Origin of the sequence: Pseudomonas sp. RIT357 (assembly GCF_000632245.1) — a bacterium.
Taxonomy (GTDB): domain Bacteria; phylum Pseudomonadota; class Gammaproteobacteria; order Pseudomonadales; family Pseudomonadaceae; genus Aquipseudomonas; species Aquipseudomonas sivasensis.
The window spans coordinates 280,945-396,287 of the sequence record NZ_JFYX01000045.1 but is presented as its reverse complement, the minus strand read 5'-3'; the positions used below and the strand labels follow the sequence as shown (position 1 = coordinate 396,287).

Sequence of the window (115,343 nt, the reverse complement as noted above, 5' to 3'; positions counted from 1 at the left end):
GGCTGATCGCCGACGACACCTGGCTACTCGAAGGCAGCACTGACAATTTTGCCAAGGCCAATGGCGGCAATATCGTCAACACCGCCTTCATCGTCACCGAGGCCGGCGTGGTGGTGATCGACACCGGGCCGTCGCGGCGCTACGGCGAAGCGATGCGCGAGGCCATCGCCCGCGTCACCCCCAAGCCGGTGATCCAGGTGCTGATTACCCATCATCACCCCGACCATGCGCTGGGCAACCAGGCCTTCAAGGACGTGCCCATCGGCGCCCTGGCCGAGACCACGCGGCTGCTGCATGAGCAGGGCGACGGCATGGCGGAAAACCTCTACCGCATGGTCGGCGACTGGATGCGCGGCACTGAAGTGGTGTTGCCCACTCAGGTGCTGGAACCCGGTGTGCTGAGCGTCGGCCGTCACGACTTGCGCCTGCTCGCGCTCACCGGCCACACCGGCGCCGACCTGGCGATCTTCGACCAGAGCACCGGCGTGCTGTTCGCCGGCGACCTGGTGTTTTACCAACGCGCGCTCACCACCCCCAACAGCCCGGGGCTGGCGGTGTGGCTGGCCGACCTCGGCACCCTGCAAGCCTTGCCCTGGACCCTGATCGTGCCCGGCCATGGCCCGGTGGCCAGCGACGCGCAACCCTTCACGCAAATGCGCGACTACCTGACCTGGCTCGATCAACTGCTGCGTGACGGCGCTGCCAAGGGCAACGACATGGCCGAGATGATCCGCAGCCCCATCCCCGAACGCTTCGCCGCGATCAGCTTGAGCCGCTATGAACTGATCCGCAGCGTCAGCCACCTGTACCCGCGTTACGAGCGCGAGCAGATGCAACCGCTACTAAGGAACTAGCAAACTCGATACTGCGGTCAATTGTGACAATGGCCCCTGCGCCCAAGAATCTGCACCAGACCGGGAAAATTTCCCGGGTATAACAAAAAACCGCAGAGGTAGCCGTCATGACCCAACCCGCACGTCGCCAACCCTTCGCCTTGAGTGTGTTGCTCGGTGCCATCCTGTTATCCGGCCAGGCCATGGCCTCGGTCACCGATGAGGACATCCTCCAGGACCCGAAAAACCCCGGGCAGATCGTCACCAACGGCCTGGGCGTGCAGGGCCAGCGCTACAGCCCCCTCGACACCCTGAACGTCGACAACGTCAAGGAACTGCGCCCGGTCTGGGCGTTTTCCTTTGGCGGCGAAAAGCAGCGTGGGCAACAGGCGCAGCCGATGATCAAGGACGGGGTGATGTACCTCACCGGTTCCTACTCGCGGGTGTTCGCGGTGGATGCGCGCACCGGCAAGAAGCTCTGGCAGTACGATGCGCGTCTGCCCGATGACATCCGCCCGTGCTGTGACGTGATCAACCGTGGCGTGGCGCTGTACGGCGACCTGGTGTTCTTCGGCACCCTCGACGCCAAGCTGGTGGCGCTGAACAAAGACACCGGCAAAGTGGTGTGGAGCAAGCAGGTCGCCGATCACAAGGAAGGCTACTCGATCAGCGCCGCGCCCCTGGTGGTCAACGGCAAGCTGATCACCGGCGTGGCCGGTGGCGAATTCGGCGTGGTCGGCAAGATCCAGGCCTATGACCCGAAAAACGGCGAGCTGCTGTGGAGCCGCCCGACGGTCGAAGGCCATATGGGTTATGTCTACAAAGACGGCAAGGCTGTGGAAAACGGCATCTCCGGCGGCGAGGCGGGCAAGACCTGGCCGGGGGATTTGTGGAAAACCGGCGGCGCGGCACCGTGGCTGGGCGGCTATTACGACCCGGAAACCAACCTGCTGCTGTTCGGCACCGGCAACCCGGCGCCGTGGAACTCGCACCTGCGCCCTGGCGACAACCTTTACTCGTCCTCGCGCCTGGCGCTGAACCCGGACGACGGCACCATCAAGTGGCACTTCCAGAGCACGCCCCACGACGGTTGGGACTATGACGGCGTCAACGAGCTGGTCTCCTTCAACTACACCGAAGGTGGCAAGGAAATCAAAGCGGCGGCCACCGCCGACCGCAACGGCTTCTTCTACGTGCTCGATCGCACCAACGGCAAGTTCATCCGTGGCTTCCCGTTTGTCGACAAGATCACCTGGGCCACGGGTCTGGATAAGGACGGTCGTCCGATCTACAACGAAGCCAGCCGCCCAGGTGCGCCGGGCAGCGAAACCAAGGGCACTTCGGTGTTTGTCGCACCGGCGTTCCTCGGTGCGAAGAACTGGATGCCGATGGCCTACAACCGTGACACCGGGCTGTTCTACGTGCCGTCCAACGAGTGGGGCATGGACATCTGGAACGAAGGTATCGCCTACAAGAAAGGCGCGGCGTTCCTCGGCGCGGGCTTCACTATCAAGCCGTTGAACGAAGACTACATCGGCGTACTGCGCGCCATCGATCCTAAGACGGGTAAGGAAGTCTGGCGCCACAAGAACTTCGCGCCGCTGTGGGGCGGGGTGCTGACCACCAAGGGCAACCTGGTGTTCACCGGTACGCCGGAAGGTTTCCTGCAAGCATTCAACGCCAAGACTGGCGAGAAGGTCTGGGAATTCCAGACCGGCTCCGGCGTGCTCGGTTCGCCTGTGACCTGGGAAATGGACGGCGAACAGTACGTCTCGGTGCTCTCCGGCTGGGGCGGCGCGGTGCCGTTGTGGGGCGGTGAGGTGGCCAAGCGCATCAAGGACTTCAACCAGGGCGGCATGCTCTGGACCTTCAAGCTGCCCAAAGAGCTGGTCGCCAAACACTGAATCTACGACCAAATGACAAGTGCCCCCCTGCCAACGGCGCATTCGCCCGGCAACGGGGGCTCTTTACTATCGGGTCATCGCCTGTTGACCGACAGGCCCGGACCCAGACAGAGGCTTTAACATGATCTACGCACAACCTGGCACCCCTGGCGCTATCGTCAGCTTCAAGCAGCGCTACGGAAATTACATCGGCGGAGAGTTCGTCGCCCCGCTGAGCGGTGAGTATTTCACCAACACCTCGCCAGTGACCGGTGAAGCGATCGCCGAATTCCCGCGCTCCAACGCTGCCGATATCGACAAAGCCCTCGACGCCGCCCATGCCGCCGCCGACGCCTGGGGCAAGACGTCGCCCCAGGATCGCTCCCTGGTGCTGCTGAAAATCGCCGACCGTATCGAGCAGAATCTCGAAGTACTGGCCGTGACCGAAAGCTGGGACAACGGCAAGGCCGTGCGCGAAACCCTCAACGCTGACGTGCCCCTGGCCGCCGACCACTTCCGCTACTTCGCCGGCTGCATCCGCGCCCAGGAAGGCGGCGCCGCCGAGATCAACGAACACACCGCGGCCTATCACTTCCATGAGCCATTGGGCGTGGTCGGGCAGATCATTCCGTGGAACTTCCCGCTGCTGATGGCCGCCTGGAAACTCGCCCCGGCCCTCGCTGCCGGTAACTGCATCGTGCTCAAGCCGGCCGAGCAGACACCGCTGTCGATCATGGTGTTTGCCGAGCTGATCAATGACCTGCTGCCACCGGGCGTGCTGAATATCGTGCAGGGCTTTGGCCGCGAAGCCGGGGAGGCACTGGCCACCAGCAAGCGCATCGCCAAGATTGCCTTTACCGGCTCGACCCCAATCGGTGCGCACATCATGCATGCGGCCGCCGAGAACCTCATTCCGTCCACCGTGGAACTGGGCGGCAAGTCGCCGAACATCTTCTTCGAAGACATCATGCAGGCCGAGCCGCAATTCATCGAAAAAGCCGCCGAAGGCCTGGTGTTGGCGTTCTTCAACCAGGGCGAAGTGTGCACCTGCCCGTCGCGGGCGCTGGTGCAGGAGTCGATCTACGACGACTTCATGAAAGTGGTGATGAAGAAGATCGTCAAGATCAAGCGCGGCAACCCGTTGGATACCGAGACCATGGTCGGCGCCCAGGCGTCCGAGCAGCAATACGACAAGATCCTCTCCTACCTCAAGATCGCCCAGGAAGAGGGCGCCGAGCTGCTCACCGGCGGCGCGGCCGAGCGCCTGGAAGGCGACCTGTCCAGCGGTTATTACATCCAGCCGACCCTGCTCAAGGGCCACAACAAGATGCGCGTGTTCCAGGAAGAAATCTTCGGCCCGGTGGTGGGTATCACCACCTTCAAAGACGAAGCCGAGGCCCTGGCCATTGCCAACGACAGCGAATTCGGCCTCGGCGCCGGGCTGTGGACCCGCGACATCAACCGCGCCTACCGCATGGGCCGGGCGATCAAGGCTGGCCGCGTGTGGACCAACTGTTATCACCTGTACCCGGCGCATGCGGCGTTTGGCGGCTACAAGAAGTCGGGCGTGGGGCGTGAGAACCACAAGATGATGCTCGATCACTACCAGCAGACCAAGAATTTGCTGGTGAGCTACGACATCAATCCATTGGGTTTCTTCTAACCCTCTGATGCAACGCGGTTCCCTGTGGGAGGGGGCTTGCTCCCGATGGCGGTGGGTCAGTCAACAGTGATGTGGCTGACACATTGCTATCGGGAGCAAGCCCCCTCCCACATTTTGCTCCCTGTACATTCGCGACTAATGCAGTGCACTCACTCCTTCGAAAGTAGCATTCGCACCCCCATCCCCCCATGCATTAATGCCTCTACCGGAATCTTCCGGCACAACAAGAGGACTCTCCCCATGTGGACCAAACCCGCCTTCACCGACCTGCGTATCGGCTTCGAAGTGACCATGTACTTCGCCAGCCGTTGATCCATCTCCGGCCAGCCTCGCGCTGGCCGGTGCCGTATTGGGAATGACCCTTTGGTCTGATTGCATTCGCCTGCGAATGGGTTAGTGTGAAGCGCATCTCCCAAAAATAATAAGAACAGGCTTTCCAATGAGCCCCAATCTGAGCCTCCTGCGTAAATTCGTCTCGCCTGAAATCATCTTCGGTGCCGGCTGCCGGCACAACGTCGGTAACTATGCCAAGACCTTTGGTGCGCGCAAGGTGCTGGTCGTCAGCGACCCCGGTGTGATCGCTGCCGGTTGGGTGGCGGATGTGGAAGCCAGCCTGCAAGCCATCGGTATCGACTACTGCCTGTACAGCGCTGTGTCGCCCAACCCGCGCGTCGAAGAAGTAATGCTCGGCGCCGAGGTGTATCGGGAAAACCATTGCGACGTGATCGTGGCCATCGGCGGCGGCAGTCCGATGGATTGCGGCAAGGCCATCGGCATTGTGGTCGCCCATGGGCGTAGCATTCTTGAGTTCGAGGGCGTGGACACCATTCGTGTGCCCAGCCCGCCGTTGATCCTGATCCCCACCACCGCCGGTACGTCGGCGGATGTCTCGCAGTTCGTGATCATTTCCAACCAGCAGGAGCGCATGAAGTTTTCCATCGTCAGCAAGGCGGTGGTGCCGGATGTGTCGCTGATCGACCCGGAAACCACGGCGAGCATGGACCCGTTCCTGTCCGCCTGTACCGGCATCGACGCGCTGGTGCATGCCATCGAGGCGTTCGTGTCCACCGGCCACGGCCCACTGACCGACCCCCATGCGCTGGAAGCCATGCGCCTGATCAACGGCAACCTGGTGCAGATGATCGCCAACCCCACGGACATTGCCCTGCGCGAGAAAATCATGCTCGGCAGCATGCAGGCGGGCCTGGCGTTTTCCAACGCGATCCTCGGCGCCGTGCATGCCATGTCCCACAGCCTCGGCGGCTTTCTCGATTTGCCCCACGGTTTGTGCAACGCGGTGCTGGTGGAGCATGTGGTGGCGTTCAACTACAACTCGGCGCCGGAGCGCTTCAAGGTGATTGCCGAGACCTTTGGCATTGACTGCCGTGGCCTCAACCATCGACAGATCTGCGGACGATTGGTCGACCACCTGATCGCGCTCAAACATGCAATTGGCTTCCACGAAACCCTGGGTCTGCATGGGGTGCGCGTGGCGGATATTCCGTTCCTGTCCGAGCATGCGATGGACGACCCCTGCATCCTCACCAACCCTCGTGAGTCCAGCCAGCGTGACGTCGAGGTTGTTTATGGCGAAGCGCTCTGACGACCAGCAACAAGCACTGGCCGGGCTGCTGGGCCTGGGTAATCACTCGGCACGCAAGAGTCACTACCCGGAACTCACCGCGCGCCTCGACGAGCTGGAGGCGGAGCGCAACCGCTATATCCGTCTCAACGATGAGCTGGAACAGCGCGTGGCCGCGCGCACCGACGAACTGCTGGAAGCCAATCGCAACCTGCAACAGCAGATCGCCCAGCGTGAGCAGGTCGAGCAGGAGTTGCGCGATGCGCGCGACGCCGCGGAGGCTGCCAACCGCAGCAAGGACAAATACCTCGCCGCCGCGAGCCATGACCTGCTGCAACCGCTGAACGCGGCGCGGCTGCTGATCTCCACCCTGCGTGAACGCAACTTGCCCAGCGTCGAGCAGGTACTGGTGGAACGTACTCACCAGGCGCTGGAAGGCGCGGAAGATTTACTCACCGATTTGCTGGATATTTCGCGGCTCGACCAGGCGGCGGTCAAACCCGACGTGGCGCTGTATCGCCTGGATGAACTGTTTGCGCCGCTGGTCTCGGAGTTCCAATCGGTGGCGCTGGCGGCCGGGCTGAACCTGCGTGCGCGTACCGGCCATTATGCGATTCGCACCGACTTGCGCCTGGTGACGCGGATCCTGCGTAACTTCCTCAGCAATGCCTGCCGCTACACCGACGAGGGCTGCATTCTGCTCGGCGCGCGCCGCCGTGGTGACCGCCTGCGCCTGGAGGTGTGGGACACCGGGCGCGGCATCGCGGCCGACCGGCTCGACGCGATCTTCCTCGAATTCAACCAGCTCGACGTCGGCCGCGCCTCGGATCGCAAAGGCGTGGGGCTGGGCCTGGCGATTGTCGAGCGTATCGCCGAGATCCTCGGCTACCCGGTGGCGGTCCGTTCGTGGCCGGGGCGTGGCTCGATGTTCAGCATCGAGGTGCCCATCAGCGAAGAGATGCCCCTGGCGATCAGCCAACTGCCGGTGCTGCCGACCACGGGCAACCCGCTGCCGGGGCGGCGTTTGCTGGTGATCGATAACGAGGTGAGCATCCTCGAAAGCATGCGCGCGCTGCTGGTGCAGTGGGGCTGTGAGGTGGTCACCGCCACCGACCAGGCCGGCGCGTTACTGGCGTTGCAGGGCAGGGCGCCGGAGTTGATCCTCGCCGACTACCACCTCGACCACGGCGTGGTGGGCGCTGCGGTGGTCAAGCATCTGCGCGAGCATTTCGCGCAAAAGATCCCGGCCGTGATCATCACCGCCGACCGCACCGACCAATGCCGTCGTGTGCTGCGCCGCCTGGACGCGCCGTTGTTGAACAAACCGCTCAAGCCCGGCAAGTTGCGGGCGGTATTGAGCCAGTTATTGACCTAGGGTCTTGATACCCGTCAACACCCGTTGCGGCGCTTTGCCCCATGCTGCCTGCCTGATTTAGAGCACGACGGAGCCCGCCATGAACGCCCCCGCAACAACCGCAGCATCCTTCAAGTTGCCCCTGGGCCTGGTGATCGGCGTACTGGCGATGGTCGGCGTGCTGCTGTTGCCGCTGCCCGCCGATCTGCCGGTGGCCGGGCAGCGCATGCTGGCGATCCTCGCGTTTGCCGTGGTGGTGTGGATCACCGAGGCGGTGTCTTATGAGGCCAGCGCGATCATGATCACCTCGCTCATGGCATTTTTGCTGGGCACGGCGCCGTCGCTGCAAGACCCCGCCCACCTGATCGGCTCCAGCCCGGCCATCAGCATGGCGCTCACCGGCTTTTCCAACCCGGCACTGGCCTTGGTGGCGGGCGCGTTGTTCATTGCGGCGGCCATGACCCACACCGGCCTCGACCGGCGCATCGCCCTCGTGACCCTGACCCGCGTCGGCACCAGCACCCGCGGCATTCTGCTGGGGGCGATTGCGGTGACCATCCTGCTCAGCCTCGTGGTGCCCAGTGCCACCGCGCGCAGTGCCTGTGTGGTGCCGATCATGATGGGCGTGGTCGCCGCGTTTGGCGTGGACAAGCGCTCCAATATTGCCGCCGGCCTGATGATCGTGGTGGCCCAGGGCACCAGCATCTGGAACGTCGGCATCCAGACCGCCGCCGCGCAAAACCTGCTGACCGTGGGCTTTATGGACAAGATGCTCGGCCAGCGCGTGTCGTGGATCGACTGGCTGATCGCCGGCGCGCCGTGGGCGGTGATCATGTCGGCGGTGTTGCTGTTCCTGGTGATCAAGCTGCTGCCGCCGGAAACCGACAGCATCCCCGGTGGTAAAGAGGCCGTGGCCCAGTCCCTGGTGGACATCGGCCCGATGACCGGCCCGCAGAAGCGCTTGCTCACCGTGTCGGTGCTGTTGCTGTTGGCGTGGGCGACGGAAGGGCGCCTGCACCCTTTCGACACCACCTCGACCACCTACGCCGGGCTGGTGTTCCTGCTGTTGCCGGGGATTGGGGTGATGACCTGGAAGGATGTGCAGTCGCGTATTCCGTGGGGCACGGTGATTGTGTTCGGCGTGGGCATCAGCCTCGGCACCGCGTTGCTGACGACCCAAGCCGGGCAGTGGCTGGGCTCCCAGGTGGTGGCGCACACCGGGTTGGATCAGGTCGGGCCGTTGGGGGTGTTTGCGATTTTGGGAGCGTTTTTGATTGTGATCCACCTGGGCTTTGCCAGCGCCACGGCGCTGACCTCGGCGCTGTTGCCGATCCTGATTGCGGTGTTGCAGACCTTGCCCGGGGAGTTCAACCGGTTGGGGATGACCATGCTGCTGGGGTTTGTGATGAGCTACGGGTTCATCCTGCCGATTAATGCGCCGCAGAATATGGTGTGCCTGGGGACTGGGACGTTTACGGCGCGGCAGTTCGCCAAGGTGGGGATTCTGGTGACGGTGATCGGGTATGGGCTGATGTTGGTGTTTGCGGCGACTTACTGGAGTTGGTTGGGTTGGATCTGATCGGGAAGGCGGTTCTGGATGGGCATGCAATCCAAAGAGAGCAAGCCCCCTCCGACTTTTGACCGTACCCGCTCCAGGCATCAATTCCATGCCCAAGATGGCAAGATGAACCCCGCTCAGGTTTACTACTCTGAGTAATGGTTTTACCGACCTCACCCGTCGGGTCATCTAGGTCATCGAATGGATAAATACACCCCCCACACCTGGGAACCCCACGAGCGCCCGAGCCTGCCCGGTTCGCCGTCGACGCCGTGGCACCCTACGCACAAGCGTTGGCTGTATGCGCTGGTCGGTGTGCTGGTCGCGATCACTGGCGGCCTGGGAAATGCCCTGGTCATCGCCAACCTGCAATACCTGCAAGGCGCCCTCGGCGCGACCACAGCGGAAATGGCCTGGCTGCCCGCCGCCTATGTGATGACCAATGTGTGCATGAACCTGCTGCTGGTGAAGTTCCGCCAGCAGTTCGGCCTGCGCGTGTTCACCGAGGTGTTCCTGGTGCTGTACGCGCTGGTGACCTTCGGCCACTTGTTCGTTAACGATCTCAGTTCGGCCATCGCGGTACGGGCGGCCCACGGGATGGTGGGCGCGGCCCTGAGTTCGTTGGGCTTGTACTACATGATCCAGGCGTTCCCCGCTAAGTGGCGACTCAAAGCCCTGGTGCTGGGGTTGGGCACGGCGCAGTTGGCGTTGCCGCTGGCGCGGTTGTTCTCCGAAGATTTGCTGCAAATCGCCGAGTGGCGCGGTTTGTACCTGTTTGAATTGGGGATGGCGCTGATCTGCCTGGGGTGTGTGTTCTTGCTCAAGTTGCCGCCGGGTGACCGCTTCAAGACCTTTGAGAAACTCGACTTCCTGACCTTCGGCATCCTCGCCACCGGCGTGGCGTTGCTCTGTGCGGTGCTGTCCCTGGGGCGCATTGACTGGTGGCTGGAAGCCCCGTGGATCGGTATCGCGTCAGCCTGTTCCCTGGTGTTGATCATGGCCGGCCTGGCCATTGAGCATAACCGCGCCAACCCGATGTTGATGACTCGTTGGCTGGGCAGCGGCACCATGATTCGCCTGGCACTGGCGGTGATCCTGATTCGCATGGTGCTGTCGGAGCAGTCCACCGGTGCGGTCGGGTTCATGCAGATGCTGAACATGAGCTACCAGCAGATGCATACGCTGTACGTGGTGATGCTGGCCGGTGCGATCAGCGGGCTGGCGGTCAGTGCGCTGACGATTAACCCGGCTCACCTGCTGATGCCGCTGGTGATTTCCCTGGCGCTGATGGCCACGGGCTCGGTGATGGACAGTTTCTCCAGCAACCTGACCCGGCCCGAAAACCTGTATATCAGCCAGTTCCTGTTGGGCTTTGGCGGCACTTTTTTCCTGGGACCGACCATGGTGTTGGGCACCAAGAACGTGCTGACGAACCCGCGCAATCTGGTGAGTTTTTCGGTGATGTTCGGCATTTGCCAGAACCTCGGCGGCCTGATTGGAGCTGCGTTGCTGGGAACGTTCCAGGTCGTGCGGGAGAAGTTTCATTCCAGCATGATCGTCGAACACTTGACCTTGCTCGACCCGCGTGTGGCCGCGCGGGTGAGCAGCGGTGGCTCGGCCTATGGCGGTGTCATTGCCGACCCCGAGCTGCGCAACCTGATGGGTATCCGCAGCTTGGCCACGGCGGCCACCCGTGAAGCGAATGTCATGGCTTACAACGATGTGTTCATGCTGATTGCGATCATCGCGATCCTGACCATGCTCTGGATATTTATTCGCAGTCTGTGGCTGATGAGTACCACCCAAGCAGCAGCCCCTCCCGTTCAACCCAGCGGCGCACCTTCATGACCGAACCTTCGACAACCACCACCACCGCCATTGCATCCACCCCGGAAGGCACCATGCCGCCCGGCGCCACGGTCACCGAGCCGCGCTCATTGCGCGTGCGCATCCTTTCGTCCATGGGCTTCGCCGCGATTGCCATCGTCGGGGTACTGATCGTGCTGTATGCCTGGCAACTGCCGCCTTTCAGCAGCGCGGTGGAAACCACTGAAAACGCCCTGGTACGTGGCCAAGTGACGATTATTGGCCCGCAGCTCAGCGGCTATGTGTTCGAGGTGCCAGTGCAGGACTTCCAGTACGTCAAGGCCGGTGACTTGTTGGTGCGCCTTGATGATCGCATCTACAAGCAGCGCCTGGACCAAGCCTTGGCGCAACTGGCGGTGCAGAAGGCCTCGCTGGCCAATGTTGTGCAGCAGCGCAACAGCGCCGAAGCGACCATCAAGTTACGCCAGGCTGCGCTGGTAGACAGCCAGGCACAGGCGCGTAAAAGCACTGCGGATTTGCGTCGTAACGAGGAGCTGATCAGCGACGGTTCGGTGTCCAAGCGCGAGCTGGACGTGACCCGTGCTGCCAATGCGCAGACGGTCGCCGCCGTCGCCCAAGCCCAGGCCAGCCTGGAAATCGCGCGGCAGGATTTGCAGACGGTGATCGTCAATCGCGGCTCCCTGGAAGCGGCGGTGGCGAGTGCCGATGCGGCGGTGGAATTGGCGCGGATCGATCTGTCCAACACCCGCATCACCGCGCCCCGCGACGGTCAGTTGGGGCAGATTGGCGTGCGCCTCGGTGCCTACGTCAACTCTGGCGCGCAGCTGATGGCACTGGTGCCGAAGCAGCTGTGGGTGATTGCCAATATGAAAGAAACCCAAATGGACAATGTGCAGGTCGGCCAGCCGGTGACCTTTACCGTGGATGCGCTGAACCACCGCAAGTTTCATGGCACGGTGCAGCATATTTCGCCGGCCACCGGCTCGGAGTTCAGCCTGTTGCAGGCGGACAACGCGACGGGCAACTTTGTGAAGATTGCCCAGCGCGTGCCGGTAAGGATTACGGTGGACCCGGATCAGGCTGAGAGCGAACGGTTGCGGCCGGGGTTGTCGGTTGTCGTGAGTATCGATACGGCTGGGCGTCTGAAAAACTCTCCACCCTGACATCACTGACAAAACCTAAATCAAAACTGTGGGAGGGGCTTGCCCCTGATAGCTATAGGTATTTACGCCACTTTATAGCAGTCAACGGTAATCACGATGCGAAGCGAGCCGCCGTAAGGGCGGAACCCATAGCGGCCGTTGGCTGAATAATGGATATGTACTCGGTCTGTTCCAGCATCCTGTTCGGCTGTCAGGCCGCCATCGGGGGCAAGCCCCTTCCCACATTTTGAATGTATTTCAGGGTGAAGTTGAGTTGGACCGACTGATTGTGTTCCAGCAGTTTCAGGCCCGGCCGTCCCGCCAGGTGATGAGCATTCACCGGATGACTCACCGGCTCGATGCAAAAGAACCCCAGCCCCGGCGGGCAGTACAGCAGGAAGTAATCGGCCCCGCTGGCCTGGCATTCCAGCGTATAGCCCAGGTCCGGCTGTTCGATCCGGCAATACCCGTCCCACTGGCAAAAGCCGTTGTCCACCAAGCCTTGGGGCAGGGCATTCATTTCCTGGAAATCCCACTCGTTCGGCACCGGTGCCAAGCCGGTCGGCAGCTTGGACGCGTCACTCATCCACACCTGCGCGGCCTTGGCCTGCAACCGGGTACCCGGCCGACGCGGAAAGTACGGATGCAAGCCCACGCCATGCCACGCCGCTGTTTCGGCCAGATGGGTCACGCGCAGTTCGATATGCAAGGCCCCATCGCTCAAGTGAATCCGCTGCTCGGCGCGATAGGCAAAAGGCGTCTCGCAGACCACCTCCAGCACCACTTCATCTGCCGACTGGCTGACCACCTGCCACGCTTGTTGCCAGGCCGAACCGTGAATCGGCAGCGGATCGGTCAGGCTGTTAGGCGTGAGCACCAGCCAACCGTCGGGGTTATCGAAACCGCCGTGGGCAATGCGGTTGGACCAGGGCACCAACGGATAGCACCCCAGCTTGCCCGGCAAACCGGTATGGATTGCCTGCTCATCGTTATGGCGCAGCAACGGCTGCCCGGTGGCGCGCACCGTCCAGTTGACGATGCTGCCGCCCACGGCCGGATTCAAGGTGAGGTGGGTCAGGTTGTCTTCAAGTTCAATCAGCATTACAGCACCACGCTCGGCAGCCACAGCGACAATGCTGGAATGTACGTCACTGCTATCAGTACCAGGAACAGCACGGCATAAAACGGCACCAGCGCCTTTACGGTTTTCTCGATGGTGGTTTTGCCCACCGCTGCTCCGACAAACAGCACCGCGCCCACCGGCGGGGTGATCAGACCGATGCCGAGGTTCACCAGCATGATCATGCCGAAGTGCACCGGGTCGACGCCGATACCCAACACCACCGGCAACAGGATCGGCGTGAGGATCAGGATCAGCGGCGCCATGTCCATCACCGTGCCGAGCAACAGCAGCATGGCGTTGATGCACATCAGGATCACGTAGCGGTTGTCCGACAGCGTCAGGAACAGCGTGGTGATCTTCGCCGGGATCTGCATCAGGGTCATGATGTAGCCGAAGCTGGCGGCGAAGGCGATCAGGATCATCACGATGGAAATCGTGCGCACCGTGCGGTGCATCAGCTTGGGCAGCTCGCGCCACTTGTAGTCGCGGTAGATGAACATGGTCACGAAGAACGCCCACAGCACCGCAATCGCGGCGGACTCGGTGGCAGTGAAGATGCCCGAGAGGATGCCGCCGAGGATGATCACCATGGCCATCAGGCCCCAGAGCGCATCGGCGGCAATCTTCAGCGCCTGCTTCAGGGGGATGACTTCGCCTTTGGGGTAGTTGCGTTTCTTCGCGAAGATCAGGCACAGCACCATCAGGCACGCGCTCATCAGCAGGCCCGGCACCACGCCGGCCATGAACAGCGAAGCGATGGACACTGTGCCGCCAGCCGCCAGGGAGTAGAGCACCGAGTTGTGGCTGGGTGGCGTGAGTAAGGCCTGCACCGAGCCGCTGACGGTCACCGCCGTGGCAAATTCCCGTGGATAGCCACGGCGCTCCATTTCTGGAATCAGCACCGAGCCCACCGAAGCGGTGTCCGCCACCGACGAGCCGGAGATCGCGCCGAAAAACGTCGAGGCCATGATGTTCACCAGGGACAGCCCGCCGCGCACAAAGCCCACCAGCACCCCGGCAAACGCCACCAGCCGCCGCGACATGCCGCCCTCGGCCATGATCGCCCCAGCCAGCACAAAGAACGGAATCGCCATCAGCGAAAACTTGTTCACCCCGCCGGCCACCTGAATCATCAGGGCCTGGAACGGGATATCGATCCACCACGCGCCGATCAGCGCCGACAGCCCCAGGGCATAGGCCACTGGCATGCCGATCAGGATCAGGGCGATAAAGCTGCCCAGCAGAATCAATGCGTCCATATCAGGCAGCCCCTTCGTTTTCTTCTACCAGGTCGAAGCGCACCACGCGCCGGTTGCTCTGGTCGCCCAGCAGCAGTTTTTCCAGCACGAAAATCAGCGTCAGCACGCCCCCGATGGGGATCGGCATATAGGTGATACCCACGCGCAGGGTGGGGATGGCGCTCATGAACTGGTTCCAGGTGGACAGGCACAACTTGGTGCCCCAGATCGCCATGAACAGGCAGATTGTCGCCATCAGCAGTTGCGAGAAAATGCCGACGATTCGGCGTTGGGCAGGTGGCAGGCGGTCCGTGACCATGGCCACCGACATGTGCGCCCCGGCACGATAACTGGCGGCTGCGCCGATAAAGGTGAACACGAGCATCAGCAGGATAGCGGTGGGCTCCGGCCAGCTGGAACCGGTGCCGAGGATGTAGCGGGCAAAGATGCCCCAGGGAATGATCAGTGCGACCCCGAGGACCGAGAGACCGGCGACCCAGATGCAGGTCATGTAGATACGGTCGTTGATGCGCAGCAGTAGATTCTTCATGGCGTTCACCGTCACCGGGCGCGTCGATGCCGACCGCGCCAGGCCTTGTCAGGGAATGGGGCGTTACTGAACGGCGTCGATACGCTTGATGATGTCGGCGTAAGGCGCGCCGTACTTGGCTCGCACCGCGGCGGTGGCGTCGTAGAAGGGTTTTTTGTCGACGGTGATGAACTCGACCCCGGCCTTCTTGAGTTTTTCCTCACTGCTGGCGGACTTGGCGTCCCACAGCACGCGCTCATCGGCCTGGGCGACTTTGGCGGCTTTTTTCACCATGTCCTGCTGGGCGGGAGTGAGTTTGTTCCAGGTGATTTTCGACATCACGATGGGCTCAGGCAGGATCAGGTGTTCGGTGAGGGTGTAGTACTTGGCGTTCTGGAAGTGGTTGTGTTCCAGCAGGGTGGGCGGGTTGTTCTCTGCGCCGTCGATGACACCGGTCTGCAAGGCACTGAAGATCTCGCCGGTGTCCATGGCGATGCCGTTGGCGCCCATGGCGTTGAAGGCGTCGATGAACAGCGGGTTGCCCTGCACGCGGATCTTCATGCCCTTGAGGTCTTCGATCTTGCGCACCGGTTTCTTGGTGTAAAGGTTGCGCGTGCCGCCGTCCATCCAGGCCAGGGCCACGAGGCCGAACTCGGAGTCGGTGATCTTGGCGAGGATTTCATCGCCGATCTCGCCGTCGATGACCTTGCGCATATGCGCCTGGTCGCGGAACACGAACGGCAGGTTGAAGACGTTCACGTCCGGCACCACCGGCCCGACGATGCCGAGGCTGACGCGGGTCATCTGCACGGCGCCCACTTGGGCCTGTTCGACCACTTCTTTCTCGGAGCCCAGCACGCCGCCCGGGAAGTACTTGAACGTGAGTTCGCCGTTGCTTTCCTTGGTCAGCGCCTTGCCCATGTTTTCTTCGGCAACCACGGTGGGGTAGCCAGCGGGGTGGATGTCGGCGAATTTGATTTCCAGCGCGTGAGCGGCGCTGCTGAGGGTGAACACTGCGGCGGCGAGCAAGGTGCGTTTGAAGTCCATTGGGGGTCACTCCTGTCTTGTTATTTTATTGTTGTATTCAAGGCACAGCGATGCAGCTAGAGGGTGAAGGTGGGCTCCGGCAATCCGGTGACGCCGGGGTTGAGCGCAAACACGCCGCCGGCGATGGACTGGTCGCTCTGGTCATCACGGATCGAGGTGACGAAGAGGGTGTCCAGCCGACTGCCGCCGAAGGCGCACATGGTGGGTTTTTTCACCGGCACGCTCAGGGAGCGATCCAGGCGACCGTCGGGGGTGAAACGGTGGACCAAACCGGCGTCGTTGGCGCAGATCCAGTAGCAGCCTTCGGCGTCAACCGCGGCGCCGTCGGGTCGACCCAGGAAATGGTTCATGTCGACAAACACGCGGCGATTGGACGGCGTGCCGGTCTCGATGTCGTAGTCGAAGGCCCAGATCTGCTGCACCAGCGGGTGGGAATCGGAGGCGTACATCGTGCGGCCATCGGGGCTGAAGGCCAGGCCATTCAGGGTGATGAACCCGTCAAGTTGGGCGTGGGGCGCTGAACCGGACGCATAACGGTAGAGGATGCCTTGCGCCGCATTGGCGCTCATGTTGAGCACCATGCTGCCGGCCCAGAAACGGCCCTGGCGATCACAGCGGCCATCGTTCAGGCGCATGTCCGGGCGCGGGTGTTTGACACTGGCCAGAGGGGTGGTGTCGAGGCTGCCGTCGTTGTGTGCGGTGAGTTGGAAAAAGCCGGTTTCCATGCCTGCGACCCAATTGCCCGCATTGGTGCGGGCGATGCAGGCAAGCATCTGCGGGGCTTTCCAGGCGGCGACATGGCCGTTGCCGGCGCTCCAGCGCTGCAGGCCGCTGTTGGGAATGTCCACCCAGTACAGCGCGTTTTCCTCAGGCACCCATACCGGGCATTCGCCCACGGCATTGCGGGCGTCGACGATCAATTCAGCAGTCATGGCAACTCATTCCCTTGGGTTGATGTGAACTCAGTCACCGAACGGTCCGGCTGCGCAGAATGCGCCACCCTGATAGACCTTGGCCGGGTCATCGGCTGCCACTGGCGGCTGGGCTTCGACCTGGGCGCGGAACACTTCGGACGTGTCCTTGGGCACAAAACCCAGGTGTGCGGCGTGGCGGTTGTCCCACCAGGTGTCGAGGTTATCCGACATGCCGTAGACCACGGTGTGGCCGACGTTCGGCGTGTACAACGCGCGTTCGAGCAGTTGAGTGAGGTCGTCGAAACTCAGCCAGGTATGCATCATCCGGCGGTTCTGCGGTTCCGGGAACGAGGAGCCGATACGGATGCTCACGGTCTCGATGCCGTAGCGGTCGAAGTAGAAGCTGGCCATGTCTTCGCCATAGGACTTGGACAGGCCGTAGTAGCTGTCGGGGCGGCGTGGGGAATGGGCGTCGATGGTTTCGGTCTGCTTGTAGAAGCCGATCACATGGTTGGAGCTGGCGAAGATCACGCGCTTTACGCCATGGCGACGGGCGGCTTCGTAGATATGGAATGTGCCGCTGATATTGGCACCGAGGATTTCTTCAAACGGACGCTCCACCGAGACACCGCCAAAGTGCAGGATGGCGTCGACGCCTTCCACCAAGTGGTGCACGGCTTGTTTGTCGGCGAGGTCGCACGGTTGGACTTCCTCCGAGGCATCGGCAGCCGGGGCCATGGCGGCGATGTCGGACAGGCGCAGTACCTGGGCGTAAGGGCGCAGGCGCTCGCGCAGGACTTTACCGAGGCCACCGGCGGCACCGGTGAGCAGCAGGCGGTTGAAGGGAGCGGGGGTGGTCGTGGTCATGGGGATTCCAAATTTTTGTTGTAGGTTGTCGTATGACTATGCCGAAGTATTGTTAGGGAGCCCCCAGGTTGTCAACGTTCTTGCGGACAGAGTGCGGAGCAAAATGCGGGAGAGGGCTTGCCCTCAATGAGGGCGTGCCAGTGAATGCATCTGCTACTGACCCACCGCCATCGGGAGCAAGCCCCCTCCCACAGGGGATTTTCTTGGGCTGGGAGACTGAGCTCTACAGCAGGGAGATTGGATAGCTGATAAAGATCCGGTTTTCGTCGAACTCGTTGGTGCTGAAATCCCGACGCATGGTCGAGTTCCGCCACTTAACGTTCAGGTTCTTCAACGCACCGCTCTGCACGGTGTAGGCCAGCTCCGACTCACGCCCCCACTCTTTGCCATCAGTGATCGCCCCGGTGTGCACGTTGCTGCCGCTGATGTAGCGGTTCATCAGGGTCAGCCCCGGTACGCCGAGCACCACGAAGTTGAAGTCATGTCGCACCTGCCAGGATTTTTCCTTGGCGTTGTCATAGCTGGCGTTGTAACTGTCGTTGGCCAGGGTGCCGCCGCTGGTGCCGTTGACGCGCATCCACACGCTGTCGCCGGTGAGTTTTTGCAGGCCCACATAGAAGGTGTTGCCGCCGTATTTCGCCGAGAGCAGGGCGAAGGTGGTCTTGTTGTCCAGGTCGCCGGCCAGGGCGCTGCCGTCTTCCTTGCCGCTGAAGAAACCGAGGTTGGCGCCCAACGTCCAGTCGCCTACCGGCTGGCTGTGGGTGAGGTTGACGTAGCGCTGCTGGTAAATGTCGCTCAGTTCGGCGTACCACAGGCCGACCTGGGTGCGCTTGTCATTGAAGCTGTATTCGCCGCCGCCGAAGTTGAACCGGTCGGAGGTGAATGCCGCTTTGCCGTTCATGAACATGTCTTCCATGCTCGCGTCGTTGCGCGGGCTGTTGCCACGGAACTGGCCGCCGTAAAGGGTCAGGCCGGCGATCTCGTTGGACGTCACCTGGCCGCCGCGAAAGGTCTGGGGCAGGGAGCGACCATCGTCGGAACGCAGGATCGGCAGCACCGGCATCCATTCGCCGACCTTCAGTTCGGTCTTCGACAGTCGGGTTTTCAGCGCCACACCCAGGCGTCCGAAGTTGTCGGCGGGGCGGCCGTCATCGTGGATTGGCAGCAATTGGGTACCGCCAGTGCCTTTGCCGCCATCCAGTTTCTGGGAATACAGGCCCAACACATCAAGGCCGAAACCCACCGTGCCCTGGGTGAAGCCCGACTTGGCATCGAGAATGAAACTCTGCGTCCACTCTTCGGCCTTGCCCTGGGCGTTTGCCGGGTTGGTGAAGTTGCGGTTGAAGTAGGCGTTGCGCAGGTTGAGCGTGGCTTTGGCGTCGTCGACAAAACCTTCGGCGTGGGTGATGAGGGGCAGGGTGAAGGCCAGGCCGCCGAGACCGATAAGGCCGATACACGACGAGGAATTACGGGCGAATTGACTCACAGTGACGCTCCCTTTGATTTGTTGTTTTTATTATTTGTTATACGTCGTCGTACAACATCATGGCGGATATTTGCGGGGTTTTCGTGGAGTGTCAAGCAGAAGTTATACGATGACTAAGTGAAGGCGGTAACAGTCAATGTGGGAGGGGCGGTGCGACGATTCGACGTGCCCCCGATAGCAGTGGGTCAGTCACAGATGATGTCGCTGATACACCGCCATCGGAAGCCAGGCGAATCTTCGCTCCGCCCCTTCTATATTCAGTCAGCCAGGACCATCGGCGGCAAAGTGCCGAGGAGCGAAACAGCGGCTACTGCGCAAACACCCAGCAGCCACTCCACCATCACGCTGACCTTCAAACTGCCCAGCTGCTGTTCGCAACGATCAAGGCGCAGCCGGTTCAGCAGTGCCAGGGCCAACATGCCCAACACCAGCATCACCTTGATCAACAGAATCAGGGCAAAACCACTGAACAACGGCGTGGGCCACAGTTGCCCGGTCAGTACGCGCACATTGATCAAGCCAGTCACCAGCAGGCCCGCGACCAGGCCATAGCCCACGCCACTGAAACGACGCAGGACAGGTGCCAGCTCATCACGGTTCGATTGCCTGAGGATCATCACCAGCAGCAATAACCCACCCAACCATGCACCGACGCACATCAGGTGCACCACTTGGTTGAGGATCAACAGCTGCCCGCTCAGCCCGTCGAGCATGGCGCCATGGCCGACCGGCGCGAGGGTCATCAGCAAGAGTGTGATCAGCGGCAGGCGCGGGGCCTTCCACGCGGTCATCAGGGCGATGGCCAGCAACCCATTCAACATCAGATGCCAGGTCCATACCTGGCCAAAAAAGGTCTTGCCCAGCACTAACTGCACGGTTGACGGTTCCAGCGCCGCCGCCCATGAGCCCGCCATGCTGACGGTGATCAACATTAACCAGATCACACCCGACGCGAGGGCAGTCCATGCCAGGCCACGGGTCAGGCGCAACAATTGTCGGTCCAGCACGGGCTGCGGTTTGGCGCCCAGGAGCCAGGGCCTGAACACACAGGCCCCGAACATCAGCAACACGACGATGAAATGCACAAAGCGGCACAGCACCAGCAGCGTCGCCATGGATTATTGGCCGACCTTGAAGCTGTATTCGCCGTTGCTCTTGTGGGTGTCGACCGAGACGGCATTCCACACCACCTTGTAGTTACCGGCCGCCAATGGCGCGGCCGGGGTGACTACGAGGGTTTTCTTGTCGGCGCCTTCGGTATCCAGGCCCTTGATGGCGATTTCGGTGCCGTCCTTGCTCAGGGACACCTTGGTGAAGGTGGCTTCGATGCCTTCGCTGAAGGTCAGGCGCAGATCCTGGGGGGCCGTGACAGTGCTGTCTGCCGCAGGCGTGGCGCTTTTGAGATGAGCATGGGCAAATGCTGCGGAGGCACCCAGCAGGGAGGCGAGCAGGGCGACAGTGGTCAGGGTTTTCTTGATCAACATTGTGCAATACCCATCAATGGTTAGGAGCGGGCAGTGTACGAAGTTTCGACTGCGCCTGTCGCCCCGATCTAGAGCGGGTGGTAGTCTTTGGCGTATGTCTTTGTCAGGGAGCCCTTATGGGCAATCACAAGATCGGAATTCGTCGGATCAACGTCGAAAAAATCCTGCTGGCGGCGGAGAAAATCTTCGCCGAGAAAGGCTACGGCAGCACCGCCATGGCCGACATTGCTGAAGAAGCGCAATTGCCGCGCTCCAACCTGCATTACTACTTCACCACCAAAAGCGAACTGTACAGCGCCGTGCTGTTCGACCTGCTGGAGGTGTGGAAACAGGACGCCCTGAGCTTCGAAACCTTCGATGACCCGCGGGTGGTCCTCAGCAGTTACATCCGCGCCAAGATGCAGCGCTCACGCACGCGGCCCTATGGTTCGAAGGTCTGGGCCAACGAAATCATCCACGGCGCGCCAACACTCGGTGAGGCGCTGGACGAGAGCCTGTACGACTGGGCCAAGATGAAGGAAGCGAAAATTCGCCAGTGGGTGGAAGACAAACGCATCCTGCCGGTGGAGCCGTCGAGCCTGCTGTATATGATCTGGGCATCGACCCAGCACTATGCCGACTTTGACCACCAAGTGAAGATTTTGAATGATCACCAGCCGCTGTCGGATATGCAGTTCGAGAAGGCGATCCAGACGGTGACAGGTGTGATTTTGCGCGGGATTGGGTTGGAGCCTTGAGTGGTGTGGTGGGGCTGAGGGCCTCATCGGGAGCAAGTCGAATCGTCGCACCGCCCCTCCCACCTTTACTGCATTTTGTCTGAAAGAATGCAGACAACTGTGGGAGGGGGCTTTACTGCATTTTGTTTGAAAGAATGCAGACCATTGTGGGAGGGGGCTTGCCCCCGATAGCGGCCTACAGGCCTACACCGCCTCCCGGTAGGGATTCCTCGGATCCTGCGTCCAATTCAAAAACGGCTTGCCCGTGTCGATAGGCACCATCTCGATACAATCCGCCACTGGGCAGGTGATCTGGCACAGGTTGCAGCCCACGCACTCATCATCGATCACCTCGTACTTATGCGTGCCGTCCGCCTGCTTCAAGCTGGCGATGGCCTGGTGCGAGGTATCCTCACAGGCAATATGGCAACGGCCACAGCCAATGCACGCCTCTTGGTCGATCTTGGCGATCACCTGGTAGTTGATGTCCAGGTACTTCCAGTCCGTTGTATTGCCCACCGCCCGCCCGGAAAACTCTTGCAAGCTCGCGTAACCCTGGCTGTCCATCCACCGCGACAGCCCGTCCTTCATCTCCTCCACGATGCGAAAACCATGCAGCATCGCCGCCGTGCACACTTGCACCGCGCCGCAACCGAGGGCGACAAATTCTGCTGCGTCGCGCCAGTTGCCGATGCCGCCAATGCCGCAGATCGGCAGGCCTTTTGTCTGCGGGTCGCGGGCGATTTCCGCGACCATGTTCAAGGCGATCGGCTTGACCGCCGACCCGCAATAACCGCCGTGGGTGCTTTGCGTACCGACGATGGGCAGGGCGACCATACGATCCAGGTCCACGCTGGTGATGGAATTGATGGTGTTGATCAGCGACACCGCATCCGCACCGCCGCGATAGGCCGCCCGCGCCGCTACACGGATGTCGGTGATGTTCGGCGTGAGCTTGACGATCACCGGCAGCGAGCAATAGGTCTTGCACCAGCGCGTCACCTGTTCCACATACTCCGGCACCTGGCCCACCGCCGCGCCCATACCGCGCTCGGGCATGCCGTGGGGGCAGCCGAAGTTCAGCTCGATACCGTCGCAACCGGTGGCTTCCACCAGGGGCAGAATGTTTTTCCAGGACTCTTCAACACACGGCACCATCAGCGACACGATCAGCGCGCGGTCGGGCCAATCCTTTTTCACTTGGGTGATTTCCCGCAGGTTGATTTCCAGCGAGCGGTCGGTGATCAGCTCGATGTTGTTGATGCCCAACACTTCACGGTTGGCGCCGAAGTGCGCCGAGTAACGTGACGACACGTTGACCGCTGCGGGGTCCTCACCCAGGGTCTTCCACACCACGCCGCCCCAACCTGCTTCAAACGCACGCACCACGTTGTACGCCTTATCGGTGGGCGGCGCGGAGGCCAGCCAGAACGGGTTGGGGGCTTTGATACCGGCGAAGACAATCGAGAGATCGGCCATTACGCAGCCTCCACATTAAGCATGAGTTGGGCGTGCATGGCTTCGGCGGCCAGCTTGCCGTGTTGCACTGCCTGTACGGTGAGGTCCTGGCCGAGGCTGACGCAGTCGCCACCGGCGTAGACCCCAGGGATGCTGGTGCGTAGCTGTTCGTCGACGAAGATGCGCTCGCCCACGCGGTGCAGCTGTTGCGCCAGGGGATCGTGCAACGCGTCGTTGTCGAAGCCTTGACCAATGGCCTTGAAGATTGCATCGGCAGCCAGTTCGAAGGTTTCCCCGGTGGGGAGCAGGCGGCCGTTTTCCACGCGGGTGCGGGCGAAGCGCATGCCGCGTACGTGGCCCTTGTCATCCAGCAGCACTTCTTCGGGCTGTGCCCAGGTTAACAGGCGCACCTGATTAGCCTTGGCGATGTCTTGTTCATGGTGAGTGGCGCCCATATCGGCAAGGCCACGGCGGTAGACGAGGTTCACATCGCGTGCGCCGAGGCGGGCCATTTGCACGGCCATGTCGATGGCGGTGTTGCCGGCGCCGAGCACGATGCAGCGGTCGGCCAGGGGCAGTTGAGTCAGGTCATCGGCCTGGCGCAGCTCGCGGATGTAGTCGGTGGCGGCGAGCAGGCCGGGGGCGTCTTCGTGGGGCAGCCCCAGTTGCTTGCTGGCGGCGAGACCCAAGCCGAGGAATACCGAATCGAATTGCTGATGCAGTTCGCTCAAGGTCAGGTTGTCACCCAGGCGCTGGCCGTGGCGGATTTCGATGCCGCCGATTTGCAGGAGAAAATCCAACTCCTTCTGGGCAAAGTCGTCCACCAGTTTGTATTTGGCGATCCCGTATTCATTCAGGCCGCCGGCTTTTTCCTTGGCTTCGAAAATCACCACGTCGTGGCCATGCAGGGCTGCGCGATGGGCACAGGCCAGACCGGCTGGCCCGGCGCCCACCACGGCGATGCGCTTGCCGGTGGAAGCGGCGCGCTGGAAGGGGTGTTCGCTGAAGTGCGCATTGTCGATGGCGTAGCGTTGCAACAGGCCGATCAGTACGGGCGCGCATTCTTCGCTGTTGTTACGCACGCAGGCTTGTTGGCAGAGAATTTCGGTGGGGCAGACCCGGGCGCAGCTGCCGCCGAGGATATTGGCCGAGAGGATTTTCTGCGCGGCGCCCTGGACGTTGTCGGTGTGGATATTGCGAATGAACGACGGGATGTCGATTTCGCTGGGGCACGCGTTCACGCACGGGGCGTCGTAGCAATACAGGCAGCGCGAGGCTTCCAGTTGGGCCTGGCGGGCGTTGAGGGGCGGCGCCAGGTCGGTGAAATGGCTGGCGAGGGTGGCCCCGTCTTCATGGGGATGGGGGAGGTGGGTCAGGGTCTGGATCACGGTGTTGGCCTCACGGTTATTGAGGTGCTGCCTCTGATGGGCATTGGTTTTTTGTGTTGTCTGTTTGGGCCTCATCGGGGGCAAGCCCCCTCCCACATTCGACCGAGTTGTATCTGAATGAATGCGGTCAAGCGTGGGAGGGGGCTTGCCCCCGATGGCGGTCTCAGCGCTTCACAGCAACCGGCCTGGAATGCTCCGCCCGCTTGCTCAACTGCTCAAACACCGACGGATACGCCGGCCGTTCCACATACCGCCCGGCCCCGCGTTCGGCGCGCAGGTCGCCATCGGCCCAGACCAGTTTGCCCTGGCTGATGGTGTGGCTCGGCACGCCGCGCACGGTCTTGCCTTCGAAGATGTTGAAGTCGACCTTTTGATGGTGCGTCTTGGCGGAAATGGTCCGCGTGCCTTCGGGGTCCCACAGCACCAGGTCGGCATCCGCACCCACGCGGATCGCGCCTTTGCGTGGGTACAGGTTGAAGATCTTCGCGGTGTTGGTGGAGGTCAACGCGACAAACTCCTGCATCGACAGGCGCCCGGTATTGACGCCTTCGTGCCACAGCAGCGCCATGCGGTCTTCGATACCGGCGGTGCCGTTGGGGATCTTGCTGAAATCGTCACGCCCGGCAGCTTTTTGCTCGGCGCAGAAGCAGCAGTGGTCGGTGGCGGTGGTGTGCAGGTTGCCCGATTGCAAGCCATGCCACAGCGCTTCCTGGTGCCCGCGCGGGCGGAACGGTGGACTCATCACATAGCCGGCGGCGGTTTGCCAGTCGGGGTGTTGGTAGACGCTGTCGTCCAGCAGCAAGTGGCCGGCGAGCACTTCGCCGTACACCGCCTGGCCCTTGCCACGGGCATAGGTGATTTCATCCAGCGCTTCTTTGGTGGACACGTGCACCAGGTACAGCGGCGTGCCGATCGTCTCGGCGATACGGATCGCACGGCTGGCCGCTTCACCTTCTACCTGGGACGGGCGCGACAGCGGGTGCGCCTCCGGCCCGGTGATGCCCTGGGCCATCAACTTGCGTTGCAGGTGATACACCAATTCGCCATTTTCGGCATGCACGGTGGGCACGGCGCCGAGTTCCAGGCAGCGCTCGAAGCTGGCGACCAGGGTGTCGTCGGCCGCCATGATTGCGTTCTTGTAGGCCATGAAGTGCTTGAAGCTGTTGATGCCGTGATGGCTCACCAGCTCGGCCATTTCCTCGCGCACCTGTTCGCTCCACCAGGTGATTGCCACGTGAAAGCCGTAGTCGGATGCCGATTTTTCGGCCCAGCCGCGCCATTGGTGAAACGCTTCCATCAAGGACTGCTGCGGGTTGGGGATCACAAAATCGATGATGGAGGTGGTGCCTCCGGCCAAGCCCGCTGCTGTGCCACTGAAAAAGTCTTCACTGGCCACGGTGCCCATGAAAGGCAGTTGCATGTGGGTATGGGGGTCGATGCCGCCGGGCATCAAGTATTGGCCGCTGCCATCGAGTATTTCAGTGCCGGCGGGAATATCCAGATCCGTGCCAATGGCGCGAATTAGACCGCCTGCGCATAACACATCGGCGCGGTAACTTTCATCATGGGTAATAACGGTAGCGCCACGGATCAACAGCGACATGTCGAGTTCCTCACAGGCTTGACCGGCTTATGCCAGTTCTAAGTGTTGTAATGCTGCTGCCGATGGTCGGTTAATTCCTGTCATCGGTGACAGGAATAGAAACTAGCCCGAGTTTTTCGATTGAGCAAGAAGATTTTTAATAAGCTTATATCTATATTAAGTATCTGATTTATAAGGATTAAAAATTAAAATCACCAAAATGTAGCGGCCTCTCACCATTTTGACGCACTTGACAGGATCTCAATATGAGCAACATTTCTTATTGCAAATCAGACGGTTGAGATATGCCTCTTGACGGGGCTGGGAAATAAAAATAATTGTGTTGCACCAGATTGAGTCCTGACAGTTCGGGCAACTTCTACGTTATTCGGCCTGAGTCACGTGGCAAGTACCGCAGGTTCAATCGGAAAGCTGATTAACATCAGTCAGTTATATGAGCGGTAAGGGTGTGGTAGCGGTTTTCGGCACGGTTATTGAGTGCAGAAACGGCTGGCCGGGCCCGTGATGTCATGTTGTTTACGAGGTACTCCGGCCACCTGCACTCACCACGCAGGTGAGCAAAAATAATTCGAAAAAACCGTGGAGCGGCCATGCAACAGAACAGATCGCAAGTCATAGAACGCAACGGCCTGTACGAACTCGACGCCGGCCCCGACGTCCTCGACAGCCCTCGCTATAACCACGACATGGCACCGACCAAGGTGCATGAACGAACCTGGAACAAATGGCACATCACCGCGCTGTGGGTCGGCATGTCGATCTGCGTGCCCACCTACACGCTGGGTGGGGTACTGACCGCTTACTTCGGGTTGTCGGTGGGCGAGGCGCTGATGGCGATTTTGCTCGCCAATATCGTGGTGCTGATTCCGCTGACCCTCAACGCCTTCCCCGGCACCAAGTACGGCATTCCGTTCCCGGTGTTGCTGCGTTCGTCCTTCGGGATCCTCGGTTCCAACGTGCCGTGCCTCATCCGCGCGCTGGTGGCGTGCGGCTGGTTTGGTATCCAGACGATGTTTGGCGGACTGGCGATTCACCTGTTCCTGGGGTCGATTTTCGAGGGGTGGAAGTCCCTAGGCGGCACCGGTGAAGTGATCGGCTTCATGATTTTCTGGTGCCTGAATTTGTGGGTCGTATTGCGTGGCGCCGAGTCGATCAAGCGCCTGGAAACCCTGTCGGCGCCGTTGCTGGTAGCTGTGGGCATTGGCCTGCTGGTGTGGGCGATGCCGAATGTATCTATCAGCGAGTTGATGGCTATTCCTCCCAAGCGCCCTGAGGGGGCGAGCCTCACCGGTTATTTCATGGCCGGCCTTACCGCGATGGTGGGCTTCTGGGCCACCTTGTCGCTGAATATTCCCGATTTCAGCCGCTACGCCAAAAGCCAGAAGGACCAGATCCTCGGGCAGATTTTCGGCCTGCCGCTGACCATGTTTCTGTTCGCCGCCCTCGGCGTGATCATGACCGCCGCGTCAGTGAAGCTGGTAGGCGTCAGCGTGTCCGATCCGGTGACCCTGATCGGTCATATCCAGAGCCCGGTGTGGGTGGCCGTGGCCATGGCGCTGATCATCGTCGCGACCTTGTCCACCAACACTGCTGCGAACATCGTCTCGCCCACCAACGACTTCCAGAACATCGCGCCCAAGCTGATCAACCGCACCACGGCGGTGATCCTCACCGGCCTGGTCGGGCTGGTATTGATGGGCCATGAACTGCTGAAAAAACTCGGCCTGATCGTCTCGGATGTGAGCCTGGAAACCGTGTATTCCAACTGGTTGCTGGGTTACTCAAGTTTGCTGGGCCCGATCGCCGGGATCATGGTGGTGGACTACTTCATCACCCGCAAACAGCAACTGGACCTGGCCGGTTTGTACCGCGACGACGTATACCCGGCGTGGAACTGGAGCGGCTTTATCGCCTTTGGCGTGCCGGTGGTGTTGACGTTGCTGTCGTTGGGCAGTGATGCGTTCAGCTGGTTCTACAGCTACGGCTGGTTTACCGGTTCGGCGTTGGGCGGGTTGTTGTATTACGGCCTGAATGCCAGGCGCGGAATCAGCCCGGTCGTTGTCAATTCATAAGAAATACAAGCCTGAGGAGATCCCCATGAACGCTGCCCTTGACGTTCTGCAATCGACCCACCAGCACATCAACCGCGACCGCTTGTGGCAGTCGCTGATGGACCTGGCCAAACTCGGTGCCACCCCCAAGGGCGGCGTGTGCCGCCTGGCCCTCACCGACCTCGACCGCAAGGCCCGCGACCTGTTTGTGCAGTGGTGCGAAGACGCCGGTTGCACCGTGACCGTCGACGGCATTGGCAATATTTTCGCGCGCCGTCCCGGTCGTAATCCCAACCTGCCGCCCGTGATGACCGGCAGCCATATCGACACTCAGCCCACGGGCGGCAAGTTTGATGGCTGCTTTGGTGTATTAGCCGGGGTGGAAGTGCTGCGCACCCTGAACGATCTGAATATCGAAACGGAAGCGCCGCTGGAAGTGGTGGTGTGGACCAACGAGGAAGGCTCGCGCTTCCCGCCTTGCATGATGGGCTCCGGAGTGTTCGCTGAGAAATTCACCCTGGCGGATACCTTGGCCAAGGTCGATGCGGACGGGGTCAGTGTGGGTGATGCGCTGAACGCGATTGGCTACGCGGGAACCCGTCCTGAAAGTGGGCACAAGGTCGGTGCGTATTTCGAAGCGCATATCGAACAAGGGCCGATTCTTGAGGATGAGAAGAAGACCATCGGCGTGGTACTCGGCGCCCTCGGACAAAAGTGGTTCGACCTGAAGCTGCGCGGCGTTGAAGCGCATGCGGGGCCGACACCGATGCACCTGCGCAAGGACGCCCTGGTAGGCGCGGCGGCAGTGGTGGCGGCGGTGAATGCGGCGGCGTTGGGGCATCAGCCCCATGCTTGCGGGACCGTGGGTTGCCTGCAGGCGTATCCCGGCTCACGCAACGTCATTCCTGGCGAAGTGCGCATGACCCTGGACTTCCGTCACTTGGAACCGGCGCGCTTGGATTCGATGATTGCCGAGGTGCGCAAGGTCATTGATGACACCTGCGCCAAGCATGGCTTGAGTTTTGAAATGGAACCCACGGCCGACTTCCCGCCGCTGTACTTCGACAAAGGCTGCGTTGACGCCGTGCGCGATGCGGCGAATGGGCTGGGCTTGTCGAACATGGACATCGTCAGCGGGGCAGGTCACGACGCGATCTTCGTCGCCGAGTTGGGGCCGGCGGGGATGATCTTTGTGCCGTGTGAGGGGGGGATCAGCCATAACGAGATCGAGAACGCCGCCCCGGATGATCTGGCGGCGGGGTGTGCGGTATTGCTGCGCGCCATGGTGGCTGCTTCAGCAGCCATCGCCAGCGGCAAACTCGCCGCCTGAAATGCCGGTAAAAAATGTGGGAGGGGGCTTGCTCCCGATAGCGGTGTATCAGTTGCAGATAATCTGACTGACCTACCGCAATCGGGAGCAAGCCCCCTCCCACATTTGAACGGTGTTGTTTCAACTAGTGTTGCCAGACGTTAGACCCAGATGGCATCCCACAGTGGGTAGTCGCCAATCCGCTCGACCAGGCCCGCTCGCAATGGATTAGCCACCATATACCGGGCCATTTTCACCAAGTCATCTTCCTTGCGCAGTGCGCGGTCATGAAAGCTTTCTTGCCAAAGCCGTCCCTTGCGACCGCTCAGGGCATTGACGGTCCTGGTGCTTTTTGACTTCACCTGGCACATCAAGTCCGTCAGCGAGCCTTTTTTCAGTTCAAGCAGCCAATGGAAATGGTCCGGCATGATGACCCACGCCAGCGAGTTGGCCAGCCCTTGGTACTGGGCCAACCGAAATTGCCAGACCACCAGGCGAGCGAGCTGGAAATTGTCGAATATCGGTATGCGTTCGTGGGTGTTGGTGGTGATGAGGTAAATGCGGTTGGGTTCGCTGAATCGACCGATGCGCAGGCGGTGTGAAGCGGGTAAATCTGCCATTCCCTGGCCCTCTCTAGATGTGCTTAGAGAGGCTAGATTGGAGAGCAAGAGGTTGATGGGCGGGCTTTTGGCAGGATGTGTCTGGACGGCCGCGATCGGGGGCAAGCCCCCTCCCACATTGGCTCAGCGGTGTTCATACATTGTGTGTCTGACGCGGGACCAGTGTGGGAGGGGGCTTGCTCCCGATGAGGCCGGAACTGACGCTGCCGAAACCTCATTGGACGTGGAAGTACCTTGTTTTGAGGCTGCGGTGTAAGGCATGTCTTACTCCTTTGTACGAAGTCTCTTTTGTTCTTCTCCTCGCTCATCATCTTGGCTATCTGGTGTTAGGTTCTGCCGCGCAAAAACCTAATGCAGAGGAAGCATGCAATGGCGAACCCTATAACCCCGCCTGGTGTATCTGTTGACGAAAATATGGCCACCGCTTTTCATAAAAAGAATGTACTGAAAGCCGGTTCAGCGTTTATGTACTCTTGGTTTTATACTCAGGTCCGCAATCGCGGCCCGTGGGACTACAAGCAAATTTCCAAAGAATATGAAGCGTTTGGAAATTTTCACTATGGTGCGGTGGGGATTGCGGCGGGTTTCAGCGAGGAAGTGCTTTTACGCGCAGCGGGACTTGCTCAAACCAGAGCGGGTACGGATAAACCCGAGTTTGGTCGTTGGTGGGGGGATGCGCCTTTCGGTGACGATCCAGTCGACCAATATTGGATCAAGAAAGGAATCAGCTATGCCAGGTTCAGGAACTACTAGAAAGTCGCTTTACTCAAGGGTTACAACGATTTTGCTGGCGCTTTGCTTGGTGTATATCGCTGGTGATTGGCTGCTTTCGCCGGGCCGTCCGCAATTGACGGAGGTTGTACTCCGTGTACCGATCAGTGATGACGCTTCGATCTATGGCGTCAAGGATGATCGCGGAGGGGCCACTGTTCCGTTCAGTTACCGATATTACGTTTACCGCACCTTGGGAACCGATAGTGAAATATTGGCTGTATTGAAAGATGCCCATCCGTTTCTAGTTACGCGTGACGGGGCGGTAAAAGTTGATGTCGAGAGCCGTTCGATTACGGTTTCGGTGTCGGGGGATGTATCCGACTATCACAGCAGTACCCTGTATCGGCATGCCAATGGTAGTGATTACACAGCGGTGAGTGTTTTTCTTAATAGTCGGCCAGAGGGCTGAAATGTGCGGTGGCTCAGTCAGTGGTGGTTGACTGAGCCACCGCTATCGGGGGCAAGCTCTCTCCTGGATTTAGCTTGAACTGTGCCTGGAGGTGATGTCAGGCGCCAGGTTGCCAGCCGCCGCCGAGTGCCGTCAGGAGTCCTACACTGGCCTGCAGCTGCCGCGTCTGCACCGCCTGCAATGTCCGTTGCGCTTGCAACGCCGCCGTCTGCGCCGTCACCACATCCAGGTAACTCACCGCACCCGCTTGATAGCTGTTCATCGCCAGCGATTGCGTATGTTGCGCCGCGTCCGCCGCCGCTTGCTCATCCTGCGCTTCCTGCTGCAAATCCCGCAGTTGCGCGAGGTTATCTTCCACCTCGCGCACGGCCTTCAGTACCTGGCTGCGGTACTGCGCGGACGCTTCTTCAAATTCGGCTTTGGCCTGGCGTTCATTGGCACTTAGGCGGCCACCGTCAAAGATCGGCAGGTTCACCAACGGCCCCAGCGCCCAATACCGATTACCCGCCGAGAGCAAATTCCCCACGCCCTGCGTCTGCCCGCCGATCAGCCCGGTCAAACTGAAATCCGGATACCACGCCGCCTTGGCTACGCCGATATTCGCGTTGGCCGCAAACACCCGGCGTTCTGCCGCCGCAATGTCCGGGCGACGTTGCAGCAGGTGGCTTGGCAGCTGCGAGGGAACCCCCGGCAGGGCGATCAGTTGCTGGCCGGGCGGCAGCGTAAAGTCGCTGGCTGCCACACCCACCAATTCACCGATGGCGTGCTCGGTGAGGTTGCGTTGCCCGCGTACCTCATCCAATTGTGCCCTGGCCTGCGCCAGTTGATTTTGCGCACGGGTCAGGTCCAGCTCCGAGGCTATCTGGCCCTCGTAACGGCTTCGGGTCAGTTGCAGTGCCTGGCTGAAATCCTCCAGCGAGCCAGTAAGAATCCGGCTCTGTGCATCCAGCCCATTGAGCTGCACGTACAAGGTCGCCAACTGACGCTGCAAACTCAGGCGGGCCACCGCCAGATCATCCCCGGACGCTTGCGCCTGGGCATCACCGGCCGCGACCTGATTGCGAATTTTGCCCCACAGGTCCAGGTCGTAACTCAACGAAAAACCGCCGGTGTTGCTGTTGTACACCGACGGCTGCGTCTCCCCCCGTAGCGGCCGCGAGTCAGATTGGCGCTGGCGCAACGGTTGTGCGCTGGCGGTAATCTGCGGGAACAGCCCGGCATGTAACTGACTGGCATAGGCTTGGGACGCATCGAAGTGCGCCAGCGCTGCAGCCAAGTCCGGGTTGGCCTTGAGCAATTGCTGTTGCAGGTCATTCAGGCGCGAATCGTTGTAGAGCTTCCACCATTCGGGAGCCAGTTGGTCGGACGGCTGCGCGCTGTGCCAGTGGCCGTCGCTGGTCTGTTCGCGGTAGTTGGCTGGCAGGTCAATCGACGGCACCTTGTAGCTCGGCGCCATCGAGCAACCTTGCAATACCAGCAGCGTCAACGCAGCGAGTGGTTTAAGCCCTGTGCGCATGCGCACCTTAAGCCTTACGCGCATGCGCACCTCCGGCGTCGGCCAGTTGCACAGCGTCGCCTTCGCGCAGAGCGTCGGGCGGGTTATCGACCACGCGGTCGGCAGGTTTCAGGCCCTGGTCGATTACCAGGCGTTCGCCCAGGTCGAGGCCGATATGGATGGCTTGCAGGTGCACATGGTTCTGCCCATCCAGTATCGCGACCTGGGTGCCTTGGGCGCGAAAGATCAACGCGCTGGCCGGGATGCTCACACCATGGGTGTCGGCCGGAATCGGCAGCGTGGCTTCGGCGTAATCACCTGGCAGTAGCGCGTCGTCGGGATTGTCGACCACGAACTGCGCGAGCAGGGTGCCGGAGCGGCGGTCGATGGCAGTGGAGTCGCCGATCAGCCGTGCCTTGAAGTGCTCGCCAGGGTGTTCGGGCACGGTGAGCCGGGCTTCCAGGCCGGGGTGAATCACTGCCGCGTAGTTCTGTGGCACGGGTACATAAAGGCGCAGCTGGTGCGTATCCGCGATGCTGAACAACTCCGGGTCGCTGTCGGTGTCGGCCTTGATCAATTGGCCGATATCGGTGTTGCGCGCCGTGATGGTGCCGGCGAACGGCGCGCGAATTGTCTTGTAGCCTTCCAGTGCGGACAGCCGCGCATAGTCGGCAGCAGCAGCCTGGGCATTGGCTTTGGCGGCCGCGGCGTTGGAGGTTTTTTCATCGGCTTCCTGGCGCGATACGGAGTGGCTCGCCAGCAGGTTTTGCCATCGGGTTGCGGTGGTTGCAGCGAGGCGCGCATTGGCCTGTTCCTGCACCAAGCGTGCATGGGCTTGCGCCAGTTGCTGGTCGAGGTCGGGGCTGTCGATTTCGGCGAGGACTTGCCCGGCCTTGACCTGGCGGCCGATGTCGACTGTCCAGTCCTTCAAATAACCGCTGACCCGGGCGTGGATCGGCGCCTTGCTCCACGCCTCAAGGTGCGCCGGCAGGCGCAAGGTATCGCCTGCCACATTCTGCTTGGGTTGAAACACCATCACTTGCGGGATGGCGGCGGTCTCTGTCCAGGCGGTGACCGATTGCTCGTGCAGCGTGCGGGCATGCAAGCCGTTGGCGACCAACAGGGCAGCCACGGTCAGGCCGCCGACACCCATGAGCATCAGGCGCTTGCGCGAGGGTTTGTGATCAGACGACATGTGGGGTTTCTCCTGCAACTGCGCGACTAGGGTGACGCCCGTGGACCAGGCTGAAGACCACGGGAACAAACAACAGGGTGGCGATGGTGGCGAAGATCAAACCACCGATCACCGCACGGCCCAGCGGCGCGTTTTGCTCCTCGGACAGCGCCAGGGGCAACATGCCGATGATCATCGCCAGGGCGGTCATGCACACCGGGCGGAAGCGCGTGTAACCGGCCTCCAGCGCGGCCTTGAGCGCATCACCATGTTCGGCCAGGCGCTCGCGGCAGAAGCTCACCACCAGGATTGAGTTGGCAGTGGCTACGCCCATGCACAGGATCGCGCCGGTCAAGGCGGGCACCGACAACGAGGTGCCGCTGAGGAAGAGCATCCACACGATCCCCGCAAGTGCGGCAGGCAGGGCCGTGATGATCACAAACGGGTCGGCCCACGATTGGAAGTTGACCACGATCAGCAGGTAGATCAGCACCACCGCGCCAAGCAGGCCGAAGCTCAAGCCGCTGAAGGCTTCATGCAGCGCGTCGATCTGCCCGTGCAGGCTGATCGTCGCGCCTTTTGGGCGCATGGACGCGGTGTCATCCAGCACCTTTTGCACGTCGCGGGCTACGCCGCCGAGGTCGCGGCCTTGCACATTGGCGTACAGGTCCAGGGTCGGTTCGATGTTGTAGTGGGTCACCACCGCCGGGCTTTGCACACGGGAGATAGTTGCCACACCGCCGAGGATCTGCGACTGCCCGTTGGCACCGGTGACGGGCAGCGCTTCCAGTGACGGAAGGCTGTCGAGGCGGTATTGCGGGGTGGCGGCGACGATGGAATAGGACACGCCGTTGGCCGGGTTGAGCCAGAAGGTCGGCGCGGTTTGCGAGCTGCCGGCGAGAGAGGCGACCATGCTGTTGGTCACGTCGCGCTCGGTAATGCCCAGGCCGTTGGCGCGCAGGCGGTCGACATTCACCTGCAGCGACGGGTAGCCGGTTGACTGCTGTATGCGCAGGTCGGCGATGCCGGGCACGTGTTGCAGGCGACGTTCCAGCTCGACGGCATAGGCGCGGTTTTCTTCATCGCTGCGCCCGGAGATTTTCACGTCCAGCGGCGCCGGCGCGCCGAAGTTGAGGATCTGGCTGCTGATGTCCGCCGGCAGGAACGCGAAGTGGCTGCCGGGAAAACTTTGCGGCAGCGCTTCACGCAGTTTTTTCACGTAGTCGGCGGTGGGCGCGTGGTGTTTTTTCAGGCTGACTTGAATGTCGCCATCCTGCGGGCCGATGGTGCCGCTGCTGCTGTAGGCCATGTCGATGCCGCTGAGCGGGATGCCAATGTTATCGACAATGGTGTCCAGTTCTTCGGCAGGGATGACCTCACGGATCCGCGCTTCAATGCGGTCGAAGGCGGCGGCGCTTTCTTCGATGCGCGTGCCCAGCGGCAGGCGCACATGCAGGGCCAACGCACCGGCATCCGTGGCTGGGAAAAAGTCCTGGCCAAGGCTGGGCAATAGCAGGAATGAGGCGAGCACACAGGCCAGAAAACCCACGATAAAGCGCTTGCGATGACCCAGGGCCAATGTCAGCAAGCCATGGTAGGTGTCGCGGATATTCGAGAAGTGGCGCTCGAACCCTTGCTGGAAATTCAGCACGGCTTGCAGCGCGGCAGTGCGCGGTTTCGTGTGCTGCTCACCCTCATGGTGGTTGATGAATTCATCTTCCGGATGATGCCCCGCGCCTTGTTCCGGCGTATGCGGCTTGAGCAGGAACATCGCCAGCGTCGGCACCAGGGTGCGCGAAAGAATGAACGAGCTGGCCATGGCAAAGATCACCGCCAGCGCCATGGGCCGGAACAGATAACCGGCAATGCCTTGCAGCAGGAACATCGGCACGAACACGATGCAGATGCACAGCAGCGAGACGAACGCCGGGCCGACAATTTGCGCGGCGCCGTCGAGGATCGCGGTCTTCACCGCCTTGCCTTGTTCCAGGTGCCAGTTGATGTTTTCGATGGTCACCGTGGCGTCGTCCACCAGGATCCCCACCGCCAACGCCAGCCCGCCGAGGGTCATGACGTTGAGGGTTTGCCCGCTGACGGCCAGCAGCGCTATCGCTGAGAGCACTGCCAGAGGAATCGACGCCGCAATAATGATCGTGGAGCGCCAGCTGCCGAGGAACAGCAGGATCATTGCGCTGGTCAGCAGCGCGGCGATGATGCCTTCCTGGGCCACGCTGCCCACCGATTGCTTGACGAACACCGAGGCGTCGCCCAGCAACGAGGTCTTCAGTGACGGTGGTAGGGTCTCGTTGATGCGCGGCAGCATTCCACGGATACCGTCGATGATCGACAGGGTGGAAATGCTGCCGTTTTTCAACGCCGGCATCAGCACTGCGCGATGACCGTCGACGCGCACGATGTTGGTCTGCGGCGGCGAGCCGTCACGCACGTGGGCAACCTGGCCGATGGTGATCAACGCGCCGTCGACGGTCTTGATCGGCAGGTCGTTAAGCTCATCGATGGCCTTGGGGCTGTTGTTGAGCAGGATGGTGTATTCGTTGGGGCCGAGCTTGGCGGTGCCCACCGGAATGATCTGATTCTGCAGCGCCAGGGCATTGCCCACATCCTGGGCCGACAGGCCTTTGGCAGCCAGCGCTTGCGGGTCGAGGTCGAGGGTGATCTGACGCTGCTTGCCACCCATCGGTGTGGGCATGGCCAGGCCGGGCAGGGCGCTCAACGGCAGGCGGATGTTGTTCTGCACCAGGTCGCGGATCTTGGCTTCCGAGAGGCTTGGGCTGGAAAACGCCATTTGCAGGATCGGCACCGTGGACGCGCTGTAGTTGAGGATCAGCGGCGGCGTGATGCCCGGCGGCATTTGCTTGAGCACGGTTTGTGACACGGCGGTCACTTGGGCATTGGCGGTGCGGATATCGACGCCGGGTTGGAAGAAGATTTTCACGATGCCCATCCCAGGCAGGGATTGGGATTCGATATGTTCGATGTCGTTGACGGTGGTGCTCAGGGAGCGTTCGTAGGTGTAGATCACGCGGCCCGCCATGGCGTCCGGCGACAGGCCGTTGTACTGCCAGACCACGGCGACCACAGGGATGCCGATATCGGGGAACACGTCGGTGGGAGTACGCAGGGCCGCCATCGGCCCGATGATGCAGATAAATATGGCCAACACGATAAACGTGTAGGGCTTTTGCAGTGCGGTCTTTACCAGCCCGAGCATGCGTGAACCTCCGAGGGAGCAGGATTGCAAACCCCGGCAGTCTTGCCCGACCCACCTAACACGCGCCTTTCAGCCAGGTGAAGGAACATTTAGGTAAGGGCTGAAGATCGTTTCATATGGATTCATTTGTTCCAAGCAGCGCTGCTGGTCACGCTTGTCACCCATCGGACATATCGTCTTTTTGGAGCACTGCCATGTCACTTAAACCTCTGTTGTTGATCCCTGCATTGGGTGTCGTATTGCTGCTGTCGGCGTGCGCCGGCCCGATCCCTAAAGCGGATCCGAGTGAGGCCTGGATTGGTCTGACAGAGGATGCCCCGAATGACTTGCTGGCTGAGCGCGTGGACGGCAGGCGTGTGGATGACGGGCGCTATTTCGAGGTGACACCGGGGGCTCACAGCCTGGATGTTACGTTGTACGAAGAGGAGCCCGGCGACGACAATCAGCGGGATTGCCAAGGCCGGGTCGAATACGAAGCCTTTAAGGCGGGTGAGCACTACACGCTGGTGGAATCCAGCCTGGGCACCACCGTGCGTGCATCCTTAAAGGATGGCCACGGCAAGGAAGTTGCGGCGACGCGGGACTTCAATTGCATGCCTGGCTAGGCGTGGTGTGCCGCTGCCTTTAGGGGCTTGGCAGGTTTTACGTGGGGGTGATGGTGCCGACGGGTAATGCGCAACACCCCCCACAACATGGCGCCGGCAACCGCCAGCCAACCGCAGATCAACATCACAATCGTCGTTGCAAGGCTCATTCAGGCCTCCTTTCGCCCAGTACGGGGCACACACAGTCTTCTCAATGGACAGTCTAGCTACCTGACGGTTGCCTGCTATTGACCAATGGTCGTGTTCATCCAACTTGTTTGCTCTATCTCAGGCGGTAAACCCTGGCTTTGGGCTATACCCGCGTGGCCGAGCGCCCTATGATCAGGGCCCTTACCGGCAGTTGATCAAGAGAGTAAAAAATTGCGGTTACGGTCGAACGTTAAATCATCCCTGTTGCTGGCCTGCGCCATGGGCCTCGCGGCCTGTTCCGGGCATCCTTCGAAACTGCCGGGCTTGCCGGAGCGCGTCGAACTCAATGGTGTGCCGACCTTTCGCAGCGAGGCTTATCAGAGTGGTCCTACGGCATTAGCCAGCATGCTGTCGCAACAAGGCATTGTCATGACACCGGGTTTGCTGGATAAGCCGCTGCGTTTGCCGGGCGGCGAAGCGGACCTGGAGCGCAACATGCAAGTGTTGGCGCGTGAGTACGGGCTGATGGTGTATCCACTGGATGCCAAACTGACGGCCGTGCTGGCGCAAGTGGCGGCGGGTTATCCGGTGATGGCGCGGGTGGGCGGCGGGCTGTGGTCGGATGCGCACTATGTCGTCGTGGTGGGCTTCAATCAGCAGAAAAGCACGGTTCTGCTGCGCTCGGGCATGGACCGGCGTTTATTGATGAGCTTCAGCGACTTTGAATCGAAGTGGGCAAGCGCCGGGCACTGGGCGATCCTCACCCAGCGTCCGAGCCAGTTGCCAGCGAATGTGGATGCCCAGCGTTGGCGCGAGGCGGCAAATGCGACGGCCCAAGCCGGGCAGGAGCAGGCGGCGGCCCAGGCGCTTAAAGTATTGTCAGAACACCGATAAAAATGTGGTGCGGCGCCCTTTAACGGTGGGCTTGCGCCGCATTCGAGCGGTTCTTCAGATTTTTGTCGGCCTTGTAGCGCAATGCCACGTCCGGCACCGAACCGCCCTTGCCAGTCTCGACCCAGCTGCGAATACGGCTGGCATCGGCAAAGTGCGTGAACTTGCCGAACGCATCCAGGATCACCAGCGACACCGGGCGATTACCCATGCTGGTCACCAGCACCAGGCAATGGCCGGCCTGGTTAGTGAAGCCGGTCTTGGTCAACTTGATATCCCAGTTGGCGCGGTTGATCAGGTGATCAGTGTTGGAGAAACCCAGGGTGTAGTTGGGCTTGCGGAACGCAACGGTCTTTTCCTTCGTGGTGCTCAACTGGCTGAGCAGCGGGTAGTGCCGTGCGGCAGCCAACAGCTTGCTCAGGTCTCGGGCGGTGGACACGTTGTGGATCGACAGGCCGGTGGGTTCAACATAGTGGGTGTTGGTCATGCCCAGCGCCTTGGCCTTGGCGTTCATCGCCGCGATAAATGCCGGGTAGCCCCCCGGATAGTGGTGGGCCAGGCTGGCGGCGGCGCGGTTTTCCGATGACATCAGGGCGATCAGCAGCATTTCCTTGCGAGGCATTTCGCTGCCGATTTTTACGCGGGAGAACACGCCTTTCATTTCCGGCGTGTCTTTGATGTTGATGTCGATGTACTCATCCATGTTCTGCTTGGCTTCAAGCACGATCAGGCCGGTCATCAACTTGCTCACCGACGCAATCGGCACTACTACGTCGGGGTTGCTGGCGTAGATGACCTTGTTGGTCTGCAGGTCCACCAGCATGGCGCTGCCGGATGCGATCTGCAGTTTGGATGGGTCGCGCGGCGCCTGGGTGGATTCGGCGGCGTGCGCAAAGGTGCCTGTGAACGCAAAAAATAGGCTGGCAATAGAAAGACGAATTTTCACGCGGATGAACTCGCTAAAAAAGTAGGAAATACCGTTGAGCAACGGTTTCTTTGATAAATGCCGTTACATTTTAGGAGTATGGACGATGGAGTGTCGAATGTTCTTCTAAAACCAGACGAAAGTGCTTAAAAACTAAGAAAAAACAGGTTTTTTCGGGCAATAAAAAGCCCTGCGATAAGGCAGGGCTTTTTCAGTACGACTGGTTATTAACCGTGCAGGGTCTCTGCGGCGTACAGGGTGTTCTCCAGCAGGCAAGCGCGGGTCATCGGGCCGACGCCGCCTGGCACCGGGGTGATCCAGCCAGCGCGGGGCAGGGCAGTGTCGTACACCACATCGCCTACCAGCTTGCCGTCTTCCTGACGGTTGATGCCCACGTCGATAACGATGGCGCCTTCCTTGATCCATTCACCCTTGACCAGGCCCGGCTTGCCGGCGGCTACGACAACGAGGTCGGCACGACCAACGTGGCCTGCCAGGTCCTTGGTGAAGCGGTGGGTAACGGTCACGGTGCAGCCGGCCAGCAGCAGCTCCATGGCCATCGGGCGACCGACAATGTTGGACGCGCCGACCACAACTGCATCAAGGCCGTACAGATCGACACCGGTACTTTCCAGCAGGGTCATGATGCCTTTTGGCGTGCACGGGCGCAGCAGGGGGATGCGCTGGGCCAGGCGGCCGACATTGTAAGGATGGAAGCCGTCGACGTCTTTGTCCGGGCGGATACGCTCCAGCAGCTTGGACGCGTCCAAGTGCTCGGGCAGTGGCAGTTGCAGGAGGATGCCGTCGATCGCGGGGTTGTCGTTGAGGCCGTCGATCAGATCGGTGAGTGCCTCTTGGGTGGTGGCGGCAGGCAGGTCATAGGCCTTGGATATAAAGCCGACCTCTTCACAGTCTTTACGCTTGTGCGAGACATAAACCTGAGAGGCAGGATCGCTGCCGACCAGGATCACCGCGAGACCAGGCGTGCGCAGGCCTTGCTGGCTGCGCTCGGTGACTCGTTTGGCGATCTGCTGGCGCAGGCTGGCGGCGATTGATTTGCCGTCGATAAGTTGTGCAGTCATTACGCGTGATTAACCATCGAGAGGGAGAGGAAAAGTGCGCGCATTCTCGCACGCCACGGCGTGAGGGCAAAGGCGCTTGGTCTGCAAATTGGCCTAACCCCTTAAATAAAATGAATTTTTTTCAAAAAAGATTTGACGGGTTTCCGGGCCCTCTATACTATTCGTCGCACTTGTCGGGCACAGCCTAGCACTGGTTAAGAAGGTCGAGCAGAATTGTTGTACTGCAAGGCTGGAAGCACTTAGTTTGTAATCCTCCAAGAGTACAGATTAATAAGGCGCCCGTAGCTCAGCTGGATAGAGCATCCGCCTTCTAAGCGGATGGTCGCAGGTTCGAGTCCTGCCGGGTGCGCCATTAGGCAGCTTTGGCACAAGTAGCGCTATATGGTGGGCGTAGCTCAGTTGGTAGAGCACGGGATTGTGACTCCCGTTGTCGAGGGTTCGATCCCCTTCGTCCACCCCATATTTTGAAAAGGCGCCAGATTAATCGTCTGGCGCCTTTGCTTTAAGAGCTTCAAACGCGGATGTGGTGGAATTGGTAGACACACTGGATTTAGGTTCCAGCGCCGCGAGGCGTAAGAGTTCGAGTCTCTTCATCCGCACCAATTAAAGCTTCGCCAAGCCGTCAGGCTGGGTGGGGTCAACAAAGAAGATGTTCGAGTTCTTTGTTAATGCAATATGGTGGGCGTAGCTCAGTTGGTAGAGCACGGGATTGTGACTCCCGTTGTCGAGGGTTCGATCCCCTTCGTCCACCCCATATTTTGAAAAAGCGCCAGATCACTGATCTGGCGCTTTTTTTTGCATCTGGAAAAAGCCGGGTCTTGTTTCTGTGGGCGGTTGCGGTCGAGTAGTGCGAGGCGCCTAGAGATTATGGTTGTCAAAAAAGCAAGCATTCTCAATGCCTTGGCGTTAGAATCGTTGCCGGTTTTGAACGTGTAGGACTGATGCTCGTCTATAGAGAGGTCAGTACCGCTATTAAATAGCGATAACGGCGCAGTACCTGAAAAGGGCTGTGCCGTTTTCGTTTAAGCGTTTCGAGTTTCAAGGGCGGGGCGCTTCATCGTATTTGTGTTTCTCGATGCTGCTTCCCTGTCGCCGGTCTTGCTCGCAAGGCTGGCTGCCGGGGGCTGCGTTCCTGGTCCTTCTATATATAGAAGGGTTGGCGCAGAGCCCTGGCGTGATGAGCTGTATTTGCTAACGGGCTGAGGTGCACGCGTGCACTTGAACCTACAAATGGCCTGCTGTTTTTTTACCCGTTTCCAGTAGGGTGACTTCTTGAGTTTGACCCTCTAGAATGCATGCCCTTGATTCTGGGGTCGGAAACGGCCGGCTAACGTCTGTGCAACGAGGAATATTCATGCAAGTTTCTGTTGAAAATACTACTGCTCTTGAGCGCCGCCTGAGCATCACCGTGCCGGCAGAGCGTATCGAGACTGCGGTCAACAAGCGTCTGCAGCAGACTGCCCAAAAGGCCAAGATCGCTGGTTTCCGTCCAGGCAAAGTGCCGATGAGCGAAATCAAGCGCCGTTTTGGTGCTGATGCGCGTCAAGAAGCTGTAGGTGACGTGATCCAGGCTTCCTTCTACGAAGCCGTTGTTGAGCAAAAGCTGAACCCAGCTGGCTCGCCTTCGATCGAGCCTAAGTCCCTGGAAGCTGGCAAGGACCTGGAATATGTTGCCGTATTTGAAGTGTTCCCAGAGTTCGAAGTCGCTGGTTTCGACGGTATCGAAATCGAGCGCCTGAGCGCTGATGTCGCTGATTCCGACCTGGACAACATGCTGGAAATCCTGCGCAAGCAGAACACTCGTTTCGAAGTGGCCGATCGTGCCGCCCAGAACGAAGACCAGCTGAACATCGATTTCGTTGGCAAGGTTGACGGCGAAGTGTTCGCTGGTGGCTCTGCCAAGGGTACCCAATTGGTACTGGGCTCCAACCGCATGATTCCTGGTTTCGAAGACGGCCTGGTTGGCGCCAAAGCTGGCGAAGAGCGTGTTCTGAACCTGACTTTCCCTGCTGACTACCAAAATCTGGACTTGGCTGGCAAAGCTGCCGAGTTCACCGTGACCGTCAACAGCGTTTCCGAGCCTAAGCTGCCAGAGCTGAACGAAGAGTTCTTCAATCAGTTTGGTATCAAGGAAACCGGCATCGAAGGCTTCCGCACCGAAGTTCGCAAGAACATGGAGCGCGAGCTGCGCCAGGCCATCAAGTCCAAGGTTAAGAATCAGGTCATGGACGGTCTGCTGGCTGCCAACCCGATCGAAGTGCCTAAGGCTTTGCTGTCCAATGAAGTGGATCGCCTGCGCGTTCAAGCGGTTCAGCAGTTTGGTGGCAATATCAAGCCTGACCAACTGCCTGCCGAGCTGTTCGAAGAGCAAGCCAAGCGTCGCGTTGTGCTGGGTTTGGTCGTGGCTGAAGTGGTCAAGCAGTTCGACCTCAAGCCTGACGAAGATCGCGTTCGCGAAATGATCCAGGAAATGGCTTCGGCCTACCAGGAGCCTGAGCAGGTTGTGGCTTGGTACTACAAGAACGACCAGCAACTGAACGAAGTGCGTTCGGTTGTGCTGGAAGAACAAGTTGTGGATACTGTTCTGCAGAAGGCTAAGGTGACCGATAAAGCGGTCTCTTACGAAGAAGCAGTCAAGCCGGCGGAAGCAGCACAAGCCGACTGATTGTCCAACTCGTTGGAAATTCAACCATAAGCCAGCCTCGCGCTGGCTTATGCGTTTTCAAGACATGACTATTTGGGAGTAACTGCAGAGCATGTTCCGTAATTCCTATATTCAGCAGAACTCTGATATCCAGGCCGCAGGCGGCTTGGTCCCGATGGTTGTCGAGCAGTCTGCTCGTGGCGAGCGCGCCTACGACATCTACTCGCGCCTGCTCAAGGAGCGAGTGATCTTTCTGGTGGGCCCGGTAGAGGACTACATGGCCAACCTGATCTGTGCGCAACTGCTGTTCCTTGAAGCGGAAAACCCGGACAAGGACATCCATCTCTACATCAACTCGCCGGGCGGTTCGGTGACGGCAGGTATGTCGATCTACGACACCATGCAGTTCATCAAGCCTAACGTCTCGACGACCTGCATTGGCCAGGCCTGCAGCATGGGCGCGTTCCTGCTGACGGCGGGTGCCGAGGGCAAGCGTTACTGCCTGCCGAACTCGCGCGTGATGATTCACCAGCCACTGGGCGGTTTCCAGGGCCAAGCGTCGGACATCGAAATCCACGCTAAGGAAATCCTCTTCATCCGCGAACGTCTTAACACGCTGATGGCCAAGCACAGCGGGCACACGCTGGAAGAAATCGAGCGCGACACCAACCGCGACAACTTCATGAGCGCCGAAGCCGCACGTGAATACGGGTTGATCGATGCAGTGATCGAAAAGCGCCCCGCTTAATATAAGCCGCTCAAAATAGGGCTGGTCGGCGTGTCCGATCATCGGCGGGCTTGAAAAAGCCCGCATAAGCCTTCATCTTGTGTTGCAAGCCTATCGGATTTGGATCGAACGAATGACTGACACCCGCAACGGCGAGGACAACGGCAAGCTGCTCTATTGCTCCTTCTGTGGCAAAAGCCAGCATGAAGTACGCAAGTTGATTGCCGGCCCCTCGGTGTTTATCTGCGACGAGTGCGTCGACCTGTGCAATGACATCATCCGCGAGGAGGTGCAGGAAGCACAGGCCGAGAGCAGCGCGCATAAACTGCCTTCGCCTAAAGAAATCAGCGGCATCCTTGATCAATATGTGATTGGTCAAGAGCGTGCAAAGAAGGTTCTGGCCGTAGCGGTGTACAACCACTACAAGCGTCTGAACCAGCGTGACAAGAAAGGCGACGAAGTCGAACTCGGCAAGAGCAACATCTTGCTGATCGGTCCTACAGGCTCGGGTAAAACCCTGCTTGCAGAAACCCTCGCTCGTCTGCTGAATGTTCCGTTCACCATCGCCGACGCTACCACCCTCACTGAGGCTGGCTACGTGGGTGAGGACGTCGAGAACATCATTCAGAAACTGCTGCAGAAGTGCGATTACGACGTAGAGAAGGCCCAGATGGGTATTGTCTATATCGACGAAATCGACAAGATCTCGCGCAAGTCTGACAACCCGTCGATCACCCGGGACGTTTCTGGTGAGGGCGTGCAGCAGGCTCTGTTGAAGCTGATTGAAGGCACGGTTGCTTCCGTACCGCCACAAGGCGGCCGCAAGCACCCGCAGCAGGAATTCCTTCAGGTTGATACGCGTAACATCCTGTTCATCTGTGGCGGTGCGTTCTCTGGGCTGGAAAAAGTTATTCAGCAACGTTCCACCCGGGGCGGTATCGGTTTCAGTGCAGAAGTGCGCAGCAAGGAAGAAGGCAAGAAGGTGGGCGAGTCCCTGCGTGAGGTTGAGCCTGACGATCTGGTCAAGTTCGGTCTGATCCCGGAATTCGTTGGCCGTTTGCCGGTCCTGGCCACATTGGACGAGTTGGATGAGGCTGCTCTGATTCAGATCCTCACCGAGCCGAAAAATGCCCTGACCAAGCAGTACGCCAAGCTGTTTGAGATGGAAGGTGTGGACCTTGAGTTCCGTACTGATGCCCTCAAGTCGGTAGCCAAGCGGGCGCTGGAGCGCAAGACCGGTGCACGTGGTCTGCGTTCTATCCTTGAAGGCGTGTTGCTCGACACCATGTACGAAATTCCCTCGCAGTCTGAGGTGAGTAAAGTGGTGATCGACGAAAGCGTTATAGAAGGTAAGTCCAAGCCGCTGTATATCTACGAGAACAGTGAGCCGACTGCCAAAGCTGCGCCAGACGCGTAAGCGTTTCGCAGTTTCGGTACAAACAAGGGGCCCCTAGGGCCCCTTTGTTTTTTGTGCGACTTTCATCTTGAAGCGTTTACTGCGTTTAACTGCTGGCAATAAGCTTGTTTTTTTTGCATGCAGCCCCCATCTTGGTTTCAAGCTTATTTTTCAACTGTCATAGAGGCGAAATCATGAAGACAACCATTGAATTGCCTCTCCTGCCGTTGCGTGATGTCGTCGTTTATCCGCACATGGTTATCCCGCTGTTCGTGGGGCGCGAGAAGTCTATCGAAGCCCTTGAGGCAGCGATGACGGGCGACAAGCAGATCCTGCTGTTGGCCCAGAGAAATCCTGCCGATGATGATCCAGGCGAAGACGCCCTGTATCGCGTCGGTACAATTGCTACTGTCCTGCAACTGCTCAAACTGCCTGATGGCACCGTCAAGGTGCTGGTAGAAGGCGAGCAACGAGGTGCTGTAGAGCGTTTCATGGAGGTGGATGGTCACCTGCGCGCCGAAGTGGCGCTGATCGACGAAGTCGAAGCCCCTGAGCGCGAATCCGAAGTTTTTGTACGCAGCCTGCTCTCGCAGTTCGAGCAGTATGTGCAGTTGGGCAAAAAAGTCCCGGCTGAGGTCCTGTCTTCCCTCAATAGCATTGATGAGCCAAGCCGTCTGGTCGACACCATGGCCGCACACATGGCGCTGAAGATCGAGCAGAAGCAAGACATCCTCGAAATCATCGACCTGTCGGCCCGTGTTGAACATGTCCTAGCGTTGCTGGATGCCGAAATCGACCTGTTGCAGGTTGAGAAGCGCATTCGTGGTCGCGTGAAGAAACAAATGGAGCGCAGCCAGCGCGAGTACTACCTGAATGAGCAGATGAAGGCCATTCAGAAAGAACTTGGCGACAGCGAGGAGGGCCACAACGAAATCGAAGAGCTGAAAAAGCGCATTGATGCCGCAGGCCTGCCGAAAGACGCTCTTACCAAAGCTAATGCCGAGCTGAACAAGCTCAAGCAGATGTCGCCGATGTCCGCTGAAGCGACCGTAGTGCGCTCGTATATCGACTGGCTGGTGCAAGTGCCGTGGAAGGCCCAGACCAAAGTGCGTTTGGACCTGACACGTGCCGAGGAAATTCTCGACGCCGATCACTATGGCCTCGAAGAAGTCAAAGAGCGGATTCTCGAATACCTCGCCGTGCAAAAGCGCGTGAAGAAAATTCGTGGTCCGGTGTTGTGCCTGGTCGGCCCTCCAGGTGTTGGTAAAACCTCTCTCGCCGAATCGATTGCCAGTGCGACTAACCGCAAATTCGTGCGCATGGCGCTCGGCGGTGTGCGTGATGAGGCGGAAATTCGTGGTCATCGCCGAACTTACATCGGTTCGATGCCAGGAAGATTGATTCAAAAGATGACAAAGGTGGGTGTGCGCAACCCGCTGTTCCTGCTTGATGAAATCGACAAAATGGGCAGCGACATGCGTGGCGACCCGGCATCGGCGTTGCTGGAAGTGCTCGACCCTGAGCAAAACCATAATTTCAACGACCATTACCTAGAAGTCGACTACGACTTGTCTGACGTAATGTTCCTCTGCACTTCCAACTCCATGAACATCCCGCCGGCCTTGCTGGATCGGATGGAGGTGATTCGTCTACCGGGTTACACCGAGGACGAGAAGATCAACATTGCGGTCAAGTACCTCGCGCCCAAGCAAATTTCGGCGAATGGCCTGAAGAAGGGCGAGATCGAATTTGACATCGAAGCGATCCGCGACATCGTGCGTTACTACACCCGCGAGGCCGGTGTGCGGGGCCTTGAGCGCCAGATCGCGAAGATTTGCCGCAAGGCAGTCAAAGAGCATGCGCTGGAAAAACGCTTCTCCGTGAAGGTGGTGGCCGACTCCTTGGAGCACTTCCTGGGTGTGAAGAAATTCCGCTACGGCCTGGCCGAGCAGCAGGATCAAGTCGGTCAGGTGACTGGCTTGGCGTGGACCCAGGTGGGCGGGGAATTGCTGACCATCGAGGCTGCTGTGATTCCAGGCAAAGGCCAGCTGATCAAGACCGGTTCCCTGGGTGACGTGATGGTTGAATCCATCACTGCCGCGCAGACCGTGGTGCGCAGTCGCGCCAGAAGCCTGGGGATCCCCCTGGACTTCCACGAGAAGCATGACACTCACATCCATATGCCGGAAGGTGCTACGCCTAAAGATGGCCCTAGCGCTGGCGTAGGCATGTGCACGGCCTTGGTGTCTGCATTGACCGGCATCCCGGTGCGTGCCGACGTTGCCATGACTGGGGAAATCACCCTGCGTGGTCAGGTATTGGCCATCGGTGGTCTGAAAGAGAAATTGCTTGCAGCACACCGGGGTGGTATCAAAACAGTGATCATCCCTGAAGAGAATGTTCGCGACTTGAAGGAAATTCCTGACAACATCAAGCAGGATCTTCAGATTAAACCGGTTAAATGGATTGACGAGGTCCTGCAAATTGCGCTGCAATACGCGCCAGAGCCCTTGCCGGATGTGGCTCCGGAGATAGTTGCCAAGGATGAAAAACGAGAGTCTGATTCCAAGGAAAGAATTAGCACGCATTAATGTGAATAAGCCTGGAGGCTTCCTTGACAGCTTTTTAGAGCCCTTGTTATAAAGCGGCTCTTAAGTGTCTGTAGGCCATTCAGCACTGGTTTTTGCTGTTTACCAAAAAACTTAGAATCATACTCAATAGATATATAAGGGGACTTAGAGTGAACAAGTCGGAACTGATTGATGCTATTGCTGCATCCGCTGATATCCCGAAAGCTGCTGCTGGCCGTGCGCTGGATGCAGTAATCGAATCCGTCACTGGCGCTCTGAAGGCCGGCGACTCCGTGGTACTGGTAGGCTTCGGTACGTTCTCTGTGACTGACCGCCCAGCTCGCACTGGCCGCAACCCACAGACTGGCAAAGCACTGCAAATCGCTGCTGCCAAAAAACCTGGTTTCAAAGCCGGTAAAGCCCTGAAAGAAGCCGTTAACTAAGCTTCGTTCAAGCCTTTGCTACCCGGGTCGGACGCAGGTCTGGCCTGGCAGCGGAGCGGTAGCTGACCCACGTATCCATTGGGTCGCCACGCCGGGGGTGCAAGTTCAACCCCCCGTCCGCTCCGCCAGTTACGAGAAGGCGCATCCTCGGATGCGCCTTTCTTCTATCCGGATTCTACCCACGCTCCACGGTTGCCAATTTTTGAAGTTCAACCGTTTCTGGGGGACGCATGCTGCAAAATATCAGGGACAATTCACAAGGCTGGATTGCCAAGACCATTATCGGGATCATCGTCGCATTGATGGCGTTCACCGGTATCGAAGCCATTTTCCAGGCTTCGGGTACTAACAAGCAGGACGTGGCCAAGGTCAACGGTGAAGAAATCACCCAGACCGAGCTGAGCCAGGCCGTCGACATGCAACGTCGACAGCTGATGCAACAGTTGGGCAAGGATTTCGACGCTTCGCTCCTCGACGAAAAACTGCTGCGCGAGGCGGCTCTCAAAGGCCTGATCGACCGCAAGCTGCTGCTGCAAGGTGCTGCCGATTCCAAGTTCGGGTTCTCTGAAGCTGCATTGGACCAGGTGATCCTGCAAACGCCGGAATTCCAGGTTGACGGCAAGTTCAACGCCGAACGCTTTGACCAGGTGATCCGTCAGTTGGGCTACAGCCGTCTGCAGTTCCGTCAGATGATGACCCAGGAAATGCTGATCGGTCAGGTTCGCGCAGGCATTGCCGGTAGCGGCTTTGTCACCGATGCCGAAGTGCTCGCATTTGCCCGTCTGGAAAAACAGACTCGCGATTTCGCCACCGTCAACATCAAGGCCAACCCTGCGGCGGTGAAGCTCACCGACGAAGAGGTCAAGGCTTACTACGACCAGCACGCCAAAGAGTTCATGACCCCGGACCAGGTGGTCATCGACTATCTGGAATTGAAGAAGTCTTCTTTCTTCGACCAGGTCAACGTCAAGGACGATGAACTGCAGGCGGCCTATCAGAAAGAAACCGCCAACCTCGCTGAACAGCGTCGCGCGGCGCACATCCTGATTGAAGTCAACGACAAGGTTTCCGACGCGCAAGCCAAGGCTAAGATCGAAGAAATCCAGGCACGCCTGGCCAAAGGTGAGAAGTTCGAAGCCCTGGCCAAGGAGTTTTCCCAGGATCCTGGCTCTGCCAACAACGGCGGTGACCTCGGCTTCGCTGGCCCTGGCGTCTACGATCCGGACTTCGAAACGGCCCTGTATGCGTTGAAACAGGACCAGGTCTCGACGCCGGTGCGCAGCGCCTTCGGTTGGCACTTGATCAAGTTGTTGGGCGTTGAAGCACCGCAAGTGCCGACGTTCGCCAGCCTGAAAGACAAACTGACCCGTGAGCTCAAGGCCCAGCAGGTAGAGCAGCGTTTTGTCGAAGCGACCAAGCAATTGGAAGATGCGGCATTCGAAGCTTCTGATTTGGCTCAGCCTGCCTCTGACCTGAAGCTGACCGTGCACACCTCCGCACCGTTTGGCCGTGAAGGTGGTGACGGTGTCGCGGCCAACCGTGCCGTGGTCACCGCTGCGTTCAGCCCGGAAGTGCTGGATGAAGGTGCCAACAGCACCGCCATTGAGCTGGACCCGGAAACCATCATCGTGCTGCGTGCCAAAGAGCACCGCAAACCTGCGCAACTGCCGCTGGAAAGCGTTGCTGCGGCAATCCGCACGCAGATGGCCAAGGAGCGCGCCAGCGCGGCTGCCAAGACTCACGCTGACGAGCTGATCGCCAGCCTGCGTGATGGCAAGACACCGCTGAACCAGCCGGTCGATGGTCAGGCGTGGAAAGTCACTGAAGCGGCTACCCGTAGCCAGGAAGCGATCGACCCAGCCGTATTGCAAGCCCTGTTCCGCATGCCTAAGCCTGCGGTCAAGGACAAGCCGACCTTCACCACCGTGACCCTGGCTGACGGTAGCCTGGCGATCGTGCGCTTGAACGGCGTGAATGAAGCTGCAGCCCCATCGGAAGAAGAAAAGGCCCAATACCGCCGCTTCCTCGCTTCCCGTGTCGGCCAGCAGGACTTCGCAGCGTACCGCAAGCAGTTGGAAACCAAGGCTGATATCAAGAAGTACTGATGTTGGTTTGAACAAGAAGCCCCCGGCCTGAAAAGACCGGGGGCTTTTTTATGTGCGCTAGACTGGGTGCTCGGTATCGTCGACCCAGGAGTTCCAAGCATGTTGATTCAAGGAATGGACGGCTTGCTGATTCGCCGCGCCCGTGTGGCGGATGTTTCTGCCGTGCTGCAGGTGTTCGACGAGGTGGTCGCCTGGTTCGTTGGCATAGGCAATACCCATCAGTGGGGCACCGAGCCCTGGTCGGCGTTGCCCCGGCGGGTCGCGCAAGTGGCTGAAGCCTGCGCGTTGCCCGGGGCGTGGGTGGTAGAGGATCCCGCAGGGCGTATCCGTGGAGCGCTGGTTTTGGGCGATCCCATGCCTTATGTACCGTTGGCGACTGAGCCCGAGGTGTATGTGCGCCTGTTGATTGCCGCGCGTGACCCGCGTGTTCGCGGCCTTGGGCGGCGCATGATGGCCTTTGCCGATGATCAGGCCCGGGCAGTAGGCGTCACGCGTTTGCGTGTGGACTGCTACGGCGGCGGGACAGGGGATCTGGTGCGTTTTTATGAGTCCTGTGGCTACGAGCGCATTTCAACATTCGACTTGGCGGGCTGGCCGGGCCAACTGTTGGGGCGCCGTCTGTGATGCGCCAGCCCAGGCCAGTAGCATCAGTAGCATAACGGCCCATGGAAAGCCCGCGACGCCCCAGCCCTGAAGCAACACGCCACCCGCCAGCCCGCCACCGGCTATCCCCAGGTTCCACACGGTCACCAGCATTGATTGTGCGGTATCCGCCGACTCGCCCGCCGATTGGGCCAGTGCGGTTTGCAACAGCGCCGGCAGGCCGCCGAACGCCAGGCCCCATAACGCCACGGCGGTATAGATGACTGCCGGCACATTGATCCAGAACGCCAGCGCCAGGGCGATCAGGCCAAACAGCGCACAACTGATTAATAGTAAGGCGCGCAGCCACCGGTCAATCAACACACCTGCCAACCAGATGCTAAGCACCGCCGAGAGGCCAAACACCAGCAGCACTCGGTCAACATCCGCATCGATCCCGGCGGGCACCAGCAACGGGGCGATGTAGGTGTAGAGAATGTTGTGGGCCAGCACGTAGGTAAACGTTACCCACAGCACCGGACGAATTCCTGGCAGGTTCAGCACCTGGCGCAGCCCCAAGCGTTTATCCGCCCGTTCGCCAGCAAAATCCGGCAGTTGCCAGCGTGCCCAAGCCAGTAACACCAAGGTCAGCCCGGTCATGATTGCAAAACTCAGGCGCCAGCCAACGGCGGTGCCGAGGAAGGTGCCCGCAGGCACACCCAGTGACAGCGCCAGCGGTGCACCCAGCATGGCCACGGCAATGGCGCGACCTTGCAAGTGTGGCGACACCATTCGGCTCGCATAACCCGCTAGCAACGCCCAAAGCAGCCCTGCGAAGACCCCGGCAAAAAAGCGCGCTACGAGGGTCAGCCCGTAGTGGCTGGACAGCGCGGTTACGCTGTTAACCAAGGCAAAGCCGCCGATGGCCATCAGCAGTAACGGTCGTCTGCGCAAGCCGCGGGTCAGCAGCGTCAGGGGGATGGCCGCCAGCAACGAGCCAAGGGCATAGACCGTGACCAGTTGACCGACCAGGGCGGGCGACACGCCTAGGCCTTCGCCTATCTGGGGTAGTAATCCGGCGGGCATGGCTTCGGTGAGGATGGCGATAAAGCCAGCGCTGGCCAGGGCCAGTAGACCGCCCAGCGGTAATGAATCCCGCTGGGCTGATGCGGTGAGTGAAGGGCTGCTGCTCATGACGTTTTATCCAGGTAAAAGGGCAAGCGGCCAGAGTAGGGGGCTGTGGTTGACGGAAAAACAGGCTAAGGTTCCGAACTTATCGGACGCAAGTGTCCGCAATCGCTGAAGGCGGGATCATGGACAGCTTGGGCAGCCTTTCGGTGTTCGTGCAGGTGGCGCAGACGCTCAGCTTCACCGCCGCCGGCCGTGTGCTGGGGGTGTCGTCGTCGGCTGTAGGCAAAAGCATTGCGCGGATGGAAGAGCGCCTGGGCGTGCGGCTGTTTCACCGCAGCACGCGCAGTATCACCTTGACCAGTGAAGGCTCGCTGTTCCTTGAACGGTCGCGGCGGATTCTCGCTGAGGTGGAAGCAGCCGAGCAGGAACTGACAGACGCCGGTGCAACCCCACGGGGCAAGCTGCGCATCAGTGTGCCGCAGGTGCGGGGCTTGTTGATGCCAGTACTCAGTGACTTTATGCGCGTCTATCCGGATATCGAGTTGGATGTGGATTTCTCTGACCGTATGGTGGACGTGATCGAGGAAGGTTTCGATGCGGTGATTCGCACGGGCAAGCCGGAAGATTCGCGGTTGATGGCGCGCCACCTGGGTCACTACCAGTTGGTGCTCGTCGCCACACCGGGATACTTCGCCCAACACGGCACCCCGCAGCAACCACAGGACCTGAATGGCCACGCCTGCCTGCGCCACAAGTTCTGCGCCACGGGCAAGCTCGAGCCCTGGCCGTTGCGTCTTGCCCCGGGTGCTGCGGAACCGCTGTTACGTACGCCGTTGGTCAGTACCACCATTGAGTCTCTGAACCACGTGGTGCTCGAGGGTTTGGGCATTGCCTGCCTGCCGGACTACATGGTCAACCAGGCCGTGGGCGAGGGGCGCTTGCAACGGGTGTTGGATGATTACTTGGAACACCGGGGCAGTTTCTGGATGTTGTGGCCAGGTCGCCATACTTCGACCAAGGTACGCGTGTTTATTGACCATATGTGCGCCGGGCTTTTCCCTGCAGGCCCCGGTGCGTAACCCTGTGACGTTTTACCGACAGGAATGCGCGCGCCAAGGCCTCGTTCTGTTGCACAATACCGCCCAGACCGTTTTCCTCAGGATCTTCAATGTCGACATCATTCCACTTGCGTAGCCTCGGGCTGGCGCTGGTGCTGGCGGGCGCCGCGGGCTGCTCGTCACCCAAGACCGCTATTTATGAACATGAGAACTTCGACGACTCCGGTACGTTTTCCCGGGATTACCCCGTTAGCGATGTAGCAGCGTGCGAGGCCGCGCGGCGTGCCTTGCTGAGCCAGGGCTACATCATCACCAGCAGCGACCCGAAACTGGTCGTGGGTAACAAGAGTTTCCAGCAGACCGGCGAAACTCACCTGCAGATCAGCTTCAACGTGGTGTGTGCCGATGACGGCAAAGGTAAAAAGCACTCGACGATGTTTGCCAACGCCCTTCAGGATCGCTATGCGCTGAAGAAGGTCAACAACTCCGCGAGCCTGGGTGTAGGCGTGCTGGGGTCGGTGTCGATGCCGATTGGCTCCACCGATGACTCGATGGTGAAGGTGGCGAGTGAGACGGTGTCCGCGCCGAAGTTCTACGATCGCTACTTTGCGTTGGTGGACGTCTTCCTGCCCCAGGAAGTGAAGAAGGCTGAGCATATCCCCGAGCAGCCAAAGGCGGACCTCGGTGTGCCGGAGCCGAAGGCCGCACCCGCTGCGGAGAAAGTCGAGTCGCCGAAGGAAGAGCCTGCCGTACCAGCTGCTTCGGAGCCGGTTGTGCCTGCGCCTGAAGCCGCACCGATTGCCCCGCAGGCCGAGCCCGCACCCGCCACGACCACGCCGGACCTGCCTGCGCCGACAGAAGCGATTCCGCCCCTGCCAACGCCTGCGCAGTAGTTCAGACCGCTACGGGATTCACCTTGTCGACGTTGATCCCGTAGCGTTTGATCGCTTCACTGACCTTGTCGCGACCGATCATGCCGTCATCCGCCAGCGCCTTCAGGGCGGCCAGGGCGATGAAGTGGCGATCCACCTCAAAGAACTCACGCAAGGCTTCCCGGGTGTCTGATTGCCCGAAGCCATCAGTGCCCAGCGCGACAAAGCGACGGCCCGGCACGAACGGACGAAGCTGATCGGCGAACAGTTTCACGTAGTCCGTCGCCACCACCACTGGCCCCGTGTGCTCGGCCAGGCATTGCTCTGCGTAACTCACGCGAGGCTCGCTTTCCGGGTGCAGCAGGTTCCAGCGTTCGGCCGCATGCCCGTCACGGCGCAACTCGGTGAGGCTGGTCACGCTCCACACGTCGCCGTGCACACCGAAGTCGGTGGCCAGCAGTTCAGCGGCGGCGATCACTTCTCGCAGGATCGAACCACTGCCCATCAGTTGCACTTGCGCCTCAGGGTTGGCGCTGAGCCTGTAGATACCTTTGAGAATGCCGCCTTCCACGCCTTCGGGCATCGCTGGGTGCGGGTAGTTTTCGTTGAGCAGGGTGATGTAGTAGTAAATGTCCTCTTGCTCAACGTACATGCGCCGCATGCCCTCGCGAATAATCACCGCCAGTTCGTAGGCAAAGGTCGGGTCATAAGAGATGCAGCACGGAATCACCGACGAGAGGATATGGCTATGACCATCGTCATGCTGCAAGCCTTCGCCCATCAGCGTGGTACGCCCGGCCGTGGCGCCCAGCAAGAAACCACGCGCGCGCGCATCGCCCGCCGCCCAAGCCAAGTCGCCGACGCGCTGGAAACCGAACATCGAATAGAAGATATAGAACGGCACGGTCATCAGGCCGTGGTTGCTGTAGGACGTACTCGCCGCGATCCATGAGGAAATGGCGCCTGACTCATTCAGGCCTTCCTGCATTATCTGTCCGTCCTTGCTCTCCTTGTAGTAGCTCAGTTGCCCGGAGTCCTGTGGGGTGTAGAGTTGGCCGACGGCGGAGTGGATGCCGATCTGACGGAACAGGCTCTCCATGCCGAAGGTGCGTGATTCGTCCGGCACGATGGGCACGATCAGCTTGCCCAGGTGCGGGTCTTTCAGCAGTGTGCCGAGGATGCGCACGAAGGCCATGGTGGTGGAAATCGCGCGCTCGCCAGTGTCCTTGAGCTGAGTGGCGAAGGCGCTCAGTTCGGGGATCTGCAGCGATTCGACCGCAGTGTGGCGCGCGGGCACATAGCCGCCCATGGCCTGGCGACGTGCGGCGAAGTAACGGGCTTCTTCGCTATCGGCTATGGGCTTGAGGTAAGGAATTTCAGCAAGTTGCTCATCGGGCACCTCCAGGCCGAAGCGGTCGCGGAAGGCCTTGACGGCGTCGGCACCCATCTTTTTCAGTTGGTGGTTAATGTTCTGGCCTTCGCCGGCTTCGCCCATACCAAAGCCCTTGACGGTTTTTGCCAGGATCACCGTCGGTTGGCCACTGTGACGCACGGCGGCGGCATAGGCGTTGTAGACCTTGTCCGGGTCATGGCCTCCCCGTGAGAGTTTCCAGATGTCGTCGTCGGACAGGTCCGCAACCAGTGCCAGCAACTCCGGGTATTTGCCGAAGAAGTGTTCGCGCACATAGGCGCCGTTCTGGGATTTGTAGTTCTGATAGTCACCGTCCACGCATTCCATCATGCGTTGGCGCAGCAGGCCGCTTGTGTCTTTTTCCAGCAGTGCATCCCAACCACCGCCCCAGATCACTTTGATCACATTCCAGCCGGCGGCGCGGTACAGGCTTTCGAATTCCTGGATCACCTTGGCGTTGCCGCGTACCGGGCCGTCCAGGCGTTGCAGGTTGCAGTTGACCACGAAGATCAGGTTGTCGAGTTTCTCGCGTCCGGCCAGGGAAATGGCGGCCAGGGATTCCGGCTGGTCCATTTCGCCATCACCCAGGAATGCCCAGACCTTGCGGCCCTGGTGTTGCTTGAGGTCACGAAACTCCAGGTAGCGCATAAAACGCGCCTGATAGGCCGCCGTGATCGGCCCCAGTCCCATGGACACCGTAGGAAATTGCCAGAAGTCCGGCATTAGTCGTGGGTGGGGGTAGGACGAAATGCCCTCACCACCGGCTTCACGGCGGAAGTTATCCAGTTGTGCTTCGCTGATGCGGCCTTCGAGGTAGGCGCGGCCGTAAATGCCAGGCGAGGAATGCCCCTGGATGTACACCAGGTCGCCGTCGAAGCGGTCGGTGCGGCCACGGAAGAAGTGGTCGAAGCCGACGTCGTAAAGCACAGCGGCTGACGCATAAGTGGCGATATGCCCACCCACACCTGAGTGTTTGCCTGCACGCAATACCATGGCCATGGCGTTCCAGCGGATAAACGCATTGGTGCGGCGTTCGATGGCCAGGTTGCCGGGGTAGGGCAACTGGCGATCCACCGGGATCGTGTTGACGTAAGGCGTGGTCACCCGCCCATAGAAGTCGCCATGCCGCGCCACGTCGAAATCCAGCAACTGATCGATCAGGTAATGGGCGCGCGGGCGGCCTTCGGTGGACAGCACCGATTCGATGGACTCCAGCCACTCGCGGGTTTCCTGTGGATCGACGTCGCGTCTGACTGCGTTATTCGGGGTCATGTGAGGCTCCAGGGTCGGCGGATTTCAAGTGGCGGGCTCCTTGTGGGAACGTCGTCAATGTTGTTGCAATTGCAACTACATGGCCGAATCTAGCGCGGGATGAGCTACTATTGCAACCTTCTTGAAATCCACCGGATGGTGTTGCATGTCGTCGAAAGAGCCCGATGTATGGTTCCGTTTTGTCAGGGCCCACAGGACGGTCATCCGTGAAATCGAGCGCCGCCTGGCGGCCGCCGACTTGCCCCCTTACGCCTGGTACGACGCACTGTGGGGTCTAGAAAGCGGCCCCGAAGGCACCCGCCGCATGCACGAGTTGGCCGATGTATTGGCCATTGAGCGCTATAACCTCACGCGCCTGGTAGACCGCCTGGAAAAGGAGGGCCTGGTGCTGCGTTCGCGCTCCGACGGCGATGGCCGCGCGGCATTTGCGTCGATCACCGATACCGGCCGGGCGTTGCGTAAAAAAATGTGGAAGATCTACGAAAGTACGGTGGACGAGTTGTTCCTGTCGCAGATCGAACCGGAGCAGCGCCGGGCGTTTGCCGAGGCGTTGGAGCGTACCGCCGGGATGGCGGTGGAGGCGGGTGTTCAAACCCGTGGCCGACGCAAAGCTGAAAGCTGATGCAGATCTCATGTGCAAGGGTGCAAGCCCCCTCCCACAATGGAATGCATTGCCGTCCATTTGTTTGAGTGCGTAGCTGATTGCAATCGCGCTTCAAAGCCCTGGCGCTAAATCCGTATAACGCTGCTACGTTTAATCTTGAAGTGCAGGAACATCATGGCGCAGACATTTTTTCGTCATGACGGCACTTTAGGCTGGTGATGCAGGTCATTTATCTGCAGCCACTTTTAACGTCAAGAAGGAGTCCATGATGGACGATTACCAGGAAGAACTGCTGGAGTACCAGGCCTTTGAATTCGATCCGCTGGATCCGGCCGACGACGCCACCGAGCTGTAAGACCGACTTCAGGCGGAATGCCGCTGACTGCGGCGAAATTCCCCTGGGGTCTGGTTGTTCCATCGCTTGAATGCCCGTTGAAAGGCTTGGGCTGAGGCAAAGCCGAGCAAGTAGGCGATCTCGCCGAACGCCAGTTCCGTATCGCGAATGTAGGTCATGGCCAGGTCGCGGCGGGTATCGTTGAGAATCGCGCGGAATTGAGTGCCTTCTTCGGCCAGTTTACGGCGCAATGTCCAGGTCGGCAGCTTCAAGCGTGCCGCCACTTCTTCCAGGTCGGGTTCCCGGCCGCCATTGAGCATCGGCCCGAGCAACCGGGTAATGCGCTCGCGCAAGCTGCGGGTGCGGGTCAACTGCTCCAACTCCCTTTCACACAATTGCAGCAAGAGCTGCCAGGTACTTGGGCAATGCTGCGGGTTACGCATTGCCAGGGTGGATTGGCTCAGGCGCAACTGGTTGGCCTCGGCGCCGAAGTGGACCTGGTTGGCGCCCAATAGGCTGTACTGCTCGCTGTACTCGGGGGCATCGAACTCGATGTCGATTCGTTGCGCCAGCAACGGTTGTTGAGCCAGGTTGGCGAGCTGATGCAACCAGCTGGAAATGATCGAGTCCACCACAAAACGGTTGTAGGCGTTGTAGGGGCTGATGGAATAGAAACGCAGCCAGGCGCCTTCGGCATCCTCATGAAAACTCGATTGCCCGCGATAGTTGGCACCATACAGCGGCTCAAAGCGCGTCAGGGTGCGAGCGGCTTCGCGTACGTTAGGCGCCTGTGCGGCGGTGACACCAGCCAGTCCCGCTTGGCTCAAGCGGCTGAGTTGCCCCATGCGCAAGCCCAGGCCGGGGTCGCCGGTCAGTTGAATGGCCGCATGGCCCAGGCGCATATAGCGCGGGATCGACAAGCGCGCACCAGCTTCGGCGAGGCGCGCCGGGTCCAGGCCGTATTGCAGCAAGAGCGGTTGCGGGTCCAGGCCGTGGCTGTGGATCGCGTCGGCCAGGGTGTGCACGAAGCCCACCGACAAATCCCCGAGGCGCACCGGCTTCACCGCGTTACAGCCAGATATTCAGCAGGCGCGCGCCACGGGCGTCGCTGTCGGCGTTGATCTGCCCGTTGTGACTCAGGAAACTCTGCCCGGCAGTGCCCAAATCCCAGAACTGCCCGCGCAGAAATACGCTCATGCCGGCGCTGGCCTGGCTGATCGGTTGTTGGCTGATCAAGGTCAGGCGGCGCCACGCTTCGCCCTCACTCAGCTCTTCGGGCTTGAGGCTGATTTCCTGTGGAGTGGAGACGCTTTTAAAACCGCGCCATGGTCGATCCCAGGTCTCGCGGCCAAGCACAAAGGCCGGCACTGCAATCAGCTGCGCGCCTTGTTCGTTGAGCTTGCGGTAGTTGTCCGGGTACCAGCTGTCACTGCCCACTAGCACGCCAAGGCGGCCGGCCGGGGTGTCGACCACGCTGACGATATTTTCGTCTCCAGGCTCGATAAAACCGCGCTCATCGTAGATCGGGTAGAGCTGGCGTTGCAGATTGCCGACGGGCAAGCCGTCTGCCGCAAATACCACGCTGGCGTTAAACAGCGCGCCATGGCCGACCTGGAGTTGCCCTTGGCTCACACTTGGGTTGGGCAGGGCAATGGAGCCAGCGACCACCGTGACCCCGAATTCCTTGGCCAGGCCGCCGAACAGCACTTGATAGTCACGCGCCATGGCCGGGGCTTTCATGCGCAGGTAGGCGTCGTTGGTGCGGTCATCGCCCGTGGCGCTGATCCAGGCACGCAGGAATTGCAAGGGATTGCTCAGCGACAGCCAGTGCATCGCGTCCTTCACATGCAGCGCTTGGTACACCTCGTTTTTTTCGCCGGTGAGCATCAGCCAAGTGCCGATGTGTTCAGGCAGTACCACAATGGTCTTTTCGTTGATCAGGCCCTGGTCCCGTGCGTTTTGCAGGTACGCCGCAAGCTTCAGGTGCAGGCGTTCCAGGCTCTGGTAGTCGGCGGGGAATAACTCCGGCTGGATGCCCAGCAGGTTACCTCGATCGGCGGGTTGGCCTTCGTTGACGGCGAGGGTGCTGCGCAGGTCCGACAGGTAATGCGCCACGGGGCGCTCCTGGGTCCAGACCAGATACGCGGCGACGGCGGCAACCAGGGCCAGGGTGACGGTAAAAGCTAGAAGTTTACGCATGGGGGAACAGACAACAGACCAAGTGCAGGGTTCGCTGACTAGGGTAGGGCCCATGCGGCGGCTTGCCAAGGGGCGCTGTGCGTTTGGATCAATAAGTTGTGAGTTTCGGTCATTGAGCGGTAGGGGATCGCCTCTTAGTCTGTGGGACATAAACCGATGGCAGGCCATTCGAGCCTTCCACGTCCCGTGATGATCCGTTGTGGAGCTGTACCATGACCGCTGCTGCGTACCCGCACCTGCTGGCCCCGTTGGACCTGGGTTTTACGACCTTGCGCAACCGTACTCTGATGGGTTCGATGCACACCGGCCTCGAAGAAAAACCCGGTGGCTTCGAACGCATGGCGGCTTATTTTGCCGAGCGCGCCCGTGGCGGCGTCGGCCTGATGGTCACCGGTGGCATTGGCCCCAACGATGAAGGCGGGGTGTACGCCGGTGCCGCCAAGCTGACTACCGACGAGGAAGCTCAAAAGCACAAGATCGTGACCAAGGCCGTGCATGAAGCGGGCGGCAAGATCTGCATGCAGATCCTCCACGCCGGCCGTTATGCCTACAGCCCCAAGCAGGTCGCGCCAAGCGCTATCCAGGCGCCGATCAACCCGTTCAAGCCCAAGGAATTGGACGAAGAGGGCATCGAAAAGCAGATCCAGGATTTCGTCACCTGTTCGCTGCTGGCCCAGGTCGCCGAGTACGACGGCGTGGAAATCATGGGCTCCGAAGGTTATTTCATTAACCAGTTCCTTGCCGCCCACACCAACCACCGCACCGACCGTTGGGGCGGCAGCTACGAAAATCGCATGCGCCTTGCCGTGGAAATCGTGCGCCGGGTGCGCGAAGCGGTGGGGCCGAACTTCATCATCATCTTCCGCCTGTCGATGCTCGACCTCGTGGAAGGCGGCAGCACTTGGGAAGAAATCGTGCAGTTGGCCAAGGCCATCGAGCAGGCCGGTGCGACCATCATCAACACCGGCATCGGCTGGCACGAAGCGCGTATTCCGACCATCGCCACCAAGGTGCCACGCGGCGCGTTCAGCAAAGTCACTGCCAAGTTGCGCGGTGCGGTGCAGATCCCGCTGATCACCACCAACCGCATCAATACACCGGAAATTGCCGAGCAGATTCTCGCCGAAGGCGATGCGGACATGGTTTCGATGGCGCGACCGTTCCTCGCCGACCCGGAGTTCGTCAACAAGGCCGCCGCCGGGCGTGCCGATGAAATCAACACCTGCATCGGCTGCAACCAGGCCTGCCTGGACCACACCTTTGGCGGCAAGCTGACCACCTGTTTGGTCAATCCCCGTGCATGCTACGAGACCGAACTGAATTACCTGCCGGTCAAGCAAATCAAAAAAATCGCTGTGGTCGGCGCCGGCCCTGCGGGTCTGGCCGCTGCCACCGTAGCCGCTGAACGCGGTCACCACGTGACGCTGTTCGACTCGGCCAGCGAGATCGGCGGCCAGTTCAACATCGCCAAGCGTGTGCCCGGCAAGGAAGAGTTCTTTGAAACCCTGCGCTACTTCAAGCGCAAGTTGCAAACCACCCACGTCGAGCTGTGCCTCAACACCCGAGTGGATGTCGCGCAGCTGGCGGCTGGCGGCTACGACGAGATCATCCTGGCCACCGGCATCGCGCCGCGCACGCCGGCGATTGCGGGCGTGGAGAATGCCAAGGTGCTGAGCTACCTGGACGTAATCCTTGAACGCAAGCCGGTGGGCAAGCGCGTCGCGGTGATTGGCGCTGGCGGTATTGGTTTCGACGTGTCGGAATTCCTCGTGCACCAGGGCGTGTCTACCAGCCTGGACCGTGAAGCATTCTGGAAAGAATGGGGCATCGACACCCAGTTGCAAGCCCGTGGCGGTGTGGCCGGCATCAAGCCTCAACCCCATCCACCGGCCCGTGAAGTGTTTCTGTTGCAGCGCAAGGCTTCAAAGGTCGGCGACGGTCTGGGCAAAACCACCGGCTGGATTCACCGTACCGGCTTGAAGAACAAGCAGGTGCAGATGCTCAACAGCGTTGAGTACCTGAAAATCGACGATGACGGCCTGCATATCCGCATCGGCGCCGAGGGCGAGCCGCAGCTGTTGGCAGTGGACAATATCGTCATCTGTGCCGGCCAGGATCCGTTGCGTGAATTGCACGACGGCCTTGTCGCAGCGGGCCAGAACGTGCACCTGATCGGCGGCGCCGATGTGGCGGCGGAGTTGGATGCCAAGCGCGCCATCAACCAAGGCTCACGCCTCGCCGCGCAGCTGTAAGACGACGCAAGGGGCGGTGTTAGACTACCGCCCCTTTTTTTATTCAGATGCCGCCCGATGGGTCCTTTCGATTGGCTTCCCCATGCTCCGCTTGAACCGTTAGCACTGGATTGGCTCAACGGCGTCGAGTTGGCCGTGCTGCGCCTGGACCGCATCGACCCGCTGATCAGTGGCAACAAGTGGTTCAAGCTCACCGAGCACTTGGCCCAGGCGCGACAGGCAGGCGCCAGCGGCGTTATCAGCCTCGGCGGCGCCTATTCCAACCATCTGCACGCACTGGCGGCGGCGGGCAAGCGTTTTGGCTTTCCCACTGTCGGCCTGTTGCGCGGTCATGCGCAAGACACGGCTACCGTCCAGGATTTGAAAGCATTCGGCATGCAGCTGCATTGGCTCGGTTATGGCGGCTATCGTGCGCGCCATGAGCCGGGTTTCTGGGAACCTTGGCGCGCGCTTTATCCGCATCTGTATTCCGTGCCTGAAGGCGGCAGCGGATTGGCCGGCGCAGTGGGGTGTGGGGTGTTGGTCGAACAGGCCCGTGAACAACTGAGAAACCTGGGTTGGGCCGATTACGACGGCTGGTGGCTGGCAGCAGGCACCGGCACCACGCTGGCAGGTTTAGTCCTGGCAGAGGCGGGCGCCCATCCGGTGTTCGGCGCAATGGCCGTGCCGGACGATCATGGTGTGGCGCAAAACGTGAGTGCCTTGGTGCAAGGTGGCTATACATTGCTGGATGCCAGCCGGGGTGGCTTCGCCAAGGTCGACCCGCTGTTGCTCGACTTTATTGAAACCACGGAGCAGGCCTGCGGCGTGCCGCTGGAACCGCTGTACACCGGCAAAGCCCTGCTGGCGTTGAAGCAGCAGATCGAGGCCGGGCACATCGCGCCCGGTACTCGCCTGATCTTTGTGCACACCGGCGGCCTGCAAGGCCGCCGAGGGCTTACAGCCTAGCGCGCTTACCCGGCATCATCCGCAACGCTGTGTTATCGCGCATCACATAATGATGAAAGATCCCCGCCAGGGCATGCAGGCCGATCAGCCAATACCCGATCTGGCCGAACAACACGTGCCAGCTTTCAATCTCTTTGGCCAGTGGCTTGTTCTCGCCAATTAACGGCGGCAACTCCATGCCATAGAACATCACCGAATGCCCCTCGGCACTGACGATCAGCCAACCAGCAATCGGCATACCGATCATCAAGGCGTACAGCGCGGCGTGCATCAGGGTGGCGAGCAGGCTTTGCCATTGCGGCGGGGCGGGGACGATCTTCGGCGCCACCCCCAGGCTGCGCGCGAACAGACGCAGCCATACCAATACAAACACGGTGAGGCCGAACATGAAGTGCATCTCGACGATCAAGGTGCGGGCGCCGCTGCCTTTGGGGAACTGGCCGCGTAACTCTATGCAGGCGTAGACCACCGCCAGCAGCACCACCATCAACCAGTGCAGCGCAATCGACATGGTGCTGTAGCGCGTATCGGAATTTTTCCACGGCATCGCTCGGTTCCTTATTCATCAGGGTAAACCTCCGCTCTTTGGCGACGGAATCTTTTTACTTTATGCCTGTTTTGAACGATTTGCCCGGCGCGAATGCCTTTGTATTGACGCTTGTCAGTGGCTTTGCGGCATTTCACCGCGCGCCAGGCGCTGGTTTACATCGGCGATCACCGCCGGCAGGTCAGTGATGGTATCGATCAGGTAATGCGGGCGTGAGCCTTCGAACATCGCCTCGATGCGCGTGCGTTCGCTGGCCAGGGTGGCGGCATCGAGGGCTTGAAACTGTTCATAGGTAAGCCCCAGGGCATTGCCGGAGCAGGTCAGGGCCACGGTCCACATTCCGGCGCGACGACCTTCGAGTATGCCGGGCACGGTGTCGTCGACCTTGAGGCACGCCGCCACATCATCAATTCCGAGGGCAATTACGTTGGCCAGTGCCTGGGCCGGCCATGGGCGGCCGTTGGGCACTTCGTCGGTGGCGACCACATGGTCGGCGACGTAACCATTGGTGGCGGCCAGGGCGACAACCTTGTCCATTACCTGTTTGGGGTAGCCGGAGCAGGAGCCAATCTTGATGCCTTGCTCACGCAGTTGAGCGATGGTGTCGAGTGCGCCGGGGATCAGCGCCGAGTGTTCGGCGATCTTCTCGATCTGCAACGGCATGAAGCGCTGGTAGATGGCGGTCACGTCGTCGTCGGTGGGCGTGCGGCCGAACGCCTTGCGATAACGCTCGGCGACTTGCGGTTGGTCGCAAAGGGTGCGGATATGGTCCCACTTGCCCATGCCCATCGGGCCACGGGCTTCTTCGATGGAGACTTGCACGTCGAACTCGGCGAAGGCCTCGACAAAAATCTGAGTCGGCGCGAAGGAGCCGAAGTCGACGACGGTGCCGGCCCAGTCGAGGATGACGGCCTGGAGGGTGTTGGGGTTTTGATAGTTCATGGTTCAGATCCTGTGGGTTATGGGGAGAATCAGATGTCCAACACTTCCATTTCTTGCAGCACCTCGGCGATCGCCTTGACCGCCGCCTGCATGCCGGTTGCGTCGACATGGCCGATGCAGCCGACGCGGAACGTTTCCACTTGGGTCAATTTGCCGGGGTACAAGATGAAACCCTTGGCCTTGACCCGCTCGTAGAAGTCCTTGAACTGGTAGCGCGGGTCTTTGGGGGCGTGGAAGGTGACGATGATCGGTGCCTGGATTGCGGCCGGCAGAAAACTGCGCAAACCAAGGCTGGCCATGCCGTCCAGAAGCGCCTGGCAGTTCTCGGCATAGCGTCGATGGCGTGCAGGCAGGCCACCTTCCTCCTGGTATTGCAGCAGCGCTTCGTGAAGGGCGGCGACCACGTGGGTCGGTGGGGTGAAGCGCCACTGGCCGGTCTTCGCCATGTAGGTGTGCTGGTCGAACAGGTCCATCGCCAGGGAATGGCAGTTGCCTTGGGCGGCGGCCAGTGCCTGCTTCTCGGCAAAGACGAAGCCCATGCCGGGCACGCCTTCGAGGCACTTGCCCGAGGCGGCGATCAGTGCGTCGAACGGCACGTTGCGGGCATCAATTGGCAGGGCGCCGAAGGAACTCATGGCGTCGATGATCAGGCGCTTGCCGTGGTTCTTAACGACCTGGGCGATCTCCGGCAACGGATTGAGAATGCCGGTGCTGGTTTCGCAGTGGATCAACGCGACGTGGGTGATGCCCGTGTCGGCCTGGAGTAAACGGTCCACATCGGCGGCGGTGGTGGGTTCGTCTTCAGCGGTTTCAAAGGTGCTGAAGTCGCGGCCCAGCACTTCACAGATCTTCGCCAGGCGCTTGCCGTACGCGCCGTTGATCAGGACCAGCACCTTGCCATTACGTGGGACCAGGGTGCCGATGGCCGCTTCGACGGCAAAGGTGCCGCTGCCTTGCAAGGGCACACAGTGGTGGCTGTCAGCACCATTGAGGATTGCCAGCAATTGCTCGCAGACGCTGGCAGTGAGTTGGTTGAAACGGTCATCCCATGAACCCCAGTCCACCATCATGGCCTGACGGGTGCGGTTGGATGTGGTCAGGGGGCCAGGGGTCAGCAGGATCGGCGCGGCAGTGGTCATCTCAAGTCCTCGCAAGGCATCGGGGGGTGAAGCTACGGCGCCTAAATTGCAGTTTGGCTTGTCATCAATCAAATTGTTTGTTGTTATGCGAGCTATCAGTGAGGCCGATGACTATGAACCTGTTCCAACTGCGCGCATTCGATGCCGTGGCCCGCGAGGGCAGTTTTACCCGTGCTGCCGCGCGGCTGTTCATCAGCCAACCGGCGGTGACCGGGCATATCAAGGCCCTGGAGGAGTACTACCAGATCCCGTTGCTACGGCGCACCGCCCGACGGGTTGAGTTGACTGAAGAGGGCGCACGGCTGGCGGCGATCACCCGGGCGATCTTCGGCCTGGTGGACGAAGCCCAGACGATGCTGGAGGCCAACCGCCAACTGCTGACCGGGCGTCTGGAAGTCGCGGCGGACGGCCCGCACTTGGTGATGCCGATGATTGCCAGCCTGCGCGCGCGCTACCCCGGGATTACCGTCAACCTGCGCCTGGGCAATGCCCAGGAAACCCTCGCCGCACTGTTATCCGAACATGCGGATGTGGCGGTGCTCACCGAAGTGGAGCCGCGCAATGGCCTGCACCTGCAACCGTTGAACGAGTCGAGGATTTGCGCATTGGTGCCGGCCAGCCATCCGTGGGCGCAGCAACCCGAGGGTATTCGCCTCGAGCAACTCAACGACGTGATCATGGTGCTGCGCGAGCCCAGTTCCATCACCCGGCGCACCTTCGATGACGCCTGTGTGGCGGCGAATGTGCAGCCCAAGGTGCTGCTGGAACTGGACAGCCGCGAGGCGGTGACCGAAGCCGTCGCTGCTGAGTTGGGGGTGGGCGTGGTCTCGTCCATGGAAGTCAGCCCCGACCCGCGCGTGCAGGCCGTGGCGATCGAGGGCGATGGGCTGGTCAACCGGCATACGCTCGGTTGCATGGAGCGGCGCCGTTCGTTGCGCCTGATTCAGGCGTTTTTCGAGTTGGCGCCGAGCTGAAGGCTGTCGCGCACGATCTCCAGGAACGTCGCCACCACCCGGCGGGAACTCTGTTCCTTGAGGCATACCAAGGTTTCTTTCATGCGCTGGCTGCAATCGCGGATCGGCATGGCGCACACCCGTGAGTCGGCGCCGAACTCCGCCGCCGAGACCACGCCCACGCCGATGCCCACCACCACCGCTTCACGCGCGGCCTCACGGCCTTCCACCTGGATCGCCGGGCGAATGCGCAAGCCTGCCTGGCTCATTTCCTGTTCAAGGGTCTGACGGGTGACCGAGCCGATTTCACGCAATACCAGCGGCGTGTCGTCCAGGTCAGCCAAGCAGATGGACTCGCGTCCGGCCCACGGGTGGTTGCGCGCGACAAAGGCGAGCAATTGGTCGTCAGGCAACGGCAGCGACAGCAGGCGCTCATCGTCGACGTCGCGGCCCAGCAAGGCCAGGTCGGCCTGGTAGTTGTACAGGCGAAACAGCGATTCGTCGGTGTTGCCGGTTTCGATCTTCACGCTGATTCCCGGGTACAGCTGGCAAAAACGCGCGATCTGCGGCAGCACATGCACGGGGGCATCCACGGCGAGGGTGAGGGTGCCGGTGAGCAACGCGCGGGAGTCCTGCAACAGTTCCTCGGCTTCGGCCTCGATCACAAACAGGCGCTGGGTGATGCTCAGCAGGCGTTCGCCCAGGTCTGTCAGGCGCACTGAGCGCTTGTTGCGATGAAATAACAGCACGCCGAAGCGCTCTTCGAGTTTGCGCACCTGGTCGGAAATCGCCGGTTGCGTCAGGAACAACCGTTCCGCGGCCTGGGTGAAACTGCCGTGTACGGCCACGGCATGAAAGGCTTTGAGTTGGGCATGGGACACCGACATCGCAAATCCTCTTACAAGCTGAGCTTATATTTGAAATACGATAAATCGATTTTACCTATTAGTCAGCCATTGCTTTGATATGTCTCAACCACTGTAGGTTGAGTCCTACAACCTCCGGTGGTCATGGGCTCTGGGACACCGGACTCATCTGACCAATACCGCGCCATCCACGGCTCGGCATTGCAGTGCTTAACCATAAAAACAACAGGCATTTGCTTCTCGATTCTGCCGGCACACTCACCTGAGGTCAGAAACACCATGAATATCCCTATGGGTAGCATCAAGCGTTGGCGTGTGCAGATTTTCGCCATCACATGGCTGGCGTACGCCGCGTTCTATTTCACTCGCAAGGCGTTTTCCGTGGCCAAGCTGGGGATCGTCGACGACCCGAGTTTCCCCCTCGACAAAATGATGATGGCCAACCTGGATGGCATTTACCTGGCGGCCTATGCCGTCGGACAGTTCACCTGGGGCATGCTGGCTGACCGCTTCGGGCCGCGTGTCGTTGTGCTCGGCGGGTTACTGATTTCTGCCGCTGCGGCGCTGGTGATGGGCACGTTTGCCACCTTGCCGATCTTTATAAGTTGCATGCTGATCCAGGGCTTGGCGCAGTCCACCGGCTGGTCTGGACTGTGCAAGAACCTCGGCAGTTTCTTCCCGGCGCAGCAGCGCGGGCGTGTGCTGGGGTTATGGAGTTCGTGCTACGCCTTCGGTGGCCTGGTGGCGTCGCCCTTTGCCGGGTGGTGGGCCTACACCCTGATCGGCAGCTGGCATGCGGCGTTTATCTCCAGTGCGGCGGTGGTAGCGTTTGTGGCGGTGCTGTTCTTTCTCTTCCAGCGCAACACGCCGCAGGACGTGGACTTGCCGGCCGTGGAACCGGAGCCGCTGCTGAGCGCCGAGGAGGCCGCCGCCGAGAAGCGCATCAGCGTGCTGGAACCGCTGCGGGCCATCTTGCGTAACCGCACCGTCTTGACCCTGGGGCTGGCGTATTTCCTGTTGAAACCGGCGCGCTACGCGATCCTGTTGTGGGGCCCGGTGATCGTGTATGAGCAAATGCCCTCGGTCGGCAAGGTCGGCGCGGCCATCGTGCCGACGGCGTTCGAACTGGCCGGTTTGCTGGGGCCAGTGCTGATCGGGCTGGCGTCCGACAAACTCTTCGGCGCCCGACGCATGCCGGCCTGCGTGCTCAGCCTGCTGGCCCTGACCGTGGCCTTGGCGCTATTCATGGGCGCGCTGCACACCGGCAGCGTGCTGCTGGTGATGGCGTTGTTGTTTGTGATGGGCCTGACCCTCTACGGGCCGGACTCAATGATCAGCAGCACCGCCGCCATCGACTTCGGCACCGCCAAGGCGGGGGCGACAGCCGCAGGCTTTGTGAACGGTTGCGGTTCAGTGGGGGCGATCCTCGGCGGGTTGCTGCCGGGCTACTTCGATACGGTGACGGTGTTTATCGTGTTTGCCGGTGCCGCGCTCTTTTCCTCGCTGGTGCTGATGCCCTACTGGAACGCCAGGCCGGCCGTGCTGGCCCAGGTCGGGGATTTCGTGCCGGACCGCGGTCTTGCGATCAAACCCTTGCGAACCTGAGGGGGATGGCCGGTTTTTGGTGGATCAGAGCGTTTTTGCCCTATAAACTCTGCCCCCAAAGCGCCGGCCAGTAGACGTTTCGGCGCGATGTATAGAAGAGAGTGAGTCATGGGCGCACAGTGGAAAGTCAAACATAAAGAAGCGGCATCCAATGCCAAGGGCAAGATCTTTGGCAAGCTGGTGAAAGAAATCACCATCGCCGCCCGCAATGGCGCCGACACCGCGACCAACGCTCACCTGCGTCTGGTGGTGGAGCAGGCCAAGAAGGCCTCGATGCCCAAGGAAACCCTGGAACGCGCGATCAAGAAGGGCGCCGGTCTGCTCGGTGAAACTGTGCAATACCACCGCGTGACCTACGAAGGTTTCGCCCCGCACCAGGTGCCGCTGATCGTTGAGTGCGTAACCGACAACATCAACCGCACCGTGGCGGAAATCCGCGTGGCGTTCCGCAAGGGTCAGTTGGGTGCTTCAGGCTCCGTGGCCTGGGACTTCAACCATGTCGGCCTGATCGAAGCGTCGCCGGATACCCCGGACGCGGATCCGGAAATGGCTGCGATTGAAGCCGGTGCACAGGACTTTGAAGACGGCGAAGAAGAGGGCGCGACCCTGTTCATCACCGAAACCACCGACTTGGACGCAGTGCAGAAAGCGTTGCCCGAGCAGGGTTTCACCGTGCTATCGGCCAAGCTGGGCTACATCTCGAAAAATCCGGTCAGCGGTTTGACGGATGAGCAGATGGCTGAAGTCGAAGCCTTCCTCGAAGGTTTGGACAACCATGATGACGTGCAGGATATGTTCGTGGGCCTGGCGGGCTGATTGAATTTATAGCTGTACAACTGTGGGAGGGGGCTTGCTCCCGATAGCGGTGGGTCTGACCCACTGCAATCGGGAGCAAGACCCCTCCCACATGGTTTAAGAGTGTTGGATAGATGCCAGCAAGGCGTTGATTTCTTCGAAGCTCGGTCGCGCCAACACATCCGGCTGACAGCACATTTTTTGGAGTTCCAAGAGTTCACCGCTCAACCCCGTTTCAACCCGCTCCAACAATTCCCCCAACAACACCCCGAACGCCCGCACTTCAAGTCGCTGTAACGCCCGTGTCTCCAAGGTATCCGTCGTGGCATGGAACGACGCTGCGCCAAAATCCCCTAGCAGGCAATCGCCCACTTCATTCCACAGAATATTGTGGCCGTACAGGTCGCCATGGGTGATGCCGTGCCTGTGCAAATGAGCGGCCACCGAGGCGATACCCTGGGCCATACGCAAGGCCACATTGGCACTGAAACGGGCAGTCGGTTCGTAGATGTCGCGGGTGCACGAAGCCAGGCTCGGCAGGGCGGCGAGGTTGCGGTAACTGGGGTCAATCAGGTCCATCACCAGTGCGGCCTGGTGATCGGGATGGCCGATTACACGGCCCTCGACCTTGATCAGATTGGGATGCAGCCCGGCGGCGATGCAGGCCTGCATTTCGTGCAGCGGCGAGCCATCGCTGGTGATGGTGCCTTTATAGAGTTTGACTGCCACCGGCTTGGCCTGCGGTTTCCATAGGGCCTTGCGGATCACCCCCGAGGCGCCTTCGCCCAGCACTTCGGCCAATTCCAGCTCTGTCCACGGGATGTCCGGCGTTGCGTCGTCTGCCGCCACATCCACTGCCATTTCCACCGGGTTTCCGGCATAGGCCAACCAGGTCAGGCTTGGCAGGGCTAACAGCCATTGCGGCAGATGGGTAAAGCGGTTGGACGCGATGCGAAGCAATTCGAGGTTGTGACAGTTGGCCAGGCTTTCCGGCAGGGCCGCGAGCTGGTTCCCGGCGAGCATCAGTTTTTGCAGCAGCGGCCGCTCGCCCAACGCGTCGGGCAACTGGCTGATGCGATTGTCGGTGAGGATCAGCCAGCGCAACAGCGGCGGTAAAGCGGCGGCGGGAACGTGGCTGATCTGGTTGGCCTTGAAGCCGATCATGCTCAACTTGGCGCACTGCCCCAGGCATTCCGGCAGCTCAGTAAAAGCGTTGTCCGAGCAGAAGAGCACGCGAAGGTGCGGCAGGCGGTGCAGGTCGTCGGGCAGGCGGCTCAGGGCGTTACCGCTGAGGTTGAGGATCTCCAGGGAGTCGGCCAGCCCGAAGATTTCTTCTGGGAATTCGGTGAGCCCGCAGGACAGGTCCAGGCGCGTAACGCCGGCCAATTGGCCAGCCTTGAGTTGGGCGAGGGTATTCATGAACGGCGCGGTCACTCGGCAAGGGGGCGTAAATGGCGCTCATGATACCGGGTCGGGCACCGGTTGCGGGCTGGCGTGTTGCAGTTGATTCAGGCGGCTGGCGGTGCGCGCCAAGTCGATGGCCTGACCGCTCATCGCCTGTGCCAGCGGTTGTTCGCCGATCAGGATCAGGTGCTTGTCTTTGTCGTAGAGCACGTCCACCAGGTTGATAAAACGCTGCTGCACAGCGATCGGGCACTCGGCCAAGTGGGGCAGGCCGTCGATGATCCAGTGATCGAATTCCTCGCACAGCAGCAGGTAGTCCATCACGGCTGTCAGCTGTTCGCAGAGGTCGCTGAAGGTGAACGCGATGGTACGAGCGTGATGCTGGCGGCAGATCAATTGTCGGTTGCCCACCGTCAGGTGCTGCGCCGGGCCATCGGTGACCGGCAGGCCGAGCGCCGCACGCTGGGTCGGTGTGCCCGGCCACACGTATTGCCCGGTGGTAAAGCGCTGCACGGAATGAGCCTGGGGCAGGCTGCGGAAATCCTTGGGCGAGCTGACTTCCAGCACCTCCATACGCGTGGCGATCAAGTCGATCACCGGTTTGAACCGCTCGTGGTACAGCGGGTTGGGTAACAGGCCTTCGGGCGCATAGTTGGAGGTGACCAGTACCAGTACGCCGCGCTGGAACAACGCCTTGAACAGCCGGGTAATCAGCATGGCATCGCCGATATCGTGCACGTGGAACTCGTCGAAACACAGCACACGGCAGCCGTCGAGCAGTTCGTCCAGGGTGACGGCCAGGGCATCCTCGGCCTTCTGGTGGGCGAACATGCCCCGGTGCAACTGGGCGAAAAAATCATGGAAGTGCACGCGCTGCTTTTCGGCGAGGGGCAGCGCCTGGAAGAAACCGTCCAGCAGCCAGCTTTTGCCGCGACCTACCGGGCCGTGCAGGTACAGGCTGCGGGTGGGTTGGCCAGCGAGCAGGCGCTGGGTCGCGCGCGCCATGGCGGCGATTGCCTGGGCCTGGCCGGCGCTGAGGGTATAGCCCTGTTGCCGGGCCTTGTTCTCAAAGAACGTCTGGATGGGCGAGTCGTCGTGGCCGTCGGTGTGTTTACCGAGCAAGCGACGGATTAAAGGAAGCACGGCCAATGGGATTCACTCTGTGTGTCGAGGTCGCTTACTTTAGGTCGCTCGGGGCGATTTGACCAATACAGAAGGGCGCGGCCAGCTATCTCTAAACGGCATGGAGCACAGGTAATCCTGTCCACACTGGCAGATTTTTTCTCAGTGACTACCCTTCTACATGGCAGTCACCCCTGTATAAGGATTTGGGGCAGTGAAGGGACGAGCAGTATTGACAGTCATGGGCGCGATGCTCTGCAGCACGGTTTACGCGGCGCAACTGCAAGTTGTGGTGCGCATCGATGTGCAACGGGGCTGTCAGTTGGTGGGCACCACCCGCAGCGCTGGCATCGAGCAACTTGGCGTATTGGATTTTGGCAGCGGCCCGCGTCTGGATGACCCGGCCGGGCCGTTGAGTGCGGCGCTGATCAGCCAGCGCCAGCCGCGCCTGGAATGTAACCCCGACACCCCGTACCAGATGCGCGTCGATGGCGGCCTGAACGGTGGCACCGGCGAAGTGCGTTACCTGAGCACGGGCATCCCCTCCGGCAAACCCATTCCTTATCGCATTTATGCCGACGCCGCGCGGCGTGTTCCGTTGCCAGTGAATGTCCCGCTCAGCGGCCGTGTGCCGGACTCTGGCTCCGTCGATCTGCCGCTGTATGGTCGTATCGAACCGCTCAAGGACATCCCGGCCGTCGGCCGTTACACCGACCTGCTCAAGGTAACGGTCACATGGTGAACCGTGGCTGGACCCTGCTGGCCATGGGTGGCCTGTTGCTGCTGACTGAAGACGCCCGGGCGGCGGTGGCCAGCGGGTTTATCCAGGCGCACATGGTGATCACCGCCAGTTGCGAAGTGAGCAAGGGCAACGACACAGCGCCGGTCAGCCCGACGGGCGGCACCGCCATGCTGGACTTCGGCAGCCAGGGACCTACGTGGAGCAACCCCTTGGGGGCGAACATCTCAGACGGCAGTAACGCGCCGCTGACAGTCTCGTGCAACCCGACGGTCGCCAGCTTCACCGTGACCATCGACGGCGGCACCAATGCCGTCGGCACCACCCGGCGCCTGAGCAACGGCCGCCAGACTATCCCTTATCAACTGATGGCCGACCCGCGGGGGCGTATCCCTTACACCATCGGCCAGCAACGCAGTTTTGTAGCCGCTAATGGCACGCAAATGACCATCCCGGTGTGGGGCGCCGTGGTGGCCAATACCACGGCCCTCCCTGCAGGAACCTATACCGACACATTGACGGTGACACTGGATTGGTAAATCAAAAGGATGACGATCATGCATGCACTTGTATCTCGACTCGGCGTTTGTGCACTGGGTCTGGCGATGGCCTCCAGCCTGAATGCGGCCACCACGGTGACCGGCCAGATCACCTCCAGCCTGACACTGATTGCCAGTTGCCAGGTCAACGGTTCCGGAGCGGCTACTGGTCTCAATTTCGGTAGCTTGAACTTCGGCACCACCAACAGCCTTTTTACCAATGCTGACGCCCAACTGCTGGGCGGTACCGGCACTGGTGGCGCGCTCTCGATCCTGTGCTCCAGTGGCACCACGCCAGCAGTGAAAGTGCGTGCCGGTGCCCATGATGGTGCTTCTCCGGGTGGTACCCGTGCACTGGCCGACGGCGCGGGTAACTTCGTGCCTTACGACTTCTACACCGACAGCGGCCATTCGGCGCTGCTGGCGATTGACGGCGTGATCACCCTCGCGACCAGCACCGGTGTGGCGCAAACCGTGAACCTTTATGGTCGGGCAGTGGGCAAGGCCGGGCTGCCGGCGGGCACGTACTCGGACACCGTGGCCGTTGAACTGACGTTCTAATGCGCTGGCTTCGCGCGGTACTGGCCTGTGGGCTGGTGGTGCCGCTGCCGTTGGCGGCAGTGACCAGCCAGAGTTTTCAGGTGAGCGCGACGATTACGCCGGGCTGCCTGATCGTCGGCGGCGGCGCCAACTACGGCGCGCTGAACTACGGCAGTTACTCGGCCCTGGCCACCAGCACCGTGACCGCGGCGCTGACCGGCGGCGTGACCCTGCAATGCACGCCGGGGGTGGCGTTAAGCATGAGTGTCGACGGTGGCCTGCATAACAGCAGCGGGCGCAACCTGCAACTCAACAGCGGCAGTACGCGAGTGGCTTATCAGCTGTTTCGGGACGCGGCGTTCAGCCAGAGCCTGGGGATCAGCCAGAGCGTCAGCGTGGCGTACAGCGACGCAAACAACATCAGTCTGCCGATCTATGGGCGGGTGGTTTTACCGGGCAATCAGCCTGGGGGGACGTACAGCGACACGCTGCAGGTGCAGCTGACGTGGTAGGGCTTATCGGTAAAAAGGAGTGGTTTTATGCGTTCACCTTCCCGGCGGCTGTGGGCCGCAGGTATTGCCTTGGGGGCGTTGTGCACGACGGGGCTGGTCCAGGCCGCCAGTTCGGTGCTGATCTGGCCTATCGACCCGGTGCTGGAAGCTGATCAACAGGCCAGCGCGCTGTGGCTGGAGAACCGCGGAACGGAAACCGCGAGCCTGCAGATTCGCGTATTTGCCTGGAGCCAGAGTGGCTTTGACGAGCAGTACCAGAACCAGCGCGATGTGATCGGCAGCCCACCGGTGGCCAGGATCGAACCAGGTCAAAAGCAACTGGTACGCCTGACCCGCACGCGTGAAGTGCCGCCGGGCCAGGAGTTGGCCTACCGCATCATCATTGATGAAATTCCCTCGCCATTGCAGGTGCCCACGCCGCCGGAAGGCAAGAATACGGCGGCGGCGATTCGTTTCCAGATGCGCTACTCGGTGCCGTTATTCGCCTACGGCGCGGGGCTGTGGAGCAAGGAGGACGCCACGCGTCAGCGTGACCCGGCGGGCGCGGGCAAACCGGACCTGAGTTGGCACAAGGTCACAGTCGCGGGGCGCAATTACATCGAGGTGCGTAACCAGGGCGCTGTGCATGCACGATTGACGGACGCGTCGTTCAAGCAGAGCGGACAGACGCGGCCGCTGGTGGAGGGCTTGTTGGGTTATGTGCTGCCCGGCGCGACGATGCGCTGGCCGGTGCCGGAGGCTGTGTCGGCTGATCAGCCGTTGCAGGTTCGCGTCAATGGTGCGGCGCAGTTGGAGAGCCTGGCGCCGAAGCGTTGAAGGCAGTGTAACGGGGCGGGGAAGCTCCGGGTTTTAAGCAGATGGAGATGTCCATTGAAGGACACAACGCCATGGTGAGTCGTGGTCGGGCTCGTCATCTATGGCTGTCGGTGGTGGTCAGCGGGCTGTGGGGCGTGGCAGTGGCTGGCGACCTGCCGCCGCCGCCGAGCAGCATGGAGGCTGTCGCCGATGCACAGTTATTTCTGGAGTTGGTGGTCAACCAGATGGACACCGGCCGCGTCGTTGCAGTCGATCAACGTGCCGGGCAACTCTATGTGCCGGCCGGCGCGCTGCAGGATGTGGGCATGAAATTGCCCGGTGAACTCAGCGGCAGCGTGGCCCTGGACGCAATCCCCGGCCTGCACAGCGATTACGACAGCAACGGCCAGCGCCTGCTGATCGACGTGCCGCCGTCGTGGTTGCAGGAGCAGTTCATCGGCAACCGCGACACCTACCCGCGTACCCAGGCCATGAGCAGCTTTGGCGCTTTGCTCAACTACGACCTGTATTTCAACGACACCGATGAAGGCGGCAGCTACCTCGCGGCCTGGAATGAAGTGCGGCTGTTCGACAACTGGGGCACCTTGTCCAACACGGGGCAGTATCGCCAGACCCTGGCCGGCGGTATCAACGACAGCACCCTCAATAATGGTTACCGGCGCTACGACACCACCTGGCGTTTCTCGGATGATGAGCGCTTGCTCACCTACGAGGCCGGCGACGTGATCAGCGGTTCGCTGCCCTGGAGCAGCTCGGTACGCTTGGGCGGGGTGCAGTTGTCGCGCGATTTTGCGGTGCGCCCCGATCTGGTTACTTATCCCTTGCCGCAATTTGCGGGCGAGGCGGCAGTGCCGTCGTCGGTGGATCTGTTCATCAACGGCTACAAATCCGAAAGCGCGCTGCTGCAACCGGGCCCCTACACCCTGACCAATATCCCGTTTATCAACGGCGCGGGTGAAGCGGTGGTCGTCACCACCGACGCCCTGGGTCGCCAAGTGTCGACCACGGTGCCGTTCTACGTCACCAGTACGCTGTTGCAACAAGGCCTGACGGATTTTTCGGTGGCGGCCGGCACGTTGCGCCGCGACTACACCGTGCGCGACTTCTCCTATGGATCAGGGGTGACCAGTGCCACGTTGCGTTATGGCTACTCCGACAACCTCACTCTGGAAAGCCACGCCGAAGCCACCGGCGATCTGACTCTCGGCGGGCTGGGCGCCAATGTGCGCCTGGGCAATTTTGGCGTGCTCAACACTGCCCTCAGTCAAAGCCAGTTCGAAGGCCGCAACGGCCAGCAACTGAGCCTGGGTTATCAGTACAACAGCACCCGTTACAGCCTGTCCTACCAACGGGTGGAACGGCGCGCCGATTACGCCGATTTGACCCTGGTCGACACGCCCTACGCCAGCCTCAGCAAGCGCAGCGAACAGGTGACCCTGAGCCTCAATCTGCAGCGTTTTGGCAGCCTGGGCCTTGGGTATTTCGACGTGCAGGCAGCGGACGATTCCCGCACGCGCCTGCTCAACCTGAGCTGGAGCAAACCGTTGTGGCGCAACACCAGTTTCTACCTGTCGGCCAACCGCGAGATCGGCGATAGCAATTGGGCCATGCAGGCACAACTGGTAATCCCGTTCGACCTCAACGGCAGCCTGGCGTTGAGCACCGAGCGCGGAAAGGACGGCACCCGTCGCCAGCGCGTCAACTACAGCAGTGCGGTGCCCAGCCAAGGTGGGTTCGGCTACAACCTGGGGTATGCCCAAGGCGATGCACCCAGCTATCGACAGGCTGACTTGACCTGGCGTTTGCAGTCGGTGCAATTGCAGGCCGGCGTGTACGGCAGCAGCGATGCCGAGACGCGCTGGGCGGATGCCAGTGGCTCTCTGGTGTGGATGGGCGGCGACACCTTTGCTGCCAACCGCATCAACGATGCATTTGTGGTGGTGAGTACCCAGGGGTTTGCCGGGATTCCGGTACGCTACGAAAACCAGTTGGTGGGAGAGACCGATCGCAATGGGCATTTGCTGGTGCCATGGAGCAGTGCGTATTACCGGGGCAAGTATGAAATCGATCCGCTGAACCTGCCGCTCAATGTGCAGAGCCCTAACGTGGAACAACGAGTTTCGGTGCGCCGTGGCGCGGGTTATCTGCTTGAGTTCCCGCTGCGGCGAGTGCTCGCTGCGAGCGTTACCCTGGTGGACAGTCAGCATCAGGAATTACCCCTGGGCAGCCTGGTGGTCCATGAGCAAAGCGGCCAGCAGGCGGTGGTGGGCTGGGATGGTCTGGTGTACCTGGAGAACCTGTCGGCCCACAACACCTTGCAGGTGACGTTGGGACAAGGGCGAGCCTGCCAGGCGACCTTTGATATCGATGAGCAGCAACAAGGCGTGCCGCTGATCGGGCCGTTGGTGTGCCAGTGAGAGGCAGGGCATGGTTGCTGCTCGGGCTGCTGCAGGCGGGCCCGGCGATGGCGGCGTGCTCGGTGGTCACCACCGCGCCGGCCAGCTTCGGCTCGATCAGTTCAATGACGGTGCGCACTGCCGCGCAGACCAGTTCCACGGCCAACGCCGGTTTGAGTTGCACGTCGGCGCTGATTTCGCTGTTGGTGTCGTCGGACCACTTCTACGCCACCGTTACGTCGGCCCAGAGTGGCATGGTCGGGCCGACCGGTGACGTGATCGGTTACACCCTTTACGGCAACAACAGCAGCAGCTATCCGATTACCCGAGGCACGCAATTCGATTTTGGTGGATCCGGGGGGATTGCCCAGGCGTTGGGGCTGATCGCAGGGCCAGGGACGAAAACCGTGCCGCTGTACCTGAGCAGTATCACGGGCAGCAATGTGGCGGCGGGGCTATATACCGAGACATTGAACATTGCCTGGAACTGGAACTATTGCTCGGGGATCGGCATCGGCGGCGTCTGCCTGGGACGGGACATTGGTAATGCCGTCGCGACCCTGACGGTCAGCATGATCGTCACCAACGACTGTCAGATCACCGCGCCCAATATCAGCTTTGGCAGTGCTCCGGTGATCAGTGGGTTCACTGCCGTGACCGGACAAACCATCAACATCGCCTGCACCAAGGGCAGTGCCTACACCGTGGGCCTGAGCGACGGCCAGAATCCGCTGAGTGCGGGTGGGCGGCGGCGCATGATTTCAGGCAGCAATTACCTGGCCTACGACATTTTTAAAAGCGCCGGCACCACGCGGTGGGGCAGTGTTGGCGCAGCGCGGCGGGCCAGTTCCACGGCTGAGGTCAACCCCGGCAATGGCTTGGGCACTGGCAGCCAGGTGTTCAACTACAACGCGAAAATCTACAGCGACCAGACCACCCCACCCGCTGGCACCTATCTCGACAATGTGGTGCTGGACGTGGGGTTCTAGAACGGCTGAAGGGAGGGTGGCGGCTGATCCGTCGGGCTGACCACCGCATAGTTGTAGCCGCCGCCGGACCAGTACTGCGCTTGTAACCCATCCGCCGTGCGCTGGCCGCGGGGCAGGAAACCGTTGTCCGGGCCCGGTGGGCGAATGTAGAAACTGATGCGCCGACCCTGGGGATCTTCGTACAGCACCATGGCGGCGGCGCCTTGGTCGGTGGTGAGCAATCGACCGCTGACCGGCTTGAAGCCCGACTGACTCAAGTCCGGCAGGCGGTGGGCCTGGTTGAAGTAGCGGTCGAGCCACGCCTGCATGGTGCCGCTGTCCTGGCCGTTGTAGTCGGCGGGCATGATGCCTTCCTGGGCAAACAGGCGGAACGCTTGCATCGCGTCGGCCATCGGCAACATCGGTGCTTGTGTGGCTTCACGGGCGTGCCAGCCGCCGAGGCCGCCCAGGCTGACGGCAATCAGCAATACCGCCGCCGTGGCGAAGTGGCGGCGCGATTGATGCTTGATGCGTTGGCGAATCAGCGCCGGGTCCAGTGCCGGGTTGGCCGGCTGTTGCAGGGCGCCGCTCAAGGACGCGCGCAGCAGTTGCGCGTCCTGTTGCCAAGCCTGGACCCGGGCCGCGACGTCGGGATGGGCCGCCAAATAGGTGTCGAGCACACGGCGATCACTCTCCAGGAGCTGGTGGTCGACGTAGGCATGCAGGTCGCGTTCGCTGGGGGGCAGGCTGATCATTTGAGTATCCGCAGGGAAGGGCTGGCAATTTCGCCATCGCTGAGTTGACGCAAGGCTTGGCGTGCCCGGGACAGGCGCGACATCACGGTGCCCACTGGCACGTCGAGGATGTCGGCGACGTCCTTGTAGCTCAGACCTTCGACCGACACCCATAACAGCAGGGCGCGCTGTTCGGTGTTGAGTTGATCGAAGGCTTGCAGGGTCGACTGGGCGATCACGGTGCGCTCCACCGACGGCTGCGCGTCATCGCGGCCGGTAAAAAACTCCAGCATGCGTGCATAGCGCCGGGTGCGGCGGTGGGCGTCGAGGAACTGCCGATAGAGGATCGAAAACAGCCACGCGCGCAGATCGCCCTCAACGCGTTTGTCGGCCCAGCGGGTAATCGCCCGTTCCAGGGTGGACTGCACCAGGTCATCGGCGCTGCTGGCGTTACGGGTCAAGGACACGGCAAAACGCCGCAGCCTGGGGATGAGTTCACGTAACTGTTCGTCGAGTTCATGCATGGGTGTCTGGCTGGTCACTACGCTGGGACTAGAGAGACGTCCGGCGTTAAGGGTTATTCCAGGCTAGGAAAAATAAATCCACGGCCAGGGAATAGAGCAGATCGGCATTCGTCTCAATGCTCCGACCTTAAGTTTCACCCCCTAAGGCCTCTGGCCCTGGAGTTTGTTCATGGTAGATCACTCATCACCGCCCCGTCCTGCGTTGAGCACTGCGAGCCTGATTGCGCGACTCGCCGGTATTGGGGCCGTAGTTGCTGTCGTTGTCGGGGCATTTGCCTACGTCAACGGCACGCTCGACCCACAGCGGCTGCGGCCAAAAACCTTGGTCAATGCCCTGGAAACGAATAACGGCGTGCACCCTGGTTTTCGCCGTAACCATGCCAAGGGCGTGTGTGTGGCCGGGTATTTCGAGAGCAGTCCCGAAGCCCGTGCGTACTCCAGTGCCCAGGTGTTCAGCGAGGCCAAGACGCCCCTGGTCGGCCGGTTTGCGTTGCCCAGTGGTAACCCATATGCACCGGACAGCAGTGTGCCGATCCGCAGCTTTGCCGTGCAGTTCAACCAATCCAACGGCCAGCAATGGCGCACGGGTATGAACAGCATGCCGGTGTTCCCGGTAGGCACGCCCGAGGCGTTCTACCAGATGCTCAAAGCGGGTGCGCCCGATCCGGCCACCGGCAAGCCGAACCCGGCGAATATGCCGGCGTTTTTCGCCGCGCATCCCGAGACGGCGCCGTTTTTGGCGTGGGTCAAGACCGCCAAGCCATCGGCCAGTTACGCCACCGAAACCTATAACGGCATCAACGCGTTTTACCTGGTGAGCGCCGATGGCAAGCGCCAGGCCGTGCGCTGGGGCGTGGTGCCGCAGAGCCAGGACGCGGCGGGGGATACTGCGCCGGGCGGTGCTGACTTCCTTGAGAAAGACTTGGCGCAGCGCCTGGCGTCAGGCCCATTGCGTTGGCAGTTGAACATCACGCTGGCCAACCCCGGCGATCCACTCGACGATGCGAGCAAGACTTGGACCGGCGAGCACAAAGTGTTGAACGCCGGCACCCTGGTGCTGCAAAGCAGCCAACCTCAGGCCGACGGTGATTGCCGCGACATCAACTTTGACCCGCTGATTCTGCCCAGCGGCATCGAAGCCTCAAATGATCCGCTGCTGGCCGCCCGCTCGGCGGCGTATGCCAGTTCGTACCTGCGCCGTGCGGGTGAAGTCGGCCCGTTGCACAGTGCCCCTCAGGAGTCGAAACCATGAATGCCCACCCTCGGTTTTTTGCGCCCCTGGCACGTCTGCTGCACTGGTTGATGGCGCTGATGGTCATCGCCATGTTGTTTATCGGCGCGGGGCTGGCGGCGTCGGTGTCGGAGCGGCATGAGTGGTTGATCCACCTGCACAAGCCGCTGGGGATTGCGATCCTGGCGTTGGTGATCGTGCGATTGGTGGTGCGTTTTTCCACCCGTCAGCCGCCATTACCGTCTGACTTACCGCAGTGGCAAGTGCTGGCGGCCAAGGCATCCCATCTGGTGCTGTATGGGTTGATGCTGGTATTGCCGCTGCTGGGCTGGGCGATGATCTCGGCGGCAGGTGATCCGGTAATGCTCAGCAGTTCGGTGCAGTTGCCGGCGCTGGTGGCGGCTAACGCGCCGCTGTTTGCGCTGCTGCGCAAGGCCCATGGGTATCTGGCTTACCTGCTGTTTTTCACGGTGCTGGTGCACTTGGCAGCGGCGTTGTTCCATGGACTGATTCGGCGTGACGGGGTGTTGCAGAGCATGACCGGCACCAGGGACTGATGCCGGCTGAGGGCAGGGGCGTTAGCGCAGGACCGTGACGATATCGGCCACGGTACTCAACACATCCTTGCCCAATTGCTTGGACCGCTCACCCGACCAACCGGTTTTCGGGTTGGGGGCGTCGTCGTTGTCCTTGAATGGCATTTCAAGGGTCAGGGACAGGCAGTCGTATTTTTCGCCGACTGCATTGCACGCCAGGGTCATATTGGCTTCTCCCGGCAAGTCGCGGGTGTAGCCATGTGTGGTCTGGAAGTCTCGGGTCAGCGCACTCAAGTGGCGGCGGAAGTGTTTTTCCAGCGCTTCGATACGCGGGGTATAGCCCGGGTTGCCTTCGCAGGCGGCGGTGAACACGTAGGGGATTTCTTCGTCACCGTGGATATCGAGGAATAGGTCCACACCGTACTCTTCCATCTGTTGCTGCACGAACAGCACTTCTGGACTGATCTCCTGGCTGGCGCTTTGCCAGGCACGATTGAGGTCCTGACCCATGGCGTTGGTGCGCAAGTGACCGTGGAAGGCACCGTCGGGGTTCATGTTCGGCACCAGGTACAGGTCGGCAACGGCCAGGAGTTTTTTCATCTCGGCATCGCCGTCCTGTTGCAGGCGCTCGATGATGCCTTCCATGAACCATTCGGCCATGTGTTCGCCGGGGTGCTGCTGGGCGATGATCCAGATGTTGCGACGGCCTTCGCCGCCTTTGCCACGGCGCAGCAGTTGGATATCGCGGCCTTCGACGCTTTTACCGGTCGCCAGCAGTTGAGTGCCGGCGTATTTCAGCGCCAGCTCTATCAGCCGATCATGGCGTTCACGGCTGTAGGGCTCGAAGTAGGCGAACCAGGCATGTTTCTCGCGGGTTTCGAGGCTGATGTGCAGGATCTCTCCGTCGAAGCGAGTCGGTACTCGGAACCAGTTGACGTGATCATAAGACGCGACAGCGTGGTAGCCGCTCCAGGCGTGCTTATACGAGGAGCCACCCGCGTTGCTCAGGCGAAAGGTGTGGGTGTGGCCCACGTGCATGCCTTCGGCCTTGAAGTGGAACCATTGGAAATGGTGGCTGCGGGTATCGGGTCGAATTGCCAGCAACAAATGGTATGCATCGCTGGCGTCGAGTACTTGGATATTGCCACTGTCGAAGTCGGTGCTGATCTTGATGGAAGTCAAGGCCACGGTCATAGTCTGGTTGCCTGAATATGAGTGTTGTGACGACTATATTACACAGGAGTCTGGTAAAGACTGGACGCAAAATTGTTGCGAGAAGGGGGGCGTCGTCCGTGACGCCGCCGCAGCTTAAAATCTATGAGATTGATTCTCAAGCGCTATTTCGCAGAGATCTGAGCCAGAGCGCCCGACTGACTTTCTTTTGGCGATGGTCTTTTGCTACCATGCGCGCCATCGAGCAACACACAGTCTTCATTAGCCTGAAGCCACGCCAGGGAAACTGGCAAAAAAAAGACCCGGCCAAAGAGCCGGGTCAAAAACCGTGATTAGCCTGATGAGGAGATATTCCAAGAGTCCGACCTAAGGTCCCTTGGTTTATCGACTGATCTCGCGATCAGCTGAGTCCAATAATAATCATTATCATTTGCAAGTCAAATGTTTTTATCCCTGTGATAGAAATATTTTCCTTCGCGCCTCTTACGCGTTCGTCTGAGCCTCCGATGCCTGCAGCGACCGCTCTATCATCGCCTTCGCCATATCAATCAAATACACCACTGAAAACGCCAGGTCGCGCTGATTGCCTTGATGGCTGCTCGCCGATTCATAGGCCGTAGCGGCGGCGCTGCGCAACAGCTCTGAGGCGTGCACCAGCGCTTCTTCCTGACTGATGCCCGGTTTGAGTGTGAAAAAACCTTCGTCCGGGACGGGTGCTGACATATTTTCTTTCAAGTAAAAGTCCAGCGCCCTCTGGGCAGCACCGCTGCTGCGCAGGTTGTAAACGTCGTCACTCTTGGTGGCTTCAGGCAGGAGATACGGGCTCGTTGTCATAAGGGGCGGTACTCTGTGTGGGTGTCGAAAACCTTGAGCCTGATAATAGTACGTATCGTATTTATGTCGTTTTATGGATTACTACAAACTGTTTATTGCCCTGAAAAATACCTGCCGTATTGTCTGGCGCCATGGATAACTGGATAGCGTTGGTCAAGGCCAACATGAAAGACCGCAAGGTCACACAGGGTGAGCTGGCTGAACGCTTGGGCATGTCCCAGGGCGGTGTGGGCCATTGGCTCAACAAGCGGCGCGTGCCGAGCCTGGCAGACATGAACCGGGTCCTGGAAGAGTTGGGGCTGGGCTACCTGGAAGTGGTGCAGGAGGTGCGTGAGAAAACCGACGAAGTCCCCATTCAGGCTAAACAGTACACACCGTATTTTCGCTACCCGGTCAGCGAGTGGAGGGGCGTGTGCGAAGTGCGCGAAGAGCGCCCCGCTTATGGCGCCGCGGGCTTCGAGCTGTCGGACTACCATGCCCACGGAGATGCCTTTTGGCTGCCCGTGACGGGGGACGCCATGACTGCGCTTAGTGGCTTGAGCATCGCTGCGGGCATGATGATTCTGGTGGATCCCGCAATCGCCGCACAACCCGGCAGGCTGGTGGTCGCCCAATGGGCAGACAGCCCCCAGGCGACCTTCCGCCAGTTGATGGAAGAGAGCGGCGAGCTCTACCTGGTGCCGCTCAACCCTACCTACCCGAAACGGCTGTTCACCAAGGATTGCCGCATCCTTGGCGTCGTCGTGCAGGCCACGGCGAAGTTCTAATCAGCGGTTTCGAGTTCCACCAGCGCGCAACCTTCGGCAACCATTTCGCCTTCCTGGCAGAACAGCGCCTTGACCACTCCGGCCTTGGGCGCGCGGATGCTGTGCTCCATCTTCATCGCTTCGAGCACCACCAATTGCGTGCCGGCTTCAACCGCTTGGCCGGCTTCCACCAGCACTCGCACAATGCTGCCGTTCATCGGCGCTGTAAGGCCACCTTGATGAGACTGGTTGGCCTCGACGGCGGCAATTGGGTCGAAAAGGCTCACGCCATGCATCTCGCCATCCCAACGCAAGAACAGGGTGCCCTCGCGACGTACTGCCAGATGTGAATGACGCACGCCGTGATGATCGATCAGCAGGTGCTCCCCGCACAGTCGCGGAACATCTTCGCCCACTGTCACTCGGCGATCCTGCCCATTACAGCTCAAATGCAGGGAAACCTCGGCAGGTAGCCCGGCACGAAACCCACGGGTGTCCGCCCAAGGCCCTTCACCCGCCGGCAAGCTCTGCATAAATGCCGAACCCGCCGCCTGCCAGAACTCATCGCTCAACTCACCGGGCACGGGCAGCAACTCATCCTGATAACGCGGAATAAATCCGGTATCCAGTTCGGCCGCCGCAAATGCGGGATGGCCAATGATGCGCCGCAGGAAGCCCAGGTTGGTCTTGATCCCGCCGACGGCAAACTCATCGAGCATACCCAGCAATCGCAGGCGTGCCTGCTCACGGTCCTCGCCCCAGGCAATCAACTTGCCGAGCATCGGGTCGTAGAACGGCGAAACGCTGTCCCCTTGGCCAACGCCGCTGTCTACCCGACGCCCCGGGCCCGACGCGGATTCGCGGTACAGCGCCAAGTGCCCGGTGGCGGGCAAGAAGTCATTGGCCGGGTCCTCGGCATACAAGCGCACTTCAATCGCATGGCCGATCAGTGGCACCTGTTCCTGGCTGATCGGCAGCGCTTCGCCCTGGGCGACACGAATCTGCCAAGCCACCAGATCCAGGCCGGTGATGGCCTCGGTCACCGGGTGTTCTACTTGCAGCCGCGTGTTCATTTCCATAAAGAAGAACTCGCCGCGCGCATCCAGCAAAAACTCCACGGTACCGGCGCCAACGTAGCCGATGGCCTGGGCGGCACGCACGGCGGCTTCGCCCATGGCTTTGCGCTGTTCAATACTCAGCCCCGGCGCTGGCGCTTCCTCGACGACCTTCTGGTGCCGACGCTGGATCGAGCAATCGCGTTCATTGAGGTACAGGCAATGCCCCTGTTGATCGGCAAATACCTGGATCTCCACATGGCGCGGCTTGAGCAGGTATTTCTCCACCAGCATCTGGCCGTTGCCAAAAGAGGACAGTGCTTCACGCTGGGCGGAGGCCAATGCTTCGGCGAGTTGGTCGACGTGCTCAACCACCTTCATGCCCTTGCCACCGCCGCCCGCTGTGGCTTTTAGCAGCACCGGATAACCAATACGTTCGCAGGCGGCGCGGAAGGTTTCCAGGTCTTGGGCTTCGCCGTGATAACCCGGCACCAATGGCACGCCAGCGGTTTCCATCAGCGCCTTGGCGGCGGATTTGCTACCCATGGCGTCGATGGCCGAGGCGGGCGGGCCGAGGAAGATCAGGCCGGCGGCTTCAATCGCCCGGGCAAAACCGGCGTTTTCCGACAAAAAGCCGTAGCCCGGATGAATCCCTTGGGCACCGCTGGCGTGGGCGGCCGCGATGATCTTATCGATTTGCAGGTAACTTTCCGTGGCCTTGCTGCCGCCCAGGTCCACGCGAATATCCGCCTCGCGACTGTGCCGCGCATCACGGTCGATGGCGCTGTGCACGGCCACGGTGGTCAGGCCCATCGCTTTGGCGGTGCGCATCACCCGGCAGGCAATCTCACCCCGGTTGGCTACCAGCAGGGTCGTCAGTGTACTCATGGGCGCGGCTCCTGGGATTGCCAGCTCGGTGACCTTTTTTGCAGGAACGCCCTCAATCCTTCCTGCCCCTCGGCACTGACGCGAATCCGCGCAATTGCGTTTTCGCAGTAGCGGCGCAGTGCTGGGGTGAGGGCGCCGTTGCCCACTTCACGCAGCAGATCTTTACTCGCGCGCATCGCTGCCGGGCTGTTTTGCAACAGGTTGGCAATCCACTGCTCGACCTGGGTATCCAGCTCACCGGCCGGGTAGCTTTCGGCCAGCAAACCGATATCTCGCGCACGTTGGCCACCAAAGCGTTCGGCCGTCAGAGCATACCGGCGCGCCGCGCGTTCGCCGATGGCCTGCACCACGAACGGACTGATCACCGCCGGCGCCAGGCCAATGCGCACTTCCGACAGGCAGAACTGCGCGTCATCGGCGCCGATCGCCATGTCGCAGCAACTGATCAACCCGAGGGCGCCACCGTAGGCTGCGCCTTGCACCACGGCCAAGGTCGGGATTTTCAGCTTGGCCAGGTTGTACATCAGCTCTGCCAGTTCGCGGGCGTCGTCGAGGTTGGTGTGGTAATCCAACTCGGCTGACTGCTGCATCCAGGCCAGGTCCGCGCCGGCACTGAAGTGCTTGCCGCGTCCGCGCAGCACCAAAAAACGCAGGGTTGGGTCGCCTTGCACCTGGTCGAGAGCAATGATCAATTCGCGGATCATTTCGGCATTGAACGCGTTGTTCTTGGCTTCACGACTGAGCCACAGGGTGGCGAAGCCACGGCTGTCGGTGATCAGTTCGAGGGTGTTGAAATCGCTCATGGGTACAGCTCCGATTACATGCGGAACACGCCGAAGCGGCTCGGCTCGATAGGGGCGTTCAGGGAGGCGGACAGCGCAAGGGCGAGCACCTCGCGGGTCTGCTGCGGATCGATGACACCGTCGTCCCACAGGCGCGCGCTGGAGTAGTAGGGGTGGCCCTGGGTTTCGTACTGATCGAGGATCGGCTGCTTGATCGCGGCCTCTTCTTCAGCACTGAATGCATTGCCCGCACGCTCGGCCTGCTCACGCTTGACCTGCACCAACACGCCGGCGGCCTGCTCGGCGCCCATGACCCCGATGCGTGCGTTGGGCCACATCCACAAAAAACGCGGGTCGTAGGCGCGGCCGCACATGCCGTAGTTACCGGCGCCGAAACTGCCGCCGATGATCACCGTGAACTTCGGCACCTTGGCGCAGGCCACGGCGGTGACTAGCTTGGCGCCATGCTTGGCGATGCCGCCGGCTTCATATTTCTGGCCGACCATAAAGCCGGTGATGTTCTGCAAAAACAGCAGTGGAATCCCGCGCTGGCAGGCCAATTCGATAAAGTGCGCGCCTTTTTGCGCCGCCTCGGCAAACAGAATCCCGTTGTTGGCCAGGATCGCAATCGGGTAGCCGTGCAAGTGCGCAAAACCGCACACCAGTGTTGTGCCGAACAGCGCCTTGAATTCATCGAACACCGAACCGTCCACCAACCGTGCGATCACTTCGCGCACATCGAATGGCTGCTTGGCATCCGCCGGGATCACGCCGTACAGCTCATCGCTGCTGTACAACGGCGCCACTGGCGCGCGTTGCACCAACTGGCCCTGCTTGCGCCAATTGAGGTTGGCCACACTGCGTCGGGCCAGGGCCAGGGCGTGTTCGTCGCTGTCGGCATAGTGGTCGGCCACGCCGGATATCTTGCAGTGCACATCGGCCCCACCGAGGTCTTCAGCGCTGACCACTTCGCCCGTGGCGGCTTTCACCAGCGGTGGGCCGGCAAGGAAGATGGTGGCCTGCTGGCGCACCATGATCGCTTCGTCCGCCATGGCGGGGACATAGGCGCCACCGGCGGTGCACGAGCCCATCACTACCGCAATCTGTGGGATGCCTTGGGCGCTCATATTGGCTTGGTTGAAGAAGATCCGCCCGAAGTGCTCGCGGTCGGGGAATACTTCATCCTGGCGCGGCAGGTTGGCGCCGCCAGAGTCCACCAAGTAGATACACGGCAGGCGGTTCTGCTCGGCGATGGTCTGGGCGCGCAGGTGCTTTTTCACGGTCAGTGGGTAATACGAACCGCCTTTCACCGTTGCGTCGTTGACGACGATCATGCATTCGACGCCTTCCACGCGACCGATCCCCGCGATTACCCCGGCTGCAGGCACGTCTTCGCCGTACACCTGATGGGCGGCCAATTGGCTGAGTTCAAGGAACGGCGAGCCCGGATCGAGCAGGCGATTGATGCGCTCACGGGGCAGCAATTTGCCACGTGAGGTGTGCCGCTCCTGCGCCTTGGCGCCGCCGCCTTGTTGCACATGGGCGAGCAAGGTGTGCAGGGCGTCGACCTGTTGGCGCATCGCCGCGCTGTTGACGGCAAACTCCGCCGAACGCGGGTTGAGTTGAGTGTGCAAGGTGGCCATGGGGCGCTCCTTCAGCGAGTTTCGTTGAAGAGTTCACGACCGATCAGCATCCGCCGAATCTCACTGGTGCCGGCGCCGATTTCATACAGTTTGGCGTCGCGCAGCAGGCGGCCGGCGGGGAATTCATTGATGTAGCCGTTGCCGCCGAGAATCTGGATCGCGTCCAGGGCCATTTGCGTGGCGCGTTCGGCGCTGTAGAGGATCACCCCGGCGGCGTCCTTGCGCGTGGTTTCGCCGCGCTCGCAGGCCTGGGCCACGGCGTAGAGGTAGGCGCGGCTGGCGTTGAGTTGGGTGTACATGTCGGCGACCTTGCCCTGGATCAGCTGGAACTCGCCGATGCTCTGGCCGAACTGCTTGCGGTCGTGGATGTAGGGAACGATCAGGTCCATGCAGGCCTGCATGATCCCGGTAGGGCCGCCGGACAGCACCACACGCTCGTAATCGAGGCCGCTCATCAGTACTTTTACGCCGCCGTTGAGCACCCCGAGGATGTTTTCCTCGGGCACTTCGACGTCATCGAAAAACAGTTCGCAGGTGTTGGAGCCGCGCATACCCAGCTTGTCGAATTTGCTGCTGCGGCTGAAGCCCTTCCAGTCGCGCTCGACGATAAACGCAGTGATGCCGTGAGGGCCTTTTTCCAGGTCGGTCTTGGCATAAATCACGTAGGTGTTGGCGTCGGGACCATTGGTGATCCAGGTCTTGCTGCCGTTGAGCACGTAGCGGTCGCCGCGCTTGTCGGCGCGCAGTTTCATAGAGACCACATCGGACCCGGCGTTCGGCTCGCTCATGGCCAGAGCGCCGACGTGTTCGCCACTGATCAATTGGGGCAGGTATTTGAGTTTCTGTTCGTGATTACCGTTGCGGTTGATCTGGTTGACGCACAGGTTCGAGTGTGCGCCGTAGGACAGCGCTACAGACGCAGAACCACGGCTGATCTCCTCCATGGCCACCACATGGGCCAGGTAACCCAGGCCGGCGCCGCCGTATTCTTCGGCCACGGTAATGCCCAGCAGGCCCATGTCACCGAACTTGCGCCACAGGTCGGCGGGGAACAGGTTGTCACTGTCGATCTGAGCCGCGCGAGGCGCGATCTCCTTGGCCACGAAGGACTGCACCTGGTCGCGCAGCATGTCGATGGTTTCACCGAGGGCGAAGTTCAGGGACGGGTAACTCATGGACAGGCACCTTAAATATCAGCGTTGTTGTTGTATGGAGGGCTCATCAGAGGAGGGCGCTCACCTTTACGTTAACGTAAGCTTGCGTTGTGGTGCTGTCAATCGTAGTTTACGTTTACGTCAACCTACAAAAAAGACAACAGGGGTCGTTATGGATCAACCGCAGCCGAGCTATAGCCGTGGCGCTCAGGACAAGGCCTTGTTGGCCATGACCATTGGCCAGGCCTTCGATCGCACCGTCGCGCAATACCCTCAGGGCGAAGCGCTGGTAGTGCTTCATCAGCAACGTCGTTATACCTGGCAGCAATTGGCCGAGACGGTTGAACTGCATGCCCGCGCGTTCCTCGCATTGGGCATGCAGACCGGCGATCGCCTGGGCATCTGGGCGCCCAATTGCGCGGAGTGGTGCATCAGCCAGATCGCCAGCGCCAAGCTCGGCGTGATCCTGGTCAACATCAACCCCGCGTATCGCAGCAGCGAGCTTGCCTACGTGCTCAAGCAATCCGGCTGCCAATGGCTGGTGTGTGCCGGTTCGTTCAAGACCTCCGATTACCACGCTATGTTGCAGGAACTGAACCCCGACCTGCGCGGCCTGATCAGCCTTCACCCCGAGCCGCCCGCGGGGTTTATGCCTTGGTCGCAACTGGCGAACCTCGGCGCCAGCGTTGCGCCTGAGCAACTTCACGCGCGCCAGGCCAGCCTGCACTTCGATCAACCGGTCAACATTCAATACACCTCCGGCACCACCGGTTTCCCCAAAGGCGCCACCCTCAGTCATTACAACATACTCAATAATGGTTACATGGTCGGCGAAAGCCTGGGCCTCACCGCGCAGGATCGTCTGGTGATCCCGGTGCCGCTGTACCACTGTTTCGGCATGGTGATGGGCAACCTGGGCTGCATCACTCACGGCACCACCATGATCTACCCCAATGACGGCTTTGACCCGCTGCTGACCCTCACCGCCGTCGCCGAAGAGCGCGCCACCGGCTTGTATGGCGTGCCCACCATGTTCATCGCCATGCTCGATCATCCGGGCCGCGCCGACTTTGACCTGTCCACCCTGCGCACCGGCATCATGGCCGGCGCCACGTGCCCCATCGAAGTGATGCGCCGGGTCATCAGCGAACTGCACATGGGCGAAGTACAGATTGCCTACGGCATGACCGAAACCAGCCCGGTGTCGCTGCAGACCGGCGCCAATGACGACCTGGAACGCCGCGTGACCACTGTCGGTCGCACCCAGCCGCAACTTGAAAACAAGATCATCGACGAGGCGGGCAACACCGTTGCACGCGGCCAGATCGGCGAACTGTGCACCCGTGGCTACAGCGTGATGCTCGGCTACTGGAACAACCCCGAAGGCACCCGAGAGGCCATTGACGACGCCGGTTGGATGCACACCGGCGACCTGGCCAGCATGGATGAACACGGTTACGTGTGCATTGCCGGGCGCAACAAGGACATGATCATTCGCGGCGGCGAAAACGTGTACCCACGGGAGCTGGAAGAGTTCTTCTTCACCCATCCGGCAGTGGCTGACGTGCAGATCATCGGCATTCCCGATGCGCGCTACGGCGAAGAAATTGTCGCCTGGATCAAGTTCCACCCTGGCCATGTGGCCAATGCGCTGGAGTTGCAGGCGTGGTGTAAGGACCGCATAGCGCACTTCAAGACGCCTCGGCATTTCAAGTTTGTGGAGGAGTTCCCGATGACGGTGACGGGCAAGATCCAGAAATTCAGGATGCGCGAAATCAGTCTCCAGGAGCTGCAGGGCGACGTCTGAAACGCGGTGCATGGCTACCGCTTCGGTATGGGGCCCATTGCCTAGAGTGGCGGGATATTCCGCTATCTGAAGGCGATGCACATGACAGACCCAGCCACACCTGACATTGAGGAGGATCAGGGCCCTCACGTCACGGTAATCCGCGACAACACGCCCGGGTGGTACACTGATGCAGTAGACGCGCGTAAAACCGAACTGACCGCCGTGGGCCTGCGTATCCCGGATTGGTACAAACAGGCGCAAGCGCCAGCCAAGGAGCGGCTCAAGAAGGTTCACGAGCGCAGTCGGCGCTCGCTGAACCAGCTCGATCAGTTGCTTGGTTCGCTGCAAAATCCGGCGGACTACGCCGAGCCATTACTGGTTGCCGCCATCGAGAAAACGTTCGGTAAACGCATGGACGTTCGCCAGGTGTTCTATGCGCGCAAGATGGCGAACACCACATGCAACCCCGGACCCGCTGAGTTGGAACCCGACAGCGAGCATGCACTGGCGCCCGAGTTTTATTTCTATAAAGGCCAGAGCCTGCTTGAAGCGGCGCTGAATAACTTCACTGCGAGTGAGGCCACCGCACCGGTGTGCGGTGATTGCCACCTGATCACCTGTTACAACTTTCACAGCTACCGCGTACGCGTCATTCATTCTGTGTGGAGTGTCCAGGCGCAAAAACTGGACATTGACGCCTATCGTTTTGCCCAGTTGTGCCGGGAGCTTGACCTGGGCAAGTCATACTTCGAACACGTGCGTACCACGATCAATGCGCACATAAACGCGGTGCCAGACGCGCCGCCCGGAAAGCTCTACAGCACGCTGATCACCAGCCATCGAAACCAACTGGAACTGGCCGCTGAGATCGCCTTGATGAAGGCGGATATCGACCCGTCTCAGCATGCGCTGATCAAACAGATCCTGATCGACCCGGTTGGACGCAAATGGGCGGGTGATGATGTCGCGTTCTGTCGATTTCGGCTGCTGGGGCTGGAGCTGGACAGCATCCTGATCATCGGCCCGCGGGTGATGGAGCAGTACCTGGTCAACTCCGAGATCGTGCCTCGGCCTTGCATGGTTTACATCCCCGGCGATCCGCTTTATCCGCTAAAGGCCTATGACAACGTGGGCGCTTTCACCGAAGCACTGACCCTGCGCCTGTGCCGCACGAAGTACCGAACGTTCTTCAGCCAATTTGTGCCACTGGCCGAGCAGAATGATTTTTTTGCCAAGCTTAAAATGTTGCTTGACCCTGAGGATGGGTACCGCTTCAGCGATAATTTTGATGCAAACAAGAGAACGCCGATCCAGCGCCAGGGGGACTACGGCAAGGTCTGGAAAGACGTGTGGTACGACAGCGCGTTGCAGCGCGTGCGTTCGATCATGAACAACGCCAGTGCCGGCGCGGTCTCGACCGACGACATCACTACGCGAACCTACAATGCCTGGCTCTGGTCGTGGGGCAGCAAGGCCCTGGATATTCTTAATCTGGCGGCGTTCGTGGTGCCGGTGCTCGGTGAAGTGATGCTGGTGGTGGGGGCGATACAGATGGCTCGCGAGGTGTGTGAGGGCCTTGAGTCATGGTCCGACGGCGACACGCACCAGGCCTGGGCGCATCTCTCGGCGGTGGCGCTGAATGTGGCGGGGCTGGCGGTCCCCAAGGCGCTGACGGTATTGAAGGACACCGCATTGGTCAGACGGCTGGTGCATGTCCAGATGGGCGGGCGACCACGTCTGTATGACTTCAGCCCGGGTGCCTACAAGCATCAGGTTACATTGCCGGCCGGTCTTGTACCGCAGTCCGATGGACTCTATCCCCACGAGGGGCGCCTGTACTTGCCGGCTGCAGGTGGCGGCCACTATGAAGTCCAGGCCGCACGGGGCCGCAATGCCTTCACATTGATCCATCCCGAAGGTGACACGCGCTATGCACCGCGTATCCGGCATAACGGCGAAGGCGCGTGGGTGCACGAGTTTGAACAGCCTTTGAGTTGGGATCGCACAACCTTGTTGCGCCGTATGGGCCCCCGTGTCGAGCGCCTGAGCGATGACCAGTTGGAGCAGCTTCGGCTGATCAGCGGGGTGTCCGATGATGAACTGCGCCGTATCTATGTCGAGCAGCAACTGCCGCCACCGATATTCAGCGAAACACTGCGGCGCTTTGAGTTGGCGGGCAAGCACCAGGCGTTTATCGACCAGTTGAGCAGCGATGATCCGCAGGTGTTCGGCCGGGTCGACGCGACCTTGCAATTGAAATTGCTGGTGGACAACGGCCTGTGGCCAAAATCCAGGGTGCTGGTGATCTTTGATGCCGAAGGCAATCTGACCTGGCGTTCTGACCGGGTCAGGACGCGCAGCCAGGTGGTGAAGCTTGATGCCGAGCAGACCGACAGTGGCATGTTGCTGCCGGCTTTTCTCAAACAATTGAGTGAGCCTGAAATCCGTCAACTGCTCGACGAAGAGGCCGTGCTGGACGATCTCCGTACTCGCCTGGATATTGGTGGTCTGACGGACGAGGAAGGCGATCCCATTCCCCGGCCGGCAAGCCGAGAAGACTTGGAGGCAAAGGCGCAGCTTATGATGCCCGCGCAGCGTACGCCCGAGGCGAGAGCACTCAGGTACCGTGACCGGTTGCTGGAGGTGGCGAAGAACACCCAGGGCAAGCTGTACCGCGAGGAGGTTTTGGCCGGTGATAGGCCCAGCAATACTCATGCACAGCTGATCCAGGACAGCTTCCCCGGACTGCCCCGGCTCGCCGCCGAGGAGCTGGCCAACCACGCCAGCCCCGAGGAGTTGGTGCACCTGGACAGCACATCCCGGTTGCCCCTGCGTCTGGCCGAAGAGGCTCGTTGTTACCTGCAAAAAGCACGGGTCATGCGTGCGCATACCGACATGCTGTTTGACAGTGAATTGACCATGGATGGCGTACACCTGGCGCTGCACAAGCTGGCGGCGCTGCCCGGCCGCCTCGACGGTGTCGGCATCGAGTTGCGTGCAGGCACCTATGACGGGCCGGTGCTGGACCGCATAGGCCGTGCGGACGCCCCGCGACAGCGGCGCCTTGTGCGCGTCAGCATGAAGGAATGGGCGGTGTACCGCGAACCGCAGGTGGCTTCGTACCATCGTGCCGATAAAGACGCGTTCTACAGCGCGCTACTGGTGGCCACTGAGGATCAGGACCTCGACATGCCGCGAATACGCGAATCGACGCCGACCTTGAAGGCACAGATCACCACTCAGCCGTTGAGCGAACAGGCCAGCCGCCAAGCCCTGGGCCTGCAAGCGATCAAGCCGGGGTTCAAGTCGCCCATGCGCCTGGCCGACGGGCGCATCGGCTACCCGCTCAGCCCGGTGGGTGGCGCGCAGCAATGGCCCTCGGTGTGCGTGATGAAAGCAATGATGCTGTACCCGTCGAAATCCATTGAGGCGGTGGTCGAGATGCTGGGGTTGCAAGGTCGTGGCAGTGCGGCGCTGGTGGCCAGGCTTAATCAGCTTGAACAAGAGTTCGCACAGCTTGACCGGGAATTGGTCGCCTGGCAGCAACAAGGTGAGCCCGGTTACCGCAGCGCCAGGCGCCGGGTCAGCGCGACCGTGCGATACGCCTGGCAGCGCGAGTCGGCTACGGCGTTCGCGGCGGATGGTACGTCTATCGGGCATGTCCTGGATCTGTCTGGTGAAGTCATCGACGAGCTTCCGCAGCTCAGCGCCAATATGGACCACGTGGGCCGCCTGACTTTACGGCGCATGGGGCTGTCGGACAGCTCCCTGCCGTTTCTGCAGTCCTTCGGCGGTTTGCGCTGGCTGGACATGCGTGAGAACAACCTCACTCAACTGCCGGAGTTCGCCAATGCGGGCGTTGGGCTGACCAAGCTCAACCTGAGCCGCAACGATATTCGCCTGACCGAGCAAAGCCGAGCGCGCCTGGAAGCCATGCATGGCCTCAAGATTCTAAACCTCTCCGGCAATCGCAACCTGGGATGGACCGCCGACGTGCGCAACATGCGCAGTCTGAACCAGCTGTATCTGAGTGATACCGGGACCACTCGTTTCCCGGCGGGCGTCGAGCAACTGACTCAACTGGCGCGGATCGACCTGCATACCAATCGGCTCACGACACTGCCGGAGTACGCGTTCCAGCATCTGGAACGGATCTCTGTGCATGACAACCCCTTTTCGGAGGCTACCCGGGTGCGCCTACCCGGTGAGTTTCCGGTGAATCAGGCGCAATGGGCAGACCATGTCACCGCCGACGAAGCGCGGGTACTCTGGCTGGCCGATACACCGACGGCGCTGCAGGCCGAGCGCAGGATCCTGTGGGATGACCTGAGTGCCAGTGCCGACTCGGCGCCGTTCTTCACGGTACTGGCCGACACCACACGCAGCGCCGAATATGCCTCATCCAACACCCGTGCAGCCCTGGCGGCGCGGGTGTGGGACATGCTGGAAGCAGCACAGCAAAGTCAAGACATCCGCGAAACGCTCTTCAGCACCGCAGATGATCGAGTCACCTGTGGCGATGGCACCACGGTGGAGTTCATGAACCTTGAAAGGGAACTGATCGGCGCAAGGGCCCTGGTACAAGCGGGGGATGCGCACGCGGAGGGCGCACTGATCAGCACCGCGAAAAAACTGTTTCGCCTGCATCTGGTGGACACCCTTGCGCAACGGGACGTCGAGGCGCGAGGGCCTGGGTTCACCGAGCAGGTCGAAGTCATCCTGGCCTATCGGGTCGGTCTGGCGGACCGGCTGGACCTGCCCGTCAAATCCCGCGGCATGTTGTTTCCCCAGCAAGCCAATGTAAGCCCGGCAGCACTCGACCAGGCCTATACGCAGGTGCTCGCGCATGAGCGGATGGTTGCGGATGAGTCAGCGTTTTTTGCCGAGCGGCGTTTCTGGCAACAGCACTTGCGCACTCGCTACCCTCAGGAGCTTGAGGCCTTGACGGCGCCCGGTACCGCGCTGAACCGGGCCAAGGGCGAGGCGCTCGAAGCGGTCTCGGACTGGCAGGCGCTGGAGGATAGCGCGCCGGACAGGGCGCAGTGGCAGGCAACACACACCGAATTGGTCGATAACCTGATGACTGTGCTGGGTAAGCCCAGGGAAGAGATTCTGGTGGATGGTTCGATGCAAAGTGCGTTCTATATCGAGCAGTTCAACCTGCTGCGCGTGGCGCAGTGGGAGCAAGAAGAACAGGCCATGCGCACGCTGACGCGGTCGGTGCTCAACAACGCCGCCGCGGAGCAGGGGACAGAGGTCTGAAAAGGCCATGTGCAGAAAGCACAAAGGGGACCCGAGGGTCCCCTTTAATTTGTCGTTGCGTGCTCTTTTTTATTATTGAAGGGCGGCCTGTTGTTGTTTTTGGTAGCCGTGACCCTTTTACCGCTGTTTTTAGCGACCCCCATGCGGGGTCAAGAGCAAACGTATTTTTTTGAGCGCTGACCTGCTTCTTCGTGACCGATCCAACCAGTGGGTAGCTACCTGAGGTAGTTTTATTTTTCTCTAACCGGTTGCGGGTTTCGGCGAGCCGTACCCTGCGAAGCACATCTTCTCCAAAAAAATCTGTTAGCTGCGTCTCTGCCGTGTTGTTTTTGTTATGTCAGAGTCGTTTCGTCTTATTTTTATTAGGTTTGGCGCTTTTTATTCTTGTTATGCCATAGAGATAGCAGAAGCCGTGCCAACTTTTAAAAACACTTTAAAATCAGTAGGTTAGTTTTTTGTTCGGATTTGGCTCACGCAAAGTTCGACAAAATATGTTCCCGTGTTACTCGATGTGTAGTCGTGCGGTAACACATTGTCACGGCTGCTCTACTCAAACGGCATTACGGACCTTGGCCACCCGCGAACCCGTAGGGCGGCCCAGGACCTGACTGATTTGCAGGCCTGCGGCAATCAATGCTTGCAGGTCGATGCCGGTGTCGATCCCCAGGCCGTTGAGCAGGTAGACCACGTCTTCAGTGGCAACGTTACCGCTGGCGCCCTTGGCGTAAGGGCAGCCGCCGAGGCCCGCGATAGAGCTGTCGAACACACTGATCCCCTCCAGCAGACTGGCGTAGATGTTGGCGACCGCCTGGCCGTAGGTGTCATGGAAGTGGCCCGCCAGTTTGTCCCGTGGCACCTGCGCACCGACGACATCGAACAGCCGCCGGGTTGAGCCCGCCGTGCCGGTGCCGATGGTGTCGCCCAGGGAAACCTCGTAGCAGCCCATGGCATACAACTCCCGCGCGACTGCGGCAACTTGCTCTGGCGCAATCTCGCCTTCGTAAGGACAACCCAACACGCAGGACACATAGCCGCGCACGCTGATGCCATGTTGCCGGGCTGCAGCCATGATCGGCGCAAAGCGTTCCAGGCTTTCACTGATGGAACAGTTGATATTGCGTTGGGAAAACGCCTCGGACGCTGCCGCAAACACCGCGACTTCTTTCACCCCGGCCGCCAGCGCATCCTCAAAACCTCGCAGGTTCGGTGCCAGTGCGCCATAGGTCACGCCGGGCTTACGCTGGATCTGCGCAAATACCTCGGCCGAACCGGCCATCTGCGGTACCCACTTGGGCGAGACGAAACTGCCAACTTCGATGTAGCTCAAACCCGCCGCGCTGAGGGCGTCCACCAGTTGCACCTTGTCGGCCACGCTGATGGGTTGGGCTTCGTTCTGCAGCCCATCGCGCGGACCGACTTCGACCAGGCGCACATGGGAGGGGAGTGGATTTGATGGGTGGGACATGGCAGTTACCTTCTGATCAATGGCCAGCCTGGCTCATGGTGTGCGCGAGGGCCTGGGTGCAGCGCTCTTCGGCGGTGTCCAGTTCCAGTTTCATCTGTTCGATATCTAGCAACTGTTGCTCAAGCTGCTCGCGGCGCTCTGCGATCTTGGCCAGCATGCTGTTGAGCTGGATGTGGTTGCCGCTGCTGGGGTCGTAGAGCTCGATGAGCTCGCGGCATTCGGCCAGGGAAAAACCGATGCGTTTGCCGCGCAGGATCAGCTTGAGGCTGACCTTGTCTCGTGCCGAATAGATGCGTTCCTGGCCCCGGCGCTCCGGGGTCAGCAGGCCTTGTTCTTCATAGAAGCGAATGGCGCGAGTGGTGATGTCGAGCTCGCGGGCGAGGTCGGAGATGCTGTAGGTGATGCTCATGGCGGCGCTCAAGAAGGTCCTGGCGCTAAGCTAATGGCAGGTTGACGTAAACGTCAAGGCCAGCTTCGCTGACCATAGGGGGCAAGCCCCCTCCACAGGGAACGCGCTTCAACCTCAGGCTTGTTGTTTGTCCAGCTTCTTCTCATGGGCCGTAACCTGCTGGCACAACTCGATCATCTGCTCACGCATCCAGCGGTTGGCCGGATCCTGGTCGGTGCTTTCGTGCCAGTACAGGTGCGTTTCCACCGGAGGCACATCGTTGACCGGCAGGTTGACCCAGTGCAACTCATGGCGCCGCGCGAAGCGTTCGGGCACGGTCATCACCATGTCGGTCTGCTGCAACACTTGCGAGGCCATCAGGTAATGCTGGGAGCGCAGGGCGATCTTGCGTTGCAGGCCCATTTTTCCCAAGGCCAGGTCGACATGGCCCAGGCCGTTGCGGCGGCTGGAGATGTGGATATGGGTCAGCCCCAGGTAATCGTCGAGGGTCAGCTTGTCCTTGCTCGCCATCGGGTGGCCCTTGCGCATGGCGCACACGTAGCGGTCTTCCATCAGCTTGACGTGGCGCACTTGCGGGTCGGTGTTGAGCGGCGCATCCACCGCAAAATCCAGGCGCCCGGCGGCCAGTTCCTTAGTGGTTTCGCGGCGCTTGGACAGGAAACTTTCGATCACTACCGTCGGCGCCAGACGGCGCAGGCGCTGGAACAGCGCCGGCAGAATCACCGCTTCGGTGAGGTCGGTCATGCTGATGCGGTAGGTCTTGGCCGCCTGTTGCGGATTGAAGATACGGCTTTCCTGTACCGACACTCGCAGCAACGACAGCGCATTACGCACCGGGCCGATGATGTTCTGCGCCATCGGCGTGGGCACCATGCCCTGAGCGGTGCGCACAAACAGCGGGTCGTTGAAGGTCTCGCGCAGGCGTGCCAGGGCGTTGGACACCGCCGGCTGGGTGATGCCGACGATCTGACCGGCGCGGGTCAGGTTGGCTTCGGTGTAGATCGCGTCGAAGACGATAAAGAGGTTGAGGTCGACCTTGCTCAGATTCATTGGGTTGCGCTCTTATTGTTAGGTGGCGATTTGTTGCGTGCTGAGACGCCGATCATATATCGGTGATGAATGTTAATACACGCCGAGAATAGGCTAGGTAAATTATGAGCGCTGTTCTAGCATCGATTGCATGACCTAAACAACCTCTCAAAGAAGGGAGCTGCTCATGGATTTCGCCTATTCGCCCAAGGTTCAGGAACTGCGTGAACGCGTCACCGCGTTTATGGATGCTTACGTTTACCCGGCCGAGCCGGTGTTCGAACGCCAGGTCAGCGAAGGCGACCGCTGGCAGCCCACCGCCATCATGGAAGAGTTGAAAGCCAAGGCTAAAGCCGAAGGCCTGTGGAACCTGTTCCTGCCCGAGTCCGAACTGGGCGCCGGCCTGACCAACCTCGAATATGCGCCGCTGGCCGAAATCATGGGCCGTTCACTGCTGGGCCCGGAGCCGTTCAACTGCTCGGCACCGGATACCGGCAACATGGAAGTACTGGTGCGCTACGCCAACGAAGAGCAGAAACAACGCTGGCTCGAACCGCTGTTGCGCGGCGAGATTCGCTCGGCCTTCGCCATGACCGAACCGGACGTCGCCTCGTCGGACGCCACCAACATGGCCGCCCGCGCCGAACGCCAGGGCGACGAGTGGGTGATCAATGGCAAGAAATGGTGGACCTCCGGCGCCTGCGACCCGCGCTGCAAGATCCTGATCTTCATGGGCCTGAGCAACCCTGACGCGCCGCGCCACCAGCAGCACTCGATGATCCTGGTGCCAGTGGACACCCCCGGCGTGAAAATCGTGCGCCCGCTGCCGGTGTTCGGCTACGACGACGCGCCTCACGGCCACGCCGAAGTGCTGTTCGACAACGTGCGTGTGCCCTATGAGAACGTACTGCTTGGCGAAGGCCGCGGCTTTGAAATTGCCCAAGGTCGTCTTGGTCCAGGCCGTATCCACCACTGCATGCGCTCCATCGGCATGGCCGAACGTGCGCTGGAGTTGATGTGCAAACGCGCGGTCAGCCGTACCGCGTTCGGTAAACCATTGGCACGCTTGGGCGGCAATATCGACAAGATCGCCGACTCACGGATGGAGATCGACATGGCGCGCCTGCTGACCCTGAAAGCGGCGTACATGATGGACACCGCGGGCAACAAAGTGGCGAAAAGCGAAATTGCGCAAATCAAGGTGGTGGCGCCAAACGTAGCGCTGAAGGTCATCGACCGCGCGATCCAGATCCACGGCGGCGCAGGGGTCTCCAACGACTTCCCGCTGGCCTACATGTACGCGATGCAGCGCACACTGCGCCTGGCCGACGGCCCGGACGAAGTGCACCGCGCTGCAATCGGCAAGTTTGAAATCGGCAAATATGTGCCTAAAGAGTTGATGCGCAGCGGGCAGTAATACGGCGTCGCCTGCAATCGGGGGCGAGCCCCCTCCCACATTCGACAGTATTCCTACTGGAGATACGCGGTCACCTGTGGGAGGGGGCTTGCCCCCGATGAGGCAGGATCAGGCACTGAAGATCCGGCAGTCCTCAGTACACCCAAACCTCCACCCGCCGATTTTTGATCCGCCCCTCATCCGCCGTATTCGCCGCAACCGGCATCTGCGCACCAAACCCGCGAATATCTCGCAGTACTACGCCGCTCTTGACCAACTCCCGCCGCACCGCCATCGCCCGCAATTTAGACAGCAGCGCCGCCCGCTGCGGGTCGTTCTTGGTATCGCCGAATCCCACCAGCGTCACCTTTTTGTCCAGCTTGTCGTGACCCTTGAGATACGCCACCACCCGCTGCACATCCTGGCGCGCCTTGTTATCCAGGCTGGCGCTGCCTTCTTCGAAACGAAAATTCACGGTCAAGCGCTGAGCGTCCCGAGCGATGGCTTGATAGTCATCCGGCATTGTCGGGCGCGGTTCCACGGCCATGGCCTGCACCTGCTGCGCAATAAACCCACTGGCCGCCACAATCGCCTGGCCTTTGCTGCTCTGGGCAAAGTCCACCAGCGCCTTGGCCCACGGGTTATGGGCCGTGGGCGGCAGGTAAAAGAACAATCGGCGCGACAGCGGATAATCCTCGGTGGCGATCAGGCTGTTGAGCGGCAACATCGGTTGCGAGTCGCCATCCACAATCGCCACGGCCTTGGCGTGGCGCACGTAGGGCAGCCCAATAAAACCGATGCCCTGAGGGTCCTGGCTCACCGCATCGGACAATGCCTCGCTGGACTCGAAACGCTTGGCCGAAGAAACCAGGGGCTTGGCGCGCAGGCGCAACACCAATTCCTTGAAGGTGTCGTAGGTGCCCGACTGATCATCGCGGGCGTAGATATGAATCGCGCCGCCGATGCCGCCCAGAGCCTCCCAAGTGCTGATCTCACCGTTGAAGATCTGCGCCAGTTGCTCGGTATTCAGGGTATTCAGCGGGTTCTGCGGATTGAGGATGATTGCCAGGCCATCGATGGCGATCACGTGTTCGGCGTCGGGGCTTTTCAAGTCACCAAGCGGTTCAAGGTCTACCAGTTCGCTGTCCTTGATCGGTCGGGACGAGGCCGCAAGGTCGGCGCTGGTTTTCTTCAGGGCGACAAAGCCTGTGCTGGAACCGTGGGCTGCGACGTCGATAGTCACCGTTTTGCCCTGGCGTGTCTTGCCGATCACGCGCTGTTCATTGGCGCCCTCGGCAGGTTCGCTGTGCACGTTCTGCAACCCTTGATGCTCCATCAAACCCTTGGCCAATGCCGGGGCCAGCGCCGCGCCAATGGTGTTGGAGCCCTGGATTCGCAAGGCCGGGCCTTGATCGGGAACGGGTAGGGGGGCAGCCACAACGGAGAGGGAAAATGCGCAACACAACAGGAACAGAACGCGCAGCATCATGCCGGCACCTTCTCAAGCCAAAGGGAGTGCCGCGAGATTAAGTCAGTAGGATTTCAATAATGTGACTGACACTCAAATGATCAAAAGTGTGGGAGGGGGCTTGCCCCTTCTCCCACATTTGACCCGAGTACAGTCAGGGGGATCAGCTCAGTTCAAGCCAGATCGGCGCATGGTCCGACGGTTTTTCCAAACCACGCAGGTCGTAATCCACGCCGGCATCCTTGACCCGTGGCAGCAAACCGTTGGAGGCCATGATCAGGTCGATTCGCAGCCCACGCTTGGGCTCATCTTCAAAGCCGCGGCTGCGGTAGTCGAACCAACTGAAGCGGTCGGCCACGTCCGGGTTGAGGTGACGGAAGCTGTCCACCAGGCCCCAGTTTTTCAGGCGGGCCATCCACTCGCGCTCTTCGGGCAGGAAGCTGCACTTGCCAGTTTTCAGCCAGCGCTTGGCGTTGTCGGCGCCGATGCCGATGTCGCAGTCTTCCGGGGAAATATTCACATCGCCCATCACCACCAGCGCCTGATCGTTGCTGAACTGGCTTTCCAACAACTGTTGCAGGTCTTCGTAAAAGCGCTGCTTGGCGGGGAATTTGGTTGGATGGTCGCGGCTTTCACCCTGTGGGAAATAGCCGTTCATGATGGTCACCGGGTTGCCGTTTTCATCGGCGAAGGTGCCCCAGATAAAACGACGCTGGGCGTCTTCTTCGTCACTGGCAAAGCCTTTGTGAAGGCTCAACGCAGGCTGACGCGAAAGCAGCGCCACGCCGTAGTGGCCTTTTTGGCCGTGGTAGTAAACGTGATAGCCCAGTGCTTGTACTTCGGCCAGAGGAAACTGGTCGTCGTGGACCTTGGTTTCCTGCAGGCCGATTACATCGGGTTGATGCTTTTCAATCAGCGCCGCCAGCTGATGGGGGCGGGCGCGCAGCCCGTTGATATTGAAGGAGACGATTTTCATGGTCGGCGGTCCAGTCTGGCAAAAGGGCGATGCTAGCGGACAAGTCGGACGGGGGCCAGCGTGGCGGTAGGACAGATGCGCTGCTAATGTCTGGGAACGACTGGTGCTGCGTAGGTTCGTACCCATAAGAACGCCATCTATTGAGTGGCGCCCAGGGAGATTGATTGTATGACTGACACTGCCATTGGCGAAGTTCGCTTGCTCAACAGCGGCTATTCCCGCGAGGCCCGCTCCCTGCTGTACCAGGCCTATCGGCATGAGCCGACGTTTGCCTACATCTTCGAAGCCGAACGCCCAGGTTATGAGCAGCGGGTACGCGCCACTGTGCGTGAGCTGGTCAAGCAGCATTTCTTTCAGAAGCTTCCGGCGATTGGTTTGTTTGTGAATGATCGGCTGATCGGCATTGCCTTGATCGCACCCCCGCAACGGCGCCTGGGGATCACTGAGAGCTGGGCGTGGCAACTGCGCATGTGGCTGAGCACTGGCGTGCGCGGTACACGGCGGTATCTTGATTATCATCACGCCGTGCTGGCGTGCCTGCCGAGCGAATCGGTGCATGTGCTGCCGCTTTTGGGCATTCACCCGCAGTTCCAGGGCAAACATTACGGTGAACAGTTGCTGGAGGCGGTGCATAACTGGTGCGCCGAAGACCCGCACTCTTCGGGTGTGGTGCTGGACACCGGCAATTCCCGCTACCTGGATTTCTACAAGCGCCAGGGCTATGAGGAAATCGGCGAAGTCGCTGTAGGGCCTATCCTGGAGCATGTCTTTTTCCACCCCAATCCCCAGCTGTTACATGCTGCAACGGCTTAATGCAGAATTTTTCAGAATCGTCTGAGTTCTAAGTTTTCCCCCAGCTCGTGTAGCATCCGCGCCTATGAAGTTTCCAGGAAGATTTACCAGCGGCTTGGTTCTGCTGTTCACAAGCTGCGGCGCATTTGCGCTAAGCGAATTGGACGTGCGGATCAAACCCTCAAACGACGCGTTGAAAGCCAACATTGAAGGCTACATCGGCGGGGTTGGCGATCGTGACGAAGAGGCCTTGCTGCGGTTCAGCCGTGGTGCCGAAGAGCAGGCGCGCAAAGCGGCGCAGGCACTAGGCTTCTATCAGCCAAACATCGACAGCGAGGTGAAAGGCGGCAAGAACCCGCGCCTGATCCTCCGCGTCGACCCCGGTGAACCGGTGCATTTACGCAACGTGACTATTCGGGTCGACGGCGAGGCTGCGAACCTCAAGTCTTTTCGCGTGCCTGCCAGCGACGACCTAATCTCCGGCGCCGTGCTCAACCACGGTCACTACGAAGACGCCAAGCGTCTGATCCAGAATCAAGCCTCGCGCTACGGCTTCTTCAGCGGGCGCTTTACCAGCCAGAAACTCGCGGTGGACCCACAAGCTGGCGTCGCCGATATCGAACTCATTTATGACAGCGGCCCGCGCTACAGCCTGGGCAAGGTCAGCTTTGCCGGCGACACGCCGTTTGATGACGAACTGCTGCAACGCATGGTGCCGTTCAAAAACGGTGACCCTTACGATTCCGAACTGATCGCCGAACTCAACCAGAACCTGCAAGCCAGCGGCTTTTTCGAAGGGGTGCGCGTGGATGCCAGCCCCACCGCCTCGACACAAGACGTGATCCCGGTGGCCGTCAATCTGGACACACGCAAGCCTCGCACCATGGGCCTGGGCCTGGGTTACTCCACCGACGTCGGTCCGCGCGGCAAGGCCAACTGGACCCGTCACTGGGTCAACCCCCAGGGACATAGCTATGGCTGGGAAGCCGAACTCTCGGCTCCGCGTCAGAACGTCGGCCTCTGGTACGACATTCCGCTGGACCCGCCGCTCACCGACAAACTGCGCTTCGCTGGCGGCTACCAGAATGAAGAACTGGCGAACACCGACACCCTGAGTAAATTGCTTACCGTCGGCCCCGAATGGCACAGCAAATTGCCCAGTGGCTGGACACGGGTGATTTCTCTCAAGTACCAGCGCGAAGAATATCGCCTGGGCAACGACTCCGGCCTGAGCAACCTGCTGATGCCTGGTATCAGTTATTCCTACCTGCGCAGCGATAACCGCATCGACCCCCACAACGGCTACCGCCTGCAATTCGACACGAAGGTGGCGAAGGAAGGCCTGGGCTCCGACACCAACTTGCTGTACGGCACGGCCATGGTCAAAGGCCTGACTACCCTGTGGGACAATCATCGTTTCCTGGCGCGGGCGCAGTTCGGCGGCAGTGCCACCAATGGCTACAAGTCGGTGCCTCCGTCGTTGCGCTTCTTTGCCGGTGGCGATCAGAGCGTGCGCGGTTATGAGTACCAGACGCTGTCGCCCGAGAACGACCAAGGTGATCGCATCGGTGGCCGCTACATGGTGGCCTTGAGCGCCGAGTATCAATATTCCATCGCCGAAAAATGGCGGATCGCGACCTTCATCGACCAGGGCAACTCGTTCAACACCCTGGAACTGCCCAGCCTGAAAACCGGCGTGGGTGTCGGTATCCGCTGGGTATCGCCGGTGGGGCCAATCCGCCTCGACCTGGCCCATGCCCTGGAAGACCCGGGCGGCGTTCGTTTGCACTTTTCCATGGGGCCTGAGCTGTGATGCGTGGTTTGAAAATAGCGGGGCTGGCCGTGGTGGCCATCCTCGCCGTGCTGTTGCTGGCACTGTGGACGGTACTGGGCAGCCAGGCGGGCAGCCGCTGGGCATTGGGCCAAGTGCCGGGTTTGAGTGTGGAGAATTTCCAAGGCCGTTTGGGCGGCCAGTGGAGCGCCGATCATCTGCTGTGGCAGCAAGACACCAGTCGCGTGGAACTCAAGGCGCCCGCGTTCGAGTGGTCGCCAGCCTGCCTGTTGCGCATGACCTTGTGCATTGACCGGTTGGATGTGGATCAGGTCATTCTGCAATTTCCACCCAGCACCGAAGAAAGCAGTGGCCCCCTTGTACTGCCAGATCTGAAATTGCCGGTTGCTCTCCAGTTAGGCGACGTTCGCGTCGGTAGCCTGGTGTTCAACGGCAGCGAAGAGCTTAAAGGCCTGCAACTGGCGGCGCATTGGACCGCCGCCGGGATGCAGATCGACTCAGTGCATCTGCAGCGCGACGATCTGGTGCTGGACCTGTCTGGCCTGTTGCAACCCACTGGCGACTGGCCGTTGACCGCCAGCGGAAACTTGAGCCTGCCCTACGCGCCCGGCGGCGCGCCCTGGAAAGTTGCCCTTAAGGTCGACGGCGACCTGCTCAAGACCCTCAAACTCGACGCCGACAGCAGCGGCTACCTGCCGGCCAAACTGCAGGGCGAGCTGCAACCCCTGGCTGAAAATCTTCCGGCCCAGTTGCACATCACCGCTGACGGCTTCAAGCCCAGCGCCGATCTGCCCGACACCCTGCAACTCAATCAACTGGACCTCACCGCCAAGGGTGATCTGAAAAACGGCTACCAACTGCTCGGCAAGGCCGTGCTACCGGCAGAGAAAGGTCCGGTGGACCTGCTGCTGCAAGGCAAAGTCGACGCCAACGGCGCGCAAATTGCGGGCCTGGACCTGAATGCCGGTGACAAGCAAAGCCTCAAGCTGAGTGCCAACCTGGATTGGCAACAAGGCTTCACAGCCGATGCCAGGATCGACTGGCTCGACTTCCCCTGGCATCGCCTCTATCCGGTGATCGACGAACCCCAAGTGACGGTGCGTACGTTCAACGGCGAGATTTCCTATAAAGACGGCAACTACCTGGGCAACCTCAAGGCCGACCTCGACGGCCCGGCCGGCAAGTTCAATGTGGTCACGCCGTTCAGTGGCGACCTCAAGCAAGTCTTCCTGCCCGAGCTGAAACTCACCGCCGGTCAAGGTAAGGCCGAAGGCCACCTGAACCTGCAGTTCGCCGATGGCATCGCCTGGGATACCGCGCTGGACCTGTCGGCGCTCAATCCGGCGTACTGGGTCGCTGAACTGCCGGGTACGTTGGCCGGTCCGCTGCGCAGCAAGGGCGAGTTCAAGAACGAGCAACTCAAGCTGAATGCCGACCTCGACCTCAAGGGCCGCCTGCGGGGCCAAACCGCCGTGCTGGCGGCCAAGGCCGAAGGTGCAGGGGAGCAATGGACCCTGGCCAACTTGGATATTCGCCTGGGTGACAACCGCATCAACGGCAGCGGCAGCCTGCAACAACGCCTGGCCGGGCAGATCGACATCAAGCTGGCGCGCCTCGCCCAGCTCTGGCCGCAGTTACGCGGGCAGATCAATGGCCGCCTCGACGTAGCCGGCAGCCTGAACGCGCCTCAGGGCAAACTCGACATCAAGGGCCAGCAACTGGCGTTTGCCGACAACCGCCTGCAAAGCCTCAGCCTCGGCGCTACCCTCGACAGCGCCCAGCGCGCCAAGATCGACCTCAAAGGCAGCGGTATTCAAAGCGGCGACACCCAGATCGGCACCCTGACCGCCAGCGCTCAAGGCGACATCAAGAACCAGAAGGTCCAGCTCGACTTGGCCGGTCCGCTGGTCAAGCTGGCCCTGGCCCTGGACGGCAACCTCGACAAAGGCAATTGGCGCGGGCGCCTGGCCAGCGGGGATGTCCAGGCCGGCGGGCAGGATTGGAAGCTGCAAGCCCCGGCCAAAATCGACTACATGGCCGACGGCAAGCTGACCTTCGCGGCGCACTGCTGGGTTTCCGGCGGCGCCAGCCTGTGCGGCGAAGACCAGCGCCTGATGCCTGAGCCCAAGTTGCGTTACCACCTCAAGCAATTCCCAATCGACAGCCTCGCGGCCTTTTTGCCCAAGGATTTTGCCTGGCGCGGCAGGCTCAATGCCGATGTCCAGCTCGACCTGCCCGACAGCGGCCCCAAGGGCTTGATTTCGGTGGATGCCAGCGGCGGCACTTTGCGCGTCAAGGACAAGGACCAGTGGCTGGATTTTCCTTACGACACCCTCAAGCTTGAAACCACCCTCAACCCCAAGCGCATCGACACACAGTTGAACTTCCGGGGTGGCAAGCTCGGTGAATTGCTGTTGCAGGCGCAGATTAATCCGCTGCCGAAGAACAAGCCGATCACTGGCAATTTCAGCCTCACCGGGCTGGACCTGGCGGTAGCGCGTCCGTTTGTGCCGATGGTGGAAACCCTCAACGGTAAGCTCAACGGCAACGGCCGGATTTCCGGTGGCCTGCTCGCGCCGCAGATCAACGGCAATGTGAACCTGATCGGCGGTGAAGTCTCTGGTCCGGAGTTGCCCGTCAGCCTCGAAGGCCTGAACGTGCAGGCTCTCATCGCCGGCGAAAGCGTGCAGCTCAATGGTGGTTGGCGCAGTGGCAAAGCCGGGCAGGGCAGCCTCAAGGGCCAGATCGACTGGGGTCAGGCCCTGGCCGTGGACCTCAGTCTGCAAGGCTCGCAATTGCCGGTCACAGTCGAACCCTACGCCACGCTGGAAGTGGCGCCGGACCTGAAGATCACCTTGAAGGACGACAAACTGGCGATTGCCGGGAAAGTGAAGATCCCGCGTGGCGACATCACCGTGCGCGAATTGCCGCCGTCGACGGTCAAGGTCTCGGACGACACTATCATCGTCGGCAGTCAGACCGAGGAGGGCAAGCCAGCGATGGCCATGGCCATGGATATCGACGTGGCAGTGGGCGAAGACCAGCTCAACTTCTCAGGCTTCGGCCTCACCGCCAAGGTGCAGGGCCATGTGCATATCGGCGACAACATGGACACTCGTGGTGAGCTTTGGCTCAACGATGGCCGCTACCGCGCTTACGGTCAGCGGCTCAATGTGCGGCGGGCGCGCTTGCTGTTTGCCGGCCCTCTGGACCAGCCGTTCCTGGACATCGAGGCAGTGCGTGTCACCACAGAGCCGTCCCGGACCGTGACCGCCGGTATTCGCCTGAGCGGCAGCGCCGAGCAACCGACCACGCAGATTTTCTCCGAGCCGGCGATGGCCCAAGAGGATGCGTTGTCGTACTTGGTACTGGGGCGTTCACGCACCACCACTGGCGAAGACAACAACATGCTCGCCGAAGCGGCGCTGGGCCTGGGCTTGATGGGCAGCGCCGGGGTGACCTCGGACATCGCCACCAAGTTGGGCATTCAGGACTTCGACCTCGACACCCAGGGCAGTGGCAATAACACCGCCGTGGTAGCCAGCGGCAAGATCACCGAGAAGCTCAGCCTGCGCTATGGCGTGGGCGTGTTCGAACCGGCCAGCACCATTGCCTTGCGCTACCTGCTGAGCAAGAAGGTATACCTGGAGGTGGCGAGTGGTGTGGCCAGTTCCCTCGACATTTTCTACAAGCGCGATTTCTAAGTCTTAGTCGGTCAAAAAATGTGTGAGGGGGCTTGCCCCCGATTGCGGTGTGACAGTCAGCAGATGTAGTGACTGACACACCGTGATCGGGGATAAGCCCCCTCACGCATTTGCTCCCGCCTGTCGTCGAATTAGCAAGCAAGCTAATTATTCCATTTGACATTCGCTGCCTAAGCAGTAACATCTCGTCATACATTCGCTGCCTAGGCAGCAATAAGGTGACTTTCGATGCCCCATTTCACCCCCGAAAACTTCCACAACTGCCATCTCGGCCTGTTGCTGGGCCGCGCTGCGATCCTCAAGGACCGCATCATCGACACCCATATGGAACCCCACGGCATCACGGCCGCGCAGTTCAAGGTGTTGATCATCATGGCCCAGTTCGGCGTCGACACCCCGGCGGAGCTGTGCCGCAACCTGTCCCTGGACAGCGGTTCGATGACCCGCATGCTCGATCGCCTGGAGCAAAAAAACCTGCTCAGCCGCAAGCGTTCCGAGCTGGACCGACGCCAGGTGCAGTTGGTGTTGACTGCCGACGGCCAGCGCCTGGCGGACATGCTGCCGCACATCGGCGCCCAGGCGCTGAACCAACTGGTGGGCGTATTGGAGCCCGGCGAGTTGGAAACCCTGGAACAGATCCTCAAGAAAATTCTGATAGCTGCGGGTGATCCCATCACCCTTCAGCGGGTAGGTAAATGATGAATCCACGTGCCCTATGCCTAGTGCTGGTCGCCATGAGCATGGCCGGTTGCGCCAATTTCAGCGGCCTCGACACCCAAGGCCAGCGCCTCGACGCCAACACTCTGCAAGCCGGTAAATCCCTGAGCGGCGTGACCCTGTCGAGTGCGGCCTGGCCCAGCGCCGATTGGTGGAAAGGCCTCGGCGACCCACAGCTCGACGGCCTGATCCATGAAGCCCTGCAAAACAGCCCCGACATGCAAGTGGCGAGCGCCCGTGCCCACCAGGCCGAAGCGGCCGCCTACGCCGCCGACGCGTCGCGCATGCCGACCCTGGATGCCAGCGCCGGTGTGACCCGTTCGCGCCTGGCCAAGGATCAGGACCCGCTGGGGCAGGGCGATGCGTACTCCACCGTGCGGAAAGTCGGTGCCAGCTTCAACTACACCTTCGACCTCTGGGGTGGCCAGCGCGCCGCCTGGGAAGCTGCATTGGGCCAGGCCCGTGCCGCTGAAGTCGATCAACAGGCCGCGCGCCTGACCCTCGCTGCTGATGTGGCCAAGGCCTACAGCGACCTGGGCCAGGCCCATATCGTGCGTGACCTGGCCACTGACGACCTCAAGCGCACCCGGCAAATGCTCGATCTCAGCAAGCGCCGCCTGGATTCGGGTATCGACAGCCACTACCAGTACCAGCAGACCGAAAGCCTGGAAGCCAGCTCCCAATCGCAATTGATCGACGCGGAAAAACAACTGCAGAGTGCCAAGATCGCCCTCGCGGTGCTGCTCGGTAAAGGCCCGGATCGCGGCAATGAGCTGGCGCGTCCCAGTGTGTTGAAACCCGCTGCCGTTGCCGTTCCGTCGGTGTTGCCTGCCGAACTGTTGGGCCGTCGCCCGGACCTGATCGCCGCACGGTGGCGTGTGGAGGCGGCGAGCAAGGACATCGCGGCCAGCAAGACGCGCTTCTACCCCAACCTCAACCTGAGCGCGAGCGCCGGGGCCGAGTCGTTGCTGGGGGATGCGATGTTCGGGTCGGCCAGCCGCTTCTTCAATATCGCGCCAACGATCTCGCTGCCGATCTTTGACGGCGGCCGCCTGCGCGCCGGCCTCGATGCCCGCGACGCCGACTACGACCTCGCCGTGGCCCAATACAACAAAACCCTGGTGCAAGCCTTGGGTGATATTGGCAACACCCTTTCGCAACTGCGCGAAACCGGCCGGCAGATCCAGGCCCAGCAACACGCTACCGATATCGCCCAGCAGTCCTACGACACGGTGCTTCAGCGGTACGGCTCCGGGATCGGTAACTACCTGGACGTGCTCAGCATCGAACAGCAATTGCTGCAGGCCCAGCGTCAGCTGGCGACCCTGAATGCCGGGCAGATCGCTCTATCGATTCAATTGATGCAGGCCCTGGGCGGCGGGTTCAACGCCGACAACGTGGCGTCGACCACCCCAGCCACTCGCACGGAATAATTTGAGGTATTTGTCATGGCCACTGCCGAAAACACTAACGCTACAGAACAACCCAAAGACAACAACCCGCGCAAACGCAAAGTCATGCTGATCGGCCTTGCGCTGATCGTCATCCTCAGCGTCCTCGGCGTATGGGCCTGGCACGAATTCTACGGGCGCTTCAACGAGAGCACCGACGACGCTTATGTGAACGGCAACGTGGTGGAAATCACCCCGCTGGTCACCGGCACCGTGGTGAGCATCGGCGCGGACGATGGCGACTTGGTCCACGAGGGCCAGGTGCTGGTCAACTTCGACCCGAATGACGCCGCCGTCGGCCTGCAAAGTGCCCAGGCCAACCTGGCGCGTACCGTGCGTCAGGTGCGTGGCTTGTACAGCAACGTTGATGGCATGAAAGCCCAGGTCAACGCGCAGAAAGCCGATGTGCAGACCGCTCAGGACAACTACAACCGTCGTAAGACCCTGGCCCAGGGCGGGGCGATTTCCCTTGAGGAACTGTCCCATGCCCGTGACAGTCTGACGGCCGCCAAGAACGCCCTGACCAACCTTGAGCAGCAGCTCAAAACCAGCAACGCCCTGGTGGATGACACGGTGATCTCGTCCCATCCGGACGTGCAAGCCGCTGCCGCGCAATTGCGTCAGGCCTACCTGACCAATGCGCGCAGCACCCTGATCGCGCCGGTCACCGGCTATGTCGCCAAGCGCTCCGTGCAACTGGGCCAGCGCGTGCAGCCGGGTACCGCATTGATGGCCGTGATCCCGCTGAACCAGCTGTGGATCGACGCCAACTTCAAGGAAACCCAACTGCGCGACATGCGCATTGGCCAGCCGGTGGACATCGAGTCGGATATCTACGGCAGCGATGTGAAATACAGCGGCACCGTCGACAGCCTCGGCGCCGGCACCGGCAGCGCGTTCGCCCTGTTGCCGGCGCAGAACGCCACCGGTAACTGGATCAAGATCGTGCAGCGAGTACCGGTGCGCATCCATATCAATGCCGAAGAGTTGGCCAAGCACCCACTGCGCGTTGGCTTGAGCACCGTGGTGAATGTGGACCTGCACGACCAGAGCGGTCCCGTGCTGGCGCAACAGCCGCCACAAAAGGCCTCTTTCACCACCAACGTGTATGACCGCCAATTGGCCGAAGCCGATGCCATGATCACCCAGTTGATCCATGACAACAGCGTCGCCGCTCCCAAGGCTGTGCAACGCTGATGAGCAATAACGCCTCGTTCACGCCACCCAGCCTGTTGATGGCCACCATTGGCCTGTCGCTGGCGACTTTTATGCAGGTGCTCGACACCACCATCGCCAACGTGGCGTTGCCGACCATTTCCGGCAACCTGGGCGTGAGTTCGGAGCAGGGCACCTGGGTGATCACCTCGTTTGCGGTGAGCAACGCCATCGCCTTGCCGCTCACCGGTTGGTTGAGCCGACGCTTTGGCGAGGTGAAGCTGTTTCTGTGGGCGACCATTCTGTTTGTGCTGGCGTCGTTCCTGTGCGGTATTTCAACTTCGATGCCCGAGCTGATCGGCTTTCGGGTGCTGCAAGGTTTGGTGGCGGGGCCGTTGTACCCGATGACCCAAACCTTGTTGATTGCGGTCTACCCGCCGGCGAAGCGCGGCATGGCACTCGCGTTACTTGCGATGGTCACGGTGGTCGCGCCGATTGCCGGGCCGATCCTCGGCGGCTGGATCACCGACAGCTACAGCTGGCCGTGGATCTTCTTTATCAACGTTCCCATCGGCATCTTTGCGGTGATGGTGGTGCGTGCGCAGCTGAAGAAGCGACCTGTGGTCACCAGTTATCAGCCGATGGATTACGTCGGGTTGTTAAGCCTGATCGTGGGGGTCGGCGCCTTGCAGATCATCCTCGACAAGGGCAATGACCTGGATTGGTTCGAATCCAACTTCATCATCATCGGCGCGGCGATTTCGGCGATTGCCCTGGCGGTGTTCGTCATCTGGGAACTGACCGATAAGCACCCAGTGGTCAACCTGCGGCTGTTTGCTTACCGCAACTTCCGCATCGGCACTATCGTGTTGATCCTCGGTTACGCGGGTTTCTTTGGCATCAACCTGATCCTGCCACAATGGCTGCAAACCCAGATGGGCTACACCGCCACCTGGGCCGGCCTGGCGGTGGCACCGATCGGGATTCTGCCGGTGCTGATGTCGCCGTTCGTGGGCAAGTACGCGCACAAGTTCGACCTGCGTCTGCTGGCGGGCCTGGCGTTCCTGGCGATTGGCTTGAGCTGCTTCATGCGCGCAGGCTTTACCAATGAAGTGGACTTCACCCACATCGCCCTTGTGCAGTTGTTCATGGGGATTGGTGTTGCACTGTTCTTTATGCCGACCCTGAGCATCTTGATGTCCGACCTGCCACCGCACCAGATTGCCGACGGTGCGGGCCTGGCAACCTTCCTGCGTACGTTAGGCGGCAGCTTTGCGGCGTCGCTGACCACCTGGATCTGGATTCGCCGGGCGGACCAGCACCATGCGTACATGAGCGAGAACATGACCACCTATGACGCGGCCACGCGCAATGCGCTGGATGCGTTGGGTGGGGCAGGGCACAAGGCCTATGCGCAGTTGGACCAGATCCTCACCAGCCAGGCGTACATGATGTCCACCGTGGATTACTTCACGTTGTTGGGGTGGATGTTCATGGGATTGATGCTGCTGGTGTGGCTGGCGAAGCCGCCGTTTGGCGCCAAGGCGGGGCCGGAAGCAAGCGGCCACTGATCCACACGGACTGGAATGCAATCAAATGTGAGAGGGGGCTTGCCCCCGATAGCGGTGGGTCAGCCAAAAAATGCTGACTGATCCACAGCCATCGGGGGCAAGCCCCCTTCCACATTTTTATCTCTGTTCACATTGGATCAGTGGTGTTTGAGGTCTCAGGCGCCAGGCAATGCCAGCTGCGGGTTCACAAAATCAAACGCCGCCAACTGAAACCCTTGCTCATCCACCTGCAACGCCCAACCCTG

95 protein-coding genes and 4 tRNA genes (2 of these 99 only partly in view) are annotated in these 115,343 nt (G+C 60.7%); 56 read left to right on the top strand and 43 right to left on the bottom strand.

Going from position 1 to position 115,343, the window contains the following annotated elements:
* The 9 genes from BW43_RS05915 to BW43_RS05950 all read left to right on the top strand — a co-directional run.
* Window positions 1–854, top strand: the 3' portion of a protein-coding gene (locus BW43_RS05915; protein ID WP_032889965.1) for a quinoprotein relay system zinc metallohydrolase 1. Its footprint begins 76 nt before the window's first position; only the last 854 of its 930 coding nucleotides appear in the window; its start codon lies off the left edge, out of view; the stop codon is at window positions 852–854.
* 107 nt (window positions 855–961) lie between these two features.
* Complete coding sequence (locus BW43_RS05920; protein ID WP_032889964.1) at window positions 962–2,737, top strand: PQQ-dependent methanol/ethanol family dehydrogenase; 1,776 nt, start codon at window positions 962–964, stop codon at window positions 2,735–2,737.
* A 121-nt stretch (window positions 2,738–2,858) separates the two neighbouring features.
* Complete coding sequence (locus BW43_RS05925; RefSeq protein ID WP_032889961.1) at window positions 2,859–4,379, top strand: aldehyde dehydrogenase family protein; 1,521 nt, start codon at window positions 2,859–2,861, stop codon at window positions 4,377–4,379.
* 240 nt (window positions 4,380–4,619) lie between these two features.
* Window positions 4,620–4,691, top strand: a complete 72-nt coding sequence (pqqA, locus tag BW43_RS28560) for a pyrroloquinoline quinone precursor peptide PqqA (protein WP_010209364.1) — start codon at window positions 4,620–4,622, stop codon at window positions 4,689–4,691.
* A gap of 127 nt (window positions 4,692–4,818) precedes the next feature.
* Complete coding sequence (gene ercA, locus BW43_RS05930; RefSeq protein WP_032889958.1) at window positions 4,819–5,982, top strand: alcohol dehydrogenase-like regulatory protein ErcA; 1,164 nt, start codon at window positions 4,819–4,821, stop codon at window positions 5,980–5,982.
* The gene (locus BW43_RS05935) at window positions 5,966–7,336 is read left to right on the top strand and encodes a hybrid sensor histidine kinase/response regulator (protein ID WP_032889957.1); all 1,371 of its coding nucleotides are present in this window, start codon (window positions 5,966–5,968) and stop codon (window positions 7,334–7,336) included. Before ercA ends, BW43_RS05935 begins: the two co-directional genes overlap by 17 nt.
* Window positions 7,337–7,415: 79 nt before the next feature.
* Window positions 7,416–8,894, top strand: a complete 1,479-nt coding sequence (locus BW43_RS05940; RefSeq protein WP_032889954.1) for a DASS family sodium-coupled anion symporter — start codon at window positions 7,416–7,418, stop codon at window positions 8,892–8,894.
* 180 nt (window positions 8,895–9,074) lie between these two features.
* Complete coding sequence (locus BW43_RS05945) at window positions 9,075–10,721, top strand: MFS transporter (protein WP_032889953.1); 1,647 nt, start codon at window positions 9,075–9,077, stop codon at window positions 10,719–10,721.
* Entirely contained in the window at window positions 10,718–11,863 is a 1,146-nt protein-coding gene (locus BW43_RS05950) for an HlyD family secretion protein (protein ID WP_032889950.1), read from the top strand. Before BW43_RS05945 ends, BW43_RS05950 begins: the two co-directional genes overlap by 4 nt.
* Window positions 11,864–12,053: 190 nt before the next feature.
* On the opposite strand, the gene BW43_RS05955 is transcribed toward BW43_RS05950, so the two are convergent.
* The 9 genes from BW43_RS05955 to copC form a co-directional block, all read right to left on the bottom strand.
* Window positions 12,054–12,944, bottom strand: coding sequence for an aldose 1-epimerase (locus tag BW43_RS05955; RefSeq protein ID WP_032889948.1), 891 nt, complete (start codon window positions 12,942–12,944; stop codon window positions 12,054–12,056).
* Window positions 12,944–14,224 carry a TRAP transporter large permease gene (locus tag BW43_RS05960; RefSeq protein WP_032889946.1) on the bottom strand — a complete coding sequence of 427 codons (1,281 nt, stop codon included), beginning with the start codon at window positions 14,222–14,224 and terminating at the stop codon, window positions 12,944–12,946. The genes BW43_RS05955 and BW43_RS05960 overlap by 1 nt, the downstream gene beginning before the upstream one ends.
* 1 nt (window position 14,225) lies before the next feature.
* On the bottom strand, window positions 14,226–14,753 hold the full coding sequence (locus tag BW43_RS05965; protein WP_032889944.1) for a TRAP transporter small permease: 528 nt from the start codon (window positions 14,751–14,753) through the stop codon (window positions 14,226–14,228).
* A 63-nt stretch (window positions 14,754–14,816) separates the two neighbouring features.
* Entirely contained in the window at window positions 14,817–15,779 is a 963-nt protein-coding gene (locus BW43_RS05970; protein WP_032889942.1) for a TRAP transporter substrate-binding protein, read from the bottom strand.
* Between the two features lie 56 nt (window positions 15,780–15,835).
* Window positions 15,836–16,711, bottom strand: coding sequence for an SMP-30/gluconolactonase/LRE family protein (locus BW43_RS05975; protein ID WP_032889941.1), 876 nt, complete (start codon window positions 16,709–16,711; stop codon window positions 15,836–15,838).
* Window positions 16,712–16,741: 30 nt separating this feature from the next.
* Window positions 16,742–17,560, bottom strand: a complete 819-nt coding sequence (locus BW43_RS05980; protein ID WP_032889940.1) for an NAD(P)-dependent oxidoreductase — start codon at window positions 17,558–17,560, stop codon at window positions 16,742–16,744.
* A gap of 223 nt (window positions 17,561–17,783) precedes the next feature.
* Window positions 17,784–19,046 carry an OprD family porin gene (locus BW43_RS05985; RefSeq protein WP_032889938.1) on the bottom strand — a complete coding sequence of 421 codons (1,263 nt, stop codon included), beginning with the start codon at window positions 19,044–19,046 and terminating at the stop codon, window positions 17,784–17,786.
* A gap of 257 nt (window positions 19,047–19,303) precedes the next feature.
* Window positions 19,304–20,161: a copper homeostasis membrane protein CopD gene (gene copD, locus BW43_RS05990; protein WP_032889936.1), complete on the bottom strand. Its 858-nt coding sequence runs from the start codon at window positions 20,159–20,161 to the stop codon at window positions 19,304–19,306.
* A 3-nt stretch (window positions 20,162–20,164) separates the two neighbouring features.
* Window positions 20,165–20,530 carry a copper homeostasis periplasmic binding protein CopC gene (gene copC / locus BW43_RS05995; RefSeq protein WP_032889934.1) on the bottom strand — a complete coding sequence of 122 codons (366 nt, stop codon included), beginning with the start codon at window positions 20,528–20,530 and terminating at the stop codon, window positions 20,165–20,167.
* Window positions 20,531–20,646: 116 nt separating this feature from the next.
* On the opposite strand from copC, the gene BW43_RS06000 reads away from it, so the two are divergent.
* Complete coding sequence (locus BW43_RS06000) at window positions 20,647–21,267, top strand: TetR/AcrR family transcriptional regulator (protein WP_032889933.1); 621 nt, start codon at window positions 20,647–20,649, stop codon at window positions 21,265–21,267.
* 183 nt (window positions 21,268–21,450) lie between these two features.
* Here the strand turns inward: BW43_RS06000 and preA are convergent, their stop codons facing one another.
* The 3 genes from preA to hydA all read right to left on the bottom strand — a co-directional run bounded on the left by preA (window position 21,451) and on the right by hydA (window position 25,695).
* On the bottom strand, window positions 21,451–22,725 hold the full coding sequence (gene preA / locus BW43_RS06005) for an NAD-dependent dihydropyrimidine dehydrogenase subunit PreA (protein ID WP_032889931.1): 1,275 nt from the start codon (window positions 22,723–22,725) through the stop codon (window positions 21,451–21,453).
* Window positions 22,725–24,092: an NAD(P)-dependent oxidoreductase gene (locus tag BW43_RS06010; RefSeq protein ID WP_032890056.1), complete on the bottom strand. Its 1,368-nt coding sequence runs from the start codon at window positions 24,090–24,092 to the stop codon at window positions 22,725–22,727. Before BW43_RS06010 ends, preA begins: the two co-directional genes overlap by 1 nt.
* A gap of 163 nt (window positions 24,093–24,255) precedes the next feature.
* Entirely contained in the window at window positions 24,256–25,695 is a 1,440-nt protein-coding gene (hydA, locus tag BW43_RS06015) for a dihydropyrimidinase (RefSeq protein ID WP_032889929.1), read from the bottom strand.
* Window positions 25,696–26,285: 590 nt separating this feature from the next.
* Between hydA and BW43_RS06020 the strand changes: the two genes are divergently transcribed.
* Both BW43_RS06020 and BW43_RS06025 read left to right on the top strand, forming a co-directional pair.
* Window positions 26,286–27,767 carry an NCS1 family nucleobase:cation symporter-1 gene (locus tag BW43_RS06020; RefSeq protein ID WP_032889926.1) on the top strand — a complete coding sequence of 494 codons (1,482 nt, stop codon included), beginning with the start codon at window positions 26,286–26,288 and terminating at the stop codon, window positions 27,765–27,767.
* 25 nt (window positions 27,768–27,792) lie between these two features.
* Complete coding sequence (locus BW43_RS06025; protein WP_032889923.1) at window positions 27,793–29,076, top strand: Zn-dependent hydrolase; 1,284 nt, start codon at window positions 27,793–27,795, stop codon at window positions 29,074–29,076.
* 140 nt (window positions 29,077–29,216) lie between these two features.
* Here BW43_RS06025 and BW43_RS06030 read toward each other — a convergent pair whose 3' ends face one another.
* Window positions 29,217–29,675: a transposase gene (locus BW43_RS06030; protein ID WP_032889921.1), complete on the bottom strand. Its 459-nt coding sequence runs from the start codon at window positions 29,673–29,675 to the stop codon at window positions 29,217–29,219.
* Window positions 29,676–30,044: 369 nt separating this feature from the next.
* Between BW43_RS06030 and BW43_RS06035 the strand changes: the two genes are divergently transcribed.
* Window positions 30,045–30,428: a polymorphic toxin type 44 domain-containing protein gene (locus BW43_RS06035; RefSeq protein ID WP_256226789.1), complete on the top strand. Its 384-nt coding sequence runs from the start codon at window positions 30,045–30,047 to the stop codon at window positions 30,426–30,428.
* Complete coding sequence (locus tag BW43_RS28555; protein WP_081797821.1) at window positions 30,406–30,858, top strand: hypothetical protein; 453 nt, start codon at window positions 30,406–30,408, stop codon at window positions 30,856–30,858. Before BW43_RS06035 ends, BW43_RS28555 begins: the two co-directional genes overlap by 23 nt.
* A gap of 97 nt (window positions 30,859–30,955) precedes the next feature.
* Here the strand turns inward: BW43_RS28555 and BW43_RS06040 are convergent, their stop codons facing one another.
* From BW43_RS06040 to BW43_RS06050, 3 genes are read right to left on the bottom strand one after another with little or no spacing between them, the layout of a single operon-like run.
* On the bottom strand, window positions 30,956–32,374 hold the full coding sequence (locus tag BW43_RS06040; protein ID WP_032889920.1) for an efflux transporter outer membrane subunit: 1,419 nt from the start codon (window positions 32,372–32,374) through the stop codon (window positions 30,956–30,958).
* A 7-nt stretch (window positions 32,375–32,381) separates the two neighbouring features.
* Window positions 32,382–33,548, bottom strand: a complete 1,167-nt coding sequence (locus tag BW43_RS06045) for an efflux RND transporter periplasmic adaptor subunit (protein ID WP_032889919.1) — start codon at window positions 33,546–33,548, stop codon at window positions 32,382–32,384.
* Window positions 33,538–36,759 (bottom strand): efflux RND transporter permease subunit, encoded by a 3,222-nt coding sequence (locus tag BW43_RS06050; RefSeq protein WP_032889917.1) that lies wholly within the window; start codon window positions 36,757–36,759, stop codon window positions 33,538–33,540. The genes BW43_RS06045 and BW43_RS06050 overlap by 11 nt, the downstream gene beginning before the upstream one ends.
* Window positions 36,760–36,953: 194 nt before the next feature.
* On the opposite strand from BW43_RS06050, the gene BW43_RS06055 reads away from it, so the two are divergent.
* Window positions 36,954–37,364 carry a hypothetical protein gene (locus BW43_RS06055; protein ID WP_032889916.1) on the top strand — a complete coding sequence of 137 codons (411 nt, stop codon included), beginning with the start codon at window positions 36,954–36,956 and terminating at the stop codon, window positions 37,362–37,364.
* Here the strand turns inward: BW43_RS06055 and BW43_RS29060 are convergent.
* Window positions 37,361–37,513, bottom strand: coding sequence for a hypothetical protein (locus BW43_RS29060; protein WP_163034900.1), 153 nt, complete (start codon window positions 37,511–37,513; stop codon window positions 37,361–37,363). The genes BW43_RS06055 and BW43_RS29060 overlap by 4 nt on opposite strands.
* Window positions 37,514–37,724: 211 nt before the next feature.
* Between BW43_RS29060 and BW43_RS06060 the strand changes: the two genes are divergently transcribed.
* Window positions 37,725–38,387, top strand: coding sequence for a C39 family peptidase (locus BW43_RS06060; protein ID WP_081797819.1), 663 nt, complete (start codon window positions 37,725–37,727; stop codon window positions 38,385–38,387).
* Between the two features lie 19 nt (window positions 38,388–38,406).
* On the opposite strand, the gene pbpG is transcribed toward BW43_RS06060, so the two are convergent.
* Complete coding sequence (pbpG, locus tag BW43_RS06065; RefSeq protein WP_032890050.1) at window positions 38,407–39,330, bottom strand: D-alanyl-D-alanine endopeptidase; 924 nt, start codon at window positions 39,328–39,330, stop codon at window positions 38,407–38,409.
* Between the two features lie 206 nt (window positions 39,331–39,536).
* On the bottom strand, window positions 39,537–40,391 hold the full coding sequence (folD, locus tag BW43_RS06070; protein WP_032889913.1) for a bifunctional methylenetetrahydrofolate dehydrogenase/methenyltetrahydrofolate cyclohydrolase FolD: 855 nt from the start codon (window positions 40,389–40,391) through the stop codon (window positions 39,537–39,539).
* A 275-nt stretch (window positions 40,392–40,666) separates the two neighbouring features.
* On the opposite strand from folD, the gene BW43_RS06075 reads away from it, so the two are divergent.
* From BW43_RS06075 to BW43_RS06125, 11 genes are all read left to right on the top strand, one after another.
* Window positions 40,667–40,743 (top strand) — tRNA-Arg (locus BW43_RS06075).
* A 32-nt stretch (window positions 40,744–40,775) separates the two neighbouring features.
* Window positions 40,776–40,851: transfer RNA gene (locus tag BW43_RS06080), tRNA-His, on the top strand.
* Between the two features lie 57 nt (window positions 40,852–40,908).
* Window positions 40,909–40,993: transfer RNA gene (locus tag BW43_RS06085), tRNA-Leu, on the top strand.
* Window positions 40,994–41,069: 76 nt separating this feature from the next.
* Window positions 41,070–41,145: transfer RNA gene (locus tag BW43_RS06090), tRNA-His, on the top strand.
* A 600-nt stretch (window positions 41,146–41,745) separates the two neighbouring features.
* A complete protein-coding gene (gene tig, locus BW43_RS06095; RefSeq protein ID WP_032889911.1) occupies window positions 41,746–43,056 on the top strand; it encodes a trigger factor in 1,311 nt (436 codons plus the stop codon).
* Window positions 43,057–43,147: 91 nt separating this feature from the next.
* Window positions 43,148–43,783 carry an ATP-dependent Clp endopeptidase proteolytic subunit ClpP gene (gene clpP / locus BW43_RS06100; RefSeq protein WP_003174822.1) on the top strand — a complete coding sequence of 212 codons (636 nt, stop codon included), beginning with the start codon at window positions 43,148–43,150 and terminating at the stop codon, window positions 43,781–43,783.
* Between the two features lie 112 nt (window positions 43,784–43,895).
* Window positions 43,896–45,179, top strand: a complete 1,284-nt coding sequence (gene clpX, locus BW43_RS06105; RefSeq protein WP_003238279.1) for an ATP-dependent Clp protease ATP-binding subunit ClpX — start codon at window positions 43,896–43,898, stop codon at window positions 45,177–45,179.
* A gap of 173 nt (window positions 45,180–45,352) precedes the next feature.
* Entirely contained in the window at window positions 45,353–47,749 is a 2,397-nt protein-coding gene (gene lon / locus BW43_RS06110; protein ID WP_032889909.1) for an endopeptidase La, read from the top strand.
* A 149-nt stretch (window positions 47,750–47,898) separates the two neighbouring features.
* Window positions 47,899–48,171, top strand: coding sequence for an HU family DNA-binding protein (locus tag BW43_RS06115; RefSeq protein WP_003174819.1), 273 nt, complete (start codon window positions 47,899–47,901; stop codon window positions 48,169–48,171).
* A 230-nt stretch (window positions 48,172–48,401) separates the two neighbouring features.
* The gene (locus tag BW43_RS06120; protein WP_032889907.1) at window positions 48,402–50,276 is read left to right on the top strand and encodes a SurA N-terminal domain-containing protein; all 1,875 of its coding nucleotides are present in this window, start codon (window positions 48,402–48,404) and stop codon (window positions 50,274–50,276) included.
* Between the two features lie 99 nt (window positions 50,277–50,375).
* Complete coding sequence (locus BW43_RS06125) at window positions 50,376–50,900, top strand: GNAT family N-acetyltransferase (protein ID WP_032889905.1); 525 nt, start codon at window positions 50,376–50,378, stop codon at window positions 50,898–50,900.
* Here BW43_RS06125 and BW43_RS06130 read toward each other — a convergent pair.
* Entirely contained in the window at window positions 50,847–52,052 is a 1,206-nt protein-coding gene (locus tag BW43_RS06130; RefSeq protein ID WP_032889903.1) for an MFS transporter, read from the bottom strand. The two genes, BW43_RS06125 and BW43_RS06130, sit on opposite strands and share 54 nt — an antisense overlap.
* A gap of 119 nt (window positions 52,053–52,171) precedes the next feature.
* Here BW43_RS06130 and BW43_RS06135 point away from each other — a divergent pair, with 119 nt between their 5' ends.
* Both BW43_RS06135 and BW43_RS06140 read left to right on the top strand, forming a co-directional pair.
* A complete protein-coding gene (locus tag BW43_RS06135) occupies window positions 52,172–53,068 on the top strand; it encodes a LysR family transcriptional regulator (RefSeq protein ID WP_032889901.1) in 897 nt (298 codons plus the stop codon).
* A gap of 89 nt (window positions 53,069–53,157) precedes the next feature.
* Window positions 53,158–53,940 carry a DUF2242 domain-containing protein gene (locus tag BW43_RS06140; protein WP_032889899.1) on the top strand — a complete coding sequence of 261 codons (783 nt, stop codon included), beginning with the start codon at window positions 53,158–53,160 and terminating at the stop codon, window positions 53,938–53,940.
* A 1-nt stretch (window position 53,941) separates the two neighbouring features.
* Here the strand turns inward: BW43_RS06140 and aceE are convergent, their stop codons facing one another.
* Window positions 53,942–56,602 (bottom strand): pyruvate dehydrogenase (acetyl-transferring), homodimeric type, encoded by a 2,661-nt coding sequence (gene aceE / locus BW43_RS06145; RefSeq protein WP_032889898.1) that lies wholly within the window; start codon window positions 56,600–56,602, stop codon window positions 53,942–53,944.
* Window positions 56,603–56,747: 145 nt separating this feature from the next.
* Between aceE and BW43_RS06150 the strand changes: the two genes are divergently transcribed.
* Window positions 56,748–57,224 (top strand): MarR family winged helix-turn-helix transcriptional regulator, encoded by a 477-nt coding sequence (locus tag BW43_RS06150; protein WP_032889896.1) that lies wholly within the window; start codon window positions 56,748–56,750, stop codon window positions 57,222–57,224.
* A gap of 345 nt (window positions 57,225–57,569) precedes the next feature.
* Here the strand turns inward: BW43_RS06150 and BW43_RS06155 are convergent, their stop codons facing one another.
* Together BW43_RS06155 and BW43_RS06160 are read right to left on the bottom strand one after the other, a co-directional pair.
* Complete coding sequence (locus BW43_RS06155) at window positions 57,570–58,604, bottom strand: AraC family transcriptional regulator (protein ID WP_032889894.1); 1,035 nt, start codon at window positions 58,602–58,604, stop codon at window positions 57,570–57,572.
* Window positions 58,605–58,608: 4 nt separating this feature from the next.
* Window positions 58,609–59,739, bottom strand: a complete 1,131-nt coding sequence (locus BW43_RS06160) for a carbon-nitrogen hydrolase family protein (protein WP_032889892.1) — start codon at window positions 59,737–59,739, stop codon at window positions 58,609–58,611.
* 212 nt (window positions 59,740–59,951) lie between these two features.
* Between BW43_RS06160 and BW43_RS06165 the strand changes: the two genes are divergently transcribed.
* On the top strand, window positions 59,952–61,991 hold the full coding sequence (locus BW43_RS06165; protein ID WP_032889888.1) for an NADPH-dependent 2,4-dienoyl-CoA reductase: 2,040 nt from the start codon (window positions 59,952–59,954) through the stop codon (window positions 61,989–61,991).
* 57 nt (window positions 61,992–62,048) lie between these two features.
* The gene (locus BW43_RS06170) at window positions 62,049–62,939 is read left to right on the top strand and encodes a 1-aminocyclopropane-1-carboxylate deaminase/D-cysteine desulfhydrase (protein ID WP_032889886.1); all 891 of its coding nucleotides are present in this window, start codon (window positions 62,049–62,051) and stop codon (window positions 62,937–62,939) included.
* Here the strand turns inward: BW43_RS06170 and BW43_RS06175 are convergent.
* From BW43_RS06175 to BW43_RS06185, 3 genes are all read right to left on the bottom strand, one after another.
* Window positions 62,929–63,486, bottom strand: a complete 558-nt coding sequence (locus BW43_RS06175; RefSeq protein WP_032889883.1) for a cytochrome b — start codon at window positions 63,484–63,486, stop codon at window positions 62,929–62,931. The two genes, BW43_RS06170 and BW43_RS06175, sit on opposite strands and share 11 nt — an antisense overlap.
* 114 nt (window positions 63,487–63,600) lie before the next feature.
* On the bottom strand, window positions 63,601–64,428 hold the full coding sequence (phnX, locus tag BW43_RS06180; RefSeq protein ID WP_032889878.1) for a phosphonoacetaldehyde hydrolase: 828 nt from the start codon (window positions 64,426–64,428) through the stop codon (window positions 63,601–63,603).
* Between the two features lie 29 nt (window positions 64,429–64,457).
* Complete coding sequence (locus BW43_RS06185) at window positions 64,458–65,567, bottom strand: 2-aminoethylphosphonate--pyruvate transaminase (protein WP_032889877.1); 1,110 nt, start codon at window positions 65,565–65,567, stop codon at window positions 64,458–64,460.
* 113 nt (window positions 65,568–65,680) lie between these two features.
* On the opposite strand from BW43_RS06185, the gene BW43_RS06190 reads away from it, so the two are divergent.
* Window positions 65,681–66,541 (top strand): LysR substrate-binding domain-containing protein, encoded by an 861-nt coding sequence (locus tag BW43_RS06190; RefSeq protein ID WP_032889876.1) that lies wholly within the window; start codon window positions 65,681–65,683, stop codon window positions 66,539–66,541.
* On the opposite strand, the gene BW43_RS06195 is transcribed toward BW43_RS06190, so the two are convergent.
* Complete coding sequence (locus BW43_RS06195; RefSeq protein ID WP_032889874.1) at window positions 66,511–67,407, bottom strand: LysR substrate-binding domain-containing protein; 897 nt, start codon at window positions 67,405–67,407, stop codon at window positions 66,511–66,513. The two genes, BW43_RS06190 and BW43_RS06195, sit on opposite strands and share 31 nt — an antisense overlap.
* A gap of 258 nt (window positions 67,408–67,665) precedes the next feature.
* Between BW43_RS06195 and BW43_RS06200 the strand changes: the two genes are divergently transcribed.
* Both BW43_RS06200 and BW43_RS06205 read left to right on the top strand, forming a co-directional pair.
* Window positions 67,666–68,991 carry an MFS transporter gene (locus tag BW43_RS06200; protein WP_032889872.1) on the top strand — a complete coding sequence of 442 codons (1,326 nt, stop codon included), beginning with the start codon at window positions 67,666–67,668 and terminating at the stop codon, window positions 68,989–68,991.
* A 108-nt stretch (window positions 68,992–69,099) separates the two neighbouring features.
* A complete protein-coding gene (locus BW43_RS06205) occupies window positions 69,100–69,807 on the top strand; it encodes a YebC/PmpR family DNA-binding transcriptional regulator (protein ID WP_032889871.1) in 708 nt (235 codons plus the stop codon).
* 96 nt (window positions 69,808–69,903) lie between these two features.
* Here BW43_RS06205 and BW43_RS06210 read toward each other — a convergent pair whose 3' ends face one another.
* Window positions 69,904–71,205 (bottom strand): protein kinase, encoded by a 1,302-nt coding sequence (locus BW43_RS06210; RefSeq protein ID WP_032890048.1) that lies wholly within the window; start codon window positions 71,203–71,205, stop codon window positions 69,904–69,906.
* 39 nt (window positions 71,206–71,244) lie between these two features.
* A complete protein-coding gene (gene zapE, locus BW43_RS06215; RefSeq protein WP_032889869.1) occupies window positions 71,245–72,339 on the bottom strand; it encodes a cell division protein ZapE in 1,095 nt (364 codons plus the stop codon).
* Window positions 72,340–72,562: 223 nt separating this feature from the next.
* Here zapE and BW43_RS06220 point away from each other — a divergent pair, with 223 nt between their 5' ends.
* From BW43_RS06220 to BW43_RS06250, 7 genes are all read left to right on the top strand, one after another.
* Window positions 72,563–73,054 carry a spore coat U domain-containing protein gene (locus BW43_RS06220; RefSeq protein ID WP_177326454.1) on the top strand — a complete coding sequence of 164 codons (492 nt, stop codon included), beginning with the start codon at window positions 72,563–72,565 and terminating at the stop codon, window positions 73,052–73,054.
* Entirely contained in the window at window positions 73,048–73,590 is a 543-nt protein-coding gene (locus BW43_RS06225) for a spore coat U domain-containing protein (protein WP_032889865.1), read from the top strand. Before BW43_RS06220 ends, BW43_RS06225 begins: the two co-directional genes overlap by 7 nt.
* 18 nt (window positions 73,591–73,608) lie before the next feature.
* Complete coding sequence (locus tag BW43_RS06230; RefSeq protein WP_032889863.1) at window positions 73,609–74,151, top strand: spore coat protein U domain-containing protein; 543 nt, start codon at window positions 73,609–73,611, stop codon at window positions 74,149–74,151.
* Entirely contained in the window at window positions 74,151–74,642 is a 492-nt protein-coding gene (locus BW43_RS06235; RefSeq protein WP_032889860.1) for a spore coat U domain-containing protein, read from the top strand. The genes BW43_RS06230 and BW43_RS06235 overlap by 1 nt, the downstream gene beginning before the upstream one ends.
* Window positions 74,643–74,669: 27 nt before the next feature.
* Window positions 74,670–75,458, top strand: a complete 789-nt coding sequence (locus BW43_RS06240) for a molecular chaperone (RefSeq protein WP_032889858.1) — start codon at window positions 74,670–74,672, stop codon at window positions 75,456–75,458.
* 71 nt (window positions 75,459–75,529) lie between these two features.
* Window positions 75,530–77,875: a fimbria/pilus outer membrane usher protein gene (locus BW43_RS06245; RefSeq protein WP_032889856.1), complete on the top strand. Its 2,346-nt coding sequence runs from the start codon at window positions 75,530–75,532 to the stop codon at window positions 77,873–77,875.
* 47 nt (window positions 77,876–77,922) lie between these two features.
* Window positions 77,923–78,843, top strand: coding sequence for a spore coat U domain-containing protein (locus BW43_RS06250; protein WP_050442866.1), 921 nt, complete (start codon window positions 77,923–77,925; stop codon window positions 78,841–78,843).
* Here BW43_RS06250 and BW43_RS06255 read toward each other — a convergent pair.
* The gene (locus tag BW43_RS06255; protein WP_032889852.1) at window positions 78,840–79,577 is read right to left on the bottom strand and encodes an anti-sigma factor; all 738 of its coding nucleotides are present in this window, start codon (window positions 79,575–79,577) and stop codon (window positions 78,840–78,842) included. The two genes, BW43_RS06250 and BW43_RS06255, sit on opposite strands and share 4 nt — an antisense overlap.
* A complete protein-coding gene (locus tag BW43_RS06260) occupies window positions 79,574–80,080 on the bottom strand; it encodes a sigma-70 family RNA polymerase sigma factor (RefSeq protein ID WP_032889850.1) in 507 nt (168 codons plus the stop codon). The genes BW43_RS06255 and BW43_RS06260 overlap by 4 nt, the downstream gene beginning before the upstream one ends.
* A 169-nt stretch (window positions 80,081–80,249) precedes the next feature.
* On the opposite strand from BW43_RS06260, the gene BW43_RS06265 reads away from it, so the two are divergent.
* Together BW43_RS06265 and BW43_RS06270 are read left to right on the top strand one after the other, a co-directional pair.
* Entirely contained in the window at window positions 80,250–81,332 is a 1,083-nt protein-coding gene (locus BW43_RS06265; RefSeq protein ID WP_032889848.1) for a catalase family peroxidase, read from the top strand.
* Window positions 81,329–81,868 carry a cytochrome b gene (locus BW43_RS06270; protein WP_032889846.1) on the top strand — a complete coding sequence of 180 codons (540 nt, stop codon included), beginning with the start codon at window positions 81,329–81,331 and terminating at the stop codon, window positions 81,866–81,868. The genes BW43_RS06265 and BW43_RS06270 overlap by 4 nt, the downstream gene beginning before the upstream one ends.
* Before the next feature lie 21 nt (window positions 81,869–81,889).
* Here BW43_RS06270 and BW43_RS06275 read toward each other — a convergent pair whose 3' ends face one another.
* Window positions 81,890–83,041 (bottom strand): M14-type cytosolic carboxypeptidase, encoded by a 1,152-nt coding sequence (locus BW43_RS06275; protein ID WP_032889844.1) that lies wholly within the window; start codon window positions 83,039–83,041, stop codon window positions 81,890–81,892.
* A 98-nt stretch (window positions 83,042–83,139) separates the two neighbouring features.
* Here BW43_RS06275 and BW43_RS0127785 point away from each other — a divergent pair, with 98 nt between their 5' ends.
* Window positions 83,140–83,352: a hypothetical protein gene (locus tag BW43_RS0127785; protein ID WP_143521162.1), complete on the top strand. Its 213-nt coding sequence runs from the start codon at window positions 83,140–83,142 to the stop codon at window positions 83,350–83,352.
* A 151-nt stretch (window positions 83,353–83,503) separates the two neighbouring features.
* On the opposite strand, the gene BW43_RS06280 is transcribed toward BW43_RS0127785, so the two are convergent.
* Window positions 83,504–83,854: a DUF6124 family protein gene (locus tag BW43_RS06280; RefSeq protein ID WP_032889839.1), complete on the bottom strand. Its 351-nt coding sequence runs from the start codon at window positions 83,852–83,854 to the stop codon at window positions 83,504–83,506.
* A gap of 131 nt (window positions 83,855–83,985) precedes the next feature.
* On the opposite strand from BW43_RS06280, the gene BW43_RS06285 reads away from it, so the two are divergent.
* Window positions 83,986–84,621 carry a LexA family transcriptional regulator gene (locus BW43_RS06285; RefSeq protein ID WP_032889837.1) on the top strand — a complete coding sequence of 212 codons (636 nt, stop codon included), beginning with the start codon at window positions 83,986–83,988 and terminating at the stop codon, window positions 84,619–84,621.
* On the opposite strand, the gene BW43_RS06290 is transcribed toward BW43_RS06285, so the two are convergent.
* Genes BW43_RS06290 through BW43_RS06305 form a run of 4 tightly spaced genes read right to left on the bottom strand, consistent with a single transcriptional unit; the run spans window position 84,618 to window position 90,143 of the window.
* Window positions 84,618–86,543: an acetyl/propionyl/methylcrotonyl-CoA carboxylase subunit alpha gene (locus tag BW43_RS06290; protein ID WP_032889835.1), complete on the bottom strand. Its 1,926-nt coding sequence runs from the start codon at window positions 86,541–86,543 to the stop codon at window positions 84,618–84,620. The genes BW43_RS06285 and BW43_RS06290 overlap by 4 nt on opposite strands.
* Window positions 86,540–87,346 (bottom strand): gamma-carboxygeranoyl-CoA hydratase, encoded by an 807-nt coding sequence (locus BW43_RS06295; protein WP_032889834.1) that lies wholly within the window; start codon window positions 87,344–87,346, stop codon window positions 86,540–86,542. The genes BW43_RS06290 and BW43_RS06295 overlap by 4 nt, the downstream gene beginning before the upstream one ends.
* Window positions 87,347–87,360: 14 nt before the next feature.
* Window positions 87,361–88,968: a carboxyl transferase domain-containing protein gene (locus BW43_RS06300; protein ID WP_032889832.1), complete on the bottom strand. Its 1,608-nt coding sequence runs from the start codon at window positions 88,966–88,968 to the stop codon at window positions 87,361–87,363.
* An 11-nt stretch (window positions 88,969–88,979) separates the two neighbouring features.
* On the bottom strand, window positions 88,980–90,143 hold the full coding sequence (locus BW43_RS06305; protein ID WP_032889830.1) for an isovaleryl-CoA dehydrogenase: 1,164 nt from the start codon (window positions 90,141–90,143) through the stop codon (window positions 88,980–88,982).
* A 151-nt stretch (window positions 90,144–90,294) separates the two neighbouring features.
* Here BW43_RS06305 and BW43_RS06310 point away from each other — a divergent pair, with 151 nt between their 5' ends.
* Both BW43_RS06310 and BW43_RS27990 read left to right on the top strand, forming a co-directional pair.
* Window positions 90,295–91,929 carry an AMP-binding protein gene (locus tag BW43_RS06310; RefSeq protein ID WP_032889828.1) on the top strand — a complete coding sequence of 545 codons (1,635 nt, stop codon included), beginning with the start codon at window positions 90,295–90,297 and terminating at the stop codon, window positions 91,927–91,929.
* An 81-nt stretch (window positions 91,930–92,010) separates the two neighbouring features.
* On the top strand, window positions 92,011–97,173 hold the full coding sequence (locus tag BW43_RS27990; protein ID WP_050442862.1) for an NEL-type E3 ubiquitin ligase domain-containing protein: 5,163 nt from the start codon (window positions 92,011–92,013) through the stop codon (window positions 97,171–97,173).
* Window positions 97,174–97,723: 550 nt separating this feature from the next.
* Here BW43_RS27990 and BW43_RS06315 read toward each other — a convergent pair.
* The 3 genes from BW43_RS06315 to BW43_RS06325 all read right to left on the bottom strand — a co-directional run bounded on the left by BW43_RS06315 (window position 97,724) and on the right by BW43_RS06325 (window position 100,097).
* On the bottom strand, window positions 97,724–98,638 hold the full coding sequence (locus BW43_RS06315) for a hydroxymethylglutaryl-CoA lyase (protein ID WP_032889827.1): 915 nt from the start codon (window positions 98,636–98,638) through the stop codon (window positions 97,724–97,726).
* A gap of 16 nt (window positions 98,639–98,654) precedes the next feature.
* Window positions 98,655–99,047: a MerR family DNA-binding transcriptional regulator gene (locus tag BW43_RS06320; protein ID WP_032889825.1), complete on the bottom strand. Its 393-nt coding sequence runs from the start codon at window positions 99,045–99,047 to the stop codon at window positions 98,655–98,657.
* Window positions 99,048–99,161: 114 nt separating this feature from the next.
* Entirely contained in the window at window positions 99,162–100,097 is a 936-nt protein-coding gene (locus BW43_RS06325) for a LysR family transcriptional regulator (protein ID WP_032889823.1), read from the bottom strand.
* A gap of 166 nt (window positions 100,098–100,263) precedes the next feature.
* On the opposite strand from BW43_RS06325, the gene BW43_RS06330 reads away from it, so the two are divergent.
* Window positions 100,264–101,493: an acyl-CoA dehydrogenase gene (locus BW43_RS06330; protein WP_032889822.1), complete on the top strand. Its 1,230-nt coding sequence runs from the start codon at window positions 100,264–100,266 to the stop codon at window positions 101,491–101,493.
* A gap of 133 nt (window positions 101,494–101,626) precedes the next feature.
* Here the strand turns inward: BW43_RS06330 and BW43_RS06335 are convergent, their stop codons facing one another.
* Complete coding sequence (locus tag BW43_RS06335) at window positions 101,627–102,961, bottom strand: substrate-binding domain-containing protein (protein WP_032889820.1); 1,335 nt, start codon at window positions 102,959–102,961, stop codon at window positions 101,627–101,629.
* Window positions 102,962–103,103: 142 nt separating this feature from the next.
* Window positions 103,104–103,916 carry an exodeoxyribonuclease III gene (gene xthA / locus BW43_RS06340; RefSeq protein WP_032889816.1) on the bottom strand — a complete coding sequence of 271 codons (813 nt, stop codon included), beginning with the start codon at window positions 103,914–103,916 and terminating at the stop codon, window positions 103,104–103,106.
* Window positions 103,917–104,084: 168 nt separating this feature from the next.
* Here xthA and BW43_RS06345 point away from each other — a divergent pair, with 168 nt between their 5' ends.
* From BW43_RS06345 to BW43_RS06375, 7 genes are all read left to right on the top strand, one after another.
* On the top strand, window positions 104,085–104,729 hold the full coding sequence (locus BW43_RS06345; protein ID WP_032889813.1) for an N-acetyltransferase: 645 nt from the start codon (window positions 104,085–104,087) through the stop codon (window positions 104,727–104,729).
* Window positions 104,730–104,793: 64 nt separating this feature from the next.
* A complete protein-coding gene (locus tag BW43_RS06350) occupies window positions 104,794–106,521 on the top strand; it encodes an autotransporter assembly complex family protein (RefSeq protein ID WP_032889811.1) in 1,728 nt (575 codons plus the stop codon).
* Window positions 106,521–110,204: a translocation/assembly module TamB domain-containing protein gene (locus BW43_RS06355; RefSeq protein WP_081797813.1), complete on the top strand. Its 3,684-nt coding sequence runs from the start codon at window positions 106,521–106,523 to the stop codon at window positions 110,202–110,204. The genes BW43_RS06350 and BW43_RS06355 overlap by 1 nt, the downstream gene beginning before the upstream one ends.
* Window positions 110,205–110,432: 228 nt before the next feature.
* Window positions 110,433–110,903: a MarR family winged helix-turn-helix transcriptional regulator gene (locus tag BW43_RS06360; RefSeq protein WP_032889806.1), complete on the top strand. Its 471-nt coding sequence runs from the start codon at window positions 110,433–110,435 to the stop codon at window positions 110,901–110,903.
* Window positions 110,903–112,354 carry an efflux transporter outer membrane subunit gene (locus tag BW43_RS06365; protein ID WP_032889804.1) on the top strand — a complete coding sequence of 484 codons (1,452 nt, stop codon included), beginning with the start codon at window positions 110,903–110,905 and terminating at the stop codon, window positions 112,352–112,354. The genes BW43_RS06360 and BW43_RS06365 overlap by 1 nt, the downstream gene beginning before the upstream one ends.
* Window positions 112,355–112,369: 15 nt before the next feature.
* Window positions 112,370–113,569: an efflux RND transporter periplasmic adaptor subunit gene (locus BW43_RS06370; RefSeq protein WP_032889802.1), complete on the top strand. Its 1,200-nt coding sequence runs from the start codon at window positions 112,370–112,372 to the stop codon at window positions 113,567–113,569.
* Window positions 113,569–115,098, top strand: a complete 1,530-nt coding sequence (locus BW43_RS06375) for a DHA2 family efflux MFS transporter permease subunit (RefSeq protein WP_032889801.1) — start codon at window positions 113,569–113,571, stop codon at window positions 115,096–115,098. Before BW43_RS06370 ends, BW43_RS06375 begins: the two co-directional genes overlap by 1 nt.
* A 155-nt stretch (window positions 115,099–115,253) precedes the next feature.
* Here BW43_RS06375 and lpxH read toward each other — a convergent pair whose 3' ends face one another.
* Window positions 115,254–115,343 carry the 3' portion of a UDP-2,3-diacylglucosamine diphosphatase gene (gene lpxH / locus BW43_RS06380; RefSeq protein ID WP_032889799.1) on the bottom strand. It continues 660 nt past the right edge of the window, so 90 of the gene's 750 nt are visible here — the last part of the coding sequence; the start codon falls outside the window, past its right edge; its stop codon occupies window positions 115,254–115,256.

Excerpts from the sequence above, each read along its gene's own strand:
- BW43_RS05920 (WP_032889964.1), top strand. The coding sequence starts at position 962 with ATGACCCAACCCGCACGTCGCCAACCCTTCGCCTTGAGTGTGTTGCTC.
- BW43_RS05925 (WP_032889961.1), top strand. The coding sequence starts at position 2,859 with ATGATCTACGCACAACCTGGCACCCCTGGCGCTATCGTCAGCTTCAAG.
- ercA (WP_032889958.1), top strand. The coding sequence starts at position 4,819 with ATGAGCCCCAATCTGAGCCTCCTGCGTAAATTCGTCTCGCCTGAAATC.
- BW43_RS05935 (WP_032889957.1), top strand. The coding sequence starts at position 5,966 with ATGGCGAAGCGCTCTGACGACCAGCAACAAGCACTGGCCGGGCTGCTG.
- BW43_RS05940 (WP_032889954.1), top strand. The coding sequence starts at position 7,416 with ATGAACGCCCCCGCAACAACCGCAGCATCCTTCAAGTTGCCCCTGGGC.
- BW43_RS05945 (WP_032889953.1), top strand. The coding sequence starts at position 9,075 with ATGGATAAATACACCCCCCACACCTGGGAACCCCACGAGCGCCCGAGC.
- BW43_RS05950 (WP_032889950.1), top strand. The coding sequence starts at position 10,718 with ATGACCGAACCTTCGACAACCACCACCACCGCCATTGCATCCACCCCG.
- BW43_RS05955 (WP_032889948.1), bottom strand. The coding sequence starts at position 12,944 with ATGCTGATTGAACTTGAAGACAACCTGACCCACCTCACCTTGAATCCG.
- BW43_RS05960 (WP_032889946.1), bottom strand. The coding sequence starts at position 14,224 with ATGGACGCATTGATTCTGCTGGGCAGCTTTATCGCCCTGATCCTGATC.
- BW43_RS05965 (WP_032889944.1), bottom strand. The coding sequence starts at position 14,753 with ATGAAGAATCTACTGCTGCGCATCAACGACCGTATCTACATGACCTGC.
- BW43_RS05970 (WP_032889942.1), bottom strand. The coding sequence starts at position 15,779 with ATGGACTTCAAACGCACCTTGCTCGCCGCCGCAGTGTTCACCCTCAGC.
- BW43_RS05975 (WP_032889941.1), bottom strand. The coding sequence starts at position 16,711 with ATGACTGCTGAATTGATCGTCGACGCCCGCAATGCCGTGGGCGAATGC.
- BW43_RS05980 (WP_032889940.1), bottom strand. The coding sequence starts at position 17,560 with ATGACCACGACCACCCCCGCTCCCTTCAACCGCCTGCTGCTCACCGGT.
- copD (WP_032889936.1), bottom strand. The coding sequence starts at position 20,161 with ATGGCGACGCTGCTGGTGCTGTGCCGCTTTGTGCATTTCATCGTCGTG.
- copC (WP_032889934.1), bottom strand. The coding sequence starts at position 20,530 with ATGTTGATCAAGAAAACCCTGACCACTGTCGCCCTGCTCGCCTCCCTG.
- BW43_RS06000 (WP_032889933.1), top strand. The coding sequence starts at position 20,647 with ATGGGCAATCACAAGATCGGAATTCGTCGGATCAACGTCGAAAAAATC.
- preA (WP_032889931.1), bottom strand. The coding sequence starts at position 22,725 with ATGGCCGATCTCTCGATTGTCTTCGCCGGTATCAAAGCCCCCAACCCG.
- hydA (WP_032889929.1), bottom strand. The coding sequence starts at position 25,695 with ATGTCGCTGTTGATCCGTGGCGCTACCGTTATTACCCATGATGAAAGT.
- BW43_RS06020 (WP_032889926.1), top strand. The coding sequence starts at position 26,286 with ATGCAACAGAACAGATCGCAAGTCATAGAACGCAACGGCCTGTACGAA.
- BW43_RS06025 (WP_032889923.1), top strand. The coding sequence starts at position 27,793 with ATGAACGCTGCCCTTGACGTTCTGCAATCGACCCACCAGCACATCAAC.
- BW43_RS06030 (WP_032889921.1), bottom strand. The coding sequence starts at position 29,675 with ATGGCAGATTTACCCGCTTCACACCGCCTGCGCATCGGTCGATTCAGC.
- BW43_RS06035 (WP_256226789.1), top strand. The coding sequence starts at position 30,045 with ATGGCGAACCCTATAACCCCGCCTGGTGTATCTGTTGACGAAAATATG.
- BW43_RS28555 (WP_081797821.1), top strand. The coding sequence starts at position 30,406 with ATGCCAGGTTCAGGAACTACTAGAAAGTCGCTTTACTCAAGGGTTACA.
- BW43_RS06040 (WP_032889920.1), bottom strand. The coding sequence starts at position 32,374 with ATGCGCACAGGGCTTAAACCACTCGCTGCGTTGACGCTGCTGGTATTG.
- BW43_RS06045 (WP_032889919.1), bottom strand. The coding sequence starts at position 33,548 with ATGTCGTCTGATCACAAACCCTCGCGCAAGCGCCTGATGCTCATGGGT.
- BW43_RS06050 (WP_032889917.1), bottom strand. The coding sequence starts at position 36,759 with ATGCTCGGGCTGGTAAAGACCGCACTGCAAAAGCCCTACACGTTTATC.
- BW43_RS06055 (WP_032889916.1), top strand. The coding sequence starts at position 36,954 with ATGTCACTTAAACCTCTGTTGTTGATCCCTGCATTGGGTGTCGTATTG.
- BW43_RS29060 (WP_163034900.1), bottom strand. The coding sequence starts at position 37,513 with ATGAGCCTTGCAACGACGATTGTGATGTTGATCTGCGGTTGGCTGGCG.
- folD (WP_032889913.1), bottom strand. The coding sequence starts at position 40,391 with ATGACTGCACAACTTATCGACGGCAAATCAATCGCCGCCAGCCTGCGC.
- tig (WP_032889911.1), top strand. The coding sequence starts at position 41,746 with ATGCAAGTTTCTGTTGAAAATACTACTGCTCTTGAGCGCCGCCTGAGC.
- clpP (WP_003174822.1), top strand. The coding sequence starts at position 43,148 with ATGTTCCGTAATTCCTATATTCAGCAGAACTCTGATATCCAGGCCGCA.
- clpX (WP_003238279.1), top strand. The coding sequence starts at position 43,896 with ATGACTGACACCCGCAACGGCGAGGACAACGGCAAGCTGCTCTATTGC.
- lon (WP_032889909.1), top strand. The coding sequence starts at position 45,353 with ATGAAGACAACCATTGAATTGCCTCTCCTGCCGTTGCGTGATGTCGTC.
- BW43_RS06120 (WP_032889907.1), top strand. The coding sequence starts at position 48,402 with ATGCTGCAAAATATCAGGGACAATTCACAAGGCTGGATTGCCAAGACC.
- BW43_RS06125 (WP_032889905.1), top strand. The coding sequence starts at position 50,376 with ATGTTGATTCAAGGAATGGACGGCTTGCTGATTCGCCGCGCCCGTGTG.
- BW43_RS06130 (WP_032889903.1), bottom strand. The coding sequence starts at position 52,052 with ATGAGCAGCAGCCCTTCACTCACCGCATCAGCCCAGCGGGATTCATTA.
- BW43_RS06135 (WP_032889901.1), top strand. The coding sequence starts at position 52,172 with ATGGACAGCTTGGGCAGCCTTTCGGTGTTCGTGCAGGTGGCGCAGACG.
- BW43_RS06140 (WP_032889899.1), top strand. The coding sequence starts at position 53,158 with ATGTCGACATCATTCCACTTGCGTAGCCTCGGGCTGGCGCTGGTGCTG.
- aceE (WP_032889898.1), bottom strand. The coding sequence starts at position 56,602 with ATGACCCCGAATAACGCAGTCAGACGCGACGTCGATCCACAGGAAACC.
- BW43_RS06150 (WP_032889896.1), top strand. The coding sequence starts at position 56,748 with ATGTCGTCGAAAGAGCCCGATGTATGGTTCCGTTTTGTCAGGGCCCAC.
- BW43_RS06160 (WP_032889892.1), bottom strand. The coding sequence starts at position 59,739 with ATGCGTAAACTTCTAGCTTTTACCGTCACCCTGGCCCTGGTTGCCGCC.
- BW43_RS06165 (WP_032889888.1), top strand. The coding sequence starts at position 59,952 with ATGACCGCTGCTGCGTACCCGCACCTGCTGGCCCCGTTGGACCTGGGT.
- BW43_RS06170 (WP_032889886.1), top strand. The coding sequence starts at position 62,049 with ATGGGTCCTTTCGATTGGCTTCCCCATGCTCCGCTTGAACCGTTAGCA.
- BW43_RS06175 (WP_032889883.1), bottom strand. The coding sequence starts at position 63,486 with ATGCCGTGGAAAAATTCCGATACGCGCTACAGCACCATGTCGATTGCG.
- phnX (WP_032889878.1), bottom strand. The coding sequence starts at position 64,428 with ATGAACTATCAAAACCCCAACACCCTCCAGGCCGTCATCCTCGACTGG.
- BW43_RS06185 (WP_032889877.1), bottom strand. The coding sequence starts at position 65,567 with ATGACCACTGCCGCGCCGATCCTGCTGACCCCTGGCCCCCTGACCACA.
- BW43_RS06190 (WP_032889876.1), top strand. The coding sequence starts at position 65,681 with ATGAACCTGTTCCAACTGCGCGCATTCGATGCCGTGGCCCGCGAGGGC.
- BW43_RS06195 (WP_032889874.1), bottom strand. The coding sequence starts at position 67,407 with ATGTCGGTGTCCCATGCCCAACTCAAAGCCTTTCATGCCGTGGCCGTA.
- BW43_RS06200 (WP_032889872.1), top strand. The coding sequence starts at position 67,666 with ATGAATATCCCTATGGGTAGCATCAAGCGTTGGCGTGTGCAGATTTTC.
- BW43_RS06205 (WP_032889871.1), top strand. The coding sequence starts at position 69,100 with ATGGGCGCACAGTGGAAAGTCAAACATAAAGAAGCGGCATCCAATGCC.
- BW43_RS06210 (WP_032890048.1), bottom strand. The coding sequence starts at position 71,205 with ATGAATACCCTCGCCCAACTCAAGGCTGGCCAATTGGCCGGCGTTACG.
- BW43_RS06220 (WP_177326454.1), top strand. The coding sequence starts at position 72,563 with ATGCTCTGCAGCACGGTTTACGCGGCGCAACTGCAAGTTGTGGTGCGC.
- BW43_RS06225 (WP_032889865.1), top strand. The coding sequence starts at position 73,048 with ATGGTGAACCGTGGCTGGACCCTGCTGGCCATGGGTGGCCTGTTGCTG.
- BW43_RS06230 (WP_032889863.1), top strand. The coding sequence starts at position 73,609 with ATGCATGCACTTGTATCTCGACTCGGCGTTTGTGCACTGGGTCTGGCG.
- BW43_RS06235 (WP_032889860.1), top strand. The coding sequence starts at position 74,151 with ATGCGCTGGCTTCGCGCGGTACTGGCCTGTGGGCTGGTGGTGCCGCTG.
- BW43_RS06240 (WP_032889858.1), top strand. The coding sequence starts at position 74,670 with ATGCGTTCACCTTCCCGGCGGCTGTGGGCCGCAGGTATTGCCTTGGGG.
- BW43_RS06245 (WP_032889856.1), top strand. The coding sequence starts at position 75,530 with ATGGTGAGTCGTGGTCGGGCTCGTCATCTATGGCTGTCGGTGGTGGTC.
- BW43_RS06250 (WP_050442866.1), top strand. The coding sequence starts at position 77,923 with ATGGCGGCGTGCTCGGTGGTCACCACCGCGCCGGCCAGCTTCGGCTCG.
- BW43_RS06255 (WP_032889852.1), bottom strand. The coding sequence starts at position 79,577 with ATGATCAGCCTGCCCCCCAGCGAACGCGACCTGCATGCCTACGTCGAC.
- BW43_RS06260 (WP_032889850.1), bottom strand. The coding sequence starts at position 80,080 with ATGCATGAACTCGACGAACAGTTACGTGAACTCATCCCCAGGCTGCGG.
- BW43_RS06265 (WP_032889848.1), top strand. The coding sequence starts at position 80,250 with ATGGTAGATCACTCATCACCGCCCCGTCCTGCGTTGAGCACTGCGAGC.
- BW43_RS06270 (WP_032889846.1), top strand. The coding sequence starts at position 81,329 with ATGAATGCCCACCCTCGGTTTTTTGCGCCCCTGGCACGTCTGCTGCAC.
- BW43_RS06275 (WP_032889844.1), bottom strand. The coding sequence starts at position 83,041 with ATGACCGTGGCCTTGACTTCCATCAAGATCAGCACCGACTTCGACAGT.
- BW43_RS06280 (WP_032889839.1), bottom strand. The coding sequence starts at position 83,854 with ATGACAACGAGCCCGTATCTCCTGCCTGAAGCCACCAAGAGTGACGAC.
- BW43_RS06285 (WP_032889837.1), top strand. The coding sequence starts at position 83,986 with ATGGATAACTGGATAGCGTTGGTCAAGGCCAACATGAAAGACCGCAAG.
- BW43_RS06290 (WP_032889835.1), bottom strand. The coding sequence starts at position 86,543 with ATGAGTACACTGACGACCCTGCTGGTAGCCAACCGGGGTGAGATTGCC.
- BW43_RS06295 (WP_032889834.1), bottom strand. The coding sequence starts at position 87,346 with ATGAGCGATTTCAACACCCTCGAACTGATCACCGACAGCCGTGGCTTC.
- BW43_RS06300 (WP_032889832.1), bottom strand. The coding sequence starts at position 88,968 with ATGGCCACCTTGCACACTCAACTCAACCCGCGTTCGGCGGAGTTTGCC.
- BW43_RS06305 (WP_032889830.1), bottom strand. The coding sequence starts at position 90,143 with ATGAGTTACCCGTCCCTGAACTTCGCCCTCGGTGAAACCATCGACATG.
- BW43_RS06310 (WP_032889828.1), top strand. The coding sequence starts at position 90,295 with ATGGATCAACCGCAGCCGAGCTATAGCCGTGGCGCTCAGGACAAGGCC.
- BW43_RS27990 (WP_050442862.1), top strand. The coding sequence starts at position 92,011 with ATGACAGACCCAGCCACACCTGACATTGAGGAGGATCAGGGCCCTCAC.
- BW43_RS06315 (WP_032889827.1), bottom strand. The coding sequence starts at position 98,638 with ATGTCCCACCCATCAAATCCACTCCCCTCCCATGTGCGCCTGGTCGAA.
- BW43_RS06320 (WP_032889825.1), bottom strand. The coding sequence starts at position 99,047 with ATGAGCATCACCTACAGCATCTCCGACCTCGCCCGCGAGCTCGACATC.
- BW43_RS06325 (WP_032889823.1), bottom strand. The coding sequence starts at position 100,097 with ATGAATCTGAGCAAGGTCGACCTCAACCTCTTTATCGTCTTCGACGCG.
- BW43_RS06330 (WP_032889822.1), top strand. The coding sequence starts at position 100,264 with ATGGATTTCGCCTATTCGCCCAAGGTTCAGGAACTGCGTGAACGCGTC.
- BW43_RS06335 (WP_032889820.1), bottom strand. The coding sequence starts at position 102,961 with ATGATGCTGCGCGTTCTGTTCCTGTTGTGTTGCGCATTTTCCCTCTCC.
- xthA (WP_032889816.1), bottom strand. The coding sequence starts at position 103,916 with ATGAAAATCGTCTCCTTCAATATCAACGGGCTGCGCGCCCGCCCCCAT.
- BW43_RS06345 (WP_032889813.1), top strand. The coding sequence starts at position 104,085 with ATGACTGACACTGCCATTGGCGAAGTTCGCTTGCTCAACAGCGGCTAT.
- BW43_RS06350 (WP_032889811.1), top strand. The coding sequence starts at position 104,794 with ATGAAGTTTCCAGGAAGATTTACCAGCGGCTTGGTTCTGCTGTTCACA.
- BW43_RS06355 (WP_081797813.1), top strand. The coding sequence starts at position 106,521 with ATGCGTGGTTTGAAAATAGCGGGGCTGGCCGTGGTGGCCATCCTCGCC.
- BW43_RS06360 (WP_032889806.1), top strand. The coding sequence starts at position 110,433 with ATGCCCCATTTCACCCCCGAAAACTTCCACAACTGCCATCTCGGCCTG.
- BW43_RS06365 (WP_032889804.1), top strand. The coding sequence starts at position 110,903 with ATGAATCCACGTGCCCTATGCCTAGTGCTGGTCGCCATGAGCATGGCC.
- BW43_RS06370 (WP_032889802.1), top strand. The coding sequence starts at position 112,370 with ATGGCCACTGCCGAAAACACTAACGCTACAGAACAACCCAAAGACAAC.
- BW43_RS06375 (WP_032889801.1), top strand. The coding sequence starts at position 113,569 with ATGAGCAATAACGCCTCGTTCACGCCACCCAGCCTGTTGATGGCCACC.